88 protein-coding genes, 1 riboswitch and 1 other annotated feature (2 of these 90 only partly in view) are annotated in these 115,343 nt (G+C 43.8%); of the genes, 21 read left to right on the top strand and 67 right to left on the bottom strand.

The genetic code is table 11. The features are described from left to right. The 4 genes from MHI27_RS08510 to MHI27_RS08495 form a co-directional block, all read right to left on the bottom strand. A protein-coding gene (locus tag MHI27_RS08510) for a methyl-accepting chemotaxis protein (RefSeq protein ID WP_405176033.1) crosses the window boundary here: on the bottom strand, positions 1-808 show its start. 1,247 nt of this gene lie to the left of the window's left edge; only the first 808 of its 2,055 coding nucleotides appear in the window; the start codon lies at positions 806-808; its stop codon lies off the left edge, out of view. Between the two features lie 92 nt (positions 809-900). Continuing rightward, on the bottom strand, positions 901-1,743 hold the full coding sequence (locus MHI27_RS08505; RefSeq protein ID WP_042186333.1) for a sugar ABC transporter permease: 843 nt from the start codon (positions 1,741-1,743) through the stop codon (positions 901-903). After that, entirely contained in the window at positions 1,740-3,053 is a 1,314-nt protein-coding gene (locus tag MHI27_RS08500) for a carbohydrate ABC transporter permease (RefSeq protein WP_042125830.1), read from the bottom strand. Before MHI27_RS08500 ends, MHI27_RS08505 begins: the two co-directional genes overlap by 4 nt. A 107-nt stretch (positions 3,054-3,160) precedes the next feature. Further along, entirely contained in the window at positions 3,161-4,495 is a 1,335-nt protein-coding gene (locus tag MHI27_RS08495; protein ID WP_076284192.1) for a maltose ABC transporter substrate-binding protein, read from the bottom strand. Between the two features lie 866 nt (positions 4,496-5,361). Here MHI27_RS08495 and MHI27_RS08490 point away from each other — a divergent pair. Beyond that, positions 5,362-7,107, top strand: coding sequence for an alpha-glycosidase (locus MHI27_RS08490; RefSeq protein ID WP_042186327.1), 1,746 nt, complete (start codon positions 5,362-5,364; stop codon positions 7,105-7,107). A gap of 168 nt (positions 7,108-7,275) precedes the next feature. Here MHI27_RS08490 and MHI27_RS08485 read toward each other — a convergent pair whose 3' ends face one another. Continuing rightward, positions 7,276-14,802: a pullulanase gene (locus MHI27_RS08485; protein WP_405176032.1), complete on the bottom strand. Its 7,527-nt coding sequence runs from the start codon at positions 14,800-14,802 to the stop codon at positions 7,276-7,278. 743 nt (positions 14,803-15,545) lie between these two features. On the opposite strand from MHI27_RS08485, the gene MHI27_RS08480 reads away from it, so the two are divergent. The 6 genes from MHI27_RS08480 to MHI27_RS08455 all read left to right on the top strand — a co-directional run bounded on the left by MHI27_RS08480 (position 15,546) and on the right by MHI27_RS08455 (position 23,880). Beyond that, complete coding sequence (locus MHI27_RS08480; RefSeq protein ID WP_042186323.1) at positions 15,546-16,592, top strand: LacI family DNA-binding transcriptional regulator; 1,047 nt, start codon at positions 15,546-15,548, stop codon at positions 16,590-16,592. A gap of 223 nt (positions 16,593-16,815) precedes the next feature. Then, complete coding sequence (gene pgmB, locus MHI27_RS08475) at positions 16,816-17,472, top strand: beta-phosphoglucomutase (RefSeq protein WP_405176031.1); 657 nt, start codon at positions 16,816-16,818, stop codon at positions 17,470-17,472. 297 nt (positions 17,473-17,769) lie between these two features. Continuing rightward, the gene (locus MHI27_RS08470; RefSeq protein WP_405176030.1) at positions 17,770-20,088 is read left to right on the top strand and encodes a glycoside hydrolase family 65 protein; all 2,319 of its coding nucleotides are present in this window, start codon (positions 17,770-17,772) and stop codon (positions 20,086-20,088) included. A gap of 94 nt (positions 20,089-20,182) precedes the next feature. After that, positions 20,183-21,865: an alpha-glucosidase gene (locus MHI27_RS08465; RefSeq protein ID WP_405176029.1), complete on the top strand. Its 1,683-nt coding sequence runs from the start codon at positions 20,183-20,185 to the stop codon at positions 21,863-21,865. Between the two features lie 144 nt (positions 21,866-22,009). Then, positions 22,010-22,873: an AraC family transcriptional regulator gene (locus tag MHI27_RS08460; RefSeq protein WP_179085751.1), complete on the top strand. Its 864-nt coding sequence runs from the start codon at positions 22,010-22,012 to the stop codon at positions 22,871-22,873. 155 nt (positions 22,874-23,028) lie between these two features. Then, positions 23,029-23,880 carry a DegV family protein gene (locus MHI27_RS08455; protein ID WP_076300004.1) on the top strand — a complete coding sequence of 284 codons (852 nt, stop codon included), beginning with the start codon at positions 23,029-23,031 and terminating at the stop codon, positions 23,878-23,880. A gap of 60 nt (positions 23,881-23,940) precedes the next feature. On the opposite strand, the gene MHI27_RS08450 is transcribed toward MHI27_RS08455, so the two are convergent. From MHI27_RS08450 to MHI27_RS08415, 8 genes are all read right to left on the bottom strand, one after another. Further along, complete coding sequence (locus tag MHI27_RS08450; RefSeq protein WP_405176028.1) at positions 23,941-25,581, bottom strand: PAS domain-containing sensor histidine kinase; 1,641 nt, start codon at positions 25,579-25,581, stop codon at positions 23,941-23,943. Between the two features lie 206 nt (positions 25,582-25,787). Continuing rightward, positions 25,788-26,489 carry an ABC transporter permease gene (locus MHI27_RS08445; RefSeq protein WP_231573408.1) on the bottom strand — a complete coding sequence of 234 codons (702 nt, stop codon included), beginning with the start codon at positions 26,487-26,489 and terminating at the stop codon, positions 25,788-25,790. Beyond that, positions 26,473-27,393, bottom strand: a complete 921-nt coding sequence (locus tag MHI27_RS08440) for an ABC transporter ATP-binding protein (RefSeq protein WP_405176027.1) — start codon at positions 27,391-27,393, stop codon at positions 26,473-26,475. Before MHI27_RS08440 ends, MHI27_RS08445 begins: the two co-directional genes overlap by 17 nt. A gap of 117 nt (positions 27,394-27,510) precedes the next feature. Next, positions 27,511-28,446: a sensor histidine kinase gene (locus tag MHI27_RS08435; RefSeq protein ID WP_405176026.1), complete on the bottom strand. Its 936-nt coding sequence runs from the start codon at positions 28,444-28,446 to the stop codon at positions 27,511-27,513. Beyond that, positions 28,446-29,159 carry a response regulator transcription factor gene (locus MHI27_RS08430; protein ID WP_076284202.1) on the bottom strand — a complete coding sequence of 238 codons (714 nt, stop codon included), beginning with the start codon at positions 29,157-29,159 and terminating at the stop codon, positions 28,446-28,448. The genes MHI27_RS08435 and MHI27_RS08430 overlap by 1 nt, the downstream gene beginning before the upstream one ends. A gap of 281 nt (positions 29,160-29,440) precedes the next feature. Beyond that, positions 29,441-30,274 (bottom strand): DUF4362 domain-containing protein, encoded by an 834-nt coding sequence (locus MHI27_RS08425; protein ID WP_405176025.1) that lies wholly within the window; start codon positions 30,272-30,274, stop codon positions 29,441-29,443. A 248-nt stretch (positions 30,275-30,522) separates the two neighbouring features. Then, positions 30,523-31,284 carry a type II CAAX endopeptidase family protein gene (locus tag MHI27_RS08420; RefSeq protein ID WP_341127551.1) on the bottom strand — a complete coding sequence of 254 codons (762 nt, stop codon included), beginning with the start codon at positions 31,282-31,284 and terminating at the stop codon, positions 30,523-30,525. A 190-nt stretch (positions 31,285-31,474) separates the two neighbouring features. Further along, a complete protein-coding gene (locus MHI27_RS08415; protein WP_405176024.1) occupies positions 31,475-32,404 on the bottom strand; it encodes an ROK family protein in 930 nt (309 codons plus the stop codon). Positions 32,405-32,722: 318 nt separating this feature from the next. Between MHI27_RS08415 and MHI27_RS08410 the strand changes: the two genes are divergently transcribed. Then, the gene (locus MHI27_RS08410; RefSeq protein ID WP_340968322.1) at positions 32,723-34,114 is read left to right on the top strand and encodes a SpoVR family protein; all 1,392 of its coding nucleotides are present in this window, start codon (positions 32,723-32,725) and stop codon (positions 34,112-34,114) included. 101 nt (positions 34,115-34,215) lie between these two features. Here the strand turns inward: MHI27_RS08410 and MHI27_RS08405 are convergent, their stop codons facing one another. The 3 genes from MHI27_RS08405 to MHI27_RS08395 form a co-directional block, all read right to left on the bottom strand. Beyond that, entirely contained in the window at positions 34,216-34,647 is a 432-nt protein-coding gene (locus MHI27_RS08405; RefSeq protein ID WP_405176022.1) for a GNAT family N-acetyltransferase, read from the bottom strand. A 356-nt stretch (positions 34,648-35,003) separates the two neighbouring features. Continuing rightward, positions 35,004-35,927, bottom strand: a complete 924-nt coding sequence (locus tag MHI27_RS08400; protein ID WP_405176021.1) for an AraC family transcriptional regulator — start codon at positions 35,925-35,927, stop codon at positions 35,004-35,006. A 444-nt stretch (positions 35,928-36,371) separates the two neighbouring features. Next, positions 36,372-38,267, bottom strand: coding sequence for a PrkA family serine protein kinase (locus MHI27_RS08395; RefSeq protein ID WP_042186251.1), 1,896 nt, complete (start codon positions 38,265-38,267; stop codon positions 36,372-36,374). 180 nt (positions 38,268-38,447) lie between these two features. Between MHI27_RS08395 and MHI27_RS08390 the strand changes: the two genes are divergently transcribed. Further along, complete coding sequence (locus tag MHI27_RS08390; protein WP_405176020.1) at positions 38,448-39,386, top strand: DUF2161 family putative PD-(D/E)XK-type phosphodiesterase; 939 nt, start codon at positions 38,448-38,450, stop codon at positions 39,384-39,386. 517 nt (positions 39,387-39,903) lie between these two features. Here MHI27_RS08390 and MHI27_RS08385 read toward each other — a convergent pair. The 3 genes from MHI27_RS08385 to MHI27_RS08375 form a co-directional block, all read right to left on the bottom strand. Continuing rightward, on the bottom strand, positions 39,904-40,065 hold the full coding sequence (locus MHI27_RS08385; protein ID WP_179085752.1) for a hypothetical protein: 162 nt from the start codon (positions 40,063-40,065) through the stop codon (positions 39,904-39,906). A 4-nt stretch (positions 40,066-40,069) separates the two neighbouring features. Beyond that, on the bottom strand, positions 40,070-41,287 hold the full coding sequence (locus MHI27_RS08380; RefSeq protein ID WP_042186247.1) for a PLP-dependent aminotransferase family protein: 1,218 nt from the start codon (positions 41,285-41,287) through the stop codon (positions 40,070-40,072). A gap of 139 nt (positions 41,288-41,426) precedes the next feature. Next, positions 41,427-42,083 (bottom strand): response regulator transcription factor, encoded by a 657-nt coding sequence (locus MHI27_RS08375; protein ID WP_042186245.1) that lies wholly within the window; start codon positions 42,081-42,083, stop codon positions 41,427-41,429. A gap of 283 nt (positions 42,084-42,366) precedes the next feature. Between MHI27_RS08375 and MHI27_RS08370 the strand changes: the two genes are divergently transcribed. Further along, positions 42,367-42,774, top strand: a complete 408-nt coding sequence (locus MHI27_RS08370) for a hypothetical protein (protein WP_042186244.1) — start codon at positions 42,367-42,369, stop codon at positions 42,772-42,774. Continuing rightward, a complete protein-coding gene (locus MHI27_RS08365) occupies positions 42,771-43,838 on the top strand; it encodes a phosphodiester glycosidase family protein (RefSeq protein WP_405176019.1) in 1,068 nt (355 codons plus the stop codon). Before MHI27_RS08370 ends, MHI27_RS08365 begins: the two co-directional genes overlap by 4 nt. Before the next feature lie 367 nt (positions 43,839-44,205). Here the strand turns inward: MHI27_RS08365 and MHI27_RS08360 are convergent, their stop codons facing one another. The 8 genes from MHI27_RS08360 to MHI27_RS08325 form a co-directional block, all read right to left on the bottom strand. Continuing rightward, on the bottom strand, positions 44,206-44,460 hold the full coding sequence (locus MHI27_RS08360) for an AbrB/MazE/SpoVT family DNA-binding domain-containing protein (protein ID WP_039871533.1): 255 nt from the start codon (positions 44,458-44,460) through the stop codon (positions 44,206-44,208). A gap of 124 nt (positions 44,461-44,584) precedes the next feature. Next, positions 44,585-45,049, bottom strand: a complete 465-nt coding sequence (trmL, locus tag MHI27_RS08355) for a tRNA (uridine(34)/cytosine(34)/5-carboxymethylaminomethyluridine(34)-2'-O)-methyltransferase TrmL (protein WP_042125678.1) — start codon at positions 45,047-45,049, stop codon at positions 44,585-44,587. Positions 45,050-45,172: 123 nt separating this feature from the next. After that, the gene (serC, locus tag MHI27_RS08350) at positions 45,173-46,261 is read right to left on the bottom strand and encodes a 3-phosphoserine/phosphohydroxythreonine transaminase (protein ID WP_042186243.1); all 1,089 of its coding nucleotides are present in this window, start codon (positions 46,259-46,261) and stop codon (positions 45,173-45,175) included. 110 nt (positions 46,262-46,371) lie between these two features. Next, positions 46,372-47,259 (bottom strand): hypothetical protein, encoded by an 888-nt coding sequence (locus tag MHI27_RS08345; protein WP_076284211.1) that lies wholly within the window; start codon positions 47,257-47,259, stop codon positions 46,372-46,374. A 150-nt stretch (positions 47,260-47,409) separates the two neighbouring features. Next, on the bottom strand, positions 47,410-50,148 hold the full coding sequence (locus MHI27_RS08340) for a GH36-type glycosyl hydrolase domain-containing protein (RefSeq protein ID WP_076300012.1): 2,739 nt from the start codon (positions 50,146-50,148) through the stop codon (positions 47,410-47,412). 29 nt (positions 50,149-50,177) lie between these two features. Further along, the gene (locus MHI27_RS08335; protein WP_042186238.1) at positions 50,178-51,014 is read right to left on the bottom strand and encodes a carbohydrate ABC transporter permease; all 837 of its coding nucleotides are present in this window, start codon (positions 51,012-51,014) and stop codon (positions 50,178-50,180) included. Then, positions 51,014-51,907, bottom strand: coding sequence for a carbohydrate ABC transporter permease (locus MHI27_RS08330; protein ID WP_042186236.1), 894 nt, complete (start codon positions 51,905-51,907; stop codon positions 51,014-51,016). The genes MHI27_RS08335 and MHI27_RS08330 overlap by 1 nt, the downstream gene beginning before the upstream one ends. A 121-nt stretch (positions 51,908-52,028) precedes the next feature. Continuing rightward, entirely contained in the window at positions 52,029-53,396 is a 1,368-nt protein-coding gene (locus MHI27_RS08325; RefSeq protein ID WP_339269829.1) for an extracellular solute-binding protein, read from the bottom strand. A 375-nt stretch (positions 53,397-53,771) separates the two neighbouring features. On the opposite strand from MHI27_RS08325, the gene MHI27_RS08320 reads away from it, so the two are divergent. Next, entirely contained in the window at positions 53,772-54,806 is a 1,035-nt protein-coding gene (locus tag MHI27_RS08320) for a LacI family DNA-binding transcriptional regulator (RefSeq protein WP_042186234.1), read from the top strand. A 206-nt stretch (positions 54,807-55,012) separates the two neighbouring features. Here the strand turns inward: MHI27_RS08320 and glnA are convergent, their stop codons facing one another. From glnA to metA, 17 genes are all read right to left on the bottom strand, one after another. Continuing rightward, on the bottom strand, positions 55,013-56,437 hold the full coding sequence (glnA, locus tag MHI27_RS08315; RefSeq protein WP_405176018.1) for a type I glutamate--ammonia ligase: 1,425 nt from the start codon (positions 56,435-56,437) through the stop codon (positions 55,013-55,015). Between the two features lie 283 nt (positions 56,438-56,720). After that, entirely contained in the window at positions 56,721-57,767 is a 1,047-nt protein-coding gene (gene aroF, locus MHI27_RS08310; RefSeq protein ID WP_042186231.1) for a 3-deoxy-7-phosphoheptulonate synthase, read from the bottom strand. Positions 57,768-58,031: 264 nt separating this feature from the next. Continuing rightward, the gene (locus MHI27_RS08305) at positions 58,032-58,988 is read right to left on the bottom strand and encodes a 4-hydroxy-3-methylbut-2-enyl diphosphate reductase (protein WP_042186228.1); all 957 of its coding nucleotides are present in this window, start codon (positions 58,986-58,988) and stop codon (positions 58,032-58,034) included. Between the two features lie 60 nt (positions 58,989-59,048). Next, positions 59,049-60,494, bottom strand: a complete 1,446-nt coding sequence (locus tag MHI27_RS08300) for a cell wall metabolism sensor histidine kinase WalK (protein ID WP_042186227.1) — start codon at positions 60,492-60,494, stop codon at positions 59,049-59,051. 1 nt (position 60,495) lies between these two features. Continuing rightward, positions 60,496-61,185 (bottom strand): response regulator transcription factor, encoded by a 690-nt coding sequence (locus MHI27_RS08295; protein ID WP_042125657.1) that lies wholly within the window; start codon positions 61,183-61,185, stop codon positions 60,496-60,498. A gap of 107 nt (positions 61,186-61,292) precedes the next feature. Further along, positions 61,293-62,957, bottom strand: coding sequence for a S1C family serine protease (locus tag MHI27_RS08290; protein ID WP_405176016.1), 1,665 nt, complete (start codon positions 62,955-62,957; stop codon positions 61,293-61,295). A 650-nt stretch (positions 62,958-63,607) separates the two neighbouring features. After that, positions 63,608-64,261: a response regulator transcription factor gene (locus MHI27_RS08285; RefSeq protein ID WP_042186223.1), complete on the bottom strand. Its 654-nt coding sequence runs from the start codon at positions 64,259-64,261 to the stop codon at positions 63,608-63,610. Between the two features lie 3 nt (positions 64,262-64,264). Next, on the bottom strand, positions 64,265-65,341 hold the full coding sequence (locus tag MHI27_RS08280) for a sensor histidine kinase (RefSeq protein ID WP_042186220.1): 1,077 nt from the start codon (positions 65,339-65,341) through the stop codon (positions 64,265-64,267). After that, on the bottom strand, positions 65,342-66,421 hold the full coding sequence (gene liaF, locus MHI27_RS08275; protein ID WP_076284216.1) for a cell wall-active antibiotics response protein LiaF: 1,080 nt from the start codon (positions 66,419-66,421) through the stop codon (positions 65,342-65,344). It abuts the gene before it with no gap. A 246-nt stretch (positions 66,422-66,667) separates the two neighbouring features. After that, entirely contained in the window at positions 66,668-66,811 is a 144-nt protein-coding gene (locus MHI27_RS08270; protein WP_156114753.1) for a hypothetical protein, read from the bottom strand. A gap of 176 nt (positions 66,812-66,987) precedes the next feature. Beyond that, on the bottom strand, positions 66,988-67,554 hold the full coding sequence (locus MHI27_RS08265; RefSeq protein WP_371915726.1) for a 3D domain-containing protein: 567 nt from the start codon (positions 67,552-67,554) through the stop codon (positions 66,988-66,990). Between the two features lie 415 nt (positions 67,555-67,969). Then, the gene (gene thrS, locus MHI27_RS08260) at positions 67,970-69,907 is read right to left on the bottom strand and encodes a threonine--tRNA ligase (RefSeq protein ID WP_405176015.1); all 1,938 of its coding nucleotides are present in this window, start codon (positions 69,905-69,907) and stop codon (positions 67,970-67,972) included. A gap of 498 nt (positions 69,908-70,405) precedes the next feature. After that, entirely contained in the window at positions 70,406-70,573 is a 168-nt protein-coding gene (locus tag MHI27_RS08255; RefSeq protein WP_042186214.1) for a toxin-antitoxin system HicB family antitoxin, read from the bottom strand. An 11-nt stretch (positions 70,574-70,584) separates the two neighbouring features. After that, the gene (locus MHI27_RS08250; protein ID WP_042186213.1) at positions 70,585-71,427 is read right to left on the bottom strand and encodes an SPFH domain-containing protein; all 843 of its coding nucleotides are present in this window, start codon (positions 71,425-71,427) and stop codon (positions 70,585-70,587) included. Positions 71,428-71,635: 208 nt separating this feature from the next. After that, entirely contained in the window at positions 71,636-72,772 is a 1,137-nt protein-coding gene (mqnC, locus tag MHI27_RS08245) for a cyclic dehypoxanthinyl futalosine synthase (protein WP_042125644.1), read from the bottom strand. A gap of 267 nt (positions 72,773-73,039) precedes the next feature. Beyond that, positions 73,040-74,212, bottom strand: a complete 1,173-nt coding sequence (locus MHI27_RS08240) for an aminotransferase class I/II-fold pyridoxal phosphate-dependent enzyme (RefSeq protein WP_405176014.1) — start codon at positions 74,210-74,212, stop codon at positions 73,040-73,042. A gap of 36 nt (positions 74,213-74,248) precedes the next feature. Then, the gene (gene metA, locus MHI27_RS08235; protein ID WP_076284219.1) at positions 74,249-75,169 is read right to left on the bottom strand and encodes a homoserine O-succinyltransferase; all 921 of its coding nucleotides are present in this window, start codon (positions 75,167-75,169) and stop codon (positions 74,249-74,251) included. A gap of 113 nt (positions 75,170-75,282) precedes the next feature. Beyond that, positions 75,283-75,413, bottom strand: a riboswitch (SAM riboswitch). 398 nt (positions 75,414-75,811) lie between these two features. Between metA and corA the strand changes: the two genes are divergently transcribed. Next, entirely contained in the window at positions 75,812-76,747 is a 936-nt protein-coding gene (gene corA, locus MHI27_RS08230) for a magnesium/cobalt transporter CorA (RefSeq protein WP_042125638.1), read from the top strand. An 82-nt stretch (positions 76,748-76,829) separates the two neighbouring features. Here corA and MHI27_RS08225 read toward each other — a convergent pair whose 3' ends face one another. The 11 genes from MHI27_RS08225 to MHI27_RS08175 form a co-directional block, all read right to left on the bottom strand. Continuing rightward, positions 76,830-77,846, bottom strand: a complete 1,017-nt coding sequence (locus MHI27_RS08225; protein ID WP_340974788.1) for an HRDC domain-containing protein — start codon at positions 77,844-77,846, stop codon at positions 76,830-76,832. Positions 77,847-78,058: 212 nt separating this feature from the next. Next, positions 78,059-78,940: an ROK family protein gene (locus MHI27_RS08220; protein ID WP_405176013.1), complete on the bottom strand. Its 882-nt coding sequence runs from the start codon at positions 78,938-78,940 to the stop codon at positions 78,059-78,061. 264 nt (positions 78,941-79,204) lie between these two features. Continuing rightward, a complete protein-coding gene (locus MHI27_RS08215) occupies positions 79,205-80,131 on the bottom strand; it encodes a 5'-3' exonuclease H3TH domain-containing protein (RefSeq protein WP_149645832.1) in 927 nt (308 codons plus the stop codon). A gap of 308 nt (positions 80,132-80,439) precedes the next feature. Then, on the bottom strand, positions 80,440-80,814 hold the full coding sequence (locus MHI27_RS08210; protein ID WP_405176012.1) for an arsenate reductase family protein: 375 nt from the start codon (positions 80,812-80,814) through the stop codon (positions 80,440-80,442). 180 nt (positions 80,815-80,994) lie between these two features. Further along, positions 80,995-81,984, bottom strand: a complete 990-nt coding sequence (locus MHI27_RS08205; protein ID WP_405176011.1) for an RluA family pseudouridine synthase — start codon at positions 81,982-81,984, stop codon at positions 80,995-80,997. A 1-nt stretch (position 81,985) separates the two neighbouring features. Further along, complete coding sequence (locus MHI27_RS08200; protein ID WP_042186191.1) at positions 81,986-82,552, bottom strand: cob(I)yrinic acid a,c-diamide adenosyltransferase; 567 nt, start codon at positions 82,550-82,552, stop codon at positions 81,986-81,988. 183 nt (positions 82,553-82,735) lie between these two features. Continuing rightward, a complete protein-coding gene (locus MHI27_RS08195; RefSeq protein ID WP_262495626.1) occupies positions 82,736-82,924 on the bottom strand; it encodes an aspartyl-phosphate phosphatase Spo0E family protein in 189 nt (62 codons plus the stop codon). Between the two features lie 250 nt (positions 82,925-83,174). After that, positions 83,175-84,395, bottom strand: coding sequence for an aminotransferase class I/II-fold pyridoxal phosphate-dependent enzyme (locus MHI27_RS08190; RefSeq protein ID WP_042186187.1), 1,221 nt, complete (start codon positions 84,393-84,395; stop codon positions 83,175-83,177). A 13-nt stretch (positions 84,396-84,408) separates the two neighbouring features. After that, positions 84,409-84,909, bottom strand: a complete 501-nt coding sequence (locus MHI27_RS08185) for an Lrp/AsnC family transcriptional regulator (RefSeq protein WP_042125589.1) — start codon at positions 84,907-84,909, stop codon at positions 84,409-84,411. A gap of 259 nt (positions 84,910-85,168) precedes the next feature. Next, positions 85,169-85,558 (bottom strand): spore coat protein, encoded by a 390-nt coding sequence (locus MHI27_RS08180; protein WP_076284224.1) that lies wholly within the window; start codon positions 85,556-85,558, stop codon positions 85,169-85,171. A 30-nt stretch (positions 85,559-85,588) separates the two neighbouring features. Further along, on the bottom strand, positions 85,589-85,822 hold the full coding sequence (locus tag MHI27_RS08175; protein WP_042186181.1) for a spore coat protein: 234 nt from the start codon (positions 85,820-85,822) through the stop codon (positions 85,589-85,591). A 177-nt stretch (positions 85,823-85,999) separates the two neighbouring features. Between MHI27_RS08175 and MHI27_RS08170 the strand changes: the two genes are divergently transcribed. Further along, positions 86,000-87,223, top strand: a complete 1,224-nt coding sequence (locus tag MHI27_RS08170) for an NAD(P)/FAD-dependent oxidoreductase (RefSeq protein ID WP_405176010.1) — start codon at positions 86,000-86,002, stop codon at positions 87,221-87,223. A gap of 92 nt (positions 87,224-87,315) precedes the next feature. On the opposite strand, the gene MHI27_RS08165 is transcribed toward MHI27_RS08170, so the two are convergent. From MHI27_RS08165 to MHI27_RS08155, 3 genes are all read right to left on the bottom strand, one after another. Continuing rightward, positions 87,316-87,858, bottom strand: a complete 543-nt coding sequence (locus MHI27_RS08165; protein WP_076284226.1) for a hypothetical protein — start codon at positions 87,856-87,858, stop codon at positions 87,316-87,318. 213 nt (positions 87,859-88,071) lie between these two features. Then, positions 88,072-88,491, bottom strand: coding sequence for a DUF350 domain-containing protein (locus tag MHI27_RS08160; RefSeq protein ID WP_042125581.1), 420 nt, complete (start codon positions 88,489-88,491; stop codon positions 88,072-88,074). A 31-nt stretch (positions 88,492-88,522) separates the two neighbouring features. Then, the gene (locus tag MHI27_RS08155) at positions 88,523-90,889 is read right to left on the bottom strand and encodes an endonuclease MutS2 (protein WP_341125840.1); all 2,367 of its coding nucleotides are present in this window, start codon (positions 90,887-90,889) and stop codon (positions 88,523-88,525) included. Between the two features lie 150 nt (positions 90,890-91,039). On the opposite strand from MHI27_RS08155, the gene MHI27_RS08150 reads away from it, so the two are divergent. Beyond that, on the top strand, positions 91,040-91,387 hold the full coding sequence (locus tag MHI27_RS08150; RefSeq protein ID WP_042186173.1) for a phage holin family protein: 348 nt from the start codon (positions 91,040-91,042) through the stop codon (positions 91,385-91,387). Between the two features lie 75 nt (positions 91,388-91,462). Here MHI27_RS08150 and MHI27_RS08145 read toward each other — a convergent pair whose 3' ends face one another. Then, positions 91,463-92,524, bottom strand: a complete 1,062-nt coding sequence (locus MHI27_RS08145; protein WP_076300016.1) for a GGDEF domain-containing protein — start codon at positions 92,522-92,524, stop codon at positions 91,463-91,465. 241 nt (positions 92,525-92,765) lie between these two features. On the opposite strand from MHI27_RS08145, the gene MHI27_RS08140 reads away from it, so the two are divergent. Next, the gene (locus MHI27_RS08140; RefSeq protein WP_256716343.1) at positions 92,766-93,194 is read left to right on the top strand and encodes a cupredoxin domain-containing protein; all 429 of its coding nucleotides are present in this window, start codon (positions 92,766-92,768) and stop codon (positions 93,192-93,194) included. A 176-nt stretch (positions 93,195-93,370) separates the two neighbouring features. Here the strand turns inward: MHI27_RS08140 and MHI27_RS08135 are convergent, their stop codons facing one another. The 3 genes from MHI27_RS08135 to pheS all read right to left on the bottom strand — a co-directional run bounded on the left by MHI27_RS08135 (position 93,371) and on the right by pheS (position 99,450). After that, complete coding sequence (locus MHI27_RS08135; RefSeq protein ID WP_405176009.1) at positions 93,371-95,428, bottom strand: hypothetical protein; 2,058 nt, start codon at positions 95,426-95,428, stop codon at positions 93,371-93,373. Positions 95,429-95,627: 199 nt separating this feature from the next. Next, on the bottom strand, positions 95,628-98,072 hold the full coding sequence (pheT, locus tag MHI27_RS08130; RefSeq protein WP_405176008.1) for a phenylalanine--tRNA ligase subunit beta: 2,445 nt from the start codon (positions 98,070-98,072) through the stop codon (positions 95,628-95,630). Positions 98,073-98,415: 343 nt separating this feature from the next. Then, the gene (pheS, locus tag MHI27_RS08125) at positions 98,416-99,450 is read right to left on the bottom strand and encodes a phenylalanine--tRNA ligase subunit alpha (RefSeq protein ID WP_042186167.1); all 1,035 of its coding nucleotides are present in this window, start codon (positions 99,448-99,450) and stop codon (positions 98,416-98,418) included. 60 nt (positions 99,451-99,510) lie between these two features. Next, positions 99,511-99,797, bottom strand: a binding site (T-box leader). 269 nt (positions 99,798-100,066) lie between these two features. Between pheS and MHI27_RS08120 the strand changes: the two genes are divergently transcribed. From MHI27_RS08120 to MHI27_RS08100, 5 genes are all read left to right on the top strand, one after another. Beyond that, positions 100,067-102,628 (top strand): hypothetical protein, encoded by a 2,562-nt coding sequence (locus MHI27_RS08120; protein WP_405176007.1) that lies wholly within the window; start codon positions 100,067-100,069, stop codon positions 102,626-102,628. Positions 102,629-102,685: 57 nt separating this feature from the next. Beyond that, a complete protein-coding gene (locus MHI27_RS08115; protein ID WP_405176006.1) occupies positions 102,686-104,062 on the top strand; it encodes an efflux RND transporter periplasmic adaptor subunit in 1,377 nt (458 codons plus the stop codon). Then, positions 104,059-104,757, top strand: a complete 699-nt coding sequence (locus MHI27_RS08110; RefSeq protein ID WP_405176005.1) for an ABC transporter ATP-binding protein — start codon at positions 104,059-104,061, stop codon at positions 104,755-104,757. Before MHI27_RS08115 ends, MHI27_RS08110 begins: the two co-directional genes overlap by 4 nt. Then, complete coding sequence (locus MHI27_RS08105; protein ID WP_143764050.1) at positions 104,754-105,926, top strand: ABC transporter permease; 1,173 nt, start codon at positions 104,754-104,756, stop codon at positions 105,924-105,926. Before MHI27_RS08110 ends, MHI27_RS08105 begins: the two co-directional genes overlap by 4 nt. Before the next feature lie 438 nt (positions 105,927-106,364). Further along, positions 106,365-107,975 carry a diguanylate cyclase domain-containing protein gene (locus MHI27_RS08100; protein WP_405176004.1) on the top strand — a complete coding sequence of 537 codons (1,611 nt, stop codon included), beginning with the start codon at positions 106,365-106,367 and terminating at the stop codon, positions 107,973-107,975. A 59-nt stretch (positions 107,976-108,034) separates the two neighbouring features. On the opposite strand, the gene pulA is transcribed toward MHI27_RS08100, so the two are convergent. The 5 genes from pulA to glcT all read right to left on the bottom strand — a co-directional run. Next, positions 108,035-110,374 carry a type I pullulanase gene (gene pulA / locus MHI27_RS08095; RefSeq protein ID WP_405176003.1) on the bottom strand — a complete coding sequence of 780 codons (2,340 nt, stop codon included), beginning with the start codon at positions 110,372-110,374 and terminating at the stop codon, positions 108,035-108,037. Between the two features lie 411 nt (positions 110,375-110,785). Next, positions 110,786-112,498, bottom strand: coding sequence for a phosphoenolpyruvate--protein phosphotransferase (ptsP, locus tag MHI27_RS08090; protein WP_076284235.1), 1,713 nt, complete (start codon positions 112,496-112,498; stop codon positions 110,786-110,788). Further along, positions 112,491-112,766 (bottom strand): HPr family phosphocarrier protein, encoded by a 276-nt coding sequence (locus MHI27_RS08085; protein ID WP_042131974.1) that lies wholly within the window; start codon positions 112,764-112,766, stop codon positions 112,491-112,493. Before MHI27_RS08085 ends, ptsP begins: the two co-directional genes overlap by 8 nt. 100 nt (positions 112,767-112,866) lie before the next feature. Continuing rightward, complete coding sequence (gene ptsG / locus MHI27_RS08080) at positions 112,867-114,930, bottom strand: glucose-specific PTS transporter subunit IIBC (RefSeq protein ID WP_405176705.1); 2,064 nt, start codon at positions 114,928-114,930, stop codon at positions 112,867-112,869. A gap of 279 nt (positions 114,931-115,209) precedes the next feature. Further along, on the bottom strand, positions 115,210-115,343 hold the final stretch of the coding sequence (glcT, locus tag MHI27_RS08075) for a glucose PTS transporter transcription antiterminator GlcT (RefSeq protein ID WP_405176002.1). It continues 742 nt past the right edge of the window; the window shows 134 of its 876 coding nt (coding positions 743-876); its start codon lies beyond the right edge, outside the window — the gene reads right to left on this strand; it ends in the stop codon at positions 115,210-115,212.

The following is a 115,343-nucleotide window of genomic DNA, read 5'->3' as shown; positions in this document are numbered from 1 at the left end:
CGTTCTCATCGGCTGCTGTAAATGAATGTTTCTTTTCTATATCTTGCTCTTCCGATACTTTTATGTAAGAGGGTTGACCCAATTTAGCATGATCCGCACCATAAACAATGTTCCCATCTGTGTTCAAAATTCGAATCTCACCAGTAATTCCAATCTGAAGATTAGACAACATTTCAGTCATGGCCTTCCCTTTAACTTCGATCAGCATATAGTACTCCGCTTCAGGATGTAATAGATTCCGAAGCAGTCTCCCCATAGTTAAAGATGGCTCTGTATAAGCATCAAAGAAGCCCTTCTCACGAACTGGAAACCATACTGGCTCTCCTTTAGCATCTGCAATTTGTTTCAGCCTTTCAGCAATACCTTCATCACTACGAAGGCCACTAACACCTGCAGATTTATACGATTCCGTTTCTTCCAAGCTCTTAGATACCAGTCTGACGCCATACATCCGCTCATCTGATCCTTTAACCAAGTCTAGCTTTCTACGAATCCGATCTTCTGCAGCGACTTTGGCTACCGTTGTAAGTTCTCCACTATTTATTTTTTCCAAGTCACCTTTTAATGCGGAGTCGAGTGCAAATTGCCTTGAGAGCGCTTCATATTCGGTTAGAACAAAATCCAGCTTGTCCGCTGCTTGAACTATAGACTGTGAGGAGGCCGCGGCAACCTCATCTGTAATGATATCTTTGGCAGCAAAATATGAAGTCAATCCTAGAACAGAAGATAAGAGCACTATGGAGCTGAAAAGAATAACGAATAATTTTATCCCAACTGATCTAAACTGTAGGGTCCATAGCTTTTTCATTAAGTTCACTCCCTATGATGGAAAAAGGGTACAGCCTTCCATTTCTGTACAAAGGCTGTACCCAGTTCATTCTTTAGTATGAAGCGAAATTGTTACCCCTTACTAGCTCCTGCAGTCAATCCATCAACAAGCAGACGTTGCAAGAATACAAACAAAATCATAATTGGAATAGAGATCAGAACAGCACCGGCAGAGAACAATGTAAAGTTAGTGTTTTGGTTCGAGTTAACCATATCCCACATTCCGACTGCTACGGTCCAGTTCTCCTTTGTCCGCAAAATAAGTCTGGCGAAAATGAAATCCACCCATGGGCCGACAAACTGAGTCAATGCCATGTAAGTGATCATAGGGCGTGACAAGGGAAGAATAACTCGCATAAAGATCCCGAAATTACTCGCCCCGTCTATTCGAGCCGCCTCATCCAAAGAACGAGGAATCGTGTCGAGGAAGCCTTTGGCGATAAAGGTTCCCCCCAGCGGCGCCCCGGCTGCATAGACGATAATCAAGGCAATATGCGTATCCAGCAAATTAAACTCCTTAAGCAGCATATAAATGGCAATCATACTCATAAAACCAGGGAACATACCAAGGATCAGAACCGTAGATAACGCTGTTTTACGCGCTTTAAAACGGAATCTGGATACAGCGTAACTGGTTAACAAGGTAAGAACTACACCGATAAGCATGGAGAATACGGCTATCTTCAATGTATTCGCATACCAAGTTCCAAACATATAGCTCGGAGATGTGAACAATTCTCTGTAGTGATCGAAGGTGAATTGCTCAGGGATAAACGTTTTACTGTACAGTGATTTACCAGGTCGGAAGGAAGCAAATAGAATCCAGAGGGCCGGATAGAGTGCCGCTATCGACAAAGCAATCAAGATGATGTAACTACCACTTAAGCGAATAAAGTTCGCGATCTTTCTGCTCATTGGATCATATCCTCCTCTTTGAATGATTTCGTCCGGCGGTAATTGTACAGGGAGAATGATGCAACAATGATAAAGATAATAATCCCTATTGCCGAAGCCATGTTGTTTTTATTCTGATCAAGTGTTAATTTGTATAGCCAGGTTACTAGCAAGTCCGTGGAACCGGCATATTGATAATCACCATTTACAGGACTACCGCCTGTTAATAGGAAGATCGCATTAAAGTTGTTAATGTTACCTGCGAATTGCGTAATTAAAGTAGGCGCTGTGGAGAACAATACCATCGGTAACGTAACGATACGGAACTTCTGATAACCTGATGCTCCATCCACTTCAGCGGCTTCATACATATCCCGAGGGATTGTAGTCAGTACGCCCATAATAAGTAACATTGAGACTGGAATACCAACCCACATATTAACAATAATTACGGTAACCTTAGCCCAGAATGGATCTGTCAGCCATGGCAATCCGCCCATTCCAAAATACCCAAGGTATTGGTTGATCGGACCGAATTGACCGTTAAATAAATTGCGCATGAGCAGCAAAGAGATTAACTGTGGTACTGCGTAAGGTACAATCAGTATAACTCTCCACATTCCTTTGAAACGAATACCTTTTTGGCTCACCAATAAGGCTACCAATAGTCCTCCGAAATATGTAGTAATCGTTGAAAGAACTGCCCATATAATCGTCCATGTTAATACACCATAAAAGGTGTGGCTCCATGTTTTGAGAACTAATAAATTTCGGAAGGTCTGAAATCCAACCCAGTCAACCAATTTAGCGGGTGGAAGATGATCAGGTGCGGAATAGTTCGTAAACGCTAGCAGGATCATGAAGATGATTGGCATGATCGTAAAGAATAGAACACCAATACCCGGCAAGACCAAGAACGTCTGAGCGAACTTATAATCCAGTATATAGCGAACACTTTGTTTAAAGGTGTTTGCCTGAAGACCGTTATCGCGTTTCTCTCCAGTCTTATAAGCATCTTTAATGTTCAAATACCAAGCGAGGATTATGATGATAAGCATTAGAATGGTGATCAAGCTTTGAATCAAAATATAAATCGAGTGATCCCCAGCTACCATCTTAGCGATGCCTTTTACTTTTACCAAACGGCTAGGGTTCTCTCCTAGTGTGACAAAACCCCATAAAGCAGTAGCAAGATTCTGAATAAAATAATAAACAGCGGCGGCTTCTACAACTAAAAACATGATTCCTTTGATGAATTGGCGGTTATATATTTGTCCCAATCCCATGAAAATCGTCGACAGTACTGCGGCCCTCGTGCGATGTCGCTGCATTTCGCTTCCGTTCTCCTCTCCGAGTGAAAATAAGAAACTGCCCTCCGCTAAACATGCGACGGGCAGCTTGATTCACTGTATGCTGTTAAGACTGTGATTTATGATCCTTATTGCGATGAACTGTTGTTCAAATCTTTGATTTGTTGAACGGCTTTGTCCATAGCTGCTTTTGGATCAACATTTTTATCCCAAATTTCTGGAAGCGCTGCATTTACAGGGCTCCAAACGTTACCCATTTCAGGGATAGAAGGCATCGGTTGGGAACTCTTAGCTTGTGCTGCAAAAGCGGATACAAATGGATCATTAACGATTTGTGGATCAAGAAGCGCTTCGTTGTTTGTAGGAACAGAACCGATCGTTTTGTTCAGTAACAATTGAGCGTCTTTGCTTGATGCAAAATGAGCGTACAATTTAGCAGCGTTCGGATATTGAGTAAACGAGTTAACTGCGAAAATTTTGATACCAGAGAATGTAATAGCTGTTTTGCCATTTACTGTAGGGATCGGTGCGATACCAAGGTTATCTCCAAGAGCTGCTTTGTATCCTCCAAGCTCCCAAGGACCAGTGATATCCATCGCTACATCACCTGAGTTGAACAAGCTGCGTTTGATATCAGCGTTGATATCTCCGCTCTTAATTGGCAATGCTTCTTTCATTTTCACAAATTCTTTAAGTCCTGCAACAGCTCCATCATTAGCAAGTCCGATATCGTCTTTATCTGTACCGTCTTTACCGAACAGATATCCGCCATCGGAAGCGATAAACATGTAGTTGAAGTACAAGTTTCCTACTTCCCACATAATTCCGTATCTGTTCTTGGATTTATCTGTGAATGTTTTGCTGAAAGCAAGAACATCGTCGAAAGACTTAGGTGCTTCTTTAACAAGTGATTTATTGTAGAACAATGCATAAGTTTCTGCTGCTCTTGGGTAGCCATACAATTCGCCTTCATACGAAGATCCGATAATCGAAGCTTCAGTATTGCTAGCTTTTGTTTCTTCACCGAAGACATCGTTAGGAAGAACCAAGCTTGCACTTGCTGCTTTACCTAAGTTGTCGTGAGGAATAAGGATAACGTCTGCTGCTAATCCTGAAGGACCATCTTGCGTAAGTTTAGTTACTTGATCTGGTGGTGCCAACTCTTCAATCTTGACTGGAACATTATATTTTGCTGTGAACTGCTTAGCAATTTCGTCTGCGAATGGTCTTTCTTCCTTACTTTCCCATACAACTAGAGTCGCTCCATCTTCAGGTACAATCTCTTCTGTCGCTGCTGCATCTGTGCTCTCTGGCGCTGCAGTCTCTGTAGTGTTGTTAGCAGCATTAGTAGCTTTTGCTGCATTGTTTCCCCCGGCATTCCCATTGTTGCTCGAACCACACGCTGTAACGGACAGTGCCATAGAGACAGCAGCGGTGATAACCATCACTTTTTTTAACTTCATTACTTTAACCCCTCCCAATTTTAATAAAGCATAAGATGATAAAATAGTAGAGCAAGAAATTTGCGCAAACGATTTCAGAAAAGCTAAAAAAAAAGTTATTCTTTTAGCTCGCTCCTTCTTGAGCTGCATTTCGCAGTGCAAGAAAGCGCTTCATTCATGAATACATCATACAACAGTATCGTTTGTTTTTAAAAACGTTTGCACATACCATATTTGACCATTTTCCATTAATTGATAAACACTATAGGCATTTATCTCCATTTTTCACATGATATCTTTTAATTAGTCGATTATTCATGTGTTTAAAAATGGAATTGCTATTTTATTTGCCCCTGATATACCACAAATTCACTTTTCCAGTAGATTTACAATTATCGGGCAGTAGAAACGCTCATATACTCAAGTGAAAATTTGTGCAATGGTTTGAACAAGAGTATTGAAAGCCCTTTTATTCCATGCTATAATCCAAATCGTTAAGAGGCAACCCAACATGAATCATTGCATCTATTGTCTGCCTCCTGTTCTATATAACTAAAAGGCAATGTTACTTATGAAAGGTACAACCTCGGACAAGCTACTTCGCGGCGGTTGTGCCTCTTTGTTATGTGCAAGTTTGTCTCATCATTTGCGCATGTTGCATAAAAAACTGTGCAACCAATAACAATAGCGACATTCTAAACCCCACGCGCTGTGGTCAATTGTTCGGAAAAGTATCGCTCACAAAACTTAAGCGTATACTTTCGAGTTAATTTTGCCGAAGCTGGTCAGGGAAGTATCGCTTACAAAACTAAGCGTATGCTTTCGAAGTAGTTTTGCCGAAGCTGGTCAGGGAAGTATCGCTTACAAAACTTTAGGAGGACTTATTCATGTTACTGGAAGCTGTGTACCATCGCCCGCGGTTAAATTGGTCTTATGCCTATAATGAGAGTACGATTCACTTGCGTCTCCGCGCTAAAAAAGGGGATTTAACAGAAGTATTTGCTTTTGCAGGGGATAAGTACACTTGGGATACCACGAAAGAGCTAATTCCCATGACCCTCTTCACCTCTGATGCTATGTTCGATTATTGGGAATGTGCTTCAGTTCCCATCTATCGCCGATTGAAATACGGATTCTTACTGCAAAAGGATAACGAGAAAGTTTGGATGACCGAAAATGATTTTCAAACGAACCGGCCAGAAAATCCAAACAAGCTTTTCGAGTTCCCATTTATTAACCCCGTTGATGTGTTCACTCCACCTGCCTGGGTAAAGGATGCTGTTTTCTATCAGATCTTCCCTGAACGCTTTGCAAATGGCGACCCTAGCCTTGATCCAAAAGATGTTCAGCCATGGGGAGCAGAGCCAACACCAACCAACTTTTTTGGCGGCGATCTGCAAGGGGTTATTGATCATCTGGATCATCTTAACGAGCTTGGCATCAATGCTATTTATTTCACACCACTCTTCACTGCAACTACTAATCATAAATACGATACAGAAGATTACATGAAAGTTGATCCGCATTTCGGGGATATTGCAACGTTAAAAAAACTCGTCGACCTTTGCCATAAACGTGGTATTCGTGTGCTGTTAGACGCAGTATTCAACCACTCCGGTGGAACCTTCGCTCCATTTTTAGATGTTCAGGAAAAGGGAGAAGACTCCATTTACAAAGACTGGTTCCATATTCGTGAGTTTCCGCTTCAAGTTGTAAACGGGATTCCTACTTATGATACTTTTGCCTTTGAACCACATATGCCAAAGCTTAATACCGAACATCCTGAAGTTAAAGAGTACTTACTGAAGGTCGCTGAATTCTGGATTACAGAAGTTGGAATCGATGGTTGGCGCCTCGACGTAGCCAATGAAGTAGATCATGATTTCTGGCGTGAATTCCGCAAGGTGGTAAAGCGCGCTAATCCGGAGGCCTACATCCTTGGAGAAATCTGGCATGAGTCTGCTCCGTGGCTGGAGGGTGATAAATTCGATGCCGTCATGAACTATCCCTTCACTGATGCTGTCTTAGACTTTTTTGTTCATGGTAACCTTGATGCAGAGGGGTTTGCCAACTCTATTGGTAGACAGTTATCGCGCTACCCACTGCAAGCAAGTGAAGTTGCCTTCAATCTGTTAGATAGTCATGACACTCCACGCTTACTCACGCTGGCTGCTGGGGACAAAAATAAAATGCGATTAGCTGCACTATTCCAGTTCACCTTTATGGGTACTCCTTGTATCTATTATGGCGACGAGTTCGGAATGGACGGTGAAGGTGATCCAGGTTGTCGTAAATGCATGGAGTGGAACCCTGAGAAGCAGGATCGTGATCTGTTCGAATTCTACCGTCAGCTCATTCAAATCCGCAATGAGCAACCTGCACTTCGTACGGGGACATTTACTTTCTTAGAGGCAGGTCGACAAGGCAGTAAGATAGCCTATGAGCGCCGATTGGATCTTGAGACTATAGTTGTACTGATCAATAGCGAAGAGACCGCTCAAACGTTCCGTATTGACGTAGACGAGCGAAATTGGGAGAACTTGTTCACGGCCGATACAGTGCGTGCTGAGCGTGGCAAGCTGAACGTGAAGATGCCTGCTTATGGTTTCGCTATACTTAAAGCAATCAACTAGATTTAAATGCCTTTGGCCGTATAAAACATAACAAAACAGGGTATCTCACTAGCTATGATAGCTGTGGGATACCCTGTTTTCTATTAGAGATGACTAAGAATGACTGTCACATTACTAGCCAATTACTAATACTTCGGTGCACTAACAATCAGCACACTGAAGTCCAGTTTACTTGCTCAGTAGTGTATAAATAATCTGTGCGCTTTCGGCGCGGGTCATCCACCCTTTTGGAGCAAATTGATTGTTCTCTCTGCCTTGGAGAAGCCCTAGACCTGCTGCTGTCTTCACGTAGCTATCTGCCCACTTGCTAATGCTAGATGCATCTGCAAATGTCGTGACACCCACTGCTGGTTCGATCTTCTTACCAGACTTCACTTCAAGCGCACGGATCACCATGATAGCCATTTCCTCACGGGTAATGGATGCATTCGGCGCAAAAGTATCCTTGCTTCGACCACTAACAATGCCCAGCTTAGACGCTGTTGCTACGTATGATGAATACCATGCATCTGACTTGATATCAGTAAATTGAACCGGCCCTTCCGCATTTAAACCAAGTGCACGAACTAGTAATGCGGTAAATTCCGCACGACTAACATTGCTCTTCGGATTAAATTCGGTTGTCGTAACCCCTGAAACAATTTGTTTTGCAGCAAGAGACTGAATCGCATGGAATGCCCAATAAGTAGTTGGAACATCCTTAAACGACTTCACAATCTCAAGTACGGCATATTTACTAAAGTGCGTGACTTGTGTAGATATCACATCTCCATTCAGCTGTCCACCTACGTACTCAAGCTCGCCATTATCGCCTAAATAGTAAATCCCCAATAGATCTTTATTCGATTGACCTTTAATCTTAAACGATATCGTGATTGGCTCATCGAACTTCTTAGCTACAATCCGGGTACCATCTTTCTTCAGAATGCTAAGTCTCAGTTCAAACACATCGGAAAGCGAAGTTACGGTCCCCACCTCTTTGTTTAAACCATCGACTAATGCTTTTGTAGCAGACTGGACCAATGGTTTCAGCTCCAACAGGATTTGAGCACCTTCCGCATCCACATCTGAAGCTAAACTTGGTATTGTGCTTAACAGTTTGTTAGGGATAGTAACTAATAGATCCCCCACTTTAAATACTAGATCATTAGATCCTAATATTTTTGCAACTTGTAACGGTAACAGTACCGCTGTCTTACCTGCAGCAATATCGATTTGCACCTTTCCATCTTTACCATTCTTCAAACTGTCCTCACTGACAACTTGCATATCAGCAGGAGTTGTTGGGCTAACTACAGCACCACCTGAGGTTGGTGTTGGTGTCACTTTAGATACAGCAGCTAGAATAACCGTACCCCCACCATCTCTACTTGGTAGATCAATGATTACTTTTTGATCTTCGGATACCGTGTATGTTTTACCGCTGTACTCATCCTTCACAGATGAATTGGCAGCAAACGGTACCGGAATCGTTGCGGATTCCTCACTTGTCTTAGTGTTAATAACCGTCACGACGTTCTCATTATCGTAAGACTTATTGAAGGCTAAATAACCTAAATCATCTGAACCTGCCAGCTTCGTGCGCGTACCTTTGGAATACACTTTGGAGTATTTTGCACGGATATTCAACAGCTTCTGATAATGATCATGAAGTGGCTTTTCTGCAGTCAACTGATCCCAAGGCATATCTTTACGGTTCTCGCTGAACTCACCTTTAGACATGTCTCCTGCATTTTTACCCGATTTCCCCAGTTCTTCTCCGTAGTAAATGACTGGCTGTCCCTTGGCTGTGATTTGCAGAGCGGCTGCGATTTTCAGCTTGCCTTTATCTCCATCCACATAATTAGACAAGAAGCCATCCTCATCATGACTACTCAGGAATTGAGCCATCATCTTCGTGTTATCAATCTTTAACTCTCGTTCCTGCAAATAGGAATCAACACTGTTAACTTTACCATCAGTAAAGTCTTTCGCAGCATCATTAAATCCAAAATCAAGCAGTCCATCCATCTGGCCTGTTTCGAGCATTCCACCATTGCTATCAATGGTTCCGCCAAAGTATTCACCGGTCATTTTGAAGTTTGGATCAATTGAAGTCAGTGCATTTTTAAATGCTTTCCAAGTTGTATCTTCTACATGTTTGACTGTATCCACACGGAAATAGTCAATCGTATCTCCACGTTCCGTCCGAGCGTTATCTAACCACCCTGTTTGCCAAGCGATAATTTTTTCACGAACGGCTGGATCTTCCGTTTTGAAATCCGGCAATCCTGCAAGCTCGCCTTTGATTGGATCTGTATCCGCGGATACACCATCCGTACGAAGCATTCCTTCAAAACGTGCTTTATCCTCAGCTGTAATCGTCGGCTCTTTATCCTCAACCTTTAAACCGTAGCCCGTATGATTGAGTACAACGTCGACCATGATCTTGATGCCCTTGTCATGTGCCTTTTCGATCAATTCCTTGAAGGTCTCCATATCACCAAGATGCTCGTCGAGCTTTGTAAAGTCCTTGGCCCAATAGCCATGATATCCGTATTGTTTGAAGCCATCACCTTTATTAAAATCAATATTATCTACAATTGGCGTAATCCAAAGCGTGTTAATACCAAGTTCTTGCAAATAATCGAGATTGTCGATCATTCCTCGGAAATCACCACCGTGGTATGCTTCCAGTTGATCTTTATCTACATTCTCATTATTTGTTGGATCTCCGTCTTTGAAGCGGTCTGTAAGCGCGAAGTATATACGAGCCTCATCCCAATCAAAATCCAGCTTATCACCTGTGTAGGTTCTCGCTTTTACCTCGAGTTTAGCATTTTCTTTATGTGAATTTCCGTACTGGTCCACGAGCGTAATCGGAATATTTTTGATCCCCGCTGACACCGTGTCCTTCACAGCAACTGTCTGTTTCATCAGCCCCGTATCCAGCTTAACTTTGCTTGGTCCACCAAGATTGGTTAAATCCATGTATCCCTCTGAATATGTTACCTCCTCTGAAGTCACTACATTGATGGTTACAACCGCATTCTGATTAGATGTAACTGCTTCCGGATTCACGGATGTCGTAATCTTAACGTCAGGAATATGATACACAACAATAGATTCATCATTCACTGTATTCTTAGGATCTGTAAATTCAGTAGTGATTCCGTTTTTCGTGATCAAGAACGTATACTTATACGTACCTTCTACTAAATCAGTCAACGTGTAAGTGAACCACTCGTTAGCGGAATCATAAACCATTGGATATGTTTTTCCATTCACTTTTACTCTTGCAGCTGTGATCGCATCCATATTTCCATTACGGAACAAGGCATCATCGCGATATCTAAAAGTAATCGTTCCATCCTTAAGGATAGGACCGCTAATACTTGGTTTGATATCAAACTCCTTCACCCCGCTAGTAACGTTCACTTTAGTGAATAATTCACCAGGCGTCAGCGGAATGATACGGTCATCCCCGTATGCATCCTTATACTTCCAAGGATCATCCCCTTCACCTTTACGAATGACGAACCCTACACTTGTCGCATTCTCAGCAACCTCAATCAAAACACTCGCTGTGCCATTCTTAAAGGTTGTAAAATCAATCTGATCATTTTTAACTCCTGTATTCCAGACCCAGATGTTCCAATCCTTATAATCCTTATCACTACGGGTATAAGTGAACAGAACATATCTCTTATCCGTAACCTTAACTGTAACGGTTTTAGAAATACCGCCATAAGTAATGGTAATTACAGCTGTTCCATTACCAATTGCCTTCACTTGACCTTTACTGGTTACTGTAGCCACTTCAGGCTTATTGGAAGTGTAAGTAGCCAATTGCGTAACATTTCTTCTGCTGTTGTCGTCGTACTTCGCAAAAACAGCTGTTTGATGCGTATTGCCTGCTGCCAGCGTGTAGCTTGCACTATCGGTCTCTATAGAAGTAAGCGTAGCGGCTTCAGCTTCCATTTTGATAATCACTGCAGTCAAAGGATCTAGCTTGATTGAATTAGCAGTTAAAATGAAACCACTCTGTTGACTAACCGCAGTAACACCAGCCTCATCATTGTCAACAAGCACCTGACCACTCGTCAAATCCTCTGATAAAGTAAGAGTTCTTTCTGTGCTATCGCCATTCATGAAAACATAATAGATACCTGTGCCATCAGTAGCTTTGTTTGAATAGCCAATGACAAGATCATCAGTCTTCATTTCTGGTGCAGGAATTAGTTTAACATTGGAATCAACCAGATCCTTGTCGCCCAATCGGAATGCATCGGTAGACTTTCTCAATTCCATCAGACCTGACGTGTATTTTCTTGTTGTATTCTGTACTGGGAATTGTGATTCATCCGTTGCTTTGGTCCAATCAAACATGTTGACAGCATCCGAAGAATCATACGAATCATGAATAAAATAACCAAAGGATTTGCCTTCACTATCAAACATTTCAGTGTATTTATCCTGAGGAACCGAAGTGCTATTCCATTGCTTGGTACGCCCATATTCCTGGCCTGCATGAATGAAGGCAGTGCCTTGGGAGGTTAGAACAAGCATATTTCCAAGTCTAATCCGTTTCTGGATTTCAAGCTCATTCTTCTCAATGGCAGGATCTTTCTTGATCGTTTGTGCAATAACATCGTGCAGCGTCAGGTTATCATGCGCTTCGATGTACGGAACGATATCACCTGGATCATCAGCAGGCGTATTTGAGGGCTCCGCCTTAATATTGTTAAAGATTGTCGCTATTGGACGCGCTCCGCCTGTAATAAATCTAGGTTGACCTTCGGAACCATAACCAGATTTCAATTCATTACGGAATTCATCAGAGAAAACACCGACGCTATCCGTTTTATCCATCCAGTCCTGATCTGCCCCTTTTCCAGCAAGGGAAGGATCGGCTGCGGCACCGCCGAATGTTCTCCAGCCTTCACCGATAAAAAGTGCCTTCGGATTAATTTCTGCCGCGGCATCATAAGCATTCTGAACAGCCTCCGCTGTCGCATCGCCCATCATATCCCAGCGCATTCCATCTATCTTGTACTCTTCAAACCAGTATTTCACGGAATCAACCATCAACTTCTCAGCCATTTTATGGTTAGTGGCCAGATTGTTTCCGAAACCTCCGATAAAGTTGCCATTTGCATCTTGGAACGCGTAGTAATTAGGTACGATGTCGTTTAAAAATTCTTTTTTAGCCATATGTGTGTACACTACATCCAGAATGACACCCATTCCAGCTTCATGTACGGCGTCAATCAATCCTTTTAATTCTTTAATCCGCTCCTCAGGATCAGCAGGTTTCTGCGAATAAGCACCATCTGGAGAGAAGTAGTTGTGAGGATCATATCCCCAGTTGTATTCATTGTTTTTAGCGGAATATTCTGTTTCTCTAGTCCCCATCTTCGTCTCATCCCCGTAGTACCAAGCCATTACAGGAAGTAATTGAATATGAGTTACACCGAGAGATTTAATATAATCGAGCTTCTTTTCAAAAGCGCTATAAGAGCCCCATCTTTCGCCACTCAGACTATCTTCGATCGATACATCGGATGTAAAGTCTCTGACGTGGACTTCATAAATGATTGCGTCCTCGCGTTTTTCGTAGCCTTTAATATCAGCATAACCAAAGGTATCCGGGTTCGTCTGTCTTAAATCAACGATAGCCGCTTTACCGACTGTATCCCCGCCAGCACCAGCTGCACCTGTGGTATCCATAGTAAATACCGCCATTGATTTAGCATAAGGATCAAGGACCTTATTGGTTACACCGTCATTCGCCACTTCATATTGATAAAAGAATCCTCTTACATCGTTTGTAGTCGTGCCTGTCAAATCAGTCGGCTTCAAATCAACCGACCAGACCCCTTGATCTCCACTCGTTAAGTCAACACTGCCCACAAGCACGTTGGAGTCATTCTTATCGTACACATTTACGACAACCGAGCTAGCTTTAGGAGCCCACAATTTTAACGTGGCTGTTTTGTCAGCGTTGTACGTAGCCCCTAGATCATCTCCTGTATAATTGTACATTTCATCAAGCATTCTCCAACCACTAGCCGCAGAGACCGTTTTGCCTGAATAAGTAACGCTAAGCGGAACTTTATCCAGATCAAAGGCTTTTGTATCAACTTCAATTGAAGTTTTGCTAGTAATGGTTACAGCCGATACAGGAATAGCAACACCGTCTTTATCTTTAACGGTAATCTCATTCTTCAATGCTGCTGCATCCAAGCCGTCAGTTAACGTGAAACCAAGAAGGATTTTGCTCGTCGACAACACTTCAGCAGATACTAAACCGATAGGTGTTTCACCAAATGGTGAAACATATACATTGTTGTCTCCTTCTTTTATCCACAGCTGGTTGTAACGATCCAGTAGAGTAAATCCTTTGTCACCGCCGTCTTTATTATCGCCATTCAACGGGTTCACTACGAGAAACCCAATTTTTTTTGCAGCTTCTTTCAATGGAATATCAATATAAGCACCAAAGCGACCTACTTGATCGGCTTGGAATGGAACTGCATCTTTAGGCCAATCCTTAAGTGAAACTGCTACATCTTCCCACAACCATAATCCATACTGACTTTGATTGGAATCTGATCTCATATAATGGATCCGAACGGTATTTGCCGGAAGCTTAACCGGTTCATAAGGCGTAACTACATCAGAGCCTTCTGTGATCCATACTTCATTAGTTTGTGGAGTATTAATCGAGAAGTTCTTATCTCCTCCATCTTTAGCACCACTTGCACGCTGAAGTGCGATGAATGAGATTTTCTTAGCCCCATCCTTAATCGGCACATCAACATATGCACCATAAGAATCCATTTGTCCTTCAGGGAAAGGGGTCGCACCCATAGCCCAATTATCAGAAGGATTTACAACATCACCCCATAACCACAATCCCTTATCAGTGTAATCACTAGCTTTGTAGTGAACACGAATGTGCCCTGCTGGAACAGGTGTAACCTCTACAGGATCAGTAGGGATTTTATATTCTGCGGTCACACTGTGATCTGCAGTATTGTACTTGAAGGTTACCTTAAGATCTAACGGTAGACTCAACGCTAGATCGCTTTCTGGATAAGACATATCCTCTGCTTCTGTGGCTCCTGGAACAGAAACCTTATATGTGTAATCTCCCTGAGGCACAGTAACAACTGTACTGTACACACCATCAAAATCCGGATCTGTTAATGTGGACAACGCCTCTGCTGGCAGGTTTCCTGTCAATCTTGGCAGCTTATCCGCAGCAATCGGAGTGTAGTACGTAGAATCAGCTATTTTATGAGTAGTGTCATTATAATAAAAGGTTACAGTCGTTTCTGTTTCTAGCTTGATGTGGATATCGCCTTTATTATCAACTCCATTAGGATTGGTATAATTTCCGTAGCCATAACTCTCATCAAAACTATCGTTCAGAGCAACCTTATAATTATATTCTCCTGCTGGCAGAGTCCCAGTAAAAGAATACAACCCATTGTCTGAGTAAGTCATTTGGGTGACTACTGATCTCTCATCCCAATCCTTGCCGGGATTTTCCGCCCCAGTAGAAATAAACTGTGATTGCAAATCACCGACCAAAACTACCTTTGACGTTTCTGCTGAAACCTTAACTGGGTGTAAGCCGAGACTGGAGAACACAAGAGCAACGATCATGAAGATCGCGAACGTCCTCTTACCCCATAAAGTTATTTTCATTTTTGTAAAACCTCCCATAATTATGAATTCCCTTTGTGCAAGCGGATACATAATTTCTCGAACCCCGCCAATTATTCTGAGGTTATGAAATCATGCGTCTTCCTTCTGTGGTTGGAGAAGGTCTATGTGTGCGGCTCGTCAAACCGGATTAACAGCATCATCCTCCCATCAAAGTTAAAGATCAACACCAAAACCATGAATTTAGTGCAAACGTTTGCAAATAGTCGTGCACAAACCTAAGTACATAAAATTCATTCCTTAACACAATTGATATCGATCCAAAATCGCCCAATGTAAACGCTTGCTATATTTTGATTTACATACTAATGCTGTATTTATGGTATTGTCAACCAGTATTTTTATGTGTTTAACGAACTCAAATTATCATAAAAGTAAAAATAAAGAAAAGTAAACCTGATAATCCCATTTAAGATTTATCCGTTTTTTGAATGTCTCTCTAATTCCATTCCTCGAATCAAATTGTTCCAAAAAATTCAAGCCACACGTTTGCATTTACGAAATGCTCCTCTCAAAGAAATTGGATATCTTTTATACATATTAAGATCAATCTTGCTAAATCATTCATACTTTTTTGGTGAAAACAAACAATTTTACACATAAATTTCTAATACTCTTTCCAAAAGTAGCAATATTGCCCTTCCAAATGACTTTATCTATTTACAATTTAGAACTCTTAGATTAATATTACTGTGTAAAGCAAACGGTTCCATAAGGAGGTTTCTATGACAGTTACCATTAAGGATGTGGCCAAGAAAGCGGGAGTATCTCCCTCCACGGTATCCCGGGTATTGTCCAATCACCCCAGAATCAGCCTGGAAACTTCCCGCAAGGTCAAAGCTATTATGGAAGATATGGGCTATACACCTAACATGATGGCTAAGAGTCTAGTGTCGAAAACTACAAATAGCATATGCTTCAGTCTTCCTAAACCAGCTGAAGAGCTGTTCTCAAATCTATTTTTTATGGAATTAATCCGAGGGATCGTTACACAAGCTAGCCGTTCCGGCTACGACGTGTTAATTAGCTCCGGAGCAAACGAGAAGGAAGAATTGGAAGCCGTTTCAAGACTTCTAAAGGGTCGTCGAGTAGATGGTGTTATTCTGCTTTACTCTCGTACAGATGATGCTGTTATTGATTTTCTAGAGAGTAACGATTATCCATTCGTACTGGTAGGCCGAAGTGATCGATATGAGAATATTTTATCTGTCGATAACGATAATGTGATGGCAGCATATGATGCTACAAACCACCTCATTTCAATGGGTCATGAACGTATTGGCTTCGTAAGTGGACCGCCTAATCTAATTGTTTCTCGCGATCGTCTCGCAGGATACCGTAAAGCATTGCTGAATAGCGGTCTTGAAATGCGTGATGAATGGATTGTAGAAGGTGAATTTCTACAGGATAGCGGATATAGAGCGATGTCTTTTTTCATGAATTTGCCTAATCGGCCTACTGCTCTAGTTGCAGTGGATGATATGGTATCGTTCGGAATTTTACGCGGATTGAATGAACTGAAATACAAAGTGCCTGACGATCTCGCTATTGTGAGCTTTAACAATATTCCATTATCTGAATTATCCAGCCCTCCGATCAGTAGTATTGATATTGGAATTTATCATCTTGGCTACACTGCATCTCAGGTACTTATCCAGAATATCAAGAGTCCGAATCACGATGCTGGTTATACAAACCGATTTGTTATTCCACATCGCTTGATCGTGAGAGAGTCATCCATGTACTCTCATGCTAAGAACAAAACCGAATGAATAAGTGAAGCGATCAACGCTTCATTTATTTTTTGAAAATCTGTACAAACGTTTGCGCTAAATTACTAAAACTTCTTGATCCAGTTCTTTTCAGGGTGAATATTCGAATCTGAGGTTAAGATAAACTTAACATCTTTAGCAAAGCTTATACGAATTCAAAGCAAATTCAGATACGATTACCCAATGGATCACGATACTGTCACAAATTTTAGGAGGTACTACAATGACGGAAATTAAAGCCTGCTTGTTCGATTTGGATGGTGTTATCGTTGATACTGCCAAATACCATTATATCGCATGGAAAGAGCTTGCAGATGGATTAGGGTTTCTCTTCACAGAACAAGATAACGAACGCCTTAAAGGAGTCAGCAGAACTGCCTCGCTAAATATTTTGCTGGAAATCGGCGGACTAACTATCGATGAAGAAGAGAAAGCTAAGCTTGCGGAACAGAAGAATAATCGATATGTCGAATATATTGCGAAAATGGACAGCTCAGAGATTTTGCCAGGTGCGCTTGATTTTCTGAAAGAGTGCCGTGAGAATGGCATCAAAGTTGCCCTCGGTTCTGCTAGTAAGAACGCAATGACGATATTAAATAATACCGGTTTGACCCCTTACTTTGATGCAATCATCGATGGCACACACACAAGTGCTGCTAAACCTGATCCGGAAGTTTTTCTTTTAGGAGCTAAAGCACTTGGCGCTGATCCTAAACACTGTGTTGTCTTCGAAGATGCTGAAGCAGGAATTGAAGCTGCGTCGCGTGCTGGAATGTTCAACGTTGGTATTGGTTCACCGGAAACGCTCAATGCGGCGAACATCGTCGTTCCATCGCTCGCTCATATGAGTGTGTCACAACTCAAAAAATCTTTTGCTTAAAGTCTAACGAACATTAATCAACTGAAAGTGTTAATGTGATTCGCCCTGCTGCATTCCACTTATAAATGAAATATGTATATCTAGAGGTACGCTTGAAGTGGAGATGGCGAAAGGATTGTGTAGAAGCGCTAGCGTTCGCCTTTGTCCCCAGATGCTCACCTTTAATTCTTCAAATTTAAGCATCTGGGGACAACAGCGATCGGAACAACCTTTCGCCAGCGGAGCGACTCACAAGCACCAAAGTAGAGATATAGTTCATTATATATCCCCACAACATATTTAAAGGAGCCGGTTATCGTGAAACAATATTTAACAATTGATGAATGGTCCATTATTGAAGAATCCTTTGATCCACAGACACAAGAAATCTCTGAAAGTGTATTTAGCCTTGGCAACGGATTTATGGGTGGTCGAGCTAATTTTGAAGAGCAATATAGTGGAAGTAGCCTACAAGGCAGCTACATGGCTGGCGTTTACTATCCTGACAAAACACGGGTCGGCTGGTGGAAGAACGGCTATCCTGAATATTTTGCTAAAGTACTGAACAGCACGAACTGGATCGGTATTAACATCGACATTGAAGGAACTCCTTTAGACCTGGCAAAATGTACGGTTTCCGATTTCCGTCGTGTTCTTAACATGAAGGAAGGTACGCTTTCCCGTTGTTTCACTGCCACACTCGAAGATGGTAAGGAAGTTAAAGTTGAGAGTATCCGATTCGTCAGCATGACTCGTCAAGAAATCGGTGCTATTCGTTACTCCATCATTCCTGTGAATTTCTCAGGCAAGATTACGATCACTCCTTATCTCGACGGTGACGTGAAGAACAAGGATTCCAACTACGACGAGAAATTCTGGAATGAAGTTGAGAAGCAAGCAGGCACTGAAGGTGGACACCTCACCCTTAAGACTAAAAAACTCGATTTCCATGTAACCTCTGCTATGGCTTTTGATATCCTTGTCAATGGTGAGAAAGTCAACGCTGATGCTGAAGCTATTGAACAAGAGAAATATGTAGCCAGCAAAATGAATGTATCCGTACAATCTGGCGATCAAGTCGTCATTTATAAATATGTTGCTAACGTAACCTCGCGTAATCACGGTCTTGGACAATTGGTCGATGCCGCTCAAACTGCTTTGCAAGCTGCTAAGGAAGCTGGTTTTGTAACCCTTCTGACAGAACAAATAGAAGCTTGGAGAGAGAAATGGAAAGAAAGCGACATCATTATTGAAGGTGACGTTTCAGCACAACAAGCGATTCGCTTCAATATTTTCCAGCTAAACCAAACCTACAATGGTGAAGATGACCGTCTGAACATTGGACCTAAAGGCTTTACAGGTGAAAAATACGGCGGCAGCACTTACTGGGATACAGAGGCGTATTGCGTTCCCTTCTATCTCAGTACAGCAGACTCCTCTATTGCTCGCAACCTGTTGATCTACCGTTACAAGCATTTGGAGAAGGCTAAGGAAAATGCTCGTAAGCTTGGTTTCGTAAAAGGCGCATTGTACCCAATGGTTACAATGAATGGCGAAGAGTGCCACAATGAGTGGGAAATTACATTTGAAGAAATTCACCGTAACGGTGCTATTGCTTATGCGATTTACAACTATGTGAACTACACAGGAGACAAAGCTTATCTTGGTCAATATGGCCTTGAAGTTCTGGTGGAAATCTCCCGCTTCTGGGAAGAACGTGTTCACTATGCAAATCGTAAAGACAAATACGTGATGCTTGGCGTAACGGGACCTAATGAATATGAAAATAACGTAAATAATAACTGGTACACCAACCGGATGGCTTCCTGGACTATGGAATATACCTTAGAAGCTCTGGATTATCTGAAAAAGAACGAATCCACACGCTATGCAGAACTAGTTGATAAACTAGGACTCCAAGAGAGCGAAACTGCAAAATGGAATGATATCATTGCCAAAATGTATTATCCTGCAGATGAAGAAATGGGTATCTTCTTACAACAAGATGGCTTCCTAGATAAAGAGATTATTCAAGTCAAGGATCTGGCAGCTGAGAACCTGCCGTTAAACCAAAAATGGTCTTGGGATCGTATCCTTCGTTCTTGCTTTATTAAACAAGCAGACGTTCTGCAGGGATTATATTTCCTAGGGGACCGCTACGATCTGGATACCAAAAAACGGAATTTCGACTTTTACGAGCCGATCACTGTTCATGAGTCCTCCCTATCCCCTTGTATCCACTCTATTCTAGCCAGCGAACTAGGATATAAGGATAAGGCTTATGAAATGTACTTGCGTACTTCAAGACTGGATCTTGATAACTATAACAATGATACCGAAGACGGCTTACACAGCACTAGTATGGCCGGTACTTGGATGTCAATCGTACATGGCTTCGGCGGATTACGTGTTCATGATGGCAGACTGACTCTAAGCCCATCGAACCCAGGTCACTGGACAGCGTACTCTTTCAAAATCATGTTCCGCGGCTCCCGTCTAAAAGTAAGCGTTTCGGACGCACAGGTTACGGTTACGAATGAAACTGATATTCCAGCTTCTATTACTATCTATGACAAAGAATATACCGTGAACGGACTAAGCAGCATCACTGCTGACAGCAATTCCGTCACAGTATAAACCGACACCACAAGAGACCCTTTGAAGCCAATAGCTTTTTAGGGCCTCTTTATTTTTTTCCTAAATGGATAACTTATATAAGGAGTGATTATTAATGAAAAGAACCTTTTGGAAGGAAGCTGTCGTTTATCAAATTTATCCACGCAGCTTTCAAGATAGTAATGGTGACGGTATTGGAGATCTGCAAGGCATCATTTCACGTCTGGATTATTTGCAGAAGCTCGGTGTCGATGTAGTTTGGTTGTCACCAGTATATAAATCGCCAAATGATGATAATGGTTATGACATCAGCGATTACGAAGATATTATGGATGAGTTCGGCACGCTAAAAGACTGGGAGGAACTACTGACTGGACTGCATGATCGTGGCATTAAGCTAATGATGGATCTTGTAATCAACCACTCTTCTGATGAACATCAATGGTTCGTAGAGTCACGTTCGTCAAAAGATAATCCATACCGTGATTACTACATATGGCGTCCAGGTGGACCGAATGGCGAACGTCCAAACAATTGGAGTTCCATATTCAGCGGTCCGGCTTGGGAACTAGATGAGACTACCGGTGAATACTATCTACATCTGTTCTCACGCAAGCAACCGGATCTCAACTGGGACAATCCAAAGCTGCGCGATGAATTATACAAGATGATTACCTTCTGGCTCGACAAGGGTGTGGATGGATTGCGGATGGACGTCATTAATTTGATTTCTAAAGCAGAAGGGCTACCTTCCTTCCAAATCGAGGGCGAGGCGCCAGAGGAACTTGCTTGGGGTGGCGATTACTTTATGAATGGCCCCCGAGTCCATGAGTTTTTACATGAAATGAACCAAAAGGTTCTTTCAAGCTATGACATTATGACCGTCGGGGAAACGCCAGGGGCTTCAGTAGAGGATGCCGTTCTTTACACAGACGAAGATCGTGAAGAACTTCAAATGGTATTCCAATTCGAGCATATGGACGTAGATTCCGGCCCAGGAGGCAAATGGGATGTAGCCCCATGGACATTAACTAAACTGCGCGACATACTTCATAAATGGCAGGTCGGTCTGGCTGACAAGGGTTGGAATAGTCTGTACTTAAACAATCATGACCAGCCGCGTATGGTTTCACGATTTGGTGATGATGGGAAGTATCGCGTAATATCTGCCAAAATGCTCGCTACCTTACTACATACACTTAAAGGCACCCCTTATATTTACCAAGGTGAAGAAATTGGGATGACGAATGTAAAATTCACAACGCTGGAAGATTATAAAGACATCGAAATTCTGAATATGTACCGTGAAAAAGTAACTGAGGGTGGCGCAGATCATGAAACGATTCTGAACGCTATCCATGTCAAAGGCCGAGACAACGCCCGTACCCCGATGCAATGGGATGCATCTGCTAATGCTGGATTTTCAGAAGGAGAACCATGGCTCAAAGTAAATCCGATTTACAAGGAAATTAATGTGGAGCAAGCATTGGCAGACTCTGATTCAATCTTCTACTACTACCAGGAATTAATTGCTTTACGCAAAAAAAATCCGATTATGGTATATGGAGAATATAAGCTGCTACTGCCTGATCATGAGAACCTTTATGCTTATACAAGAACTTTAGATGATGAACAATGGCTGATCCTGCTCAACTTCAACGAGGCTCCTCAAACCGTTGATCTCTCCGCTGAGCTGAGCACCGTTACTGATTTAATCATTGGAAATTACCCGGATGAATCACCCACACGAGAAATTCTGCGTCCTTACGAAGCAAGAGTGTACAGATTACAAAGCTGACTCTCTCCACCTTCCTGAGTTATACTATATAGGATGATTTTGTTAAGATCATTCTTCCATCAGCAACCTGTCATTAGAGAGCAAGGAATAACAGGATTTGCAAATGGTGGCATGATAGTATGAACTCAAAGGGAGATGGCAGGCTTGGAATGGCTTATCCGCATGAAAGAAGCTTTAGATTATATGGAGAGCAAAATGGAGGAAACCTTTAATATAGAAGATATAGCAAAGGTTGCTTATTCCTCCCCTTTTCACTTCCAGCGTATGTTCTACATGCTCACCGGAGTATCAGTCAAAGACTATATCCGTAAACGGAAACTAACTCTGGCGGCACAGGAACTCGCTATTTCTAAAGTTAAGGTGCTAGATGTCTCATTAAAATACGGATATGACTCTCCCGAGTCGTTTGCCAAAGCATTCCGCAAAGCACATGGAATTACTCCTTCTGCTGCGCGGGAGTCAGGGGTTCAGCTCAAAGCCTTCCCTAGACTCTCCTTCCATCTATCACTGAAGGGAGATAAAGAAATGGACTACAGAATTGAGACAAGAGACGCTTTTAATGTTATCGGACTAGTAGAGGAAATGACAACGAAAGATGGGGAGAATTTACGCCGTATCCCCCAGCTGTGGATTGAAGCTAACGAAAATGGTACGTCGGATAAGCTGATTGAGATCGGTGTTGATAAGGACATCCTTGGTATTTGTAAAGATTTCAATCACGAAAAAGAAACCTTCTCCTATTGGATTGCTGTCGAAGCCTCTCCAGAGACGGACGCTCAGGGCTTTGCTTCTACGACGATACCAGCTGCGAGTTGGGCTGTGTTCACCTCAGTAGGGCCAATGCCGAATGCTATTCAGCAAGCATGGTCACGGATCTTTCAGGAGTGGTTCCCTGCAACAGGCTATGAGCATACTGGAGGACCCGAGTTTGAGTTATACCTTCCGGGAAGTCCTGATGCAGAGGATTATCGCTGTGAGATCTGGATACCGGTTATGAAAAAAAATTAATGCTTACTTAGACTATTCGGAATTCCGGATAGTCTTTCTTTCTTTCAGAATTTCTACGATTTCATTTTGAGAATCGGCTTAATCTTGGTATAATAAATAGATTATGTGATTCAATAATGACTATTGTCGTCCGATTATCGGTGAAGGAGAAATTCATGTCTACTGTAAAAATATTTTCAGACAGCACTTCCGATTTGCCTCAAGGCTGGAAGGATACTTTTAATATCGGCATCGTTCCCCTTTACGTAGTGTTTGAAGAAGGAACCTACAAAGATGGTGAAGATATCACACCAGAAGAAGTGTATCGCCGTGTCGCAGCAAGCGGAGTATTGCCAAAGACGGCCGCGCCTTCGCCAGCTGACTTTATCGCCGCTTTTCATCCGGTAATTAGCCGTGGAGATGATATTGTATATATCAGTCTCTCCTCATCATTATCCTCTACATATCAGAATGCACTTTTGGCTGCTGGGGAATTCCCAGAGGGGCGTGTACAGGTTATTGATTCACAGACCTTATGTGGAGGCATCGCTCTTCTCGTTATGAAAGCTGTCAGAGCCGCTGAAAAAGGTTACAGTGCCATTGAGATTGCAGCTATGCTGAAGCAGAGTCGTAATCTTGTAGAAACAGAATTCGTGGTAGATACGCTAGATTACTTATATATGGGTGGACGCTGTTCAGGTATGCAGAATTTCATCGGTAGTCTGCTAAAAATTCGTCCTGTTCTTAGACTTGTAGACGGCAGTATCGTACCTACTAGTAAAATTCGTGGCAAAAAAGAAAAAGCCGTGGAACAAATGCTCCAGAACGCCTTGGTTAACGTCGATCGGATGGATAAAGAGCTGCTCATCGTTGTTCATACCTTAGCGGAAGAAGATGCTCGCTATCTAGAGACAGCGATACGAGAGAAAACTCAAGTGAATGAGATCGCTATCCTCAACGCAGGTTGTGTTATTGGTAGCCATTGTGGCCCACATACTGTAGGTCTCATGTATATGCTTCAAGATTAATATTCTAACGCAAATCTCCGGTCATTGCTTCGTAAGTCAATGAACCGGGGATTTGTGCGTTTACCCCTCCTGATTTGAAGTTGAATTTAACTCGACCTCTTTTTTTATGAAGGGTAACATAAACCGGAATGTTGAACCTTTATTCTCTTCACTTTCTACAAAGATTGTCCCACCCATCAGCTCAACCAGCTGCTTACAAATAGCGAGTCCCAACCCTGTACCGCCATATTTACGGTTGATGATCGGGTGCAGCTGTGAGAAGGATTGAAATAATAAATTGAGTTTATTATCGGCAATCCCAACACCTGTATCACGGACAGAGAATTCCAATAAATATTCTTTTGAATCCGAAAGTGGAATGTTCTTAACCGATAGTGTAACGCTCCCATGTTCTGTGAATTTCAGAGCATTTCCTACCAGATTGACAATAATCTGTCGCAAACGGATCGGATCAGCCAGTAACGTTGTTGGAACACTCGTATCCGCCCACCACCGCAAGGCCAGCTTCTTCTCTTCGGCTTTAGGCGTAAATAAATCAATGATGTCCGATATCATCTCTCGAAGTTCAAACGATTCGGTTTGCAGTGGCATTTTACCCGCTTCCATCTTGCTAAAATCAAGAATGTCATTCAAGATCTGTAAAAGCGTGTAACTACAGCTTCGTAAAATCTCGACATACCCCCGCTGTTCTTCTCCAAGATCAGTTTCAAGTAAAAGATCTGACATCCCTATCATTCCATTCATCGGTGTCCGAATTTCATGACTCATCATCGCTAAGAAGTCAGATTTGGCTTGCGCCGCCTGTTCTGCAGATTCTTTAGCGCGAATGATTTCTTTCGCATTCGTGATATCACTAAAAGCAATAACTGCTCCTGAGATCATCCCCCCATCCATAAGAGGCGACACCCGATAATTGACAAAAAAGCTGGTTCCATCCTTACGCCAGAAGATCTCATCGTCTTTCCTGCGGATAATTCCATCTGCAATTGTAAGACTAATCTGACAATCAGGGGTTGAATAACGTGAGCCATCGCCTTGGATTTGATGAATATATTCCATCAGCTTCAGGCCAACCAATTCTGTAGGCTGGTAACCTAACATATCTGCTCCCTCACGGTTAATAAAGAGCGTTCGCCCTATATTATCTAGTACGAATATTCCAGCTGAGACGGAGTTCAGAATAAGGTTCGCTCGTTTATCTTCGACTTCAGCAGCAAAAGTAGATTTGAAGTTTGACTCTAGTTCTACCTTATCCGATAATTTAGCATGAAAAGAATCTGCTAATGCGTTTAGCCAGTCATGTAACCCTTCTGAATAATGATGATAGTTGCTGTTATCCACTTGTATGATCGCGAATACCCCGACAATTCCCTCGTCTATCGTTATAGGAATAAAGTTTCCCTTCACAACGTCCGCTTTGGGATTGTTCAGATCTTGCAATTCAAAGCTAGAGGGATTCCCTTGCAGGGCAGCCTCAAAACTAGCTACATCAACAAGGTATATTCTTTTAAGTGCTGTCAGACCTATATCTTGGAACGATGCTTCTGCACTGGATTCTAGATAGAACGTACGATTCGTTCCTACGCAGCGACCTTGCCGATCCAACACAAATATCAAATTAGGATGATGGTCATATAACGATTTATAAGCGCTCTCTTCCGAAAGCAATCGTATTAAAATGGACGTCCAGTCTTTATCCACAATTCATTTCACCTCAGGCTCTCTCATCCATTATCATTACCCTAAAATGAACGGAAATCATCTTAAATTTTAAATTCTTCTATTTTGATCATTATAGCAAATATACTTTAATCGGTCGCAGATAAACACTAAATCCCCCTTTAGAACCCAACCACGATGACTTACACATCGTACTGAGATTCTTAAGAGGGATTTCTATAAATATTTTAGGCTATATCTTTATGGTCAATATTGCGAATCGCCATATAGGCAATACCTGCTCCTATCAAGCCAAGTGAGATCGACACCGCCGCTAAATTACCTAAGCGTGCTTGATCAAATCCACCCGAAATTAGGGACGTAACTAACACCGCCGAGACGATGGTGGCAGGGACTGATTTTTTCTTCATTCCAAAGTACAAAGGAATCAAAGCAATGCCCGCTGCGTAAAATGCGTTTGCGCCTAACTTGATCAGCTCTGAAGTGATCATGGGAAGGTTTAACTCACCCGGAATAAGCCCTACAAAAGAATTGAATCCTATTAGGATAGCGCCAACCACAATGTCTGACACGATGATGGCAACAAATGTGAAGGCGAACACTATCAATATTTTCGCAGTCATTAGCTTTTTACGTGAGATAGGGTACATGAAGAGAAGAGTAATAGTGTTGTTCTTATACTCATCAATCACCAGCTTGCTAATAATAACGGAAGCAAAAATAATATAAGCAGCCTTAACAAAGACGAACACACCCTCAAACATATCTGCGTAAGAAGCGAACGACGGTTCATTCTCATTTCGATCAACGAATAAAACCATAATCATAAACCCAAGAATAGCGAGATTGACGATTGCTGCCCCTGTAAGAAGGGTCTTTAGCTTATTCTTCCGAATCTCCAAAGATATTAATTTAAGCAACGCCTTCACCCCCAATCAATTGTAAAAAATAATCTTCCAGCGTATGTTGTTTCTTGCTGATGCTCTCAATCTCCACGTCTGCTAGCACTAACGCCTTATTCAGATCACGTTGTGAGATTCCACCGTCATAGATTCTTACTGTAATATGATCTAGTACTTTGAAGTTATTGAGGCCAAGCTTGTGCTCCAACACGTACACTGCTTTGTTAATCTCATTCGTAACCACTTCGATATATTCTGTATTTTGACCGCGAATGGAATCCATCGCCACCTCTTCTACCAGAGCACCCTGCCGGATCACACCGATAGTATCAGCAATCTGCTCGATTTCCCCCAGAATATGACTAGATACAAGTAACGTCATTCCATATTCACGGCTAAGCATCCGGAACACTTCACGCATCTCTTTGATTCCCACAGGGTCTAGTCCATTAATCGGCTCATCCAGAATGAGTAACTCCGGTTTCGTCATAAAGGCTCTGGCAATACCAAGACGCTGCTTCATCCCAAGCGAAAATTGCTTCACCGGCTTTTTATCGATACCCGTAAGCTTTACCAGCTCCAGCGCTTCACCAATCGCTTGCGGATCATAATAGCCCATGTATTCTCCATGCAGGATCAGGTTTTCTTTGGCTGTCAGCTTATCATAGAACACTGGATATTCAATGATGCAGCCCATCCGTTTGAGCATTTCATACGAATGATTTGTCATTTTTTCATTAAAAAACTCAATCTCACCACTCGTCGGTTTAACGAGGTTCGTGATCATTTTCATGACCGTTGTTTTTCCGGCACCGTTCGGTCCAAGAAAGCCATAAATTTCACCTTGTTTAATATTCATATTCACATTGCTAACGGCTTCTTTGCCTTGGTAGATTTTCGTTAAATTTCTTGTTCGCAGTATCGTAGTCATTTCCGTGCTCCCCTTTGTTTTCGTCTCGTCTTCCTTAGTTCTTATTGTACACAGCAGAATTTTCTTTTTTATTACTCGATTCTTACAAAAATCTTAAGCTGTACACAATTTCATTCTTTAGAAGCTTAATCTACGAAAAGAAAGGGTAAATACTGTTCTCACAAACGGTTGACTAACCAGTGTAATGGTACCATTCATCTGCTCCGTTAATCTTTTGGTGATCGTCAGACCCAGACCACTCCCTTGATATGATCGATTTCTCGAATCCTCCAGTGTATAGAGCCGTTCGAATACTTTATCCTGGTGAACTTCACTAATGCCTTTTCCCCTGTCCCAAACATCTATGTATACTTTGTTCTTATCACTATAGAGTTTCAAGCCTAATACGCCTCCGGCATCCCCGTAAGCAATCGCATTCGATAACAAATTGGTCAATATCCGGTCAAGCGCCTCTTCGTTTCCCATGAAATAAAGCGAGTCATCAGGAATCTCTATCTCTACCTCACTGCCCTTGGCGCTAAGGATATCATAGAAAGAGAGAATATTACGTCTGCATACCTCGCCTGCCTCAACACGTGTAAGATTGATTTCCCGATCCCCTGATTCCAGCTTAGCCAAGTCAAAGAACTTGTTCATCAGATGGATCACTTCATTCGCTTTTTGGTGAATTGTGTTCATCATACGTTCCCGTTCTTCGGCTGGCATATGTTCATCCTGCTGAATCGTCTCAATATAACCGAGTACTACCGTTAGCGGAGTCTTAAGATCGTGGGAAATGTTCGACAGCATATTACGCATGGACTTCTCCAGCTTCACGCGCTCAATGCTTCCTTTATGATTAATGTCGAGCAGCCGATTTAGATCAATCAGCACACTTTGCAGCTCCACATTACTACTGAATAACAGCAGTCTTTCGTGTGAACCTTCAGCCATGATGCTACTTAGCTTGTCATGAATATATTTCAGGTCTCTGGAAGCTTTACGCGAATGCTGATATTGCCATACAATGACGACGAGCAGGAGTACAATGACCACACTAAGCGCCATGCTCATTATAGCTGCTCTCCCAGCTTATATCCGATCCCCCACAACGTCTTGATGTACTCTGGATGCGAGGGGTCATCTTCTATTTTTTCGCGTAATCTTCTCATATGTACATTAATAACGTTCTCATCTCCGAAATAATCATCTGCCCATACGCTAGCATAAATCTGCGCTTTGGTGAAGACCCTGCCCGGATGCGTAACGAACAGCTTAAGAATATGAAATTCCTTAGACGTTAACTTCACCTCTTCCCCGTTCTTTAGCGCAGAGAAATTATCCAAATCTACAGTCAGGCCACCAATGGAAATTTTTTGCTTCGCAGGAATTGGAGCTTCCGGTTGGATGGTGGGGGTAGCATAACCCGCTCTTCGAATCGCAGCCTTCACTCTTGCAGCTAATTCGATCATTGAAAATGGCTTGGTAATATAATCATCCGCCCCAAAGCCAAGTCCAAGCGCTTTATCCACATCGCTGTCCTTGGCTGACATGATCAACACCGGAACTAGACTTGTCGCACGGATCGTCTGGAGAATATCAGTACCGCTGCGCTTGGGCAGCATGAGATCTAATAATACAAGATCAAAAGGATTACTAGTACGGAATGTCCTTTCCGCTACTTCACCATCAAACGCCGTTTCCACTTCATAGCCCTCTTTTACTAAATAGGACCTAACCATTTCACTAATTGCTTCGTCATCTTCAATTAACAATATTCGGTGCATGAATGCTGCCTCCAATGTTCTGAGAATAAATATGAATGCTAGATATAGTTAAAGATCAGTCGCAACTGCGGTGAATGTTTGGACTTCCGGTCGCTGTTGTCCCCAGATTTCTTGATTATATACCGTGTTTCACGGTTGAAATCCGGTGAGCCTATGCTTCCGGAGCGAGCTTTCCTACGGAAAGCTTTCAGGCGAACGTTATCGCTCCTACAGTTCCAAACTTCCCCTCCGTCACTCCGTTCCCTTTTCCAAAGTTTCAAAATTCAATTTATATAGTGTAATTATTCGTAATGCCCCTTAACCTCAGGCAGTTGCTTATAAATGCTTCCGGCCTGCACGATCTTAATGATCGCTTGAGCTAGTTCAGTCATCTGACCATCATCCTCAGTATTCTGGCATTCTGTCCACTGATAATGACGCTCTCCACTATTAATCTGAACCGATAAATCGTAACTTACAGCAGGTTTTCGATTACACTCGGTAGATAACTCTTTTTCACCTAAGTAATTCGCTAGTACCATTTCTTTAAAGATTTGTCCTCGTTCCTGTTCAGAAAGCTCAAAATCGCTAACCTCGACTACTTCCCCATTCTGGAGATCTTTGACCAACTTCTTCTCTATCGTATTAATTTCGTTCTTTTGGTTCACACCATACTTTAAAACAAACTCAAACTTATCTTGTTTCGTTACGTCAAAAGGAATCTGTAGCAGCTCGATCTTTGCTTGTTCGCCCTCGCAGCCCGTTAAGGTATACGACAGAAGTTTATCCGTTTCGTTTCTAACAAGGTTCTGACAAGTGTATGTGGTTACTTGGGGACTACCAAACGTATCTTCGGAATTATCATGCCGCATTTCAATCCCTTGGTCAGTATATTTCAAGTCATTAAAGATCGGATCACCCTCAATTGTGTAATGAACCACACGCTGCTTACCCGCTTTATTTTGGATAAAAGCATCCAGCTTCTTAAGATTCTTAACAATCATTCCATGGCTGTTTATCACATCTTCTTGTTCATTAATGGTAGTTGTGAATTTGTCTTTTCCATTGGATGGCTGGTTAAAGCAACCGGTTACTATAAGCGCTATAAAAATCAGAAGAATACCGCTCGATCTCATCGATCATAACCTCCTTAAACACTCTATAAGTAGAATCTTTTGTTAAAGTATACCAATAATAACGGGGGCTGGGTATCCCTCCAGAAGGATATCTGATGATAGAGAGATTGATAGAAATTTAAACTAGATAGCAAAAAAAGCTGATTGGATATCCAATCAGCTGTGCTTCTGTACCTCAGAAATCTTCTCAATATCTATCGTACTATATGCTTAACCTCTTTGTGAGTCTACGGAAATTCCTCCGGCTCTTAATGCAAGAAATGCATCAGGAACGGTGCTGCTACTGCGCCACCTAACATACTAGTCCCAAATATTGCCCAGTCATTTAAAATATGTGCAATGATAGACGTCCAGATATTCTTTGTTTTCATGTAAGCAAGCGTTAGAATAATTCGAGCGATTCCGATTCCCAGAATGGCCTGAGCAAAATTAAAATTGTACGTTTTTAAGTGTAGTGCACCAAAAATGAGCGCTGTTACGATTAATGCAATAAACACGGACGCCTTGCGTGACATTTTAAAGCCAATAAAGCAAAGCTGCATAATCGCCAGGAATGGCAAGATCGTTAACAATTCCTCGCCAATTAATTGAAATCCTGAGAAGAACAATGTCCAGAGCTTCTCACCTGTTGAAAGGGTATCCCCATGACCTAGCACCGCATTTACTGTTACAGCTCCCATCGATGAAAGCAGCGCGGCTACCCCCAACGTTACGATGAAATTAATAATAAAGAATAAAATCCCGTATAATACATGACTTACTTCAGGCTTTTTGAAGAGAATTCCTAACTTCCCTTTGGTTGCCCATACTAATGCGATTAACGGAAATAGCGTGAATAGAAACGGAGCAATCTTGATCTGCACTTCATTAGGCAGAAAAGGAATCTCTACTGTCATTGTTAAATAGCCTACAACGATACTTGCAAGGATCACTACCCATTTGCCAATAGGCATGAAATACGGCTGTCCATTATACAATGGATAATCTACGGTTTGTTTTACTTTTGTCATGTTGCACGACCTTCCAACGCTTATTATTATACTGTGAATCCTATCACTGGAATATGAACTATAAATGAACCGACAAGTTCATTTATAATCCCTGATGAAATGCTCAATTTCTGGCCGAAGATGGAGCATAAAAATAACCAGTCACCGACATGGATCGGTAACTGGTTATCTTTGAATTATCAATTGAACCCTAAGGAATCGTCAAATAATCTCGATATTCCGATAAGCGTGTGTTCGAACACATTTTCTGAAGTAAATATACCAATAGATGAATCAGCCAATCCCTTCTGGAGGGCGGGGCTAAATAAATCGATGCTTTTACAATCTGTCCGCCGATAACGATGCGGTTTGGCTGATAGTCTATAACATAGGACTTTAGCATCCTAGCCAATCGTGTACCGAATTCTTCAAACACCTTGCAGCACAAGCTATTCCCGTTTCTTGCTTGTTCTGCGAGTTCCTTCACGTCCATTCCTTTTTCTAGAGCTCCCATCTGCTCAGCCGGGCGAAGAATTCCGCGACGTGAGAAGGCGTTATCTATGGTGCTCTCCAGGAAAGGTTTATCAAAAAGCCAACCGTCCTTGGGAACACCTGGTCCTTCGTTCAGGATCAATGCACGATCAATAAATGCGGAGCCTAACCCTGTCCCTAAAGTTAACGAAATATATCTTTCATTTGGAAATAATCTGCTTACGCCTAAGGCAAACAGCTTCGCATCATTCTCAAATCGAATATCTGCCTGCAGCAGGTGCTTCGCCCATTCCTTATGTTGTAAGGTATTGAACCGGGTATATAATACTTCTCGTATATTCTCACCATACAACGCCTCATATTTACTAAGCCCCTGAATATAACAGATGCCTTGCTGATAATCAAAGGGCCCGGGAAAGGCGAGACCGATGCGCCAAGTACAGTCTGAGGATTTCCCTAGTGTAACGGAGTAGAACTGATATTGATCTTCAAATATAGAAATAAATTGGTCTATAATCACATCGGCAGCTTGGTCAGCGAAGGAAGGATGTTGCTTGCAGCTAGCCTGTAGCAATTCTCCATCCACGACCAAACCAGACTTAATAAAGGTTCCTCGCACGTCTAAAGCGATCACGACTTTAGGCTTCAAAGGAGACTCACATCCCATGCCTTGGATACGCCAGCTTTCACTACTCGTGCGCCATAACCATTCTATTCTTCTATTGAATTAATAATTCTCCACGATAATTAATATGATGGTATTTTGATAACTGCAAGCTACTTACGAGTCACCTTGAGAAAATCATAAAGATATATAACGGATTCTCCCTCCCGTCATATTGCCCCTCCCCTACCCATATACATAATATGAACTACATTGATCGACCCATCTATATGAAGCCAAACCCCATTTCGTGAGGGTTTATTCAGGTTGGATCTACAGAATTATAGGAGGGAGCACAGAATCATGCCAAGCGAAGAAATTAATGCGTTGGAGCGGGCGATTGCTGAAATTACGGAAATAGCTACTGGCTTCGGCTTGGATTTTTATCCCATGCGTTATGAAATATGCCCTGCAGATATTATTTATACATTCGGCGCTTATGGAATGCCGACACGATTTGGTCACTGGAGCTTCGGAAAAACATTTCACAAAATGAAATCCCAATACGATTTCGGGCTGAGTAAAATATACGAGCTCGTCATTAACTCCAACCCTTGTTATGCCTTCCTGCTCGACGGAAACTCGCTGATTCAGAACAAGCTGATCGTAGCTCACGTGCTGGCGCACTGCGATTTTTTCAAAAATAACATGCGTTTCTCCATGTCCAACCGGGATATGGTCGAGAGCATGTCGGCTACAGCGGATCGGATCGCCGGTTATTCAGTAACCTACGGTACCGATGCAGTGGAGCGCTTCATCGATTCCGTGCTGGCCATTCAAGAGCATATAGATCCCAGCCTGATTCAGCCGCGTAAGCTAGGTAAGACCCATCTGCTGGAAGCCAAAATGAAAGAACTCAAGGATGCCCCTCCGGGTGGCTCCAAACCAGCTAATCCGTACGACGAGTTATGGAATCTAGACAAGAGCAATTCTGGACCACAGGAAGCATCATCCGGAAATCGTGCGTTCCCACCTGAGCCGGAAAAAGATATTGTCTGGTTCATCCAGCAATATTCCACCGTCTTGGAGGATTGGCAGCGCGATATTATGACGATGCTTCATGATGAAATGCTCTACTTCTGGCCACAAATGGAGACGAAGATCATGAACGAAGGCTGGGCTTCGTACTGGCATCAGCGCATCGTCCGTGAACTGGATCTGACCGAAGAAGAAACCGTAGAATACGCTAAACTAAATTCCTCCGTCGTGCAGCCTTCACGGCAAAGCCTGAATCCATACTATCTTGGTCTAAAAATCTTCGAAGACATCGAACGCCGCTGGGACCGCGAGAAAATATTTGAGGTTCGCGAGTTGGAGTCTGATACTTCTTTTATCCGCAGCTATCTGTCCAAAGAACTGGTGAACGACCTCGATCTTTATGTTTTTGAGAAAAAAGGGCCGGAATGGAAAATCACCGACAAAGCATGGGAAAATGTACGGGATCAACTGGTGCTCGCTCGAGTCAATGGCGGGTCACCTTACTTGGTCATCGAGGATGCCGATTTCGAGAAGAATGGCGAGTTATTTATCACCCACCGCTATGAAAGTATCGAGCTGGATCTGAAGTACCTGGAGCGTACACTCCCGCATATCTACTCATTATGGGGGCGCACCGTTCATCTGCAGACCGTCGTGGAGGACAAAAAGGCGCGGTTCTCGTATGATGGCAAAAAGGTGCAGCGGAAGTTTATTTAAAAGAGGAATAAGTGAATAGCGCTCTATTGCTTGAATAATAAAGCGGCAGAACTGGACGCGTAGTACGTCCCTGGTCTGCCGCTCTTTATTTGGTCTGTTGATTACTCGGATTCATTTAACATCTTTGAAAAATATTTCGGAGCCTCAGTAAATCCTTGTCGGGCATAAAATCTATGCGCATCAGTTCTTCTAGAGTGGCAATGAACTTGAATTCGGTCACAGTTTCTTTTTCTAGCTAAATCAGTGCAATATTCCTCAAGCATCCGTCCAATTCCCTTGCTCCTAATGGCATTACTTACCACGAGATAACTTATGATTGCAGTATCTCCCGCGAGTCCTAATTGAGATATGTAATGCATGGAAATGCAAGCGACTACTTTATGATCTTCCTCGAAAACTAATAATTCCTCATCCGGATGCAGGACTAGCTTTTCTATTTTTTCTTGCATGAATGCTTCTGTCTCTGGATAACCCAACTGCTCTAATAATTCGGATATGTCTTTCCAGTCCTCTACTTTTGCTTCTCTAATCATCTGTTTCACTCCCCGAGAGTATCAAGTTACACGTCTATTTAATCTATTAGACTACGGGAGGGGATAACCGTCAATCCTCCTACAATAAATGAGAAAGCCCGCAGCGTGTAACCCGCTGCGGACCTTCTTGCGTCGACACCCCGTATCGACTGAATAATTGAACTTTGCAAATGCTGCTGAGGTAAAAGTAACGTAGGGGAAGTTTGGAGTCGTAGGAGCGATAGCGACCGCCTTTGTCTCCGGATGTTATCCGCATAAGCGGTTAATAAAAAACATCTGGAGACAACAGCGGCCGAAGACCCAAACATTCCCCGAAGTTACGATCATCACCGAGCTGCATTTGCTCAGACCGTTAATTAGGTCGATTTTTTCACAGGAACATAAATCTCCATCACCGTATCCGGCCGCGAGTGGCAGCGTTCATCATAGAATTCGAAATCCAGCTTACTATCATCATAATCGTAGCCACTATCCTTAAACCATTCTTCGAAGATGTACTTCCATGTGCTTTTTATAACCTGTGCAAACTGTATTTGCTCTGTATCCGTTGATGTATCCACTGGCGGCGTTGTGAACACAGCATACTCGGCTTCTGGCACATCCATCGTCAACATATCATCTTCCACCTTGGAGTAGTCCTCTACAATAACACCTAGAAGATAAGTCGCATTGCCATTATCTGAGGAAGGAATACATAAGCCGACTTCTCCGTGTTTAGGCGGGTTTAATATTTTATACATTTTGGACTCCAGATTCTCACCCTCATAATGACTCCAAAAAGATGCAATATCCTTGGTGTACATACTTCCAGCAACATTAGTTTGGATCCCATACCCAGCGACCTTAAATGCAGGCTTGCGAACAATAACAGGGTTCATTATAAAACCTCCGATTTCAATTAGTGTTTTTCCTTTAGTAAATCCGTCCATCCGTGCGGCATACTGTGTCGGGCTATAGCCAAAAGCCTTGCGAAAGGCCTTAGTGAAACCACTTTGTGTCTCAAAACCATAGTCCAGCGCGATATCAATGATTCTTCTACCGGCAAACAATTCAATGGACGCTAAAGATAATTTCCGGCTCCGCACATATTCCATCACGGACATTTCCTTGCATAAGCTGAACACTCGGCAAAAATGATACACCGAATATCCAACCTCAGCGGCTATTTCTTCCACTGTTATATTTTCTTTGATATGAGCTTCAATATATTCAACACATTTCTCTATATCTTTACTGTAATTCAAGTGCAGCACCAGCCTTCCCCCGTACGGTGATTTCATTATATCAACTGCAAGCGAGTAGGATTGTTCCTGTTTTGCTGAGCTGTATGATGCTGTATGATCTAACACTTTCTTTAGTTAGCTGTCATAGAAAACTGCAAATGTTCAGCTTTTTACATTGATATCGTCCTCATCTAGCTCAAAAGCTGCAAAAATACAGGAATTTTCCCTACTTGGGGTTTGAAAGTGACTTACACCGCAAAAAAACTGCAGATTTGCAGGAATTACTAATTTAAAGAGCTTTGCCATATATAATCATGTACATTTGCAGTTTTTTCCTGTAAGGGCGGCTCCCCCTGCTACTTTTCATGGTTCATGCATTACTTTTCGGACGCGCGACCAAAGCCTAATTCCACACAATCTCACGTATTGATACACGTAAAAAATATCTATCACATAAAAAAAGACCACCAAATGGTGGTCCGCAAATTTACTTGTATTCTTTTACCGATTAAGCAGACTGCCCACATACTTCAGCAGCTCATTAGCGCAAATTGGGCAATAGTGATGCCCATCAATAAGTCTAGCGCACACCTCATTGATCCGTTTAAGCTGACTTTCATCCGGCGTTTTGGAAGAGGTGGTGATTTTGACGATATCTTTGAGATCTGTGAATAGCTTCTTCTCAATCGCTTCCCGTAGGCGGTCGTGATTGTTGTACTCGAATTTCTTCCCTTTGCGTGAATACGCGGAAATCCGGATCAGGATCTCTTCCCGGAACGCTTTTTTCGCATTCTCAGAGATACCGATTTGCTCTTCAATCGAACGCATTAACCGCTCATCCGGCTCCATCTCCTCATCCGTCAGCGGATCGCGGATTTTGGACCAATTGCAGAAGGCTTCGATATTATCGAGATAATTCTCAAATAATGTCTTGGCGGACTCCTCAAAGGAGTAGACGAAGGCCTTTTGCACTTCGCTTTTAGCTAAAATGTCATATTCTTTGCGGGCAATGGAGATGAAGTTCAAATAACGCTCCCGCTCCTCTTTTGTAATCGATGGATGCTGATCCAGGCCGTCTTTAATTGCACGCAACACATCCAGTGCGTTCATGCACTGCAGATCACCTTTGATCAAAGCACTGGAAATCCGGTTGATAACATACCGCGGATCTATTCCGGACATGCCTTCATCCAAATACTCCGTTTGCATCTCCTTGAGATCTGCTTCTTTGTAGCCTTCGACCTCTTCACCATCATACATGCGAAGCTTTTTGATCAGATCCATGCCTTGTTTTTTACTTTCTTTCAGACGGGTCAGGATCGAGAAAATAGCAGCGGCACGCAGCGCATGCGGCGCAATATGCACATGGTTCATATCACTCTGGGCGATCAACTTCGCGTAGATTTTTTCCTCTTCCGATACTCTGAGGTTATACGGAACAGGCATCACAATCATACGGGACTGGAGCGCTTCATTCTTTTTATTAGAAATAAACGACTTATACTCGGTTTCATTGGTGTGAGCTATGATCATTTCATCCGCACTGATCAGCGCGAACCGGCCAGCCTTGAAATTGCCTTCTTGCGTCAATGACAGCAGGTTCCATAGAAACTTTTCGTCGCATTTGAGCATTTCTTGAAATTCCATCAGCCCACGGTTAGCTTTGTTCAGCTCTCCGTCAAAACGGTAAGCGCGTGGATCGGATTCCGAACCAAATTCAGTAATGGTCGAAAAGTCGATACTTCCTGTCAAATCGGCGATATCTTGCGACTTCGGATCGGATGGACTAAAAGTACCAATCCCTACCCGCTCTTCTTCTGACAAAATGACACGAGCCACTTTAACCTGCTCAATATCTCCGGCATAATCATTTCTCAGCCGCATCTGGCAGGATGGGCACAAGTTGCCCTCAATACGCACACCGAGTTCTTTTTCAATCTCTGGACGAAGCTCCAGGGGGATCAAATGTAGTGGATCCTCATGCATCGGGCAGCCCTCAACCGCATATACCGCACCCGCATCCGTCCGCGAGTATTGTTCCAAACCTCTTTTTAACAGCGTGACTAGGGTCGATTTCCCCCCACTGACAGGTCCCATCAATAACAGAATCCGTTTACGAACATCTAGCCGGCGTGCTGCAGAATGAAAATACTCCTCCACTAACTTTTCGACTGCACGATCAAGTCCAAAAATCTCTTGTTCAAAAAACTTATAACGTTTGCGTCCGTTTATGTCCTCTACGCCATGCGACTTGATCATGTCATAAACGCGGGAGTGAGCGGTTTTTGCGGGAGAGGGGTCTTTTTTCAAAAGTTCTATATATTGCTTGAAGGTCCCGCTCCACGCCAAACGGTCGTTCTCAGCCCGATACGAAGCTATTCGCTCAAAAATATCCATTGCTCGCTGCCTCCTCTTGCGCTCCTACTTGCTCTCCTATAGCGTTAAAAAGTGTATTACATACCTATGCGGCAAGCGCGGAATAGTTGACCTCTTTTTTGCTGTGCTATAATAGAGAATCATAAAATCGCAGTAAAACCTTAATGAGAACCCGAAAAAATGAGCTACGGGAGTGACACTATGGCGGTACGACATGAAACGGAGCTGTATGCTCCTTTGAAGGTTTTTTTTGAAAAGCAAGGATACAGCATCAAGGGTGAGGTTCGGACTTGTGATTTGGTGGGTATTCGTGAGGATTTAGAGCAGCCTCTAATCGTAGAGATGAAAAAATCGTTCAACCTCGCCTTGCTCCTGCAAGGCGTGGAACGGCTAAAGCTCAGTCCTACGGTCTATCTCGCAGTAGAACGTGTCCGTGATAAAAAAGGGGCGGTAAACCAGCGCTGGGGCGAGCTTAGCGGACTGTGCCGCCGCCTTGGTCTCGGGCTGATCACCGTTGTTTTTTATAAGACCAAGGCCCCGCTGGTCGAGGTGCTCGTCGAGCCGGACGAGACGCCACCTGCGCAGCGCAGCAACAAGCGGCGGCGCGAGCGCCTGCTCTATGAGTTCCGCGAGCGCAGCGGAGACTACAACACCGGCGGCAGCACGCGCGTCAAGCTCGTGACGGCCTACCGTGAGAAAGCGCTGCGTGTCGCGCTTTCTCTGCAGGCAGCGGAGGCGGAGGCCGCCGTCGCTGCCGAGAAGGCCGCTGCGAAGGCTTCGCTCGCAGCGGGCAAACGTGCAGCGGCGAGCACCGCTGCACAGGCTCCGGCGCTGAGCTCAGCGCCGGAGGGGCGTGCTGCCGGGGACACGGCAGCACGGGAGGCAGCGGCGGCTGGCACGCGAAGCGGTGCCCCTAGCGCTGCCTCAAGCGCCCGCTCGGCCGGGATCTCTCCGGCCGAGCTGCGGAAGCGTAGCGGCGTACCGAACGCCGCCGCTATGCTGCAGCACAACTACTACGGCTGGTTCCACCGTGTCAGCCGTGGGCGCTATACCCTGACCCCAGCCGGTCAGGCCGCGCTAGTAGAATACGCCGCTATAACTGGCGGCGTACCCCATGACAGCAATCATCACAGTAATTAGCTTGCCTATGCTAAGCAAAAAATTCTTTCAATTTCAAATTTTTGCTGGAGCCTTTATCTTTTTCTCTGCTTTTGATCTATCACTCGGACTTTTATCATTTCCTTCAATTTTGATCTTTCACTTCGATTTTCGTCTTTTAATCAGGTTCTAATCATTTACTCGGACTTTAAACTTATTATTCTAATGCACACGTAACAATGTCTAGGTAACGCCAAAAAGCATCCCATCGACGGGATGCTTTTTGTGTTCCAATCCGTTAAGCCATAGAAACAGAACTTACCTTCGAAGCATTAATCTCAAGCTGACAAGTTGAATTAAGGGGAAATCATCCCTATAATTCCTCAATATACGCGCTATAAACCGATATTTAGGGATTTCCTCCCTATAAAAGCATAGATTGCTCCATAAAAAGGGCTTTTTCCGAAATTTATAGGGAGAGATTCCCTATAATCTCCATTCCAGAATATAAATCAGCCAGTTATAGGGAGAAATCCCCTATAATGACCTCCCCCGCACTCTACTCCTTGCCTAATGCACCACTCTGTCCTTTATGACTTCCTGGGTGTGTCATACATTGATCTGCCAGTTCATCTGCCCACACATCTACCTGCGCATATGACCGCTCATCAACCTGTGTGTTACTTTTATACGTCCGATCCATCAGATTCCTAATCAGCACCCACCTAACTCCGAGCCGTGAACTCCTTAACCGCCTCGCTCATCAGATTCATACCAAGTAGCAGCTCATCCCTGCCGGGATGGCTGAAGTTAAGACGAATGTGATTTCCGCTTCCATCTACACTACATAACGGTCCTGGCAAAAATGCCACTCCCTTACCTAGCGCACATTTTAGCAGTGCCATAACATCCATTCCCTCCGGTGGAGATACCCATAGAAACATACCTCCTGACGGCAGGTCGTAGGAGCTTCCTTTCCAAGCTGGACGTTTTAGCAGTTCAACCATTAACTTCAGTCGGGTGTTATATTCTCGGTTCAGCTGCGCAATATGCTCACGAAGATCAAAAGCGGTCACATCCAATAAATGATGCAAGAGCCGCTGATTTAATGCGCTCGATTGCCAGTCTGCCATCTGCTTGGCAGCAGCCATCATCCCGATCACTTCCCGGCTACCTGCAGCCCAGCCCGTCCGCAGCGCAGGCGCAACGGTCTTGCTGAACGAACCGATATATAATACGTGTCCGCCATCACTTATATTTTCCAGCGCATACAAGGATGGATATCTTGTGGCCCAATGCTCACCATACTTCTGGAAATGTAGATCACCATAAGAATCATCTTCTACAATCAGGATGTTATACGCGATGCAAAGATCCAACACCTCACGCCGTCTCTCTAAGCTCCATAGGATGCCACTTGGATTCGTAAAGCTTGGTGTTGCGAACAACATCTTAGGCTTATGCAGTTCAATTTGCCTCCGCAAATGATCTGGATGAAGCCCGTCCAAGTCACCCTCTACAGGAATAATGATGGCACCCTGCATCCGAAGAGTTTGCAAGAATCCTGGAGATGTCGGATTTTCTACTAATACACGATCTCCCGGATCAATATACACCCGCGACAACAAATCAATCGCTTGCTGGCTCCCCGTTGTTAGCAGAACTCCACCCTCAGTAACAGTTACCCCTTTTTCTCTGAGCCAATCCCCGGCAAGCCACTCCCGAAGTGGACCATACCCTGCAGGATCACCATATTGAAGTGCCCCTGCATCTGCAGATATCACCGTAGAGGCTGCTTCGGCAAGCAGCGATAATGGGAACAGTTCTTCCGCTGGTAATTCTTCAGCAAGCGATATCATGGAGCTTCTCCGTGTTTGGGTGCGAATACTTAGAAGCGGTGACGATAGCAGTGTGTGCGCGCGAGCAGAAAATTGGTAAAGCATGCGAAATCCCCCTTCCCTAGTACCAAGTAGAAATGGTTAAGTTATCCTCTTTCGAGGACGATTATCCATTTAACGTGATATGCTTTCTTCTATTTCAAGAATATTCCGCCTTTCCCGTCATTATGTCGTATAGCTTGGGTTATGCGTAGATTTGCCTGTTTTGTCTTGAAAAGAGAGCAAATTTCTCAATGGCCTGCGCTCGCGTCGAAACATCAAGCTTCACATAAATTTTTCGCAAGTAATTGTCAATCGAACGACGACTTACTGCAATTTCAAGCGCTATTTTATCATAAGTAATCCCCTGAACGATTCGCTCCATAATAAACATCTCTGTCTGCGTCAATTGAAGAACATCATCCAGTCCTTTAGAAGTCGAAATCGGCCAGGATCCTTTTTCTATCCATTCTAGCGGCATTGAAAGAAAACCTACTCTTAAACCCAGGATCAGCTGTAAAAGCTGATGAGGAGAAGCTCCTTTCGAGAATATCCCGCTGGCTCCCAGCTCTATGAGGGGCTGTAGCAGATCCCTGCCGTCCTCATCCGTCATCACGACAAAATGTGAGTTTGGTGAGCTTTTTTTCATATTTAACAGCACACTCTCAATATTACCTTCAGGCATATGATAATCTGCCAGCACTAGCTCGGGATTCTTTTCCCTTACGATGGAAGCGCCTTCGTCCCAAGTTGAATACATTCCTAGAACTTTAAGCTCTCCTCCCTCTTCCAAAATCAATTTTGTCCCCAGCATACTTGTAGGATGACACCCCACAATAACCACCTGCCAAACCTTCATCATTAATGCCCAGACCCCCTGCTTTATATAATCATCCAGAAAGGAAAGCGCCGCAGCGTTTCCGGTTTAAACGCAAGCAAGGAAGTATGATGACTTGTTCGTTTATTCTCTCGCTGGTTACCTTGAGTACGTCTATCAGAAATTCCAATCTATAGAAATTGTATCGCAGTAGTTTAATAGGATGCAATTACTTTTTCTAGTTTTCACACTCTCTTACATTTTTGCGAAACTAGTCAAAGTCTGATAGAATGGGGACTTGAAAAAAAGACCAACCCGAGGTGATCAAATGCAACCGCTAGCGGAAACGTCCCCGGTACACTCTCGCCGTGCTGCTGTGAGAAGCGGCCCTTCCGTAAAATGGTTTTTACTGTTCTGGATCGTGATGATTGGAATCGGTGTATATGCTGTATACAGCTACACAAACCATTTGAAGCAGCAAGTGCTGAGCGAACTTAGCAATCAGAGCCAGCAGCAGCTTACCGTTCTGAAGACCGACTATGAGTCGAAAATTGCCGTTCTCACTGAAGAAGTGAAGGAATTGCAGAATACAGTGCAAAGTTTTAACGAACTATTAACCTTCACTAAAGATAATGCAAGTGCCAAGACAGACAATAGTAATAAGCTATATACGCAATTGAGCGAAGTTAGCAAACAGTTAGAAGCTTTGAAAAAAGAAATGGATCTGATCAAATGATGACGCCAGTCAAGAGAGTGAACCGTTTCTTTATGCTTCTGACCGCACCTTTTTTAGGTTTACTGATATGTATGTGGTGGTATCGACCTCCGCTCGAGCTGGATCTTGATGTAGGACAATTCGCACCTATCTCAGGGCCTCTAAATGAAACTGCTGTCCTAAAAAAGGATTTAACCCTAGCCGAAGGCACTGCATCCTACACCATAGATGCAGTCAGCGCTAGCGCTAAGCTATATAAAGGAACCACTACTGCTATGAATAAGTTAGTCGAGACAGCGAAGACTCAAGCGAGCCGTCCTGAGCTTATCTATAACCGCCGGATATCTGCCAAGCTTGGAATACCTTCTGAGGTCCTTACTAGCGACCGGATTAGAATCGAGCTATATAAGCTGAATCCAGGTAACTATAAGGGCTATGCTTTGAAGATCAAATTGAAGGATCCAACTGCGATGCAAATGAGTCTTGCGAAGGAAGCTACTGGTGGCGCAGAAACCACTATGCACGCTGTACAAAGTCATGGCGCTATTGCAGGTATTAATGCTGGAGGTTTTGCGGATAAAGCCGGAAAACGCTATCCCTTAAGCACTACTGTGGTTGATGGAAAGTATCTCAATGGTTTCGAGCCGACATTCAAGGATCTCAGCTTCGTAGGTCTGAACAAGTCCGGACAGTTAATCGGCGGGAAATTTTACAGTCGCGCACAGTTAGATCAACTCGAACCCGTATTTGGTGCAACCTTTGTGCCTGTTCTACTTAAGAATAACGTCAAAGTACCCATCCCGGAAAAGTGGAAAACATCCCCCAATCGGGCGCCACGTACAGTAATCGGTAATTATAAGGATGATCAGCTTCTCATCTTTGTAGCGGATGGCTATAATGAGCTTGGCAGCTCTGGTGCTCGGCTAGAGGAAATTCAGAACAAGCTATATAACATGGGTGTCATGGATGCTTATAATCTGGATGGTGGAGGATCGTCATCACTCATCTTCAATGGAAGAGTAGTCAACAAGCCATCAGACGGAAATCTTAGAGCTGTACCAACCAATTTCCTGTTTTTTAAATGATTATAGTAAAATGTCTATGCAACATATCACATTTGCGTTTATTTTTATTGATTTGCAGGGTATAATCTTGATAACGAATACATTTGCTAATGGAGGTGCCAGTATGTCGTTCTCATTAACCTTTTGGATCGTAACTATCGTATTTGTGTTATTTATGGTCGGCATCCTTACCTCATCTTACAACGACGACAAAACAAAAGGTCTATAAGCAAGAAATGTCTCAGCAGCCACTTGGCTCTGAGGCATTTTTTTTATAAGCCTGAAACAAAAAAACTGCCACATAAGTAGAGAAATCTACGAATGGGACAGTTTCTTTATTTAGAAAACTTTTGGCTGTCAGAATTCTAAATGTGTAAATATGTACTTCCTAGGCGTGTCTTGGTAATTGCGTCATTTCTGAGAGGCATGCAGCGCAAATATAACGATCTTTATATTCACTCACACCTTCCATTGATCCGCAGAAAACACATTTTGGACGGTAACGCTCCAAGATGATATGGTCACCCTGTACCAAAATTTCAACCGGGTCGCCTTCATTCATCTGATACCTTTTACGCAGGGACTTAGGCAGAACAATTCTACCCAGCTGATCCACTTTGCGAACTACACCAGCAGGTTTCATATCTAACGTACACCTCTCCTGTTCAACTAATAATTTGTAGCTACTATATATTTCGGCTCATTCATTATATTTCGTTATTAAAATGTCGAATCCTGCTGAAAAAAACAAAAAAAATGTCTTTTTTCTAAACAAGATTAGGAAAATCCAGCTGTCGAAGGGCTTCATATACAATAATAGCTGCAGAATTCGATAAGTTCAGCGATCTCACGGCATCACTCATTGGCATGCGCATTTTTGTTTCTTTACCCGCTTCCAGAATTTCAGCAGAAAGCCCCTTCGTTTCTTTACCAAAGACAAAGAAGTCTCCATCTTGAAAATCAAAATCGCTATATCTCTTCTCCGCTTTCGTCGTTGCGTAAAAGAAACGTCCCTCACTGTACTTCTCAAGTACCTCAGCAAAAGAGTCGTGGTATTCAATGTTAACAGCGTGCCAGTAATCCAATCCTGCTCTTTTCAATGTAGCATCATCTGTACGGAATCCGAGCGGGCGAACCAGGTGAAGATGAGTGCCTGTTGCTGCGCAGGTACGCGCAATGTTTCCAGTATTGGCCGGTATTTCCGGCTCAACTAATACGATATGGAGTGCCATTATATGGTTCCTTCCTCTCTAAAGGCTTAATAGCCAGATGTTTTACTCTAGTGCATAACCATAGCTTCTCCAAACAAACTGAAAACCTTCCACCCATAGGCGGAAGGTTTACGATAGAGTTCATTAACCTTGAGTTTGCCGGAAATGGTTCATGAAATCAGAAAGTGCTTTAACACTTTCGTAAGGAACTGCATTGTAAATGGAAGCGCGCAAGCCACCCACACTACGATGTCCCTTTAAGCCGACAAAACCTTCCAGTTCAGCAGCTTTAACAAACCGTTTTTCGAGTTCTTCCGATTGCATCCGGAAGGTAACGTTCATAATGGAGCGACTGCTCTTCTCAGCAACGCCACTGTAGAAGCCGTCACTTCCATCGATGTGATCATATAATAGACCCGCTTTTTCAAGGTTCTTGGAATGTATACCAGCAAGACCGCCTTGCTCCTCAATCCATTTTAATACTTCGTTAACCATATATACAGAGAAAGATGGAGGTGTATTGTAAAGAGAGTTATTTTTGTAATGAGTGCTGTAACGCATGATAGTTGGAATGTTAGAAGGTGATTCTGCGAGCAATTCCTCTTTAGCAATAACTACAGTCACACCGGAAGGACCAAGGTTCTTTTGTGCTCCAGCATAGATCATTCCGAATTGGTTGACATCGATTGGCCGGCAAAGGATATCACTGGACATATCTGCGATAAGCGGAATCGAGCCAGCATCCGGATATTCTGCATATTGCGTTCCTTCAATGGTCTCATTGGAAGTAACGTGAAGGTAGGCAGCATTTTCCGCAGCTTTAATCGAACTCAATTCAGGTATAGCTAAGAATTTCTTGTCTTCGGAAGAAGCAGCAACATGAGCGCCCCCTACCAATTTAGCTTCTTTATAAGCCTTATCTGCCCAGCTACCTGTCATAACATAGCTACCTACTTGGCCTTCGGAAATCAGGTTCATAGGGATCATAGCAAACTGTGTGCTTGCTCCACCTTGTACGAACAATACCTTATAGCCCTTCGGATTGCCGAGGAGCGAAAGCAGACGTTCCTGCGCTTCATTATGCACGGATTCGTAGATTGCTCCACGGTGCGACATCTCCATGATAGACATTCCACTTTCTCGGAAATCAACAAACTCCGCTTGTGCGCGTTCCAGTACCGTAAGCGGCAATGCTGCCGGTCCGGCATTAAAATTGTATGCTCTCTTATTCAAAACTACTCCCCACCCTTTCTCTCCTATCAATATGGATATCGCTTATGATAGCAATAATCTCACACACCAGCAAGTATAATTATTCACATAAAAGCTTTGATTACTGCTTATCATGATGTGAAAAAATGATAAGTTCGGCTCCAGGACTTGCTTTCATGCGGTAAAAGACTAATGTTCACAAAAACTTCAGGTGAGACCACATGGCGTTCTCCCCATAGCGCCATTCGTGCTACTGGGAAATCTCCGCTCTCGCGTACTCCTGTTCCACTAGGCTTATGAACCAACTCCCAATTGAACTCAGCCTCTGGACCTCCCCAGCCACTCAGCTTGCAGTAAAATGACCGGTCTGGCTCTTCTGACCAAGTAAGGGTATTACCAGATACCTCTAGCAAATTATTCGTGTATTGAGATTCTGGCTCTTCTACTTTGAGCCCATTCGAGAGGCGCAACTCAAAATCCGAACCTATATTCAAACCATCAATTCCTACGAAATTGTGGATGTACTCCTCGGTTTGGATTGGCTTATCCCCTTTGTTATGCAATTCATATGCAATTTTCAATTGGTCGTCCTTTATAGAGATCGTTTTGGTCAAAAGCATCGCGTATCCATTACTTTCCATCGGCTGGACAGTATATGTAATAGAATCATCCCTAACCTCCATATCAACAGCAAAGGGGGTTAGTGGATATTTATTATGAAAGCTATAGCTCTGCGAATCCAGCTTTTGTAACAATCCGATTCCGGGCTTTGGAAACCAGCCTCCGATCGGCGCTTCATCATACCCAATTGCCCGGGAAATGCCAAACTCGTTGCATAGTCCACTTCCGCCAGTACCTTCGCCTTCCTTCAAGCTCTCTGGCACACAAAACGTATGGTTACCCTTTTCTAACGTAACCTGTGTGATAAACCCCGTCCAGTCAAAACGAGTCCCTTTATAATCTTCTCCAATATCAGCGATATCCACAGATAATACGCCATTTGACAGCCTGTAACCCATCCTTCACAAACCCCTTTCAATCATTCAACAAATAAGTAAATTAGCCCCATTATATCATTTATGAAGAACCTTAGTTTTTATAATTTTCAAAAAAACGTCTGCAGCCGCTATTCATAACGGTGCAGACGTTTATAAAAAATCTAGTTAAGATTACGCCAGAGTCACTTCAATCACGTGAAGCTTCTCTGTCTGCAGAGCAAGTAGCTCCTCACGTGGAATAATCGCACTTCCTGAGCCGCGCTGCAGCGTCACCTCGCTGCCGTTCAACGTAACGGAGTGTATTTGGTACTCTCCGTAGTTAAAGCTTCCAGTGGCTTTATAGACCACTTCAAACTCACGATCTGCAAAGATCGTCTTAATTGATGCTTTACCCTCGGAATCAAATTGTTCTTTTACTAATTTAGGTTCTAGCAATAGATCGCCCAGCTTGCCCTTCACACCAAATACTTCAGTGACCATGGTTAGCAAGAGCCAGCTTGCGGAGCCTGTTAGATACGTGTACATCCCTCTACCTTGCTCGTTAATATATTCAGGAATACCTGGGTAGATGCGGGCTTTTTCGAAATCCGTACTCAAGCTGTAAAGAGATTCAAGGACCTTATGACCTTCTTTTACATAACCACGTTTGTACAATGCATTTCCATACATGATGGTCATGTGACTGAACATGGCCCCATTTTCTTTATGGCCAAAAGCAAAACCAAAAGCACGACCGAGATTTTGCTGAATTCCACCGAAACGGGAATTAAGCCTGTATCCAATCTTGTCGTCAAATAGATTACGATCTACAGCAGCTATAATGTGTGGAATTTGCTCCGGAGCCGCTGCATGACCCATAAGCGGGAACACTTGGCCCGTAAGCGTCATACGAACGCCTTCAGAAAATTCACCCTCTACCTGTTCACCATCGTTATTATAATAACCATTAAACCAGCCATCGCCATTCTCGCTCTGTACCCACTCGTTGCTACGCAAATGGTTAAATAACCATTCCGCTTTTTGCTCCAGATCGTCAGCTACTTTATCAATATCGAGAGATACACGAACTCCACTCACCTTATTTGGTGCGGCAGCATAATATCGATCCAATCTCTCATGCTTACCTGATACAGAACCATAATCCACAGACTCGATAAGAGTATCCAGCAGTAGCTGCATTTCTTCGGCTAATTCAACAGTTTCCTGACCTTTAGAAGTCTTAAGGTTACGCAGCACCCGGGAAATATCCAATAGATTGCTAGCATAGAAAGATGTAAATGCTACACTCTCTCCGCGATCCGCCCCCATATCGAGGCCATCATTCCAGTCCGCGCCTTCGAGCAGGATATTATTATGCTCTCCTACATTAAAGAACGGAACTAGATTTTGCAGCAAAATATGTTCCAGAATTGTACCTTTGTAGATTTCCCCAGAAACTGTTCTAAGATCACTGCCTACAGAGGTATTCCATGAAGAATCACGTTCCTTACAACGACTCATAAACGTATCCCGGAAATAAGTCTGTTCTTGCAACAAGAAATCAAGATCACCACTCTGATCCAGATAGAGCATCGTTGTTAAAAATGGCCATGCCCCATGATCCATCCATACACGAGGGATATTGTTACGGTCAGCGATAAATTCACCTGGCTGTTGACCGATAATGGTTGCGTTACTGCCATCAATTCTCACACCAGCGTAATTGTTGAAGAGTAGGCTACGAACTTCGGCAGGCTCCATAATGAGCAGTGCCAGACAGTCTTGCCAAAGATCTCGCCAGCCACGTCCGCCTCTTCCATAATCATGATACGGTAAGAAGGAGTTACCATACAGTCTTCTAAGGACCGGTTGGATGGTTACCCATTTCATCCATTGATCTGCATCCGAGTCGCCGGTATGAAATTCAACCATATTCACTTTGTCTGCCCAGAACGCTTTAGTTTCCTTTAGCAGATGATCAAAAGCTTCAGATGTACCATATTTACTCATCAACGCTTCAACGTTAATTCTATCACTATCAATTGCCATAACTACGACATAAGAATGGCTTGCACCAGAAGACAAGGTAATTGAAGCAAAACGAAGACCACCAACGGCTTCATAACCCTCTCTATCCACGCCGCCACCTTTACCAATCTCTGGCGTAGCATTCAGAATAACAGCTTCTGGCCAGTCAAGACTTCCACCTTCACCGATAAATTCTTCTTGAATCGGGAAGAAACCATCAGGTTGACTGCCATCACCTTCTGCACCAAATACACCGTAAGAAGTGTGATTAATGCGATGACCACGCTCATCGAAAGATAGCGCAGGTTGAACCTCAACACCATAAGCTGAGGTGTAAATCCGGTTCAGCAGGGAAGTTACATGTCTGTGATCGCGCAGATCATCTGCGGAACGGGCATACAAGGGAACTACCGCCGTTGGCGTAAGAGTAAGCTCCTCTGTTCCCGTATTCGTCAACGTAACTTTCATAAGTTCTACCTTGTCGTTACCGCTAGGTACGAAGCTGGTAATCTCAGCTTTGACACCCATCTCAGAGTTGCTGCGAGTCACACGATGCCATAGAAATCCAGCCTCAAGCACTGCATCATCAGCAGATGGGGTGTAGAACGCTGCATTTTGCTTAGCAGAGTTTCCAGCTGCAGACCAAGCACCTTTGCCTTCGACGTAAACCCAGAAATTACGCGAGGCGCGTGAATTATGCAAATCTTCAACAGATAATGGCGGTGTTAAAAATGTATTATGACCTGTTGTCGCCTGACCATGAAGCTTCGGGGTTACAGTCGACATCATTCCCCCCTCATTTACTAGAGGGAAGTATAAGAAACTACTATGATCCGGTTGCTGAAGCTTGAACTCCCCGTCCTTTCCGGTGAATTCAAAGCCTTGAATTTTTTTGCGGTCCATTGTCCCCATCCTCTCATTTACACATCTACTTAAGCTTTAACCGCACCTGCCAATGCACCGTCAACGATATACTTTTGAATGAAGGTGTACAGGACGATAAGTGGTGCGGATACGATCATGATACCGCACGCCAACATAGGCCAGTTGTTTCCGTATTGACCGCGGAATTCTTTAAGCCCGAAGGTAATTGGATAATGTTCCGGACTTGGCAAATACATGATTGGACCTACAAAGTCATTCCAAATGGTAATCGCCGTCAGGATAACACCTGTTGCGATAACAGGTTTCATCAGTGGCATAATGATCTGGAATAAATACCGCATATACCCAGCACCATCCATACCTGCAGCTTCATCCATCTCACGGCTGATCCCTTTAATATAACCTACGAACATCATGAAGACGATCCCTGTTCCTCCTGTTTTCAGGAGAATATAACCCAGCTTCGTATCATAGCCCACGAATCCAAGCTCTTGTTTCAAGGTAAGCATCAATTTGAACTGTGCAACCATAGGGTTAGGCAAGAACTGTGACATCAAGAAGAACAAATAAATAAACCCGCTCCACTTCACATAATTTCTCGCCACCGGGAAAGCTCCGAATAACGACACGATTAGCGTTAGCACTGTTGCTACAACTGTGTACAGCAAACTGTTAATGAAATAATTAGAGAAATTACCTTTTAACCAAGCTTCCTTGTAATTATCCCATTGAATACTTTTCACAAGTCCGATCGGGTCTAGCAAATAGTCCGAAAAAGACTTGAATGAAATGTTTATTACAAACAATAGTGGCATGATATACAAAACAAGCAATACTGCAATCAGAATATAAGAGAGAGTTTTGGCGGTTTTGGAATCTTTCATTAATACTCCACCTCTCTCTTACGCATTTGTTTAACTGCAAATACAACGAAGACCAGAATCATAAGGAACTGCACCACAGAAAGCGCGGATGGAAGTCCCATCTGTAGAGAACCACGGAACGTCTCTTTATACACGTCATAAGCCATCGTTCTTGTGTTAAAGCGACCGTCAGTAGTTGCGAGAATAATATCAAAGGTCGACATCGCACCGATAATGGACAAAATAATATTAATGGTGAACGATGGAGCAATAAGTGGGAACGTAATGTTCTTAAAAGATTGCCACTTCGTGGTTCCATCAATATATCCAGCTTCATACAGATCTTTCGGAACGGATTGAAGACCTGCAAGGAAAATCAGCATGGAGTAACCCATGTACATCCAAATTTGCGTGAATATAATATAACCAAACGCATGGGTGAAGCTTCCAAAGAACATATCTTTATAACCGAACAATGAATCATACAGTTGATTTACGGGACCACTTAGCGGATCGAACATCAAGCCCCATACCAGTGCAACTACCGATACACCGAGCACAACCGGCAAAAAGAAAACTGCGCGATAAAAATAATCGCCTTTCAGCTTCTGATTAATCACTACGGCCATAAGGAGACCGACACCGTTTTGTACGATTGTAACAATGACCATGAAATAAACGGTTCGTATAATGGAATCCCATCGTTCGCCTGAATTTCCGGAGTTAAAAACACTGTAATAATTGTCAAGGCCTACGAAATTCAATTTGCTTCCTGGAACGTTAGTAATATCTGTAAATGAATAAATGACCGTCATCATAGAGGGTCCAAAATAAAAAATAACGTACAAGGATAATGGAATCATAAGCAGCAGAAGCGGTAAATATCTTTTTATACCTTTTCCGAACGGATACATTTCTCTCACCTACCCAATCCTAATTCAATAAAATGATCGGGGTCTGTACGAACAGACCCCGATGTTGTAGTACATGATGGTGCACAGTATGTTGTAAATGTCTGTTTATTAGGATAACAGCTTATTTAGGAGCTGCCGCTTCCCATTCTTTTTGTTGTACATCTGCAAGTTCTTTAGCGGATTTGAATTCGCCGCCTGGTGCCAGGTATTCAGTGTGAACGCCTTCAGCAGCAATGTGCTCGCCTACATTGTCGCGGTTAATCATTATGATTTCATAAGCAAGTTCAAAGTCTTCTGCCATGTATTGGGCAAGTTCGTTGTCAATGAAGTCACTGCCAGTTGCGATGTTATCTTGTGTTGGTACGAATCCGGCAGCCTTAACATATTCCGTGTAATTTTCTGGTTCAGAGAAGAATTCCAACCATTTCAATGCGCCTTCTTTGTTCGGACCTTTTTCTGCTGCATACCAAGTTACATCGTATTTGCCGACAAGAGAAGCGTTCTTAGCAGCATCTTCAGTAGCTGGGATTGGGAAGTATCCGAATTTCACATCAGGATTTGCCGCAGCGATTGTAGGTGCATCCCAAGTTCCGTCAGCAATCATAGCTGCTTTACCTGTTGCGAAGTACGAAGGTGCTGTTGCATAGTCAATACCCAAGAAACCATCGATGATGTAGTTATCTTGAAGGGTCTTCATTTTATCCAATACTTCTACAGCCTCAGCATCGTTGAACGCCGAAGTGCCTTTCCAAACGCCTTCAATCCATTTTTGTTGGTCGCCGCCACCTAGAATCTTAGCTTGCAAACCGAACACCGGCAGTTTCAAAGGCCATACGTCTTTACCAGCCACTACGATTGGTACAATGCTCTTGGATTTCAAAGTATCTAGAACACTGATGAACTCTGTCCATGTTGTTGGAACAGTCAAACCGTTTTGTTCAAAAATTTCTTTATTATAGAAGAAACCTGACATTGCTACTTTACCGGTTGGGATCGCATACACTTTATCGTTGTAAGTACCCGCTTTGGCAATATCATTCGCATTGTAGTTTTTAACGAAAGCTTCGTTGCTCAGATCAGCAATCAAACCGGAATCAATCCATTGTTGCCAGTCTGGCACTTTCGCTCCTGGTGTCCAATCTTTAGGAGACAATCTCATACCGGACAAATCGGCAAGGACGTCTACGTCACCAGCTGTAATTCTTGCTCTTTGTGCTTGTTTAAATTCATCGTCCGGACCTGTCGTCGTGTACTCAATCTTGTATTCTGGATATTTCTCTTCAAACTTCTTATTAATGTCTGTAATGACCTTGTTAATGTTTTCTTGTTTCCAGTGCAAGATTTTAATAACCTTTTTCTCACCATTTGCGGGCTTGCTTGTTCCGTTGCCCGAAGTAGCCTCACCATTTGTGTTGTTGCCGCTTCCACATGCTGCTAATGAGAGCACTAGCGCTGAGCTCAACAATACCGCAGAAAGCTTCTTTACCATTTTTGTTACCCCCCAGATGATTTGTATGACCTCTTAACGAAACACCATCTTAATTCCTGAAATTACGAAACTTTAGCGATTATAATACAGAAAGCGGTTTCGTTGTTTTTATTATTACATCGTTATTTATCTTTGTAAAGTCTTTTTTTATTCTCTATCTTTGAACTATTCTTGAACTATAATCCTCCAAAACCCTTTAAAATCAAGGATATATCTGTTTGAACGCCAAAGATCCCATTGACTATCTACCTATATAATTATAAAATCATTTACGAAAACGTTTCGTAATTCATATTTGAAATCCATAAAAAGTTTAACTCAACTATACTTTTATCATAGATTACGGAGTATTTCGCATCATAAGGAGGACTAAAGTTGGCCTATAACATTAAAGACATAGCGAAAATAGCTGGAGTTTCTGTTTCGACAGTATCTAAAATCATAAATAACTACAGCGACATTTCGGAAGACACCAAGACTAGGGTACAACAAATCATAAAGGAAACTGGATATACTCCCTCCAATTCAGCAAAAACATTAGCTACAAAATCATCGAATCTAATTGGAGTTATTTTTGCAGGAATGCTGAACGTTGACTTTACCCACCCTTTTTTCATCGAAGTTCTAAATTCCTTCAAAAAACAAATGGGACTGCTAGGTTACGATCTGATCTTTTTCTCTAACGAAAAATTCCAAAGTGGCGATACCAATGATTATCTTGCCCGTTGTTTGCATTTTAATGTGGATGGCTGCCTACTTATTACCGGACAAGAGCTAGAAACCTCCATCAGCGAATTGGATAATAGTTCTATCCCATGCATCGGCGTAGATTTAAAGCTATCAGGCGACAATTCGGGTTATATCATGTCTGATAATTTTAAGTTGTCTACCAAGGTAGTCGAACACTTTTACTTATTAGGCTATCGAGAACTTGGTTATATCGGCAGCTCCTCTGAGTCAGAAATCTCCAATATACGTGAAAGTGGTTTCCGTAAAGCGCTTGAAGATTTAGGTCTACCGATCAACGAAAACTGGTTCTTAAACGGCAGCAACTTCTTTGAAGCCAGCGGTTATGAGACCATGCGTAGAATGATTTCGAATGGAAACTTGCCTAGAGCGATCTTCGCGGCTTCTGATCAGTTAGCTATTGGGGCTATGCGAGCCCTAAAGGAATCTGCTATTGCTGTTCCTGGAACCGTCGCGATTATTGGCTGTGACGATATCGAAGCCTGCAATTACACAACACCACTCTTGACTACGATTAAGCAAAATAAAGATAAGATCGGTCGTCTAGCCGCGTTAATGCTGTATGATCTAATAAACAATCAATCAGGCACGAGCTCTTTCAGCGTCGAGCCAGAGCTCATCATAAGAGAATCCTGTGGAGCTCCTGAGCGGGGTTTAGTATAGATCCCTAGTGATACCTCTACTTAATTAAAGCGGAACTACAGGGCAGAATATTAAACTATAGAAGCAAAAATGAGGATATCCTTAGCCATATCAATGGCCAAAGATATCCTCATTTTTGTTAGGATCAATACAAAAGGTGTTCCTAAGTCATTTCCATGACTTAGGAACACCTTTATTTGTTAAAGCTTTATATGATTTGAGCAATCTTACAGGTCGAAGTACAGAGAATATTCATGTGGATGAACACGAATCGCAACCTCTTGAGCCTCGGAACGTTTCAGAGCAATATAGTTATCAATGAAGTCCTTAGTAAATACGTCGCCTTCTGTAAGGAACTCGTAATCAGCTTCCAAAGAATCAAGCGCTTCGCTCAGGCTACCTGGAACGCTGCGGATCTTTTCTTTGTCTGCATCGGACAATTCGTAGATGTTCTTATCCAGAGGACCGTAACCCAGTTCTTGTGGGTTGATCTTGTTCTTGATTCCGTCCAGACCTGCCATCAGCATTGCGGAGAATGCCAAGTAAGGGTTAGCGGTGGAGTCCGGTGTACGGAACTCGATACGACAGCCCTTCGGTGTCACAGCCGCTACTGGAATACGAACTGCTGCAGAACGATTTCCTTTGGAGTATACCAAGTTAACCGGTGCTTCGTAACCAGGAACCAAACGTTTAAATGAGTTAGTGCTTGGGTTAGTCAAAGCGATCAAGGCTGGTGCATGGTACAAAATACCGCCGATGTAGTGAAGCGCCATTTCGCTCAAGTTAGCATAAGCGCCTTTTTCGTAAAACAAAGGAGTGTCTCCGTCAAAGATCGATTGGTGTACGTGCATTCCGCTACCATTATCGCCAAACAGTGGTTTTGGCATGAAGGTTGCTACTTTGCCGTACTGACGTGCAGTGTTTTGTACAATATATTTATAAGTCATGAGATTATCAGCAGTTTTCTTCAAGGTATCAAAACGGAAGTTAATTTCCGCTTGGCCTGCAGTTGCTACTTCGTGGTGATGACGCTCAATGCGCAGTCCCACTTCAGCAAGCAGACGACACATTTCACTACGGATATCCTGTTGGGAATCCACAGGTGCTACAGGTACATATCCACCTTTAACGCCAACTTTAAATGCAAGATTGCCGTCCTCTTCTTTACGACCCGTATTCCAAGCCGCTTCTTCAGAGTCTACGAAGAATGAGGAGCTGTTCATACCGCTCTCGTAACGAACATCATCAAAGATAAAGAATTCAGACTCAGGTGCGAAGAATGCTGATGTTCCAACTCCGCTCTTCTGAAGGAATTCTTCTGCTTTCACAGCAATACCGCGAGGATCGCGCTCATAGCGTTCACCATCAGGAGTGAAAATGTCGCACATAACGTTCAGCGTTGGATGAGCTGTAAACGGATCAATGAACACACTGTTCGGATCAGGCATCATAACCATGTCTGATTCTTCAATACCACGGAATCCTTTGATGGAAGAACCGTCGAATGCTACCCCATTTACAAAAGTTTCATCTTCCACTTCAGAAGCAGGCAGAGAAATGTGGTGAGCACGGCCACCTAAATCTACGAATCGAAAATCTACCCACTCGATATTGTTTTCTTTAATTGTTTGCAACACTTTTTCAACCGACATGAATTTTTCCTCCCCCAAGTTCCGAACATTAAGCCCCTCACAGTATGCAAATGTTCTTGTTTCATTTTTATTTGCTGTCGTCATTATAAATCTCATACCTAACATCGTCAATGCTTATGTCAGGTATTTCTTTCAGCAATGTAAGATATTCTAACGCTTTCGTGAAATCCATTATTTTCGCTAATATTCATAACATTTCTAACTTATCCAATAGCAAAGAAGCCCTACTATCCCGCTGTACCGCGGGTTTAGAGGACTTCCAAGGTTGTTATATTCTTAAAAATTATAGCGCCGAAACGGTTTCTGGCGAAGTTGAAAACTTACGTCCAACAATCGGAGCAAGCTTTTCTAGATCCTTAAGCAGATTATCGAACTGCTCGGGGAATAACGATTGAACACCGTCACCTGTCATAGAATTGTCCGGATCTGTGTGCATTTCGATGATTAGACCATTTGCACCAGCTGCAACCGAAGCTTTAGCCATAGGTTCAACTAACTCACGACGTCCAGTGCCGTGACTTGGGTCAGAGATTACCGGAAGGTGGCTTAAGCTTTGTAAAACCGGAATAGCCGATAGATCCAGCGTATTGCGTGTGTAAGTCTCAAATGTACGAATACCACGCTCACAGAGCATTACATCCTTATTTCCGCCTGCCAAAATGTACTCCGCTGCATTGAGCAATTCATCATAGGTTGCACTGAAGCCGCGTTTCAGAAGGACAGGTCTTCCACAAGTACCCAGCTTGCGCAATAAATCAAAGTTCTGCATGTTCCGTGTACCGACCTGGAGGATGTCAGCATGCTCTGCACAAATATCCACATACTCTGGTGTCATAACCTCTGTAATGGTTAATAGGCCATGACGCTTTCCTGCTTCAGCCATCATAGTCAAACCTTCTACACCTACGCCTTGGAAGCTGTATGGACCTGTACGGGGCTTAAACGCGCCTCCACGCAGTACTTGAGCACCTGAAGCTTTAACCAGACGGGCAATCTCATCAATCTGCTCTGGAGACTCAACGGCGCATGGTCCGCCCATAATCACCAGATTCTCTCCACCAATCTTCACACCCTTGATATCGATAATGGTATCCTCTGGATGGAAATCACGGCTAGCTAGCTTATAAGACTTGGAGATCTTTACGACGTTCTCTACTCCCTTCATTTGCCGCAAATGCTCTGCAAGCTTAGGTGTGACACTTCCTACTAAACCGATAACAGTGTGATCTGCACCTTTAGAGAGATGTACCTGCAGGCCCTCTTTTTCGATAACTGCAATAATATCTTTAACCTGCTCTTCTGGCGTTTGATTGGATGTAATGACGATCATTTTAATAACTTCCTCTCTACACTTAAAATTTATAATAATTCTGCTCAATACACTCACACTACGACGCGTGTTCGCTTTTAAGCTTTTAAGCTTTTATGCTTTTAACCGATAAAGCGATTTTACTCTAAAAATCCTTTACCGTCAATCCTATTTCCTGATTTATAATATGAAACCGCTTTTTCTAAATAGAAAAGCGCGTAACCTCGATAGACGAGGTTACGCGCTTTTGTCCTAACACAAATATATAAGTTCGCTTACAGCGCATTAAGTAGTGCTTGTGCTCTTATTCTTAACCGGAGGAAGTAATTTCGCCATATTCACAGTACGTTTGATCTCCCATGTCTCGGGATTCTCAGAATCGTACTGCTCCAAATAATTAATAACTTCTTTGGTAATTGGAGTAGGTGTAGACGCGCCAGAGGTAACCCCTACAATATTTACACCCTTCAGCCAGTCGGTGTTTAGTTCAGAGATATCAGAAATCCGATGAGCAGGCACACCTGCGATCTCTTCCGACACCTGTGCCAGACGATTAGAGTTGTTGCTTCGTGGATCGCCAACGACAATCACTAGATCGCATTGACCCGCCTGTTCCGCTACAGCCTCTTGACGCACCTGAGTAGCCATACATATCTCATTATGCACTTCAGCACCTGGGAAGGTCTCTAGTAGCTTTTTCATAATATTCTTAATGTCCCACTGGCTCATAGTGGTCTGATTCGTAATTACAATCCGTGAAGAAGGAATGGATAGAGTTGCAATCTCATCTTCTTTTTCAATTAAATGCACATGCTCTGGCGCAATGCCGACAGCACCTTCCGGTTCCGGATGGCCTTTCTTGCCGATATAAATAACCTCATAACCGTCATCGACTTTCTCCTGAATGAGATCATGCGTCTTTGTCACATCAGGACAGGTAGCATCGACCGTAGTCAATCCTTTATCCCTAGCCATCTTGCGTACCTCAGGTGAAACTCCGTGAGCAGTGAATATAACGGTTCCACTGTCTACTTTATCGAGAATATCCAGACGGTTATGACCGTCCAAGGTAATAATGCCATCGTCCTCAAACGAATTCGTGACATGACTATTATGAACAATCATGCCCAGTATATAAATCGGCCGGGGAAGATCGAGATTTTGCGCAGCCTGCCGTGCCATTACCATAGCATCGACTACTCCGTAACAATATCCCCGGGGAGAAATTTTAATGACTTCCATGACTTCACCAACTTTCTGCTTTCGTTGACTTCTGTAATAGGACACACTTTAAATTATACCCTATTCCAGCGGCGGAGCAAAGAGAAGCGGCAACCAGATCACAAAAGTAGTTCCTTCGCCTTGGCGTGTAACAACTTCCACAGACCCACCATGTTCGTCAATAATCCATTTAGCAATGGATAAACCAAGCCCAATCCCTTCTGTAATACCACGTGATTCATCTGCACGATAGAAACGGTCGAAAATATATGGAACCTCATCTTTATCCATACCTATCCCCGTATCGGTGATCCGAATACCAACCTGATTCTGATAGAAAATCGTATCTAAACTTACCTCACCAGAAGGCGTGTATTTAAAAGCATTATCAATAAAAATAAATAACATTTGTTGTAAATAATCCTTATTACCCACAACATATTTTCCATTTAAGACGGACATATCCCCTGTAACCCACTCCGCTTGACGAGGCAGGAAGGATGCCCTACGCGCGATCTCAGTCATCATTGGTTCCAGTGCCACCGGCTCTATCTCGAAGGTTCGCCCTGTATCAGCACGAGCGAGCGAGAGCATATCTGCTACAAGTCGGCTCATTCGCTTAGACTCGTCCGCGATATCCTTTACCGATTCCATCGAGAGCTGGCGAATTTCAGCCTCGCTCATCTTCCCTTCGCCCGGCTCCATCTCCCATACTTTTTGCAGTAGATCGATATTCCCACGAATAGTTGTTAGCGGAGTCCGCAACTCATGTGATGCATCGGAAACGAATCGGCGCTGAGCCGCATACGAATCCTCTAACTCTGTGTAGAATCCTTCCATACGCCCAAGCATGTTATTGACAGTCTCAATTAGACGACCTATTTCGTCCGGAGGTCCATCATATTCAATTCGGGAGCTTAGATCTGTCCCAGTCTGGATACCGTTTGCAGCTTCAATCACCTTTCCAATAGGACTCATCGCTTTACGGGCCAGGAATAAACCAAAGGTAAATGCCGCGATCAAGGTAGCAAAAGAACCGACAAGCAATATATTTTTCAAACGCTCCAAGAGCTTATTCTGCTCATTCACATAGGCAGCGACTTGTAATACAGCCACTGGATTATTATTATAATGCTCTAGTTCGATAGGCATCTCGTAGATCAAAAACTGATTGCCGTCCACAACAACATTACGAAATCCTTTTGCAATTTTATCTTTAGCAGGATAATCAAACCGTAGTCCAAAGTTAATCATATTGGTCGATTGTGACAAGCTTTTGCTGCCATAAGTATAAATTTGCGTATATAAATTGGAGTTTTCAGGACCGACTCCGCCAAGTTTCAGCTCACCATTATAGCGATCAACGCTAAATAAAAGTTTCGTTTGCTCAGATTGCACTTTCAGACGATCCTTCAAGTCCCCATACGTATTAAAATAGACAAAACCGTAAATTGCGGCTGATAAGGCCAGCAGCATAACGGCCAAAATCCCTGAATACCAAGCAGTCAGCCGCAATCTTATAGACATGTTAGTTGTCACCTCTTAGAATGTAACCGGCACCCCGGATCGTTTGAATGAGGCGTTTACCGCCATGCTCCTCCGTCTTTTGGCGTAGCATAGCTATGTATACCTCAAGTACATTAGATTCACCGCTGTAATCATAACCCCATATTTTATCCATGATCAGATCCCGCGAAAGCACCCGTTTCGGATTCTGCATAAAGAGATGTAGCAGCTCAAATTCCTTCGCTGTCAGCTCCAGTCTCTTGCCGGCGCGTGTCACTTCACGTGAATCCACATCCAAGGTAATATCCTCGTAAGTAACCGCTTGCTCACTGCCGCCACTTTGCTCACTCTTACGCCGAAGCAATGCTCGCACACGTGCAAGTAATTCTTCCAGCGCAAAAGGTTTAACTAGATAATCATCCGCACCTAGGTCAAGCCCTTTCACACGATGCTCAATTTCATCCTTGGCCGTAAGCATTAGAACAGGCACATTACTGCCCCCTTCACGCAAACGACGACAGACTTCAAATCCGTCTACCTGAGGCATCATAACATCCAAAATCACCACATCCGGATCGCTGCTTAGGATTGCTCGTAAACCATCCGCTCCATTCACCGCTGTCTTTACATCGTAGCCTTCAAAAGCTAACCCCCGGCGCAGCATGGAGATAATTTTTTCATCATCATCAATAATAAGAATATTCGGTCGCATCAAGCAGCCCCCATTGTTCATTTCTATTTATTTATATTGTAGCAGTCACACCATGTTTAGACAAAAAACGGAAGGGTTGCCCCTTCCGCGTTATTCACCGTCCGGTGTTATTGCTGCTGACTTTGCCCAGTAGTCGTATCAAAATCATTTTTGTTGCCGATTGTTACGGAAAGATCCATGTTTTTACCATCGCGCACCACATTCAGCGTTACTTTGTCACCGACTTTTAACGTTTGAATGAAAGCGATCAGATCTTGATTTGTTGCATATTTTGTACCATTTGCACCTGTAATGATATCGTAAGGGCGCAAGTCAGCGGCATACGCTGGCGATTTAAAGATAATGTCTGCAACTACAGAACCTTCTTTAATATCCGTGCCCATTTGCTTAGCTACTTCATCTGTAATCGTCATAAGCGTTGCACCAATGAATGGTACGGGTTCTTTTGGAATCGCTTGGTTCGCTTCGAGTTTATCTACGACTTCTTTAATCGTATTCACAGCGATAGCGAAACCTATACCTTGGGAATCTGTGCTAACAGCTACGTTCATACCAATTACCTGTCCATTCATATTGAGCAACGGACCACCGGAGTTACCAGGGTTGATAGAAGCATCCGTTTGCAGCAGGTTTTTGTAGTTGCGTGTTCCACTACCGTCTTCTTCGTTGATATCGATGCTGCGTCCTTTTGCACTAAGAACACCAGAGGTTACTGTATGGTCGAAGCCTTGCGGGTTACCGATAGCAACCACTTCTGAGCCTACTTTCAAGCTATCCGAATCTCCCAGAGCAACTGTAGGGAAATCAGTATCTCCTTCAATCTTCAGTACTGCCAAATCCAGATCTTTGCTAGAACCTAGCAATTTTGCTTCGTATGGTTTGGTCACGCCATCCACTGTAACTTGGATAACATCGGCATTTTCAATGACGTGCTGATTGGTCAAAATATATCCGGATTTCTCATAAATGAAGCCTGTTCCAATTCCATAAGGGATGAGCTGCGATGAAGAATTTGAACCTGACTTCGAGTCCTGCTCATTTTGTGAAGAACCACTTCCACCGTATTGATCCCCGAAGAAAAATTGAGAGAACGGATCACTCAAATTCGGACTGGATGAACTTCCATTACGTGAACCGGATTTCACTAGCGTCTCTATCTTGACTACTGCTGGTCCAACCGCATCAACTACGCCAGTCACATCACGAGATCCTTTCACCAATGATGTAGTAGTAGTATTAGGTGTAGTACTAGCACTCTCATTCGTCGTCTTCGCCGTTCCATTTGATCCTGAGCTTGCAATGGTTGTTGCATCCCCTGTGAACCAGTTGCCTCGATCTGCCATGAACATAGAACCTGAGAGAACGACCATACCCGCTAAGAAGGAAACAAATATAGTTTTCACTGAGCTTTTTGGCTTTTTATTAAACTGCCAGCCACCGCTACCTTCAGAACCACCTCCGCCGTTTCCTCCACGTCCACCGCCATTACCATCGAAGCCTGTACTGCGATATGAACTGTTATATGGGAGTTGTTTTACAGGCTGTGGAGGTGTAATCTCGACCCGCTCCGGCTCCATCCGGTTGTAATGCTGAGCACTTCCGTCTACGTTACTTTCATCTTTGTTCAATGATTTAAATGGTCCATAAGAATAGTAGTATGATGATCCGGATTCGGATGACTGATTATTATTGCTATTATGGTTATTATTGTCCCAATCCCGATCTGGTGCTGGTCCATTGTCTCGATTAAAGTTGTTTTTGTTATCGTCCATGTTTATTTACCTCCTGCATCCTGTCGCCTGACAAGGATTAATTTGTTTTCTTGTTTCTTATTTTGTACTTTAAACCTTAAGGTCACATTAAAAACAATTTAAGCGGAGATAAAAGATATAGGCAAATAGACGTTATTTGGTTCAAAAGGCGCACGCTGTTGGTCGGGACTGGTTTTCAGGCTACACTGCTGTTGAAATCATGTTCCTATGAATTGACCCTGCGGGTGGAACATGATTTCAAAGGCGGTCGTAAACTTTTCGCTCTGATACCCAATCCCTAGGCAGGGAAGTAAAAAAGAAGCTCGGGCGCGGAAAACAACGCGGCCCGAACTTCCAACATACAACCTAGAACAAAATCCTAGAACGTCGTCCATGAACGAAGTCCAAGAACAAGGAACAAACAACGATCAATAATTATAGGGAAAAACTCCCTATAATTAACCAAAAACCACAAGAAATCAAGATTTAAAGGGAATACCTCCCTATAATTCTCAGCAACATAGCTAATTATGAGAAAAACAAGGAATTTATACGGAGGATTTCCCTATAGTCCTGTATACAAGCGTAAAACTCAAGTTTAAAGGGACGTTTTCCCTATAACTTACTTTTAAGCACCCATAAACTACCCCAAATCATCTTGAACAACAAACCTAACCCTGAGCCCAACCCTTCCGATGAGCATAAATAGCCAACTGGGTTCGATCATCCAGCTCGCATTTCATCAGTAGGTTACTGACATGCGTTTTCACTGTCTTGATGCTGATATGTAGTTCCTCGCCGATATCCTTATTGGTCTTGCCCTCAGCAATGAGCAGTAAGACCTCCTTCTCACGCTCCGTCAAGCCTGAGGAATCCCCTTGCACGGTACGCTGGCGAATGCCGCGTGTCAGCGCTTGCGATACATCACCAGTCATAACTGGCATACCGCGAAATGCGCCTTGCAGTGCGTAGATCAGTTCCTCTGCCGATACGGTTTTGAGCACATAGCTGACTGCTCCAGCTTCTATAGCATCCACGACGAGGTCATCCTCTAAGAAGCTGGTCAAGATAACGATTTTGAGACCAGGAAATTCCGATAGCACTGCACGAGTAGTCTCCACACCATTCATCACAGGCATCATCAGATCCATTAGCACGAGATCGGGTAAGCCTTCATGTCCGCCAGCACGCAGCATCTCCAGCGCTTCCTGTCCATTTGCTGCTTCTCCTATAACCTCAAACGTCGGCTCCAGCATCAGATATGTTTTAAGACCCATCCGCACCATATCATGATCATCCACGAGCAACACTCTTATGACGCTCATGCTCTATTCCTCCTCGTCCTCTGTATCTGTTCCTAATGCTCTTTTTTCCTCTAACTCAGAGTTCCCTTGCACAAACTTAGGGATATGTACGCGTATGGTCGTTCCCGCACCCTTACGGCTAATAATCTCCACTTGTCCACCCAGTTTCTCCGCACGTTCGCGCATGGTGGTAAGACCATACGAACCCTGTTTTTGCTGTATATGTTCAAAACCTTGACCGTCGTCGCTAATACTCAGCACAACCTGTCTTGATCCTTCACGCAGTGATAAACTGACCAGTCTAGCTTCAGCATGCTTCACAATATTCGCCATAGCCTCCTGGATAATCAAGAATAGCTGATGTTCAATAGCCTCAGATAATTCTCCTTGCAGCTCAAGCTCCTTCATTCCTTTTAAGCCGTTCTGGCGGCAATAATCAGGGAACCATTTTTCCAGTGCTTCGAAAAGATTCCTGCCTTCCAGCTCCACCGGTCGCAACTGTGCAATAAGTGCTCTCATCTGCTTTTGTGCCATTTGTGACATTGCAATTAACTGATCCATTACCAATTGACCTTGAGCTTCATTAACCTTCAGCACTTTAGGCAGCGAAGAAGCCGACATATGGATGGCAAAAAGCTGTTGGCTCACCGTATCATGCAAATCCCGGGCCATACGTCTTCTTTCCTCCAACACCGCACTCTCCGCTGCCTGTTCCTTCTCAATAACCTCTTGTTCACCCAATCGCTGCAGAAGCTGCATCTTGTTCTCAACCGTATCCATCATGACATTAAATTCATGGTACACTCTCGCAAAAGACTGGTCATCACTCTCTGGCATACGTACGGACAGATTCCCTTTTGCCACCTGCAGCATATTTAGATCCAGATGATCAATCCGGCGCTGAATGCGCTGACCTGCCATATAGCCGATTACAACAGTGAACAACACGATCCCCAGACATAAGTACAGCCACATGCGATAATCCATTACTTCGATATACCCAAGGCAAGTGCCTGCATACATCAACCCGGCGCTTACGGCTCCAGTGAGCAAAAAGTAAAACAACAACAACCATTTGGTATTACTAAAGATTGTTCCCATCTAACCCACCGTTTTAACTTTAATGTCACCTATAAAAGCACTTACGTTAATGCGGACTTTTTTGCCCGCTTCTTTATAATAAGGCGTCTTGCATTGAACACTGCTCATAAATCCACTCCGAGACTGATCCAGAACTTCCATATCGCCGATAAATGAACTACTGTTCACTGAGATCCCAAGATCCATATCATTCGGAATGTACACCTTGATGTCGCCTATAAAAGCGGAGATATTAATTTTCGTTTCTCCATAAGCAATTTGCGCGTTCGTCAGATCCAGTACAGTATCACCTATAAACTGCGAGACATTTGTATTCTTCAGTTGGAAATGCTCGCGACCCATGTGGACATCCCCAATAAAAGCAGAGCGATTGGTTGACTCCTTATTGTTACTCTCTGTCTTATGGAACTCCTCATGCCATTCCCCATGTCTTCTAGCGTGCCGCTCATGACGTTCCTGACGTCTGCGCTCATGACGCTCCTGTTTCTCCTGCCAACGTGATTCAGCGGTGGATTTAAAAGCTCCAGTTCCGTCCTCATCCTCTTCTTCATCTTTTTGCAGATTAATATTCCAGTCTCGCCCTCCAGAAGATTTACCGAATTTCTGCTCGAATTGTTCATCTAGCGTGGAATCCAGCGGTTTTGGCGGCTCCACATCTAGCGAGCTTTTTCCTGGAGGAAAGTAATCAGGTGGTGATGGTGGCGCAGGTGGCACTGGCGGTACTGAACCTCGTGGTTTAAAAATCACATAAAGACCGCCACCAATAAGCATGATTGGAATAAACATTTTGAAAAAATCCCCGGCTGAAATATCGAACCAGTCCAAATTTCGTCCAAGGAAGAACACTCCGATCGCCAGAAAGAAAAAACCGCCGATAGGTGAAGATCCACCTTTTTGATGTTCGTCTCCCGTACCCAGGAGTCGCTTCATCCCCATGAGGATCAAGATAACAGGCCAATAATTTGAGATTAAATAACCTAAGCTGAAATCGGTGTAACCCAATTGTCTAAGTAGAAACATGGCTCCAATCCCTATCAGGATCAAGCCGCCAAAAATCTGACTTGTGAACCTTCTTTTCATATTCCATTTCCCCTTTAAATTAGTGGAACGCTCTCTTCTTCAATCTTATAGCCTTAGTCTACAGGAAGGAAGCGCTCATAAACAGCGGCGAGAGAAGGAACTTCCACTCAGTCTCTAGACCGAGACGAATGGGTTAATATTCCATTTACTTCATTATATATGAAATATAAAAAAAAGACTGTCCCTCAGTTATAAACTGATTTGGGACAGTCTCTTTATTCAGCAGTCTTCTGCTTCAGTAGCGCATTATTGTTGCGGTTTCTGAGCTGGTTTAGAAGTATTTCCACTTTGCTTAGTTGTGCCGTCATTCTCAACAGCAAACTCAGCATTGTATTTTTCATTCGGTGTTTTGTAGTTTTCTTGAACTTTAGACTTTTTATTATTAGCCACGGAATTCACCTCCCTTATCCCTTATGCAGCATAGATAATGCTTACTAAGAGAACATCTCGGATGAGGCTATTGCTCTGCCCCAGTCCGTATTATGGCAAGGTGATGTCACTATTATGCATGACCAAGTGAAATTAAGTTCAATCCACCAAATTCATTGAAATATAACCGCTATATCTTAAATGGATTCTTCCAGCAGGGATTGCGGTACAGCATTGTAAGTCTCAATCGCCTGAGTAAGCTTCTTCAGCATCACTTCTGTACATGTACCGTTTCCTCGCTTAATGAGCTGAACTACAACTGATTTTTTGCCCCATTCCTTATACACCTGTTTCGTAGTAGCAAAATACAAATCAATCTTCCGCCCTTTAATGGCAGATCCTGTATCAGCGACGATGCCGTATCCATAACCAGGTATATAAAGTATACTCCCTAACGGGATTACCTTAGGGTCAGCAGCAATAGTCGAGACTGTGTTCTTATCTCTACGTACTTTAACACCTGAATAGGTAATTCCGTATTCGGGATGTTTAGATGTTTTACCTGTAGATTCATAACCCGCAGTATAACCCGTCGCCATCACTTTCATTGAAGTAATAATTTGGTCAGGAGCTGGCGCAGCTACGGGAATAGAATTCGGCGATTTTGAAGAGCCTGTACCCCCACTCCCTTTGGTAGTTGGAGCTTTAGTGCTCTGTGGTGACTTTGTAGCTACTGGTTTATTTTTTGTTGTCGCAGGAACGATCGGTACGCTGGAATATGGCTCGTTTGATAACAAGGTAGCACGGCCAGTGGTGAGAATAGCTTGTTGATCTTTGGTTCTCATTGAACCTGAGTTAGCCTGAGTATGTTGCAATTCGTTCGAAAGCGTTTTGCTAATATCTGTGTGCTGTAATGTGTCTTCTGTCCCATTGGCCACAACTGCTTGATGCTTGGATTCAGGAATGATACCTGCAGCAGTCAACAGTAGGACTATTGTGACGAAAAGACACCAAAACCTCTGAAATATGCCCATTTTGTTCATGTGATAAACCTCCCCCTTATTAGCGAAGGTTTCCCGATTCACAAAATTTTATACATAAAGATCAATTTTCGATCCTTACGGGCATATGACAGAGGTCGTTATTAGACGTACTTTTGGTGTTGATTATTACAAGTAATTAGGAGATTACACGGTCAGCAATTTCCTGAGCCAGCAGCTCAATAACTTCTTGAAGCGGCTTAGCTCCCATATCGCCTTCTCCACGCTTACGGATGGAAACTGTCTCGGCATTCATCTCATTCTCGCCAACTACGAACATGTATGGTAGCTTCTCCAGCTGAGCTTCACGGATCTTATAGCCAAGCTTCTCATTACGCAAATCTGCCTCAACAGAGATACCACGGCGACGCAGCTTGTCTGTAACTTCCTTAGCATAATCGTCGAAGGCAGTCGAAACAGGAATAACTTTAACCTGCTGTGGAGACAGCCAAAGCGGCAGTGATCCTGCAAAGTTCTCTAACAAGAAAGCAACAAAGCGCTCCATAGTACCTAAAATACCGCGGTGTAGAACAACTGGACGGTGTTTCTGACCATCGTCACCGATATATTCCAATTCAAAGCGTTCAGGCAGCAAGAAGTCGATCTGTACAGTGGAGAGAGTTTCTTCTTTGCCTAGTACAGTCTTGATCTGCACATCCAGCTTAGGACCGTAGAAAGCAGCTTCGCCTTCTGCTTCGTAGAATGGCAGACCAGCTTCTTCTACAACTTCACGCAACATACGCTGTGCAGTTTCCCACATTTCGTCATTAGCGTAATATTTCTCAGTATCCTTAGGATCACGATAAGACAACCGGAAACGGTAGTCATTAATACCAAAGTCACTGTATACCTGTTTAATCAACTCGATTACACGAATGAACTCGCCTTTAATTTGATCCAGACGGCAGAAAATATGGGAGTCATTAAGAGTCATCGAACGCACACGGTGCAAGCCAGTCAATGCTCCTGACATTTCATAACGGTGCTGGATACCCAGTTCAGCAATACGGATCGGCAGATCACGATAGCTGTGCATGGAGCTCTTATAAATCATCATGTGATGCGGGCAGTTCATTGGGCGAAGAACAAATTCTTCATTATCAATAGTCATTTTAGGGAACATGTCCTCTTGATAGTGCTCCCAGTGTCCAGAAGTTTTATATAGTTCAACATTACCAAGAACCGGAGTATATACATGCTGGTATCCTAGACTTGCTTCCAGATCCACAATGTAACGTTCCAGAATACTGCGCAGTTTAGCACCCTTAGGCAGCCAGATCGGCAAGCCTTGGCCTACCAATTGATTAAATGTGAAGATTTCAAGCTCTTTACCCAGCTTACGGTGGTCGCGTTTCTTCGCTTCTTCAAGCAGACGAAGATGCTCATCGAGCTGCGCTTTTTTAATCCAAGCTGTACCGTATACGCGTTGAAGCATTTTATTCTTGCTATCGCCGCGCCAGTAAGCACCAGCTACATTCATCAATTTAAAGACTTTGATCTTAGAAGTCGACGGTAAGTGTGGTCCCCGGCACAAGTCGAAGAATTCGCCTTGTTCATAGATCGAAATCACACTATCTTCAGGCAATGCTTCAATTAGTTCAAGTTTGTAAGGATCGCCTAGCTCACCGAATATTTCCAACGCTTCCTTACGGCTAACTTCCTTACGTACGATTGGAAGGTTCTCAGAGATAATGCGATCCATTTCCTTTTCAATCTTTAGCAGATCCTCAGGATTAAGCGGATGTTCCAAATCCATATCGTAGTAGAAGCCATCTTCGATAACAGGACCTACACCAAGCTTAACTTCCTTTGTTCCATATAAACGTCTTACAGCTTGCGCCATCAAGTGGGCAGTACTGTGACGCATAACTTCCAAGCCTTCTGGTGAATCCAAAGTTACGATTTCTATCAATGCGCCTTCCTCTAGCGGAGTGGACAGATCCACGACAATACCATTCAATTTCCCTGCCACCGCATTCTTGCGAAGTCCACTACTAATAGAAGCCGCTACATCATCAATATTACTACCTTCTGCGTATTCCCGAACGGAACCGTCCGGAAGTTTAATACTTACCATTTTAATTTCCTCCTTCATTTCCTTAAGCCAAACAACAATTTTAAATTTTTCGAAACGGAAATATCCACGCATACAAAAAACGCCCGTCCCGCAAAGGGACGAGCGATTGCACCCGTGGTTCCACCCAAATTCGATTCTCTCAATCTGCTCTTAAAGCAGAGTCGAGTCAGAATCCTTCGTAAGCATGGAATAACGACCATGAACCGGCGGTTCTTACTATCCCATTTCAGGGAATTCATAACCGCAGCTACAAAGGGGTAAATCGATAGTAGGATACCGGAGGAAATTACAGCCTATGTTCCCTCTCTCTGATACGGTCCAGAACAATCCATTCATATCTTTGTCAAAGCTGTTAACGTGAATTATGGAGTAATTATAAATCTGTCCTCTCTGACAGTCAAGTCTGTAGAGGGGGCAAAATTTTGTAAACCGCGGAAACAGTCACCTACACGGACAGTTCTGCAGCCAGGAAATAGCGCTAGAACTGTCCTTAACAGGTTACTCTTCTCGGCGTTTCCCAGGTAAGCGGCCTGCACGTTTCAAAGACTCACGCAGCAAGTATTCGATATGTCCGTTTACACTGCGAAATTCCTCTCCCGCCCAACGTTCCAACGCCTCATGCAGATCCGGATCGATCCGCAATGGAAAGCTTTTCTTGGCCGCCATGATGCACCGCCTTAATACAACGAGCCGGCGTTAATGACCGGACTCGCTCCGCGCTCCGACACGATCGCCACCATCAGATTATTAATCATGGCCGCTTTACGTTCTTCATCAAGCTCCACTACACCGCTCTCTTTAAGCTGTTTAATCGCCATATCGACCATGCCAACTGCACCTTCAACAATGATTTGACGAGCAGACAGAATGGCAGAAGCTTGCTGCCGCTGCAACATGGTGCTGGCGATTTCTGTTGAATAAGCCAAATGTGTAAGCCGGGCTTCAATGACTTCTACACCAGATAAGGACAAACGCTCTTGAAGCTCAGTCGCTAACTCTTTAGCAATTTCATCTGCATTGGCACGCAGGGACATCCCAGATTCATTGAAGTTATCATAAGGGTATTTGCTGGCCACATGACGCAGCGCCGTTTCACTCTGAATCTCTACGAAAGCCATATATTTATCTACATCAAAGAGGGCTTTAGCGGAGTTAATCACCTTAAAGACGATAACTGCAGCAATTTCAATCGGATTACCTTCAACATCATTGACCTTGAGCTTCACACTGTTAAAGTTACGAACGCGTAGGGAAACCGTCTTACGTACGCTGAACGGAATAACTGCGAACAGTCCACTCGTTGCAATAGTCCCTACATATTTGCCGAAAAAGGTGACTACAACCGACTTATTAGGTTGTACAACCGTAATACTCGTACATAGTATTGCTGATACAACGAACAGAATGACTGGTACTGCAATATACTCCTGAACAGCACCATAGATTCCACCAGCCAAACAAACTGCAATTAATGCGATAACCCAAAATCCGCTGACAGGACGAAGCGTCTTCTCCTTCATAAAAAAGCACCCCCATAAGATATTCTTTTGATATGATTATGATATCACTTTTGGATAATAATGTGTATACAGAAATGTAATAAAATAATGAATTTATGTTCACAGGTAAAATAAACCTTCGAAATCTTAACCATACAAAAAAAACGCTTGCTGCTCAATCATCCACTAAACGGATTAACGAGCAACAAGCGTTGATTTAATTTATATATTAGTTCTGCATGATGAAATCATTATCAATCTTCGCATTAGCATCATCGAACACGCGCAGAATATCGTAGCGTGTATTCCGCTGTGCCGGGATTTTGCCTGCTTCGCGGATCAGCTGAGTAATTGATTCGATATTGACCTTGTAGGTCGCGCCCGCAGAAGATACTACATTTTCTTCAATCATTGTACTGCCGAAATCGTTACAGCCATATTGAAGGGAAAGCTTGCCGACCTCTGGTCCCATTGTTACCCAAGAGGACTGGAAGTTCTTAATGTTGTCTAGAACAAGGCGACTAATGGCTACCGTCTTCAGATATTCTTCAGGCGTTTGTCTATCCAGCTTCAGGTTAGTATTGTCCGGTTGGAAGGTCCAAGAGATAAAGGCCAAGAAACCCTCTGAATCGTATTTGTTGGCAATACACTCGTCCTGAGCCTCACGCACACGAAGTAAGTGTAATGCCCGTTCTTCCATACTCTCACCAAGTCCAATGACCATCGTAGCTGTCGTATTCATACCGATCTTATGCGCTGTCTGCATTACGTCCATCCACTCGCGCCATGAGCCTTTAAGTCGGCTGATCTTGCGGCGTGTGCGATCATCGAGAATTTCCGCTCCCCCACCTGGTAGTGAATCCAGGCCAGCAGCATGGATTTCACGCACAACTTCCTCGAGCGATAATCCAGATACTTCTTTCATCTTCATAATCTCAGCAGGAGAGAAGGAATGCATTGTAATCTCAGGAAAACGTTGCTTAATTCCGCGAAGTATATCGGTATAATAGCTGAAAGGAAGATTTGGGTTCGTACCACCTTGCATCAGTATTTCTGTACCATTTACAGCGATAGTCTCAGCGATTTTTTGGTAAATCGTCTCATCCGGCAATACATAACCCTCATCAGAGCCCGGTCTACGATAAAATGCGCAGAAACGGCAGTAGACATCACATACATTCGTATAGTTAATATTACGACCAATTACAAACGTGGCCATCGGGTCTGGATGCCAGCGTTCCATTATGGTGTTTGCAGCTGCACCCATTTTCTCAATTTCGTTGCTCTCGAACAGTCGGATGGTATCTTCCAATTGGAGACGTTCACCCCGTAGGGCTTTGTCCAAAATAAGATCTATCGCACTCATCGTTCGCATCCTCCTTCTAAACCCTTAGGGGTATGGTAGAATCACAAAATTACAGGAAGAAAAAACGTTGTCTCTTTTTCAAGGTGACAACCCTTTCTCATACAATTGAACAGTTCATTTCCTCATCGTATCACAATCTGAACAGCTTGAAAAATGCTTTTACATTCTTCGCAAATTCCCATCCAGAAGAAAAGCAGCATCGCACTAAGCGATACTGCTAGTTATACTCTATTTCTCCACTAACACTCGATTGAAGATCTCTTCCTGTTACTTGGACTCAATTTCTGCCCTAGCGGCCTCTAATGCGTGGCCAAGATCAGCAATCAAATCCTCTGCATGTTCAATACCGACGGAGAAGCGCAGTAAACGATCATCTACACCCACAGCATTTCGAATCTCCACAGGAATATCAGCATGCGTTTGTACAGCCGGATAAGTCATAAGTGACTCTACACCGCCCAAGCTTTCTGCGAATGCAATAAGACGAATATGACGAAGAAGCGGCTCTACGTATCTGGCATCTTTTAATTTGAAAGAAAAAATACCGGTATTGCCTGAAGATTGACGATTCTGGATTTCATGTCCTGGATGATCAGGCAATCCTGGATGGAACACTTCCGCAATCGCTGGATGCTCTAATAAGTAGTGAGCGATCGCAAGTGCATTGCTCTCGTGACGCTCCATACGCAGCGCCAATGTCTTCAAGCCTCTCATCAACTGATAACTGTCTGTTGGTCCGAGCACGGCGCCAATAGAGTTATGTAGAATAGCTAATTCAGCTGATAATTCTACACCCTTGGATACAATCAGGCCTGCCAGTACATCATTATGACCACCCAAATACTTAGTAGCGCTATGAACTACAATATCCGCACCTAATTCTATAGGCCGTTGGAAGAATGGAGTCAGCAGCGTATTATCTACAATGCTAAGTAACCCATGGTGACGTGCCCAAGTGCACACGGCTTCAATATCCGTGATCATCATAAGTGGGTTCGTTGGCGTTTCAATAAATACAGCTTTCGTATTTGGACGACGCGAAGCTTCCAGTGCATCCAAATCATTCGTGTCTACATAAGAAGCAGTGATTCCAAACTTGGACATAATCCGTTCCAACAAACGATAGGTACCGCCGTAAAGATCCAGCGAAACGATCAGATGGTCGCCTTGAGCGAACAAGGTAAGCACCGTTTGTATCGCTGCCATCCCAGAGCTACAAGCAAATCCTGCATCTCCAGATTCCAGTTCCGCAGCTGCATTCTCAAGCACTGAACGGGTCGGACTCTTGGTGCGGCTATAATCAAACCCTGTGCTTTGACCGAGTTTTGGATGACGAAATGCCGTTGCATTATAAATCGGAAAATTAATTGCTCCTGTGGCAGGATCTTCTTGAGAACCTATTTGAGCCAGTCTACTTTCAATCCTAAGTTTGTCATCCATGATTAATGCCTCCTAATTTATATTGTAGCGCTATTATTAATAAACAATCGGGTCGATATCATAAGGCGTTTCTTGATATACATAGTAATTGAGCCAGTTAGAGAATAATAAATTGGCATGCGCACGCCACACTGCTGGAGGTGTACGTTCTGGATCATCTTTAGGGAAGTAATGTTTCGGCAAAGCCATCTCCATCCCTCTAGACACATCACGGTCATATTCCCATTTTAAGGATAGAGGATCATATTCGGAATGTCCGGTCACAAATATTTGTTTACCGTCGTTTGTAGCCACTAGATACATACCAGCTTCTTCGGATTCCGCCAGAATTTGCAGATCTGGGTTATTCTCAATATCTTCACGGGAGACATCGGTATGACGAGAGTGTGGTACATGGAATACCTCGTCAAAGCCGCGCAACAATTTAATGTTATTTTGATTAATCGTATGAGCGAAGACGCCAAAGCATTTCTCAGGCAATGCCACTTTACGAACACCAAAATGATGATATAAGCCTGCCTGTGCCGCCCAACAAATATGCATGGTTGAAGTCACATTGTCCTTGCTCCATTCAAAAATCTCTTTCAGTTCTTCCCAATACGATACTTCCTCGAACTCCATTTGTTCTACAGGAGCACCTGTAACGATTAAACCATCCAAACGGCGGTGGCTGATCTCGTCAAAGGTTTTGTAAAAGCTCTTCAAATGTTCAGCAGAAGTATTCTTGGAAATATGGGAACGCGGATGCAATAAAGTAACATCAACTTGTAGTGGCGAATTTCCAATTAAACGCAGCAATTGAGTCTCTGTCGTCTCTTTAGTCGGCATGAGGTTCAGAATAGCAATCCGTAGTGGACGGATATCCTGATGGAAAGCCTGACTTTCGTCCATCACAAAAATATTTTCTCCGGATAGTACTTCTTTCGCCGGTAAACTGTCGGGAATTTTAATTGGCATTGTCTTTCCACTCCTTAGCTGAATTTAGTTATTTTGCCGCACTGCGGCTTGCTGAACATAAAAAGACCTTCCTCGGAAATCGAGAAAGGTCATATCTACAGTCATATGTGCCTCTCTCATCTGCCAGAATGTTCCTGAAGACGATTAGACGTCTGCAGAAATTCCGCAAGAATTAGCACCGTGCGTTTACACGCCGGTTGCCGGGTTTCATAGGGCTAGTCCCTCCACCTGCTCTTGATAAGATTTAGCTGTATTCAATTAAATTACTTTAAAATTCACTTTAAATCATGAACCTCCTTTTCGTCAAGTCCATACAATGCTGAAGAAGCCTCAAAATCACAATAAATTTGCTTGAAAGAGGCATACTCCGTTGTTATACTAGACAAGTATTTCATACCTGAACGAAAAGAAGAGGTGAGAAGAAGGATGGAAGGCGACCCGAGCTCGCAAATATGTGTACAGAATGAGCAACCACACAGGATAATCATCAGCTTGCCGGCGGCGGGAGCAGTTCTTCTTCATGCCCTCGAAACGTCATTTGGCCCTATGTATTGATTGTACCGCCGGCCAAGCTGATTTTTTTCTCTGTGCTTAATTTAGCAGTCCCTAGTGAAGACCTGGGGATAGGAGGAGTGAAATCAGATGAAAATCCGGCTGGTAAATGCAGGGGTTTTTACACCTATTGATGAAATTGATGAAACACTAACACCCCCAACGGAAGGGTTCTATTGGATTGACGCCGATGTTGAGGATTTGGAGCTGCTTCAGCCCTTGTTCAACCTACATGATCTTGCTGTTGAGGATTGCCTTAGCGAAGAGGATCAGCGTCCAAAGATCGAAATATACGAAAGTCACTACTTTATAGTTGTAAATAGCATCCGCTTTGACGATGAAGAAATTTTCCTACGGGCGCTCAATGTATTCCTTGGAAGACATTACATCATCACTGTCACGAAACAAAAGATCAATGAACTACGAATCCTGAAGCCTATGCTCTGGGAGCAAGAAGTAAGTGAACCGGATATGTTCCTTTACTTGCTAATTGACCTTGTCGTTGATAACTATTTCTCCGTCGGCGACCGAATTGAAGCTCGGATCGAGAAGCTGGAAGAAGATATCCTCATGCATACCAAGAAGTCACATCTCAGTGAAATTATCGGTCTGCGAAGTGAAATTCTATGGTTGAAGAAAATGCTGGGGCCACAAAAAGAAGTGATCAATACCCTAAATAAAAAAGACCTCCGTCTGATTGATGATCAGCTGCAGAAATATTTTAGCGACATTTATGAAAATGCGGTTAAAATATCTGAAACCTTTGAGACGTATCGCGATCTCATGGGCAACTTACGAGAGGCATACCAATCCAGTATCGCCAACCGCGCGAATGAAATTATGAGAGTATTTACTGCGATCACAACAATATTCATGCCCCTGACCGTAATTACCGGAATCTACGGTATGAACTTTGATCATATGCCCGAGCTTCATACGAAATATGGCTATTATGGCGTTATAGGCGTTATGTTGACGTTAGGCTGTGGGATGCTGTATGTTTTCCGCAAGAAGGAATGGCTATGAAACGAACCGGACGAATAAGCAAGACGAAGGACCTGTAACCGTAAGGTATAAGGAAGCCTTCGTCTTTTTGGTATGCGCAAATTTAAAAACTGGTCGCCATGCCCACTTTATGCGTTTGCTCTCGACGGAAACGGATGCGGATCAATCGCAGACGCTCATAATAAATATCCAATCCTTCAGCAGCGGAAAAGTCGTCGCCATACACCTTATGTAACACCGGTTTTAGGAAAAGATCCCCGAGCTCCACATAGGCATTCCATATCGCATCCTGCTCACTCTGCGGCATATTGCCAAGCTCTACATGGATCAGCTTCTCGACAGAATAACCTTCTCTTTCTAGCTCCTCTACCGCTTCAATCAGTTCACGCCGGTTCACTCCACTATTCACCTTAAGCTGTTCCAAGCCCAACCCATTCTCGATCCCCTGTAGCAAAATCCTCCGCAAGCGCAGTCGTTCTAGCTGCTTCTTATATTTGACTTCTTTCTGTTTATAAAGCCAAGAGACGAAAGACTCCTCTTCAATTACTTCATGCACCCAATTTAGAGGGAAGGAATGTTCCCTTGCCACCGCAGTAGTTATAGCCAGCCAATCAGCCCCAAACTGCGCTATCTTGCCTTCTCCCACACCCGGAATTTGCATCAGTTCCTCTGGCGTATGCGGTAGAAATGTACTTAACAAGCGCAACAGACGATTACTGGCGAGAATATAGGGCGCCTTCCGTTCACTCGAAGCCTTACCACGGCGCCAAGCACATAACTCTTCATAAATGGCTTCATTCCCATAATGTTCGCTGTAATATTGAAGCTTCAGCTGCTCCTGATTACGCCCAGTAAGACTATCCTCCTCGTGGAATATCCCATCGATTAAGGGTCTATAGCCATCTCCCATCTTCACTGCTAGCTCATGCCTGTATACACAGAGCATCTCATTCCATGAACCACCTTCATACCACAAATTCTCAATGTAATTCTCCCCACCTGAAAAATCACGCCAGCCCAAACTCCAGATCCCCTCTTCCTCTCCAATCCACAGCTGGGCGTACACCTCTTGATCCACTCCAGATATTCTGGATAAACGGTTCATAAACACAATTTGCATATCCATCCCTACCTTTCTCAACATTACAGTAAGCACAATAACCTTCCGGGAAGACCCTCCTTCGGAGCGAACAAATCCTTTCTCAATCAGACCCCGAACGCAAAAAAAGCACCTCTCTCACGATAAACGCGAAAGAGGTGCTCCCTCATTAAATGCTATACTGTTAGATCCTAGAATACCATATATTACCGAACAGTCAATGTCTTTTTATACTAGTTTCTAGCTAGAGCTAATGTAGCCAATCCAATCGCTCCAGCAAGCCCTGCATTGTCTCCAAGACCTGGTGAGACAACATAATTATCGATGTCGACATTAAGCGATGGATGTTGAACATATCCGCTCAATAACTCTTGCAGCTTAGTGCGAATTAACGGGAACAGGTGGCTTTGCTTCATAACACCACCGCCCATTACGATTTTTTGAGGAGACAGAATCAGCACATAGTTCATGAGTGCATGTGCAAGATAGTGAGCTTCCATTTCCCATGCCGGATGGTCCACTGGTAGCTCTCCTGCCGGTTGTCCCCAGCGTTTGCCGATCCCCGGACCTGCGGCTAATCCTTCAAGACAATCGCCATGATAAGGACAGTAACCCTCAAACGTATCCTCTGGATGTCTACGAACTAGAATATGTCCCATCTCAGGATGTGACAATCCATGGACCATCTGGCCGCCAACAACCGCTCCTGCTCCAATGCCTGTCCCAACCGTAATATAAAGACAGCTGTCCAGACCTTTAGCTGCTCCCCATTTACTCTCCGCAAGCGCTGCACCATTCACATCCGTGTCAAAGCCGATCGGAACGTTAAATTGGTCAGCCATTGTGCCTACCAGATTATATTGTCCCCAGTGAGGTTTTGGTGTCGTTGTTATGTAACCATAAGTAGGGCTGTCCAGTACGGGATCAATCGGTCCAAAAGATCCGATTCCGAATGCTTCTACATTTTTCTCTTTAAAATAGTCTATTACTAGTCCCATCGTTTCTTCCGGTGTTGTTGTCGGAAAGCTAACTCGGTCAACAATGGTACCGTCCTCATAACCAATCCCACATACAAACTTTGTTCCGCCTGCTTCAATCGCTCCCAATAGCTTCACAGCAATTCTCTCCCTTTCTCTAGTTAGAAGTTGAAACGCTACCCATACACAAATGAATAATAGCATAAAAAAAGCAATCACCAGCCCTAATTATACGTCGAATGAAGCGCTATCACAACAAGTATAAACGCCTTTTGCGTCCTTATAAGGACGCAAAAGGCGTTTAAGAGAGAAAGATAAGGATAATGTATAGTGTGAAACTTATACGTTCTTATAGTTTAACAAAACACCCTCCATGCATCTTTGCATGAAGGGTGTCTGATCTTAACCCAAATCGCCTAACTCAATCTGTACAATTCCCCGTTCGTCCTGCACCTCAGCAATCAAATGCATCAAGCTGCCGAACTCTAGCTCCTGAAATTTGCGCGCAGCTGTTTCCCGCTGTAGTTGCCACAAGGCTTCCGTCAGCTCGCAGACCACTGGTACATCGCAACGGATTTCCGCTAGCTCTCGCGATAAATGCAGCATATCCAGATCTGCTTCGATTTTGGTACGCACACCTTTAGGGAGCAGATGCAGATTCTCAATTACACCTTCAACTGTTCTGTATTCGGTCAGCAGTTTCAGCGCAGTCTTCTCACCAATCCCTTTTACGCCGGGATAATTATCACTGGTATCGCCCATAAAACCTTTCAGGTCAATCACTTGTCTAGGGGTTAGACCCTTTTCCTCCAGCAATTCTGCAAGGTCATACACTTTATAGTTAGAGCGTCCCTTTTTCATAATGACGACTTTAACATTCTCATCAATGAGCTGAAGCATATCATGGTCACCCGTCAAAATATATACCTCAGAGTTTTCACTGTAACAAGAAGCCAGCGTACCAATGCAATCATCCGCTTCATAGCCTGCAAGTCCAATATTCGGCACCCCAAGCTCAGCTACTACATCTTTTACTAGATCGAACTGTGGAATCAGCTCTAACGGGGCTTCAATCCGATTCGATTTGTATCCATCGTATTTCTCGGTGCGGAACGTTCCTTTGCCCATATCCCAGCAGCATACGACGTGAGAAGGCTCAAATGTGCTTACCGCATCGAAAAAATACTGCAAAAAACCATACACCGCATTCGTCGGCAATCCAGCTTTTGTCTTGCGAATATATCCTCCATAAGAGGTCGCATAAAAGGCCCGGAACAGCAGAGCCATTCCATCTACAAGCATTACACGGCCCGTTGTTTCTGCTCTCATGTATAAACCTCTCCCTTAATCGTTCATTGTATTGTTATTAAGCGCTTGTCCATGTTATTGCACAAAGAGTATTCTATCAGAAAATACATGATCTGATAAGGGATCATATAGTTACACATATGGGAGCTTATTCTTATCCTTTGAAACTAACAAGTAAAAACACCATCGGTGCCCTTGCAAGGGCGGTAAGCTTAAGCGAGAAATATAAGTATATTATAGAATCATGGTCTTTTGTGATTTTCCTAGATATCCAAAAAGGGATGCCACAACAGCCATGAAATGACTGTTGGGACATCCCCTTTACGGATTTATACTTTGGAAGCATTGCTCCAAGCTTCAGCATATTGCTCTTCTTTAAAGCCTACCGTAACTTTAACGCCATCGGTGACAATCGGACGTTTATTTAGCATGCCATGGCTTGCGAGCAGCTCAAGCTTTTCCTGCTCACTAAGCTGTGCCATTTTGTCCTTAAGACCCAATGCTTTATAGACTTCACCACTTGTATTAAAAAACTTTTTCAGTTCAAGTCCGCTATTGGCCAGCAATTCACGCAGCTCCTCAACGGTAGGCGGCTGTTCTGCGATGTTTTGAAGCTCAAGCTCATGACCTTGAGCTTGTAGCCATTTTACTGCACTGCGGCAGGTGCTGCATTTTGGATATTGATATACTTTTAGTTTGCTCATGTTGTTCTCCTTTAATGGTAGTGATGAGTGCGCTACGCTGGCAAATTATTCTTCCGATCGCTGTTATCCTCAGATTTCTTGATTTAGTCCGCTTGTTGCGGATGAAATCCGAGGATAAAGGCGAACACTCCGTTTCTCCAGAACCAATTCGCCCTCTCGCTAACATCACTAAGATAATTTTTACCTCAAATTCGCTATCGGTCCTTGCTCCAGTATTTCCTCCAAGGCCGCCATATCAGGCGGCAAAGGAGCTTCAAAGATCATTTCCTGCAGCAGCACCGGATGCTTGAACGTCAGACGCACCGCGTGCAGTGCTTGACGCGGTATGGAGGCATCTAGTGCTGCAACGGACTCCAACTGTTCACTTTGAGTTAAAGTCAATTCCGGTAGATTATACAGCTCATGACGATACATGCTGTCACCAATCAAAGGATAGCCGATAGAGGTCATGTGGACCCGAATCTGATGAGTACGACCACTCTCCAGCTTCAGTTCAACTTTTGAACCTTGTGCGTATACGGTCTTAACCTCATACCGAGTCAGAGAAGGATAACCATCCGGTGTCACGATACGTCGATGCGGCTCCTCAGGATCACGGTCAATAGGTCCGTCGATATCGCCGAAAGGCTCCACAGGAGCCCCATGAACAAATGCAGCATAACGTTTGTCCACTGTACCCGCAATCATCTGCTCAGAAATATGCTGATGGCTATACGGATTCTTGGCGATGACTAACACACCGGAGGTTTCCTGGTCCAGACGATGGACGGGTCGAAAGCGGAAACGTTCATTTTTTTGCGCCCAATAATGAACTACTCCGTTAGCCAGCGTATCAGTGTAATGTCCGTGTGTGGGATGCACGATGATCCCTGCTGCCTTGTTTACTACGAGCAGATGCTCATCTTCAAATAGAATTTCAAAGGGAATCGGCTGCGGTAAAATATCATCCGAAGTCTCTGTTTCCATGCGAATCTGTACAATATCGCCTGCCTTAACATGTACGCTGATATAAACACGCTCTCCATTTAATGTAATCCCTTGTTCTGTTTGCTTAAGGCGTGACAACAATTTACGTGAGACATCCATCCGTTTATGCAGGATCGTCTTCAGCAACCAGTCATCCTCTTCTGGCGGTATAATGTAAGTAATTGGTGAATAATAGCTAGTCATATTAGTCTCGGAACACCTTTTTACTGCGAATGTATTCTACATCAGTAATCCCTGCCCGTGTATTAGCCGTCCTAGCCAGCGCAAAGAAATAATCGGATAACCGGTTCAAATAAATAACCGCTTCCGGATTAATGTCTGCATTTCGTCCAAGTGTAACTGCCCGGCGTTCCGCCCGGCGGCAAACCGTACGGCACACATGTAGAACCGAAGCTAACGGACTGCCCCCAGGGAGGATGAATTTTTCTAGTGGTGGATTCTCTGCTTGAAGTTCATCAATCCAGCCCTCCAACCGTTTAGCCATCTCACTTGTTACCATATATTGACCACCATCACCTAGCTTAATAAAAGCCAGATCGGTTCCGCAATCGAATAGCTCATGCTGAATTTCCAGCAGCTGCTCGCGTACATCATCAAACTGATCGTCCTCCATCAGGCTCCTTGCCTGACCTACAAAGCAATTCAGTTCATCGATCGTTCCGTAAGCTTCAACTCGGACATCGTCCTTACCAACCCGGCCGCCAATCACTGAAGTTTGACCCGCATCACCCGTGCGTGTATAGATCACCATGGCTTACTCCTCCTATCCATTCTTCAAATCACATAATGCTAGTTTAAGCTTTCTTATATAAAAATGGCAAATGAAGAGTATAGGCATATTCTCTCCAAGTGTGACTGCAATGTTGCGATGTGTGAGCTTAAAGGAACAACAAAAAGAGGACCCTAGGGTCCTCTTCAACAGCATGTAGCGACGTTATTTTCCAACTGGACGCCCCTTCATGTATTCATTTATCTTGAGATCCAGTAAACTGCTAATTTCAATCACATTATCTGAAGTGAATGATTTTTCCTGCAAAAAAAGCTGCTCCATTTTGCTACGGAGTATTCTAATTTCATCTTCCAGAGAGAGCATGCGAGCAGAAGCATCACCCTTGGGGGACAGTTTCCCACTTCCAGAAAAACACTGCCCTCCATAGGAAGGTAAGTAATAATCGGCACTAAGCACAATCATCCCTCCTAAAAGTATTATTGAGCGCGTGCCACAAAATGTCATTAAAGTAATAAAAGCAACTTCAAAGCAACGCTTAATTCCAGAGTAAAATACGTCCTTGTTAGTTCTATTATAGGGGTTAATTACTCTCAAAGTAAAATAATACCATAGGATTATAGGATAGGCTATAGTCCAATTTTCTCTATTCCATTCTCTCTCGTTCCAGTTGTGTGACAAAAGCACCAATGCGTTCTATAGCTTCATTCAGTTGAGCTACTGATGTAGCATAGGAGCAGCGTAAGTAACCTTCACCACCTAAACCAAAGACACTTCCAGGTACAGCTGCCACCTTATATTCAAGCAATAATCGCTGTGCAAACTGATCAGATGTCAGTCCTGTTTTGCGCACGCTTGGAAAAGCATAAAATGCACCTTGTGGTTCATGGCACTCCAGTCCCGCATCACGCAAACCCTTAACAATCAGCCTCCGCCGTTGGTTATAAGAATCGACCATTCGATCCTTCTCTTCCATCCCATTGGTCAGTGCCTCAAGTGCAGCCACTTGGCCCATAGAAGGAGCGCACATCACAGTGTACTGGTGAATCTTAAGCATAGCGGAGATCAAATCAGGGTGACCACAAGCATAACCCATTCTCCATCCAGTCATGGCAAAAGCCTTGGAGAAACCGCTGACCAAAATCGTACGGTCCATCATACCTGGCAATGAGGCAAAGCTGACATGATTAATTCCATACGTTAATTCCGCATAGATCTCATCTGAAATTACAATAAGATCATGCTTCTCTACAACCTTGGCGATCGGCTCCCAATCCTCTCGGGTCATAACACTTCCCGTTGGGTTGCTCGGGTAGCACAGAATTAGAACTTTGGAGCGTGGAGTAATCTTCGCTTCCAAACTCTCTGCAGTAAGTTTAAAGTCATTCTCTCCGATGGTTTCGATACCTACAGGAATACCTCCACCAATAGCCGTTATCGGCGAATAAGAAATATAGCAAGGTTCTGGTATGAGGATCTCATCGCCCGGCGTGATCAAAGCGCGCAGAGCCAGATCGATAGCCTCACTTCCGCCGACCGTTGCTATAATTTGATTGGCAGGATCATACTCCACTGCAAAACGGGTGTGCAAATAGTTCGCAATACCCTCCCTTAGCTCAGGCATACCTGCGTTGGATGTATAGCCTGTAAATCCTCTTTCCAGCGAATAGACACAAGCTTCTCTGACATGCCACGGGGTCTTGAAATCAGGCTCCCCGACTCCGAGTGATATGATATCCTTGCTGCCTGCAGCCAGATCAAAAAACTTACGAATACCCGAAGGCTGAATTTGCTGTACCAGCGGGGCCAAATAAGAATTCATTGATTTGCTGTCTTCTCCAGTTAGCTGCGTTTTGTTCGTGATCATATGATTACTTCCTTTATGGAGAGATCATCAGACGGTTGTCTTCCTCATGCTCCTCGAAGATGATCCCATCCTGTTTGTATTTTTTAAGGGTAAAATTCGTTTTAGTTGAGAGTACTGAATCAATTGGAGACAGCTTCTCGGATACAAAATTGGCCACTTCACGTAAGTTTCGGCCTTCCACTTCTACCAGAAGATCGTAAGCACCTGACATCAGATAAACGGATTTCACTTGTGGATACAGGTAGATTCTCTCGGCAATGCCTTCAAATCCGCGACCCCGTTCGGGTGTAATCTGTACCTCAATCAGCGCTGTCACTTTCTCGTCATCGACTTTATCCCAGTTTACAACGGCTGCATACTTAACAATTACATGGTCCTTCTCTAATTGCCCAATCGCCGTCTTTACGTCTTCTTCTTCCTCGCCAAGCAGCGTAGCTAAGAGTGCAGTAGATCTTCTCGCGTCCTCTTTAAGCAGTTCCAGCACTTTCCTCTTTAGTTCGTTCATTTCCTTCATGCCTTCCCTCCGGATAGTTCGCAAATGACGTTGCGCTATTCATGCGTCGCCCCGCGAAAAGAGTTTAATACTAATATGACATGAATTGAGCATCTCTGCAAACAAAATAACCCCATATGATATCCGCATAGAAGACTAGGTTTACTCAGCTAAATGGATTTTTATACAAAAAACACCCGTTTATACCGGAGCTCTCGGTATAAACGGGCGTCAGCCTTAAGGTTATGTGGCAGGATGCTTCATCCGCTAACCATCTTGGTTACATTAAATGAGACGGTTGATGTTGTCCATTCGAATGAAGGTGGCTGTTCGCATTGTGAGCAATAGATCCAGTTTGTCCTGTTTTTTGCTGCACGAACTGACCTGATTTTTGTTGCAATTGCTGTGCAGTTTGGAGCTGCTTGTCCACATCTTGGCGCAATGCTTTTGCAGGCTCAGGATACATATTCATTTGGGACATATGCGTATACAGATCACCCTGAAGTCGAAGCGTGTTCATAGTCATCTCATTAAAGACCCGGCGAACCGCTGGACATGCCGATTCCGTAGCAGCTGTCGCATACTCACGAACCGTCCGCTTCAAATCACACAAAATGGTGTTCATTAAATCCTCATCTGGCATAAATGCTGCTGGATTCTGTGCGTTCATTTTATAACCTCCTTAAGATTAATAATGCAATTATTGTGGGCTTGTTGGTGCGTACTGTTGATGCTGCTGGAGTAACTGAGTGAGTGTATCCATATGCTGCGTGTGATTTTGGATATGCTGCAAACAAACTTGTCGGACCTGCTCGTTCTGCGTTGTCGCGGCGGTAGCCGCACATTGCTTAAGAAGCAAGTCCTCATTAGAGATGGAGTCTGCGATATATTCCAATTCTTTTCCACTTAGTGCCTGCATTTGCATTGATTGCATGAGTTGTAGTCCCTCCTTGTAGTTGATCCAAACAGGCTTTAGTATACCGCCAAAGCACACCATTTATTTGCCCAACAGCACTAGAGAGTTATGACAAAAATAAGAACATGCTGCGAATGAGACGGTAAAATGCCGCCCATACTAAATTATGGAACAAATGAAGGAGCGATCATTTTCATGAGACTAAATAGCGGCACTCCACCTTGGAGAAGTACTTTACAAGACCCACCAACTTATCCTACGCTAGAGGATACCATTCACTGTGATTGCCTGGTTGTAGGGGCTGGAATGGGTGGAGCAATGGCATCCTATCGCTTGTCTTTAAGCGGAGCTGAGGCTGTTCTGATCGAAAAAAGACGCGTCGGAAGCGGAAGCTCACATGCCAATACTGGTTTACTTCAGATATCTAACGACAAATCGTTAACCTCATGTATGAACACTTTTGGAGAAAAGAACGGCTTGCTCTTTTATCAGTTATGCCAAGCAGGGGTTAGAAATATTTTGGATCTGCCAGCCAAGCTCGATATCGATCCCCAGATCATTCCTTGCAGCAGCCTTCTATATGCCAGTACACCAGAGGATGTACCTGCTCTGCGAGAAGAATATAAGAACCTCGTTGCTCACGGATTCGATTCTGATTTCTGGGAAGAGGATAAAATTGCTTCGGTGTATTCTTTTTCTAAACCTGCTGCACTTTATTCACGCAGTGATGCAGAAGCGAACCCTTTCCGGACAGTTCACAGCCTGATCGCCAAGGCAGCAATGAATGGTGTACACGTTTATGAGCAGACCGAGGCTAAACAGTATGAGTTTACTGAAGATGGAGTAATTTGCCACACAGAGAACGGACGTATTATTGCGAAGAAGGTTATTTTTGCAATGGGTTATGAAACGCAGGAGTTTAAAAAAGACCGAGGCGCTGAGCTGATCAATACGTATGCAGTGATGACCAAACCTCTGAAGGAATTCCCCAAGTGGCATGAGCGGAGCCTCCTCTGGGAAACCGCCCGACCGTATTTGTATTTTCGGACAACACCGGAGGGACGTATTATTGCAGGAGGAAAAGATGAACCGTTGACGGATCCAGAGCGCCGTGATATCAGAGTAATTTCACAAAGTCAAAGGTTATTGGAAGAGCTGGAAGCTTTATTTCCTGAGATCAAAGGCATTGAGATAGAATACTCCTGGGGTGCTGTATTCGGCTCTACGCGTGATGGGCTTCCTTATATCGGCCCTCATCCCAAGTACCCTCATTGTTACTTCATCGAGGGTTATGGAGGCAATGGGACGGTGTACAGCATGATTGCTGCAGAGTTATTAACAGATACGATTGCGGGTAAACATCGGCCGGAGCTTGATCTATTCTCATTGACACGATCAGCCAAACCTTCTCCTTCTTAGAAAACGGACGTGAATAAGCAATATTGAGGTTTTTTAAAAAAAGCTTAGTCCCCTTATGTTCATTAAGAGGACTAAGCTTTTTATGAGGATGCTTATGCTTTATCGGTACTCAGATTACGTACGAGCTGAATACGATCTTCCTGCGCTAGACTGTGCTGTACATGGAAACAAGACGGGCACACATACACATTAAGGGAGAATGGAGATGTTAGTACAGGTCCACCTAGTGTAGCCGGTGCAGACGGCTCGAAGTTGCTAACAAGCTGTTTACCAGCAAGGATAGTTAACTCATGGCATTGTGTACATTCCGGAGCTTCTTCCTGAATCGCTAAAATGCCCGATACACGCTCTTCATACTTATTCAAATCATAATCGTCACCGAATTGGTTGAGCGTGTTGTAAATAGGAACTACACTGTCTTTGTCGACGTCTCCCCAAAGATCATCATCATTAATAACCTCTTGTTTAGGTTCTTCTACAACTTCTTCTTCCTCTTCTTCAATGCCGTCTATCCCTACAGTAACTGTACGATATCCGTTAAGTTCATTGTTGCAGTGAGGGCAATTTTCCTCGGGTCCGAATTCCTCGTCCCATACGATTTCGGTATGACACCAAGGGCATACAGTTGTTTCCATCTTAATAATCTCCTTCGTACTCCACGTTTAAATTTAGTTCATCATTAAATAAATAATACCGGCTGCTATAAAAGCAATAGCTGACACAAACAGAACTCGGGTAAGAATCTTCATGATATCCTCCTAATACTCCACAAAGTGGAGCTGCTCATTTCAAAGCTTGTCCAGCTTCATCTGGAATCCTTTGTAGGGAGGTGCAAAACTTTCTATTTTTTAAAATATAGCTGCACCGATCACATAAGACAACGAAACCGAGATCAGCATCGCTATTAGCCCAACAGCACGGTTATCTGCAGCGATCTCCTCATCAATAGAGAACACTGGGGTTAGGAATTCAAATAAAAAATAGGCAAGCAGCAGCAGCAAAAAACCGACGACCGACCACTTCATCGTCTCATAAATCGAAACACCTGATTCAATGCTGAAACGCAGTACGTTGCAAATTCCGAAGATTTTGCCACCAGTAGCCATGGCTACTGCCAAGTTCCCCTTGCGAATTTCTTCCCAGCAATTATATTTCGTTACCATTTCAAAAATAGACAGAAATACAACAAGCCCAAGAATTGCTACTGCAAAGTAACCAAGCAAGGCACCTAGCGGATGACCCAGCAAAAGATCAATATCTCCTTGCACACTTTTCCCTTCTTTCTGCCGGGCAATCCCGCTATTGCAGCTCAGCCACGGTTACGCCTGCGCCGCCTTCATTATAATTTCCAAGCCTATAGCTCTTAACATGTCTGTGCTTACGCAAATATTCTTGAATTCCTGTGCGGAGCACACCTGTGCCTTTACCATGAATAATAGAAATTTGGCCCAGATTTCCTAAGAAGGCTTCATCAATAAAACGATCCGTCTCCATAATCGCTTCTTCCAAATTCGTACCTCGCAAATCCAGTTCTCTACGAATGTTCTCATCACGGGAGCGTTTAACGGTTGTCGCCTGCCGAAGGGGCGTTGGTACAGAGGCCGCTTTCGAAGAGAGCAGTTCCAAATCATCCAGGCTTACCTTCATCTTCATGATCCCAAACTGTACTAAAGCCTCTTTAGAGCCGCTTAATTCCACAACAAAACCTTTTTGGTTTAAGCTATCTACTTTCACTTCATCACCAGGACCAATCGTCCGCGGAGTCTTAGCAGGCTTACGAGTAGCGGCTTTCTTACGCGGTGAAGGTTCAGCTTCGTCTAGACGTCTCCGTGCTTCAATCAGCTTATGCTCTTTGACTGAAGCGCCTTCTTCCATAGCTAAGCGGCGTAAATCACTGATAATTTCCTCAGCTTCTTTACGCGCTTTCTCCAAGATTGCGCTGGCATCTTTCTCAGCTTTCTCCAGTCGTTTGTCTCGCTGACTTTCCAGCTTCTCCAGCTCTTGCTGCTGTCTGCTGCGTAATTCCTCTACTTCGCGACGGATACTCTCTGCTCGCTCATGTTCCTGTTCCGCTCCAAGTCGATTCTCTTCGAGAGAGGCAATCATATGCTCTACACGTAGATCCTCTTCCTTCACTTCGCCGCGTGCATGCTCCAGAATCGCACCTGGCAGACCCAATCGCTCTGCAATTGCAAAGGCGTTGCTTCGTCCAGGAACACCAATCAGCAAACGGTAGGTAGGGCTGAGACTTTGGACATCGAATTCCATGCTGGCATTGATGACCCCTTTACGCTCATAAGCGTAAGCTTTCAATTCGCTATAATGCGTGGTAGCGACCATACGGCATTCAGTCCGGTGAATATGTTCCAGAATGGCAATCGCCAGCGCGGACCCTTCTGCCGGATCCGTTCCTGCACCCACTTCATCAAGCAGAATAAGACTCTTGGGAGTCATTCTCCGCAGAATGGAAATAATATTCGTCATATGACTGGAGAATGTACTCAGACTCTGCTCAATGCTCTGTTCATCGCCTATATCTGCATAAATGGCATCAAACACACACATTTGACTGCCTTCTTCTGCAGGGATGAACAACCCAGACATCGACATGAGACTCAACAGTCCAATGGTCTTGAGTGTAACGGTTTTACCACCCGTATTCGGTCCGGTTACAATAATGGAGCTATATTGGTTGCCGAGCTCCACATCCAGAGGAACCACATGCTCCGCGGGAATAAGCGGATGGCGTCCTTTGCGCAGCTTCAAATACCCGCGATCGTTCATACGAGGCTGTGTAGCCTTCATATCTCGGGCAAGACGCGCCTTGGAGAAGATAAAGTCAAGCTCGCCAAGAATATCGATATCATAAGTCATTTCTTCGGCTATATCAGCTACAAGCGCTGTCAACCTATGCAATATGATCTCAATCTCCCGTTCTTCACGCAGCCGTGTTTCACGCAGCTTATTATTCATGGCCACAATGGACTCAGGCTCGATAAATAAAGTGGCTCCTGATCCGGACTGATCATGTACAATGCCACCGAAATGCGCACGATACTCCGCTTTTACAGGAATAACAAACCGATCTCCACGAATGGTTACCAGCTGATCCTGCAGCATTTTAGCAACGGAAGAAGAACGAATCATGGAATCCAGCTTCTCACGAATTCGGGTCTCTCCTCCGCGCAATTCACGGCGAATCGTAGCTAATTCAGAGCTAGCTGTGTCAAGTACATCTGCGTTCTCGTCTATACATAAACGGATGGCATCTTCTACATGTTTTTGCTCCGATAAAACATCGCTGAGTGAAAATAGGAATTCAATCTTTTCCTCCTCATGCATAGCTGCCAGGAATCGTTTGACTCTTCGTGCGCCGCCAATGGTAGTTCCCACTGCCAACAGTTCAGTTGTTCCCAACATTCCACCTATAGAGGCACGTTTTAGTGCTGCTCGAATATCGCTTATCCCGCCGAATGAAGGAATACCCTTCAGACGATCTACATTAGCCGCTTCGTCCGTGGCTTGAAGTAGCTTCTTCACACCTTCAAAATCACCGGACGGTCTTAGTTGCTCCGCAGTCATTCGCCCCATTGAGGTTTGCGTATATTGCATTAATTTATTTAAAATCTTGCGATATTCAAGCGTATGCAAAATTTTGTCGTCCAATTACAGTCACAGCTCCCTTCATAGATGTTTCCATTATACAGAATTCAAGCCAATTTCGCTATTTGGTATCGGTTAAAGCATAAAAACAAGTATTAAGGTCACAATAAGAACTGCACATATCCTTAGCTTGGGCCAAAGGAGGTTAGTACAGTGAATTTCTTGAGTCATGTGGGTCGTTTTATTGTAGCAGCGCTTGTTCTGATGGTCGTTAGTTGGATTGTTCCACAGTTCTCGGTTGGTGGCTTCTGGAGCGCTCTAATCCTTGCACTGGTGATTGCGTTACTCGGCTGGGTTGTCGAAGGAATCTTCGGCAAAAAAGCAACGCCCTTCGGCCGCGGTATCGTCGGTTTCATCGTTAGTGCATTAGTCATCTGGGTCGCTCAATTCGTAGTGAGTGGGGTCAGCGTTTCCATTCTAGGAGCTATCCTGGCGGCGTTGGTCATCGGTATTGTCGATTTGTTTTTGCCGGTATCCACGCCGTTTGAGGCAGCAAAGTAACGAAAGCTATTCACAACACAGAACCCCTATTTCCGGTTCTTTTCCGGTAATAAGGGTTCTGTGTTGTTTTTATCCTTATGACACAATCTCCGCTTCATGACTCTCAGCACAATTGACCACTCTGTTCTTACCTTGCTTTTTAGCGGTATAGAGCGCTTTGTCCGTTTTACGAAAAAGAAGCTCTTTCCCATCCCCAAGCTGATAATCACAAATTCCAATGCTGACAGTGATCGGCTTATTTCCAGCCTGCAAATGCTCGATTTGAGCAATATTGATCCGTAGTTTCTCTACAGCCTCATAAGACTCTGAAAAACTTTTGTCTGTAAAAATCACAGCGAATTCTTCACCGCCATACCTAGCCGCAAAATCATTTAACTCAATCATACCGCCCACCTTGTCCGCAATTACCTTAAGAACAAGGTCCCCAACCCTATGTCCGTAGGTATCATTAACTTGCTTGAAATTATCTATATCGAAGAGCGCGAGCTGTAGTTGAAGGTTGTTGCTTTCACATTGCTCCAATAATGAATCCAAATATTCATGAAAGGTTTTATGATTATATAGTCCAGTGAGTGCATCTATCTTCAGCAGCTTATCCGAAATAGCCCTCTCCACCATTAGATCTTGGCCTTCCTTCGTTAATCTCTCCAGATTTACACGCGCTTCCCGCGCACGAATAATTACAGCAAGAGCCATCCCTACAAATATTATAAACACACACTCTACTATTAAGAATTCAAGCAGCGGTTTATGTAGGAATGGCCGTTCCAACCCGAAATATACTCCCGCATAAAACATAATACTAAATAGTCCCATTAGATACAGGAGCTTACGATCAAAATAAATAAGAGCGACCATAATCGGCATCATGAGCGTCATCTGAGCACCATCGACAAAAGGCTCTAATACAAAATACATAAGGTAGGACACTAAAAACCCACAACTAACCACCCCATATTTAGGGGATTGTTTACTATAACGAAGCCACAGCTCCGCAGTAATCATAAGGACCACAATTAGTAAATTACAAGCAATAAATAAGTGCCATAGATTCGTGTCCATGGTTGTTTTTATTTGAAGTCGGTCAATATTCGACAAAAACAGCAACTGTGAGAACAATAAAAGAATAACTACCATCCAATAACCTTTTAAGATTCTACGGTGCCAAACCTCCGTATTTAGCGTATCGTTAGTGCTTGAAATATGTATCCCCTACTTTTGTACGTTAATGTAATAGCTTTCATTATAATAAATTTTAGTTATATTTTCATCATTTATTTGCAATTTACGACAAAGTTTGAACAGTCTCCCTTGTTCACGGATTTTTCACATTTAATCAAAGCGCTTACTTAAATTTTAAGTTATGATGTCTACATAATTGTCACATTTTCACTATGCTTGGACTTCTTGGGAGGAGGTTTGGATCATTAAAAAATTTGCAATTCTACTTTCAATTGTGTTCGTTATAGCACTTACAGCCTGTGGAAACAGCAATGATAGTGCTGCTGGCAATGCTAACACATCGGAGCCGGAGATCGAGGCAGAAACAGAACTTACAATTACAGCTACGAATTACAGCTTTGATCAGGAAGAATATCATCTAAAAAAAGGTGTACCCGTCAAAATTATTTTTAAAAACGATAGCGGCAATCACGGTATCCTTATCCCTGAATTCGAACTCCAGCTTAATAGCAAAAAGTCCTCGAAAGTAATTGTTCCAGAGGAAGCCGGCACATTCGAAATGACCTGTTCGATTATGTGTGGATCCGGACATAGCGGTATGAACGCAAAAATCATTGTGGAATAGATGAATCATTAAAAAGCCGATCGTAGGGAATTGCCCTGACGATCGGCTTTTTATTTAAGTGAGAAATATAAGACATGGTGTGAAACTTATTCTTTCGAATATATTAAACAAAGAGGGCTGACCTGAAATAGATCTCTCTACACATCAGGTACAGCCCCCTTTCTTGCATCCGACATTCAACTGTCCTGTTCGATCAGTTGAATCCATTCATTATATTCATTCTGAAGCTTGGCATATTCCTCTTGAAGATTACGATGCTCATCCGTCATCTTCTGTAGCTCATTCTGATGCATCTCAAACTGGACCTGTAGCAGACGAAGTTGTCCTTGGGCCAATTCATAATTCTCGCCGACTTCACCAAGCTGCTGAAGCACCTCACTGCGTTCACGTTCAATAGATTTCTGCTTAGCCTCAGCCTCACCGGCCTCCTGCTGCCAAATATCTATCTCTTCACGCAGCTTCGCTTCCAAATCACTCCACTGCTGCTGTCGCTCGAATAATTCCTCGTACTTTTGCTTCCATGAAGCGCCGTACGCCTCTGCTTCCCTCAGAACATCCTGCTGCTCTGCAACAGTAGCAGCGGCCTCAAGGCTAGCTTCAGACAATTCTTCTAAGCGTCGAGCTGTCTCTTCGCCTTCTTCTTGCAGCAGTTGATATCTTTCCTGCAGACGTTCTCCATCTTGCAGCACTTCATCATATTGAGAGATCAGTTCCTCATAGCGTTCACGAAGTGCAGACAGTTCCTTCTTAACCTGTCCACCTTGTTCACGGAGTGCTGCAGTTTCGTGTTCTGCATCTGTACGAAGCTGAGCTTCCCGATCTAACTGTTGTACTAATCCATCCGCTTGACCACGAAGGATCTCAATCTCCTTTTGAAGCGCCAAAGATTTCTCTTCGGTCTCCAGTAGGTTCATTTCAAGCTCACTAATATCTTCCATCCGTTTATCCGAGAGCTCCTGCCAATTTGCTGCCTCCGCCATAGATCCAGCGAGTTCTTCCTGAACACGGTGCAGATTGTCATTCGTTTCCTGTAGTGACTTCCGCAGCTCTGATGCTTCATTCTGAGACTGCTGATAACGCTGGCGCAATTCTTCCAGCTCTTCATTCAACAGCGTGCCTAGCTCAGTAGCAGTACGCAGCTCCTCACTGAGCTGTTCTTCACGTTTAACCACCGCTTCATATTGTCCGAGCAGCGTCTGACGAGCATCTCGTTCACTCTTAAGACTGGCTTCAGCCGAACGGAGTCTAGACTGAAGTTGTCCTGTTCCACCACGAAGCTCAGCCAGCTGTTTCTCGAGCTCTTGAATGTTTTGCTTATGTCTATGTTCCTGAGTACCTTGTGACTGACGAAGTTCCTTATTCTTAGCAAGCTCCCGTTGTAAAGCTTCCCGTTCTTCAGCCAATTCCTTGCTTAGCTTCGTTGTCGTGCTCTCAAGCTCCTTACCCAGTGTCAACTTCGTCTTCTCGAGTTCCTTACCTAATGTTGATTTGGTTTCCTCAAGCTGTTTCTCTAAGGTTGACCTGGTCTCGGTTAACTCAAGCTCCAGAGCAGACAAGGAGTCTGAATTCTCCTTAGTCAGCGTCTCACGGATGTTCTCCAGCTCTTGCAAATGCGCTGCCTTCTGCTCTTCCAACTGCTGTAGACGGATGGCTTCTGCTTTCGCTAGTTCCTCTCGATGATTCTCACGCATAGCAGACTGTTCAGCCTCATAACTTGCCCGCAGTTCCTGCAACTCCAGCTCACGCGCAAACAGCTCCTCTTCCAGCTTCTCTCGTGCGGCTTCAGCCGCTTGGGTTGCCTCTTGCAGCTGGTTAGCATGTACTTTACGCTCATTCTCCTGAATTTCCAGATGACGCTTGCGCTCTTCTTCAACCGCAGCAATCAGTCGTGTAGCTTCTTCTTTAGCCGCCGCTTCAAGGCGTTCATATTCTTCTTGTCGCTCCCGCTGAACCTCCAGCAGGCGAGATACTTCCAATCGCAGTTCACTGCGTTCACCTGTCATCATGTTGAGTTCATTTTTAAAATCCTGAACCTGAATAGCCTGCTCCGCCATATGTACTGCTGCAAGCACCGCTATGCGCGGCGTATCCAGTCTGTTGTGTGATTTAGAAATCGTGCGCATATGTTCGTCAACATAACGGGCCACTTGTTTCATATATTCAGTGCTGCTTCCGACGAGTTTATAGGAAGTTCCGTATATCTCCACGGCGACACGTGTCCGGTCCATAGCCACAGTTGTGCCCTCCTTTGTATGTGTGCGGATTCTAAGTTAGTCTTACTGTTTCTATTGTAGCTTTTTTCTTAAGCATTTGGCAAAATCCCTTGTAATCAATAGATTCTCGCTGATATCCTCCGCATTTCACTCTACCCAGAAAAAGCCGCAGCGAATCTCAGTTTCTAAATGGATTCGCTGCGGCTTTACACAATTCCTGCTATTTTCTTAATTCTGCACCAAAAGTTTGTTGAAGGACTGATAATAGCTTATCATGCACCTCTCCAACCTCTTCATCTGTCAATGTATGTTCACCGTGACGATACAGCAGTGAGATCGCAATACTCTTCTTTCCACTCTCTAACTTGCCACCAGTGTACACGTCGAATACCTGTACGGATTGCAGCAAAGTTCCTCCGTTTGCACGGATGGAAGCTAGCAGATCGCCTGCTGGTACAGTTGAATCTACAACCACTGCAATATCCCGTTCCATACCTGGGAAACGTGGAAGCTCATTATATTGCAGACGGCTTTGCGTGTTATCATACAGCGGCTGCAATAGAATCTCAGCTACATAAGTATCCACTAGATCAAGCTCTCTTTGCAGTTCCGGATGAAGCTGGCCCATAGTTCCAATCTTCACACGACCCTCGTCTCCGACTAAATATACCGATGCGGAACGTCCAGGATGATACCCTTCTGGACTATCTCCCTCGTAGATAATTCTGTCTGTAAGACCCAAATAAGCAAATACAGATTCCAGCGCACCCTTCAAATCAAAGAAATCTACAGGCTGTGCAGAAACGTTCCATTGCTTCACGGTTAGGCTACCGCTAAGCAACAACCCCAGCACCGGCAGTTCACGCGGCTGACGAGTCAACTGTTCTTCATCTGTGAAGAAGACATTGCCGATTTCAAACAACGCTAGATCGCTTTGACGACGGTTGGTATTATAGCTAGCAATATCCAATAGTTGTGGCAGAAGGCTAGTACGCAGTACACTGCGTTCTTCACTCATTGGCATAGCCAATTTAACCGCTTGTGAGCCTTCTGATAACTCAGGGAACATTTTGCTTTGTTTCGGCTGGATGAAGGAGTAACCCATCACTTCCTGATAACCGCCATGTGACAACAGGCGACGCAGTTCACGGCGGAGTGATTGCTTATGCGTCAATGCGCCTGGCGTTGTAACACCTTCAATCAGAGTCGTTGGAATATTGTCATACCCGTACAAACGAGCAATTTCTTCGATAAGGTCAACATCATAGCTGATATCGCCACGTCTAGTTGGCACCTGAACTTCGATCAATCCTTGTGCGGTATCCCCGCATTTGAAATGTAGACGACCAAACAATGTCTTCACTTCTAGCAAGGACAGATCTGTTCCGAGATAACGGTTCAGCTTCTCCAAGGACAAAGTAAGTACCTTCTCTTCTCCTCCGACTGTTCCTGCTTGCACAATTCCTTCATACACAGATCCGCCAGCATAACGCGCAATAAGTACTGCAGCGCGATTCAATGCAGGGATCACTGCATTTGGATCCACTTCTTTCTCGAAACGAAGCGATGCTTCCGAGCGAAGTCCCAGTTGACGCGAGGTTTTACGAACGGTTCCTCCGTCAAACTTAGCGGATTCCAGAACGAGATTTACCGTCTCAGCAGTAACTTCCGTATCCAGACCTCCCATTACTCCAGCCAGAGCTACAGCCTTAGCACCATCAGCGATAACGAGCATATGTGGCTCAAGCTTCCGTTCTTGGCCATCAAGTGTAGTCAGGACTTCACCTTCATGAGCAAGACGAACGCCGAGTTCTCCGCCTTCTATTTTATCTGCATCAAAAGCATGAAGCGGCTGTCCGTATTCGAGCATCACATAGTTAGTGATGTCTACGATGTTGTTAATTGGACGAATCCCTGCCGCCATCAGACGATTCTGAATCCACAGCGGGGATGCTGCAGGTTTAACACCTGAGATATAACGAACTGCGTAATGACTGCAATGTTCTTCATTCTCAATCTTAACGGAAATAGATTGAGCAGCTGCTCCGCTGATCTCAATCATTTCACTCGCAGGATCAGGTAATTTGATGTCACGTCCAAGAATCGCGCTCACTTCATAAGCAGCACCAATCATACTTAGACAGTCTGAACGGTTCGGAGTCAGATCGAATTCCAGAATTTCATCATCTAGACCCAGCAACTTTGAAATATCTTGACCGATCTCTGTACCTTCAGGAAGTACAAGAATTCCTTCTTGCTGCTCTTTAGGAAGCAATTTATCATTGAGTCCCAATTCTTTAGCCGAGCAGATCATCCCTTGTGATAATACCCCGCGCAGCTTCGCTTTTTTGATATCCAGCCCTGGCAGCTTAGCGCCAACAAGAGCTACAGGAACGGTTTGTCCCGCAGCTACATTCTTTGCGCCACAGACGATTTGCAGATCTTCACCTTGACCTGCATCCACGATACATACGTTCAGTTTATCCGCATCAGGATGCTTTTCTTTCGATTTCACATAGCCGGTTACGATGCCGGAAATCCCTTTATTGCGGCGCTCTACTCCGTCAATTTCAATGCCGGCAGCGGTAATCTTCTCCGCTAGCTTTTCGGCGGTTACTCCTTCAATCGATGTATAATCAGCCAACCATCCGGTTGATACTTTCATGTCCGCTCACTTCCTTTATGTTTCAGATGTATTTATCTACTTGCCGTTCGATCTGCTTCCTGTGGGAGTAGTACAATTTAGGATTACTCGATCAAAGCTTCATAACCGTCCTATTTAGAGCAGTCACTACGAAAAATATTGGACTTCCGATCGCTGTTATCCTCAGATTTCCTGATTAAAACCACTTCTCGCGGTAGAAATCCGAGGATAAAGGCGAACGCTGGCGCTTCTACAGTTCCAAAATTTCTCTCCGTTCCTTCTATTAATAGTCTTTTATTAAGCAAGATCAGTAACCCAATTGCTACTTACTCCTAACCCGTCAGCCAGCTCGCCCACCAAAAATCTAAACGCCCTTGAACTGCTTTACAAAACTCATATCGTTGTTATAGAAATGACGGATGTCATCGATGCCATATTTAAGCATAGCAATCCGCTCAACACCCATACCAAATGCGAAGCCGCTATACTTAGCAGGATCATAGCCACCCATTTTCAGAACATTTGGATGCACCATGCCGGCGCCAAGGATTTCTAACCATCCGCTTTGCTTGCACAGTCTGCAGCCATCGCCGCCACATTTGAAGCAGCTTACATCCACTTCAACGCTTGGCTCGGTGAATGGGAAGAAGCTCGGACGAAGACGAATGTCTGTATTCGGGCCGAACATCTCTTGTACAAATTGCTGCAAGGTGCCTTTCAGATCACTCATCCGAATGTTGCTTCCGATAACCAAACCTTCTATTTGATGGAACTGGAAGGAATGCGTTGCATCGTCATCATCGCGGCGGAATACTTTACCCGGGCAAATGATTTTAACTGGAACTTCACCGTTCATAGCCTGCATAGTACGAATCTGTACCGGAGACGTTTGAGTACGCATAAGCAGGTCATCCGTTAAATAAAAGGAATCCTGCATATCGCGTGCCGGGTGATTTTTAGGCAGATTTAGGGCTTCAAAGTTATAATAATCGGTCTCCACTTCCGGACCTTCAGCCACACGGTAGCCCATACCAATGAAAATATCCTCAATTTCCTGAACCACTCTGCTAAGCGGGTGAACGCCCCCTTGCTGCATGCGGCGACCCGGCAGGGTTACGTCTACTTTTTCAGCCTGCAGACGTTGCTGAGTCTCTTGCTGTTGAAAAGCCTCTTGCTTCGCTCCAATAATCTCCTCAATGGCACTACGCACCTGATTCGCTACTTGCCCGATAACCGGACGCTCCTCAGCACTAAGTCCTCCCATACCACGTAGAACTTCTGTAAGCTCGCCTTTTTTACCGAGATATTTCACTCTTAGGTCATTCAAAACCTGTGGATCCATAACCTCCTGCAACTTAGCCAGCGCCTCAACCTTCAATGCTTCCAACTTCTCTTTCATGGCCGTGTACAGCCCCCTTCAATCATTGTCTAGTTCAACAAAAAAAGGCCTTTCCTCCCGGTAAGGGACGAAAAGACCGTGGTACCACCCTTGTTAGACAAGCTGATCTGTTCCCCTTAAGAGCTTCATTCCCTCTTTTGGCTGGACAGATACCTATCTCACTTTATACAGAAATAACGGTCTGTGACCGGTTTCCCCTACGCTTCCTTACAAGGCAATCTTAAGGAATTCAAGGAACTGCTCCGGAGTGAACTTCGACAGCTCTGTATCCTAGAAACGCTCTCAATCACCGGCGTCTCCTCCCTGTAAGTCAGGCACTGTGTACTCTTCTCCATCACTGCATTTTACAATTCAATCTAATTGTCAGGTATCTCTTTTATGCAAGAGATATGTCTGTTTATTATATGCAAAATCTGTCGTTTTGACAAGTTCAAGCATAATTAGGGCAATTTTTATCTGGCTTTAAGCTGGCTTTAAGGTTCAGAGCCATTTTGGGGACTTTTTTTCAGCTAACGTTCAGCGGAGCTTGATAATTTCCATTATTAAGAAGGCATGGTTGTACTCAATCATAAATCACCTTCAAAATACAAGGACTTTCATACCGGGAGGGAATTACATGCATGCACGAAGAACAAAAGTAGCTGTGATCATACTTAGCGCAGCAGTTCTGAGTCAAGCTTCAGCGTATGGAGCATACGCGGCATCAACGACTACTTCATCCACCAAAACAGCAACTGCCACCACTGCATCCACTCTGGATAAACTCGGCTCGATAGCTTTAAAGAGTAACTTTAGTGTGAAGCTGACCGATGTTGGCTTTTTGACTCAGGATGGCGGCAATATTCTTACATACACCCTCAGCTATAACAATGGGAGCGGAAGCAGCATCAATCTTGTGGACTATTTCTCTAAAGTAACTACTGCAGGAGGAACCGTTATCCAAGGAAGCCCAGTAACCAGCAGTGCAACCATCAAATCTATCCCCTCCAAAAGCAGTCAAACCGTAACCTATTACGCAAACGTCGGTAAATCCACATCTTTAAATGGAGTGAAGATTTCAGTATTCGGTTGGGATTTCAGCAGTACCGATTATCAAAAAAAGCTGGGGTCCTTCACCTTGCCTGTGGCTTTTTCACAAGCGGTCGCTAGAGGCCAAAGTAAAAAGATAACCTTGAATAATCAGCCCGTAACAACCAAAACGGAAAGTCTGCAAATTTACAAATATAACGGTAAGGTATACGCCAAAGTAGGTGTGAGCTTAACCAATCAAGGAACCAAAGTGCTAAGTGATCCTGGACTTAAGGGATACCTCGCATCTGCAGGTGGATCTGTATTTGAATTAACGCTTGATGATGCGAGCAGTAACTACAAAGTACAGCCACAGGAAAAAAAGACGATCTACTACATGACGGAAATTCCCTCTTATATGAAGACAGACAATATGACTCTGCAGTTTGCTGGAGAAGATACCTCATTAAAAATAGCTTTGCCCATCGTCACCTATAACCTTCCCGCTGCTACCACACCAGATCTTGTCGTAGCTAGCAATGTCATCAAGAAGCTTACGCTCAACAATAATACTGTCGAGACGCAGTTAAAAAGCGCCAATGTCTATGCCGACAACGGCACCGCGAAGTGGACGCTGCAATTTCGAGTAAAAAATAGCGGCAACAAGGCGATTACTTTGCCTGCTTATGAGTTTACCGTTAAAGCCGCTGAAGGATACAGCTTTCCGGTGGACACGAAGGCTTTCGCAAACCTTACACTCAACCCCCTTGAAGAAAAAATAATTGAGCTCAGTGCAGAAGTTCCGCTAACGATAGCTCAAGGAACGCTACAGCTGCAAATGACTGAACCCGCTGTAGAGGGTAAGATCATTTTTCCTGCGGCCTATTATCAGATTCCTTACACACTCCAAACTAACAATTGGCAGGATACAGAATACGCGGTGGAGAACAGTCACGGCACGTTTGCTGTCAAGCTTAAGAACATCCAGCGGCTACCTTGGGCAGACAAAGATCAGCTTGTAGCTAAAATCAATATTCGCAACACGAAATCGACCTCTGTGCAGCTTCCTGCATTTACAAGTGTCATTAAAGCTGGTGAGAGTGATATTAGCAGCACTTCCCAAGTTGTCACAGAAAGCACGCAAACCATACTCGGGCCAAATGAATCCGCAGACGTTTATGTCGTGGCCAATGTTCCTTACACCTACCAATTCAATCAATTAAAAATAACGCTGCAAGAAACCTCCGGCGAAAGCAAAAATAATTTTCTTTCTTTAAGTACAAATCAGTTGGACAGCCGTGTTCAGGAAGTTGCAGCACTAAGTTCCTTCCAAATTGACCTTGAAAGTAAAAAAGCAGAAGTGTTAGAGCGCCGGACAACGGTTTATCAGGGTGCGAGCTCCAATATCATGTACACAGAACTGGAAATGAACAGTGAGGAAACACGTAAATCGGAGCAGGCTCAACTCGTAGCTTATTACAAAACGCCTGACAATCAATATTACGAAGCCGAGGTCAACCAGTCTACCACTTCCACGAGCCCTAACGGAAAAAATCTGGTTACCGTCTGGACTAAGCTTCCACTTGGAGTAGATCCTTCTCAGCTTGTTCTTTATGTCGGTGAAGGGGTATCCGAAGGAAAACTTACGGCTCCTGGCGGGAAATCAACGGGTTATATCAATACGGTGTCACTGGGTCTAAATAATGTTGCGGTGGAGTCAAAAAGTAATCTTTTGGATGTAGAATCGTTCCCTTATAACCTATCCGTTACAAATGCAGTCGCCACCGTCACTGGTGGAAAAGATACGCTAAGCACTGTCCTAACCTACAACCTGTCGAGCAGCACGCTTTACGAATCGGGTACCTATGAGCACAAGCTTGTACTAGAGCTGATCGACCCCTTCGGACAAACGATGGAGAAGACATTAACACTGGGCACTGATCTACCATTAGGGAACTTCAAGTCATACACCACAACATTCACAAGCAATCTTTACAAAACTCTAGGTGGCGGCGCGATCCGATTGAATGTATACGACGAATTCCAAGGTCATCGAAATTTGCTGGGTTCACAAACCTATGTTGTCACTTATCAGGCAGCGTCAACGACTTCAAACAACAATTCCACTTCAAACACCGATTCTAGTGCTAACAATCCATCCGATACTTAGTAAGTGCGCGAGGGTGACCTAAGTTAAAAGAAATTTGATGATCTATGGAGGAAAGAAATGAAGAAGAAAAAAGTGTTGCTCTGGTCCATCGGAGTAGTAGCTGTAGCAACAGCCGGATTGTTGGTGTATACATTTTTACCTGATAAGAGCAGTCAGGCTGCTGAAGTGCCCGTTAATACAGCCACGGTTACGAAGGGCGATATCGTAGTAAATGTATCTGGAGCAGGCTCCGTCACGGCCACTGAAACAGGAAAAGTGAAAACGAAGGACGCTGGAACCGTAGCTGAGGTGCTTGTCAAAGAAGGCGACAATGTGAAAAAAGGTCAGACATTAATTACCTTCGAAGGCAATGATTTGAGCGACAATCTCAAGCAGGAACAAACCTCTCTTACCTCGCTTGAAGAGGATCTTCAGGACAAACAGGAGCAGTATAAGAAGCTTGCCGTGGCAGGTGCCTCCGAGGATGAATTAGCCAGTGCCAAACGTTCGATTGAAAAAGCGAAAACGGATATCGCTTCTCAAATCGAAAAAATTGCAGCTGTACAAGAGGATATGATCCCTCCAGATCCCCTAACCGCCCCTATTGACGGAACTGTTACAGCAGTTAACATAGCCAGCGGTGAAAAAGCGATGGATGGCTCTGAACTCATCGATATCACCGATTATGCTAATTTAAGCGTCATAGTGCAGGTGGATGAGCTTGATATTCCTACAGTGAAAATAGGGATGCCTGCTACCATTTCATTGGATGCCCTGCCCGACACTGAATTCAAGGGGAGTGTTACTAAGATTGCCAAGGAAGGCACCGTCTCGAACGGAGTCTCCCTCTTCGATGTTACCGTTGGCTTAACCACCTCCGAAGGCGCCCTTGTAGGGATGTCGGCAGAAGTTTCAGTTACAACAGCTGAGAAAAAAGATGTATTAACCGTACCTATTGAAGCTGTTCAAGAAAGAAATGGCAAGTACACAGTTTCTCTCCCTTTAACAGCGGGTTCAGCGGGTTCAACCGATTCCTCAAAAGCCTCTAGTGAGGGCCAAGCACCGATGCCTAGCGGGGCTCCTGATGCTCGCGATGGCGCTATGCCTAGTGGAGCGCCTGATGCTCGCGGCGGTACTATGCCTAACGGAGCAGCTGGCACAAGAAACCGTGGAAATAGTAATCAGCGAACAGTTTCCGTCGAAGTGGGCATCCATGATGAGAGCAGTATTGAAATTGTCAGTGGGCTTAATGAAGGAGACAAAGTGATCATCCCTACTGTCATCTCTACCAAAACAGGTACAACTAGTACTGAGATGCAAATGCAAGGTGGCATGGGCGGTATGGGTGGCGCCGGTTTCGGCGGTGGCGGCTTTAGTGGCGGTGGTGGCTTCAGTGGAGGTGGTACTGGTGGCACGGGCGGAGCACCTGGTGGTGGCGGAGGTGGCAGTAGATGAGTGCTTTAACGCCACTGATCCAAGTCCAGAATATGACCCATGGCTATACTATGGCCGGAGAAACTATGACAGTTCTAAAAAATCTTTCCTTTACAATCGACTTCGGAGAGTTCGTAGCGATTATAGGTCCTTCCGGTTCTGGTAAATCAACACTAATGAACATGCTCGGATGCCTGGATGTATCGGATGAGGGAAGCTATCTTCTAGACGGACAAGAGGTTCGCAAGTTATCCGACAACAAGCTGGCAGTTATCCGGAATGAGAAGATCGGCTTTATCTTTCAAAACTTCAATCTCCTCCCCAAGTTGTCTGCTGTCGAGAATGTGGAGCTTCCGCTAATATACCGCGGCCTCTCACATCGAGAACGCAAAGAAACAGCGCAGCAAGCACTCCTTAAAGTTGGTTTGGAGGAGAGAATGCATCACCGACCTTCTGAGCTTTCAGGGGGACAGCAGCAGCGTGTAGCGATTGCGCGAGCTATGGCTGGATCTCCCCCGATTCTACTTGCAGATGAACCTACCGGGGCGCTTGATACGCGAACTGGACAAGAGGTCATGCAGATGATACGAGAATTAAATGAGCAGGGTCATACAATCATCCTAATCACACATGACCTCGAAATTGCAAAGCAAGCTAAGCGGATCATTCGTATTCAGGATGGCAACCTCGTAGAAGATCGGAGGAATGCGAGGTGAAATTATTTCAAAGTATGCGGATGGCTCTAAAAAGTATTTACAGCAGTAAAGTAAGAGCTTTTTTAACGATGCTGGGTATTATTATTGGTGTATCATCCGTTATCATCCTCGTTTCTGTGGGGCAGGGAACTACTTCTCAGATTACGGAGCAGCTTAATGGACTCGGAACAAATCAACTGACGGTAAACATCACTGGCCGTGGGGCTACCACCTCCCTCACCTATGAAGAAGCTTTGGCACTTGGAGATATTGAGGGGATAGAAAATGTAGCTCCTGTGATCAGTGGCAACGTTACAGCCAAGCATAATACTGAGAATGTTAGCGTTACTGTTGAGGGCATTACACCTTCTTATGAGGACGTTAAGGATTTTCATGTACAGTCAGGACGTTTCCTGCTTGATATTGATACGGAGTACCGGCAGAAGGTAGCGCTAATCGGCACAGGTACGGCTGAGGATTTATTCGGCACAGATGATCCAGTAGGCCAAAAGGTACAGCTAAACGGGATCAGCTATAAAATCGTCGGTCTTTTGGAAGCGAAAGGCTCTAGTCTAAGTGGCTCCAACGATGATATCTTATTGATCCCTATAGCTACTGCAGAACGTCAGTTAAAAAGCAAAGGCGTACGTTCCATCACAATTGCGACGACTTCAGCAGACACTGTAGCTACCGTAAAAGATAAACTAGAGAGTACACTGGATGCTAAATTTAATTATGCGGATAATGCTTTTAGTGTATTTGACTCTCAAGAGATGCTGGAAACTGTAAATTCTACGACAGCTACGCTTTCAATGGCACTTGCGGGAATTGCCGGCATTTCTCTGTTTGTCGGGGGGATCGGCATTATGAATATTATGATCGTATCCGTCAATGAAAGAACAAGAGAAATTGGTATCCGCAAAGCAATCGGCGCCAAAAAACTCGATATTCTCGCTCAATTCATGATCGAATCCATTGTGCTTAGCGGATTGGGTGGGGTGATCGGTGTTGGCATTGGAGTCGCAGGTAGTTGGTTACTAGGAAAGTACACTTCACTTACAGTATCCATTGCTTGGGATATGGTACTGATATCTTTTGTTTTCTCCTTGCTTATCGGCGTGATTTTCGGAATGATGCCTGCGAACAAAGCCGCACGGCTTCGCCCCATTCATGCACTACGTAACGAATAGTAACTTCAAGTCAGCTGCCACAGTCATTATTATGACTAGGCAGCTTTTTTAACATAACAGGACTCATATTTTTGGGGCTGAGCTGGGTATCATTTACGAAGGCGTTGGGTAATAGGATTTATGGATTTGAATATAGATAAGGCAATAGGCCCATACCATAATCATTTAAATTTTTTATTATTGATATTTATTTGAGGAAGCGATTGCTCTATAAGTAGGACGTCCTATATACTTGTTGTACTACAAACTGCGATCCACACACAATTTATCTTTCCCATGCCTCATTTCCCACTATGTTACAACACCTCTTTTTTTACATAATCACTCTCAACATCTTTGCCTGAAAATAAAACACGCCTGCCACAAATGGAAGTTCCGCAGGTTATAGGTTAGCAGCAATAAGATTTGTTAAACATCTTATGCGGGGAGAAGATGACCGTGGCTGGATTTTTCGATATCAAAGTAACACGCAAACTAATCTTTATTTTCGCTGCGATCTCCATTCTACTGGTTGGAATTAGTGTAGCTTCTTTACTCTATCTAAATCACACCATTAACAGAATGTCAGATTCTTTATATGAAGATGTATTTGAGAACTCCGAGCTCATACTGAGCGCTGATCGTGATCTGCATCAAGCCGCAATCGCTCTCTACTCCTCCATGAGCTCGAACCTCACTGACGCTGAACGTGATCAGTTCATTCAGGAATTTAAGGACAATAATCAACAAGCACAAGAACGGGTAGGCCTAGCAAGTACAGACATCAAATCTATCAACAAACCCTACAGTGATTTGAAACAGGCAAATATACTTACTGAATTAGAGAACGAGCTCCATGCCTTCGAAACATCCCTAGTCCTATGGAAGAGTACAGGGAGTAAATTGATAGCTGAACGGATGCAAATCGGATGGGACCCTGCTTCATATCATGCTGTAAGTCTGAACATGCAGTTAAATGAAGTCAGAACTCATCTAGATCAATCAGAAGACCTGATAGACACCTACGCTTTACAAGTAACAGATGGGTTCCAAGATAAAAAGAGTGCACTCTTTGCGCTATACTCATTGGTCTTCTTTATTCTGCTTCTAGTTATTATTTATCTGGGTCGCAAAATCATTTGGCTCAAAAATGAAATGCTGGAGGAACAAACACTCTATCAGCTAATCGGTGAAACCATGTCTGACTTTATTATTTTGACTGATCCTAACGGGTTGATACTATATAGCTCCCCTTCACATTCAAGTATTCTCGGCTATGTTCCTAAAAAGGGTGACCCACTCTCCAACTACATTCGTGAACCGGAAATTGCTTGGGCTAAACTAAAGAGTGTCGTTCAAGGGACCCCTCGTATCTCAGAGCTACGAATGCGTGGAGCTGAAGGGCAATGGGTATGGCTGGAAACGAAGGTGTCGCCTGTTCGGGGAAGCAATAATTTCCCAGCACAATTTATGTTAGTTTCCCGTGAAATTACACAACGGAAGCAATACGAAGAACGATTACATAAGCTAGCCTTCTATGATCATTTAACCGCGATTCCCAACCGTGCTCATTTCAAAATGTACATGGAGAATCTCATCAACCAACCCGAGGAACGAAGAAAGAATATTGCACTCGCATTGCTGGATTGTGACAGATTCAAGCAGTTAAACGATACCTTAGGACATCTGGCTGGAGACGAATTTCTCCAACTGCTCTCTCGAGAGCTTTTGCAAACAGTTAAAGGTGTAGGCCAGGCGTTCCGGATTGGCGGTGATGAATTCGCGGTGGTACTGCACCGATTTACCTCTCCAGAAATGTTAGATGAAATGCTACAACGGTTGCTTAAGTTATTCAACAAATCTTGGTCTATTGACAATGGATCTAGCTTCCACACCTCCGCAAGTATTGGTGTAGCCCTATTTCCTGAGCATGGAGGCAGTATTAATGAACTTCTGCGTGCCGCTGATCTAGCTATGTACCTTTCCAAAGACCATGGAGGGAATGAAGCTAATCTCTACTACGAGCTTTTAGATGTAGGTTTATCCAACCAGATCATCGGAAAACCATAAGATCAACAAAAGAGCTGTTCCGGGGTACAACTAACCCTGAAGCAGCTCTTTATTATTTTTTAACTGGTTAACTGCAGATGATCATCTGAGATCCCATCATTCTCCTGATCACGATCTATAACCATGACCTTGATCAGCTCTTCATCCTTGGAACAATCAATGAAGCGATCTCCATCCCCATCTTTCTCTTCCCAGTCATTAAGTCGTAATATATACCCGATAGAATCGGTATCTGGCAAGACCTCAATTCGTGCAACTGCACGCCCATCCTCCATATACCGAAAGTCGCATTGTCCGTCCTGAATTCCTGTATCCCAAACCCAAAGATTCCAGCCTTGATATTTCCCATCTGGCCGTTCATAGTGTACTTCGATAATTTTGGACCGCGGTGCTGGCTCACCACATTCATCATAGAGCACCATCATCGACAAGCCTTCAATTTCCACCTCGCTACCTGCGACCTTCCGGAATGCTTCTGTCCCCGCTCGGGTATGATCCACTACCACGTTCCAACCGTTGTTAGCTTCAGGAAGAGATAGCTTTACTCGATCATTATTGGCATTAAAGATGACTGTTATATTGTTCCAGAGGTCGCCTCCTGCATGATTTCTAAGCAGGTACGACACGATTCCCCCATCACAGCGCAGAAATTCCAGCGAACGCTCAATTTCTTGCCGACCATGTAGACGAAATGCCGGATGTGTACGCCGCAGTTCGATCAAGCCTTTATAATATTGAAATACAGGCTTAAACATACTCTTCATGTTCCAGCGGATCGCGTTAATCGTATCACCGCTACGATAGCTATTATGATCTCCAAATTTACTGCGCAGGAGCTCATCACCGGCATGCAGGAATGGAATCCCTTGCGAGGTCAGGATGATTCCATTTGCAAGTAGGGATCGGCGCACGGTCTCATTGCTGAGAATATTCTCCAGATCTACATTCACGTAAGGATTAGCCCGTGAAACGGCATCCTGAAATCCCCCTTGAACGGTAAGCACCTTATCCCATAAATTCAAATTGTCATGGGCCGTTACATAGTTCACCGATTCCACTGGGGAGTCTGTAAATTCGTGGATGGCTCCTTTGATTCCGGCTGCAATAGCCCCTTCTTTGCCGTATTCCCCTGTAATGAAGCCCCGTCCCCATCCATCACTATCACCTTTGATCGCGGAACGAAAGTTATCATTGAAGACAGCATATCCTTTCCCCCGCTGCACACCTTTTAGCGTCTTTGTTGCCAGTGGAGAATCTCCACCTGTCCAAGGTTCGCCATATAACAGCAGATTAGGATTCACCTCAAGTCGAAGCTCTTCCGTTATTTCACGCATGGTCACACTATCCATCAGACCCATAAGATCAAATCTGAAGCCATCAATATGATACTCCGTAGCCCAGTAGGACAACGAATCCTTAATATATTTACGTACCATCGGACGCTCTGTAGCCAGCTCGTTACCAACTCCCGAGCCATTAGATAAACGCCCCAAGTAGTCACGGCGATAGAAGTAATCTGGTACAAGCGGCTCGAAGGGGCCCTTCTCCACAGCGTACGTGTGGTTGTAAACCACATCCATAATCACTGAAATCCCACGACTATGCAAAGCCTGAACCATTTCTTTAAATTCCCGGATTCGTAGACCTGGATCGGTAGGATCAGTGCTATATGATCCTTCCGGTACATTATAATGTTGAGGATCATATCCCCAATTGTAGTCGGTATGTTCAATGGACGAACCACGCTTTATTACACTTAACTCATCTACGGTCTGAAAATCAAACACGGGCATCAGATGTACATGGGTGATACCCAATTCAACCAGATGATCAATACCTATTGCATTTCCTTCCGAATCTCTTAAGCCAAATTCGGTAAATGCTTTGAATTTGCCCTTATAGTACATGCCAGAGCTCTCATGTGAGGAGAAGTCACGCACATGCAGCTCGTAAATAACCGCGTCTGCAGGATGCTGCAATGGAGGAGCAACGTCCTTCTCCCAATGCTCAGGATGGGTCCTGCGCAAATCAACGATTGCTGTTCTTAAACCATTTGCCGATACGGCTGTTGCATAAGGATCTACTGCTTCCGTCACATTTCCATCAGCAAATACAGCACGGTACATATAATATTTCCCTTTTAAATCACCTGATAACTTAGTCTGCCAAACTCCGCCGTTCTGACGCTGCATATATATAATACGCCCACTATCTGTAGAGCTCGGATCAAATCCAATGTTACGTTGATTTCCATCTGTTTCGTACAAAACTAGAGATACAGCAAAAGCAGTAGGTGCCCAAACTTTAAATACACTGTACTCCACCGAGTACGTCAAGCCCAGGTCTTTACCTTCATAAACCTCTAACATTAATTCTGTATTTATAACATTTTTACTCATGAGTTAACACCATCCTATGGCTCCCTGACTAACTTATAGGGATGCTTATAAGTCCAAATATTTCCAATTAAGATCATATTAATACTTGCACAGCTCTGCAAGTCGGTAAAGGAGTATAAACTTTCTATGGATTCATACTATTATATGTAAGACATATTTACAGGTTTGGGTTCCTTAACGACTTTATACTCATCACTATTACTATCGGCATAGACATCTGTGCAATAAAGAAAATAAAAAGTGAATTTAATTATTCTAAAATGAGTATAACGCTCACGTATGAACTTAAGCCAACGTAAGAAATAAAATTATCGATATAAACACAAAAAAACCGACCTCCAAACATCGGAAGTCGGTAATAGTAGTTGGAACGTTATAAAACGTTTAACGGAGTAATGCATATGGAAATAGTTAGTTAGTGATGCTTTGAACAAGTGCAGCTACTTCTTCAGCAGTGCCAAGTTGCAGTGCTTTTGCAGCCAGTTCCTTCATGTCGGCAGCCGACAATTTAGAAATTTGACTACGTGCTGGCAGAATTGACGTTGCACTCATACTGAATTCATCAAGGCCAAGACCAAGTAAGAGTGGAATCGCTGTTGCGTCCCCAGCCATCTCACCGCACATTCCTGTCCATTTACCTTCTGCATGCGCTGCATCAATTACATTCTTGACCAGACGCAGGATGGCCGGATTGTATGGCTGATACAGGTAAGATACCCGTTCATTCATACGGTCAGCAGCCATTGTATATTGAATAAGGTCATTCGTACCAATACTGAAGAAATCAACTTCCTTTGCAAACTGGTCAGCCAGTACAGCAGTGGAAGGAATCTCAACCATAATGCCGAGCTGAATGTTGTCAGATACTTCCTTGCCTTCTTCACGAAGCTTCGCTTTCTCTTCAAGCAGAAGATCACGAGCTGCACGGAATTCACCAAGTGTTGCGATCATAGGGAACATAATGCGAAGATCCCCATGAACACTTGCTCTCAGTAAAGCACGCAGTTGCGTACGGAAAATATCCTGACGATCCAGACAAAGACGAATCGCACGGAATCCTAAGAAAGGATTCATTTCCTTTGGAAGATCCAGATATGGAAGTTCTTTGTCGCCACCGATATCAAGTGTACGTACGACTACCGGTTTGCCTTTCATATTCTCAAGCACAGTACGATAGGCGTTATATTGAATTTCCTCAGAAGGCAGCTTATCGCGGCCCATGTATAGAAACTCAGTACGATACAAGCCTACACCTTCGCCACCATTCTCAATTACACCATTGACATCGTTTGGTGTACCGATATTAGCCGCCAGCTCCACGTGCTTACCGTCTGCAGAAATCGTTGGTTTATCACGAAGTTTCTTCCACTCTGCAATTTGCAAGTCGTAAGCTTCCTGCTTGCGAACGTACTCCGCCACTTCTGCTTCACTAGGATTAATAAGAACGTCACCATTCAGACCATCGACAATCACTAGATCCCCAGAATTCACTTCTGTCATGACATTCTTAGTTCCAACTACCGCTGGAATTTCCAAAGAACGTGCCATAATCGCGGAGTGGGACGTACGTCCACCAATGTTTGTTGTGAAGCCTTTAACATACTTGCGATTTAGCTGTGCTGTGTCAGAAGGTGTTAAATCCTCAGCGATAACAATAACCTCTTCATTGATTTCTGCAGGACTAACATAATGAATACCCAGCAAGTGGTTCAGCAGGCGTTTGGTCACATCACGCATGTCAGCTGCACGTTCTTGTAAGTAAGCACTCTTCATGTTTTCGAACATTTCAATGAATTGTGTAGCTACTTCGTTTAGTGCATAGTCCGCATTAACCGATTCCTGACGAATTTTATCAATTACGGGATTAATCAGCTCAGGGTCCTCAAGAATCAGCAGATGGGATGCAAAAATCTCTGCTTTCTTCTCTCCTAGTTCTGCTAAAGTACGCTCTTTAATGGTCTGCAGTTCAGCACTTGATTTAGCAAGTGCGTCATTCAACTTGGCGACTTCTGCTTCAGGATCACTGATATTAGTTTTTGTAATTGTATAATCCGGATGTTTCAGGATAAAAGCACGGGCTACTGCAATCCCTGCTGAAGCCGCGATTCCTGAAATCTTATTCATGGATTTCCCCTAGCCCTTCTTTAATCATTACATCAGAAAGTGCGCTCAGAGCTTCAGCTTCTTCGCTACCTTCAGTAATCAGAGACAAAGTGTCTCCAGCTTCTAGACCCAATGACAATACGCCAAGGATAGATTTCAATGTAACTTTTTTGCCTTTTGCTTCTGCATAAGCTTCTGTACCTTTGAATTTCGTAGCTGTATTTACCAAGGCAGTTGCCGGACGTGCGTGAATTCCATCTTCATCGATAATTCTGAATGTTGTTTGCATAATATTATCCAACTCGCTTTCTTTTAATAGAATATTTTTAAATTTATAGTGAAGGCTTCGCTCCCTTTAATGTTTAAAGGAAGCGTCCACCCTTGCACTTTTACTGAATGGTAATAATATCCTTATCACCAATAGTTACCTTACCTGGCTTCTTCAAGGTTACGGAAGAGCCTTCTGGCAAATTGGAGAAAATAACAGGAGACATTACTGATGGTGCATGTGCTTTTACATATTCTAAATCCACTTCCATGATCGGCTGTCCAGCAGCTACAAGGTCGCCCTCTTCAACTAGAACTGTAAAGCCTTGACCTTTAAGCTTAACTGTATTAACCCCTATATGAACGAGCACTTCCTTACCACCATCGGACATAATGCCGATCGCATGCTTGCTCGGGAATACATTAAACACTTTACCGTAGACCGGTGAAGCAATCTTTCCATCATCGGATAAGAAAGCAAAACCATCACCCGTCATTTTTTGGGAGAATACTGCATCGGGAACCTCAGTGATATCCACTAATTCACCATTTACCGGAGAGACGATATCTTCTTTGATAATCGCTTCACCAGCTTCACCTGCCTGCTGTTCTTCTTCAGGCTGTGGCGTAGCCGCTACCGGCGTTGGCGCAGGTGTCTTCCCGCTAATTACATCTTGAATCTGAGATTTAATGGTATCGGAACGTGTGCCGAAGATCGCTTGAATGTTATTACCCACCTCAAGCACACCTGATGCACCTAACTTCTTCAGACGAGTCTTATCCACACCTGATTTATCTTTAACCTCCACACGAAGGCGGGTAATACAAGCATCCAGATGAGCGATGTTCTCTTTACCACCCAACGCAGACAAGATGTTTCGTGGTAAATCATCACCCGTTTTAGAAACGGCTTCTGTGTTAGTATCTTCAACCTCACCCGTATCCTCTTCACGACCCGGTGTCATCAGATTGAACTTCCGAATAACAAAGCGGAATCCGAAGTAGTAAATTACGGCAAGGGCAAGACCTACTGGAATTACGAGCCACCAAGCCGTACGGTTCGGGATAATACCAAAGAGCACGTAATCAATAAAACCTCCAGAGAAGGTCATACCAATCTTGACATTAAGAATATGCATGGTCATAAAGGACAAACCTGCAAAAACAGCATGTACTGCGAACAGCAATGGAGCTACGAACAAGAATGAGAATTCAAGCGGCTCTGTAATCCCTGTCAGGAATGAAGTCAATGCTGCGGAAAGCATCAAACCTCCGACAAGTTTTTTATTATGAGGTTTAGCTTCATGATAAATGGCCAAAGCAGCTGCTGGAAGACCGAACATCATGAAAGGATACTTACCTGTTGTAAATGTTCCTGCTGTGAATTCTACGCCATCACGAAGCTGCTGCATGAAGATCCGTTGGTCACCACGAACCAATTCCCCAGCTTTATCTACGTAGGTACCAAATTCATACCAGAACGGAGAATAGAAGATGTGATGCAGACCAAAAGGAATAAGCGAGCGTTCGATTGTTCCGAAGATAAACGCTGCGAGCGTTTTATTCGTATCAATCATACTTTGTGATACATAGTTCAGACCGTGTTGAATTGGCGGCCAAACTAATGTCAATGCCAGACCAAGAATCAAAGACGTTACCGCAGTCATGATCGGAACGAAACGTTTACCTGCGAAGAAACCCAGGTAGGATGGAAGTTCGATTTTGAAGAATCGTTTGTACATGGACGATGCCAATATACCGACGAGTATACCTCCAAATACCCCCGTTTGCAGTGTTGGAATTCCTAAGACGCTAGCATAGGAAAAGTCGCCTTGGCTCAGGACATAATCATTGACGCCAATTACAGTACCCATCGTAACATTCATTACGAGGAAACCAATAATAGCGGCTAGACCAGCAACACCCTCACCACCGGATAAACCGATGGCAACACCCACGGCAAATAGTAAGGATAGATTATCAAATACAATTTGCCCTGAGTTCATCAATACGTTCGCAATTGCCTGAACTACATCGTTCTCAAGTGCCGGAACGTATTGTAGAAAATCGGGGTTTACCAGCATGTTTCCTATTCCAAGGAGCAGACCGGCTGCTGGCAGTATGGCTACTGGGAGCATCAGCGCTTTACCGACTCTTTGTAAAACGCCGAAAAGCTTTTTGAACATCATGGTCACTTCCTTTCATTATTCACATTTTCAGTAAAACAGATGCCAAAAAAGGCATGAGCAACACAGTATAAAGGTTGTTATCTAACGGTAAGGTTAGATTACCCCAAGATGGGGACTAGCAACCAAAATACTGTAAATCACTCATGCCTGATCGAATCAGTTACACGCTTGGTATTCTGTTTTAATTAGGACACCGATATTGTAGCACCGTTTTTTTGTAGTGACAAGCTTTTTTTAAAATATAAGAAAGTATAAGTTTCACTTTATACATTATCCTTATATTTCTCGATTCGTCTCCATACCCACTTCATCCTCTTTCTTCTGGGCAAGACGTTGCAAATGAACTGTCAAATAACTGACCTCTGCTGGATACACAGGAATTCGCACTCGGTTCTCAATCACCTTAGTTA

This window comes from Paenibacillus sp. FSL H8-0261 (assembly GCF_045040645.1).
Lineage (GTDB): Bacteria > Bacillota > Bacilli > Paenibacillales > Paenibacillaceae > Paenibacillus_AQ.
This window is presented reverse-complemented; position numbering and strand designations above follow the sequence as displayed.

Excerpts from the sequence above, each read along its gene's own strand:
- MHI27_RS08290 (WP_405176016.1), bottom strand. The coding sequence starts at position 62,957 with ATGGACGATAACAAAAACAACTTTAATCGAGACAATGGACCAGCACCA.
- MHI27_RS08440 (WP_405176027.1), bottom strand. The coding sequence starts at position 27,393 with ATGACTACGATACTGCGAACAAGAAATTTAACGAAAATCTACCAAGGC.
- MHI27_RS08485 (WP_405176032.1), bottom strand. The coding sequence starts at position 14,802 with ATGAAAATAACTTTATGGGGTAAGAGGACGTTCGCGATCTTCATGATC.
- MHI27_RS08335 (WP_042186238.1), bottom strand. The coding sequence starts at position 51,014 with ATGAAAGATTCCAAAACCGCCAAAACTCTCTCTTATATTCTGATTGCA.
- MHI27_RS08280 (WP_042186220.1), bottom strand. The coding sequence starts at position 65,341 with ATGGGAACAATCTTTAGTAATACCAAATGGTTGTTGTTGTTTTACTTT.
- MHI27_RS08505 (WP_042186333.1), bottom strand. The coding sequence starts at position 1,743 with ATGAGCAGAAAGATCGCGAACTTTATTCGCTTAAGTGGTAGTTACATC.
- MHI27_RS08345 (WP_076284211.1), bottom strand. The coding sequence starts at position 47,259 with ATGGGTTACAGGCTGTCAAATGGCGTATTATCTGTGGATATCGCTGAT.
- MHI27_RS08180 (WP_076284224.1), bottom strand. The coding sequence starts at position 85,558 with ATGAACGCACAGAATCCAGCAGCATTTATGCCAGATGAGGATTTAATG.
- liaF (WP_076284216.1), bottom strand. The coding sequence starts at position 66,421 with ATGAAAAGAAGGTTCACAAGTCAGATTTTTGGCGGCTTGATCCTGATA.
- MHI27_RS08120 (WP_405176007.1), top strand. The coding sequence starts at position 100,067 with ATGCATGCACGAAGAACAAAAGTAGCTGTGATCATACTTAGCGCAGCA.
- MHI27_RS08250 (WP_042186213.1), bottom strand. The coding sequence starts at position 71,427 with ATGAAGGAGAAGACGCTTCGTCCTGTCAGCGGATTTTGGGTTATCGCA.
- MHI27_RS08200 (WP_042186191.1), bottom strand. The coding sequence starts at position 82,552 with ATGGTGATCTATACACGCACGGGTGATGCGGGTCAAACTTCAGTGATT.
- MHI27_RS08360 (WP_039871533.1), bottom strand. The coding sequence starts at position 44,460 with ATGAAACCTGCTGGTGTAGTTCGCAAAGTGGATCAGCTGGGTAGAATT.
- MHI27_RS08410 (WP_340968322.1), top strand. The coding sequence starts at position 32,723 with ATGCCAAGCGAAGAAATTAATGCGTTGGAGCGGGCGATTGCTGAAATT.
- ptsP (WP_076284235.1), bottom strand. The coding sequence starts at position 112,498 with ATGAATAAGATTTCAGGAATCGCGGCTTCAGCAGGGATTGCAGTAGCC.
- mqnC (WP_042125644.1), bottom strand. The coding sequence starts at position 72,772 with ATGAGTGCGATAGATCTTATTTTGGACAAAGCCCTACGGGGTGAACGT.
- MHI27_RS08370 (WP_042186244.1), top strand. The coding sequence starts at position 42,367 with ATGCAACCGCTAGCGGAAACGTCCCCGGTACACTCTCGCCGTGCTGCT.
- MHI27_RS08165 (WP_076284226.1), bottom strand. The coding sequence starts at position 87,858 with ATGGAAACAACTGTATGCCCTTGGTGTCATACCGAAATCGTATGGGAC.
- MHI27_RS08215 (WP_149645832.1), bottom strand. The coding sequence starts at position 80,131 with ATGAGAGCAGAAACAACGGGCCGTGTAATGCTTGTAGATGGAATGGCT.
- MHI27_RS08380 (WP_042186247.1), bottom strand. The coding sequence starts at position 41,287 with ATGCTTTACCAATTTTCTGCTCGCGCGCACACACTGCTATCGTCACCG.
- pgmB (WP_405176031.1), top strand. The coding sequence starts at position 16,816 with ATGACGGAAATTAAAGCCTGCTTGTTCGATTTGGATGGTGTTATCGTT.
- MHI27_RS08425 (WP_405176025.1), bottom strand. The coding sequence starts at position 30,274 with ATGAGATCGAGCGGTATTCTTCTGATTTTTATAGCGCTTATAGTAACC.
- MHI27_RS08190 (WP_042186187.1), bottom strand. The coding sequence starts at position 84,395 with ATGATCACGAACAAAACGCAGCTAACTGGAGAAGACAGCAAATCAATG.
- pheS (WP_042186167.1), bottom strand. The coding sequence starts at position 99,450 with ATGAAAGAGAAGTTGGAAGCATTGAAGGTTGAGGCGCTGGCTAAGTTG.
- MHI27_RS08480 (WP_042186323.1), top strand. The coding sequence starts at position 15,546 with ATGACAGTTACCATTAAGGATGTGGCCAAGAAAGCGGGAGTATCTCCC.
- MHI27_RS08430 (WP_076284202.1), bottom strand. The coding sequence starts at position 29,159 with ATGCACCGAATATTGTTAATTGAAGATGACGAAGCAATTAGTGAAATG.
- MHI27_RS08300 (WP_042186227.1), bottom strand. The coding sequence starts at position 60,494 with ATGTCTATAAGATTGCGGCTGACTGCTTGGTATTCAGGGATTTTGGCC.
- MHI27_RS08110 (WP_405176005.1), top strand. The coding sequence starts at position 104,059 with ATGAGTGCTTTAACGCCACTGATCCAAGTCCAGAATATGACCCATGGC.
- MHI27_RS08285 (WP_042186223.1), bottom strand. The coding sequence starts at position 64,261 with ATGAGCGTCATAAGAGTGTTGCTCGTGGATGATCATGATATGGTGCGG.
- pulA (WP_405176003.1), bottom strand. The coding sequence starts at position 110,374 with ATGAGTAAAAATGTTATAAATACAGAATTAATGTTAGAGGTTTATGAA.
- MHI27_RS08175 (WP_042186181.1), bottom strand. The coding sequence starts at position 85,822 with ATGCAATCAATGCAAATGCAGGCACTAAGTGGAAAAGAATTGGAATAT.
- MHI27_RS08435 (WP_405176026.1), bottom strand. The coding sequence starts at position 28,446 with ATGAGCATGGCGCTTAGTGTGGTCATTGTACTCCTGCTCGTCGTCATT.
- MHI27_RS08210 (WP_405176012.1), bottom strand. The coding sequence starts at position 80,814 with ATGAGCAAACTAAAAGTATATCAATATCCAAAATGCAGCACCTGCCGC.
- MHI27_RS08400 (WP_405176021.1), bottom strand. The coding sequence starts at position 35,927 with ATGAAATCACCGTACGGGGGAAGGCTGGTGCTGCACTTGAATTACAGT.
- MHI27_RS08365 (WP_405176019.1), top strand. The coding sequence starts at position 42,771 with ATGATGACGCCAGTCAAGAGAGTGAACCGTTTCTTTATGCTTCTGACC.
- MHI27_RS08390 (WP_405176020.1), top strand. The coding sequence starts at position 38,448 with ATGGCGGTACGACATGAAACGGAGCTGTATGCTCCTTTGAAGGTTTTT.
- MHI27_RS08465 (WP_405176029.1), top strand. The coding sequence starts at position 20,183 with ATGAAAAGAACCTTTTGGAAGGAAGCTGTCGTTTATCAAATTTATCCA.
- MHI27_RS08490 (WP_042186327.1), top strand. The coding sequence starts at position 5,362 with ATGTTACTGGAAGCTGTGTACCATCGCCCGCGGTTAAATTGGTCTTAT.
- ptsG (WP_405176705.1), bottom strand. The coding sequence starts at position 114,930 with ATGTTCAAAAAGCTTTTCGGCGTTTTACAAAGAGTCGGTAAAGCGCTG.
- MHI27_RS08495 (WP_076284192.1), bottom strand. The coding sequence starts at position 4,495 with ATGAAGTTAAAAAAAGTGATGGTTATCACCGCTGCTGTCTCTATGGCA.
- MHI27_RS08240 (WP_405176014.1), bottom strand. The coding sequence starts at position 74,212 with ATGGATGACAAACTTAGGATTGAAAGTAGACTGGCTCAAATAGGTTCT.
- metA (WP_076284219.1), bottom strand. The coding sequence starts at position 75,169 with ATGCCAATTAAAATTCCCGACAGTTTACCGGCGAAAGAAGTACTATCC.
- MHI27_RS08420 (WP_341127551.1), bottom strand. The coding sequence starts at position 31,284 with ATGACAAAAGTAAAACAAACCGTAGATTATCCATTGTATAATGGACAG.
- glnA (WP_405176018.1), bottom strand. The coding sequence starts at position 56,437 with ATGTCGGTTGAAAAAGTGTTGCAAACAATTAAAGAAAACAATATCGAG.
- trmL (WP_042125678.1), bottom strand. The coding sequence starts at position 45,049 with ATGGCACTCCATATCGTATTAGTTGAGCCGGAAATACCGGCCAATACT.
- MHI27_RS08305 (WP_042186228.1), bottom strand. The coding sequence starts at position 58,988 with ATGGAAGTCATTAAAATTTCTCCCCGGGGATATTGTTACGGAGTAGTC.
- aroF (WP_042186231.1), bottom strand. The coding sequence starts at position 57,767 with ATGATCGTCATTACATCCAATCAAACGCCAGAAGAGCAGGTTAAAGAT.
- MHI27_RS08225 (WP_340974788.1), bottom strand. The coding sequence starts at position 77,846 with ATGCAAATTGTGTTTATGAACCGTTTATCCAGAATATCTGGAGTGGAT.
- corA (WP_042125638.1), top strand. The coding sequence starts at position 75,812 with ATGAAAATCCGGCTGGTAAATGCAGGGGTTTTTACACCTATTGATGAA.
- MHI27_RS08145 (WP_076300016.1), bottom strand. The coding sequence starts at position 92,524 with ATGGTAGTTATTCTTTTATTGTTCTCACAGTTGCTGTTTTTGTCGAAT.
- MHI27_RS08115 (WP_405176006.1), top strand. The coding sequence starts at position 102,686 with ATGAAGAAGAAAAAAGTGTTGCTCTGGTCCATCGGAGTAGTAGCTGTA.
- MHI27_RS08325 (WP_339269829.1), bottom strand. The coding sequence starts at position 53,396 with ATGGTAAAGAAGCTTTCTGCGGTATTGTTGAGCTCAGCGCTAGTGCTC.
- MHI27_RS08185 (WP_042125589.1), bottom strand. The coding sequence starts at position 84,909 with ATGAAGGAAATGAACGAACTAAAGAGGAAAGTGCTGGAACTGCTTAAA.
- pheT (WP_405176008.1), bottom strand. The coding sequence starts at position 98,072 with ATGAAAGTATCAACCGGATGGTTGGCTGATTATACATCGATTGAAGGA.
- MHI27_RS08455 (WP_076300004.1), top strand. The coding sequence starts at position 23,029 with ATGTCTACTGTAAAAATATTTTCAGACAGCACTTCCGATTTGCCTCAA.
- MHI27_RS08395 (WP_042186251.1), bottom strand. The coding sequence starts at position 38,267 with ATGGATATTTTTGAGCGAATAGCTTCGTATCGGGCTGAGAACGACCGT.
- MHI27_RS08255 (WP_042186214.1), bottom strand. The coding sequence starts at position 70,573 with ATGGCGGCCAAGAAAAGCTTTCCATTGCGGATCGATCCGGATCTGCAT.
- MHI27_RS08405 (WP_405176022.1), bottom strand. The coding sequence starts at position 34,647 with ATGATTAGAGAAGCAAAAGTAGAGGACTGGAAAGACATATCCGAATTA.
- MHI27_RS08085 (WP_042131974.1), bottom strand. The coding sequence starts at position 112,766 with ATGCAAACAACATTCAGAATTATCGATGAAGATGGAATTCACGCACGT.
- MHI27_RS08500 (WP_042125830.1), bottom strand. The coding sequence starts at position 3,053 with ATGCAGCGACATCGCACGAGGGCCGCAGTACTGTCGACGATTTTCATG.
- thrS (WP_405176015.1), bottom strand. The coding sequence starts at position 69,907 with ATGGTAAGTATTAAACTTCCGGACGGTTCCGTTCGGGAATACGCAGAA.
- MHI27_RS08295 (WP_042125657.1), bottom strand. The coding sequence starts at position 61,185 with ATGCGACCGAATATTCTTATTATTGATGATGATGAAAAAATTATCTCC.
- MHI27_RS08340 (WP_076300012.1), bottom strand. The coding sequence starts at position 50,148 with ATGGACCGCAAAAAAATTCAAGGCTTTGAATTCACCGGAAAGGACGGG.
- MHI27_RS08205 (WP_405176011.1), bottom strand. The coding sequence starts at position 81,984 with ATGACTAGCTATTATTCACCAATTACTTACATTATACCGCCAGAAGAG.
- MHI27_RS08330 (WP_042186236.1), bottom strand. The coding sequence starts at position 51,907 with ATGTATCCGTTCGGAAAAGGTATAAAAAGATATTTACCGCTTCTGCTG.
- MHI27_RS08375 (WP_042186245.1), bottom strand. The coding sequence starts at position 42,083 with ATGATGAAGGTTTGGCAGGTGGTTATTGTGGGGTGTCATCCTACAAGT.
- MHI27_RS08170 (WP_405176010.1), top strand. The coding sequence starts at position 86,000 with ATGAGACTAAATAGCGGCACTCCACCTTGGAGAAGTACTTTACAAGAC.